Genomic DNA, 110,985 nt, shown 5'->3' on the forward strand with positions numbered 1-110,985 from the left:
TCATATTATTGTTTGTTGACGCTTGTTTGTTTAGTTTTCAAAGAACAATTTCAGCTTGTCGCCTTGGCGACTTAGTTACTATATCATATCTTTTTCGAAGCTGTCAACCGCTTTTTCAAAAGCAATTTACTTCGTTTTGATTCAATGTCTCTCGAAGAGGACAAGAAATAATATAACACGTTCAAAAAATGTTTGCAATATAATTTTAAAACTTTTTTCAGTTTCTCTGATTTTTTTATGATAACTCCTTTATCATGTTCAGCTAAAACTATATGGCTGCCCATTAATTGCTTCTACCTTGCCATAGAATTAAAAATCATTTCAAGTAACGTTTAACGATGATTGTTTTATCGTAGGAGAACTGATTTAGTATTAATTACTCTTAGCTCAAGAATTATTTTACGAGAAGAACCTTACAAGTTTCAACTCAGAACCCTTCCCTCATACTTTCAACAAGAGTAGATCGAACCTATCTCTCAGTAATCTTTTTAATGAAAATAAACTTTGGCTTCTTGCTCTTTTCTATATAATAAGAAAAACCTTCATCGAAACAGCTTTAAGAAACGCTGCATCAATGAAGGTAAAGTAGGAGCATTACTCAAGAGTAAATCCGTATTTCAATTTTCATGGCAGCCACAGGCCATGATGCCGGATAAACTAAATTGGATTTTTATAAAAAGCCTAAACATCTTCAGCAATAAACTTTCTTCACCGATTATAATTGTGGTGAAGGTTGCTTTGCCTTTAATCTTCTTTCATCAATTATAAATAGGGAAAGCCCAAAGATTACAACGAGCCCGCCAACAATTTGCGACCAGGTTACACCTTCGTTCAGTATATAATAGGCCATAATTGTTGCACCAACAGGCTCCAACAGAATTGCCATTGAAATCGTTGTGGTACTCATCCATTTCACGACCCAATTGAACAGGCTATGCCCGAGAAGAGTCGGAAATATTGCAAGTAGGATAAAATAAATCCAATCGGTCTGCACTTCGGGCAGCAGCGGTTCACCTTTTATAACAACATACATAAATAAGGTTATAGTGCTGATCAAATATACAAGGAAAGTATATGTAATCAGGGACACTCTTTTTCGGACCGTCTGGCCGAACAGTAAATATCCTGTGATAAATGCGCAAGCCAGTAATGCGAGAACGTCTCCAAAAAGAGCAGATCCGCTTATTTGAAAGTCACCCCAGCTAATAATGAAGCTTCCAACTATAGCGATAATTCCACTGATTATCGCTCCAAGGGTTATTTTTTCACCAAAGAAAAAATATGCTCCAACAAATGCAAACAAAGGCTGTAATGTGACAAGGACCGTAGAGCTTGCTACAGAGGTGTAGTTTAAAGATTCAAACCAAAGGATAAAATGAAAGGCCAGCAATACACCTGAGATAGAAGTGTAGAGCCAATCTCGTTTTGTTACTTTTTTTAGCTCATGTGTGTATTTTTTCAAGAAAAGCGGGAGCATGAACAGTACCGAAAAGAAGAGCCGGTAAAATGCTGTTACTCCAGATGGTGAATGGCTTAATTTAACTAATACGGCTGAAGCGGAAACTGTGATAATTCCGACTGCCAATGCCACATAAGGGTTGATGACTGATTTCATGACTGACTCCTTTTGATGTATAGTCTAAGATTAAAATATGTATTTTACACGTAAATACCGCATAATTCTATTATATTATAATCTTTTTGTGAAAAAACAATGATTGGATGGGGAAAAGGACATGGGTACAGTAGACACAGAGATACTCTTTAAGTTAGGCATTTCAGCGGTTCTTGGATTGGTTATTGGGCTTGAAAGGGAGTTAAAAAGAAAACCTGTTGGCTTAAAAACGAGCCTCGTCATCTCAATTGTAAGTTGTCTTTTAACAATTGTTTCAATTGAATCTGCCTATAATGCCCATGTTGGTGCTGTCAATATCACAATGGATCCTCTCCGTCTTGCTGCGCAAATCGTCTCCGGGATAGGTTTCCTGGGTGCGGGGGTTATTTTACGGAGAGGCAATGACAGTATCTCAGGCCTAACTACTGCGGCAATGATATGGGGAGCCGCAGGAATAGGGATTGCGGTAGGCGCAGGATTTTACCTTGAGGCGTTTGCTGGTGTCGCACTTCTTATTTTCAGTGTCGAGTTCATGCCATACATCATGAAGTTGATTGGGCCAAAACAGCTTCGCGAAAAAGAAATCCTCCTTCAGCTTCACATGGCACAACGCCACCAGATTGATGCACTGATCGATTTTATTTATTCTCAAAAATACATCCTTAGAAGAATAAGGATTAAAGACCTGAGCGATGGCGAACATCAGGTTAATCTCCAAATTGCTGTTGATTTAAAACTAAAAACTACTCAGGTGTACAATTTGATTTCTGAATTGGAAGGTGTAAAAAGAGTCGAAATAGAAAGTATCAGCTAAATTAAAACGGCGGCATCTGCCGCCGTTTTAATTATTCATCTTCTCCATGCCTACCGCGCCTTCTGCGGTTAACAAAATCCTTATGCCAAAACTTATGTGTATAATCACTATTCTTCGTGGCAAAAAACAATCCAGACGCCAGTGCGAAAAGAGCGAATATATAGCCTACCGTAAACCCGAAGTTATGATAACCCATCACAATGCTGACAACGGTTGTAAGCAAGAGCGCAATCATGACATAAAAAACAATATTTCTCACGGCAATGCCTCCATCATCCAAAATGAAATAAGGACATAATAAAACTGGCCTAAAAAATTATATCATAAAAAAATAAAATTACCTCTTGCAAACAAACAAGAAGGTAGATATAATCTTTCTTGTACCACAAATCCGGAATACCAGAAACACAACGGGGGCTTAGCTCAGCTGGGAGAGCGCTTGCATGGCATGCAAGAGGTCGTCGGTTCGATCCCGATAGTCTCCATACTAAAGAACTTCTGCAAAAATTGCAGAAGTTCTTTTTTTGTTTTCCCTTCCCTGCTCCGGGGTATCCTTAGACTAACAGGATAATGCCCAGGGAGGGATATTGAATGAAGTCACAATGGAGCCTGTTACTTGCTTTAGTTTTCGCATTATTGATTGCGATTTTTGCTGTAATGAATGTCGATCCAGTGGAAGTTGATTATTTCTTTGGAACTGCCCAATGGCCTCTGATTCTTATTATCCTTGGCTCCGTTCTTGCCGGTGTCATTATAACGGCAGCCATTGGCGAAACCAGATTGTATAAATTAAGGAAAGATTTGAAAAAAGCCAGGAAGGAACGCGATGAATGGAAAGCCAAGACCCATCTTGCCCAAAATGATGGGGCTGAGCCTGATGTAGGGAGGAATTCTTACAGAACATCGGAGCGAATGCAGTAACCCCCCTTGCCGAGCAAGGGGGTTATTTTCCTTCCAAAAGAAAATTCCCTCTCTTTGATAAGTGAGGGAACTAACTACCACTAGGCTCATTTAATATCTCTAATAATTCCTTAACTCTTTTATACTTTTCTTTTTCAAGGTCTTTTTCGGAAAGCTCCACATGTAATTTAAGGATACTCGGTTCTTCTTTGATTTTATAATCTTTTGGAGGAATTGGATGTTTTTTAATTAGCACACCCACTTCCGTTTGTAATGCTTCTGCCAATTTTTCAAGTATATAGATACTTGGATTTTTTTGTATACCCCGTTCCAAAAAACTTAAATATGATTTTGATATCCCGGTAATTTCACTTAATTTATTGAGGGATATTCCTTTCTCTTCCCTTAGTTGCCTTATTCTTTTTCCTTCCATTTTAAGACCTCCATTGGTCCAGTAGAGAAAAGGGAATCATCCTCCCAATCCATTTTGTAAAAGATAAATAACAAGTGGGCCTAACAGAACAATGAAAATTGCCGGAAAGATAAAAAGAACCATTGGAAGCATCATTTTAATCGGAGCCTTCATTGCCTGTTCTCTAGCTCGTTGCCTTTGGTGCTCTCTTATTCTGTCGGTTAGCGCCTTTAAAACCTTTGACATTCCAATTCCTAATTGATCTGCTTGGATGAGTGAAGTCATCAAGCTTTGGAAAGCATCCAGCGTCACCCTGCTTCTCAAATTGATAAATACTTCCCTTCTTGATTTCCCTAGACGCATTTCTTCCATCGCTTTCATGAATTCATCTGATAAAGGACCTTCCTTAGTTTTGCATACTCTCATAATCGCAGCATCGAGGCCCATGCCTGCTTCGACCGAGAGATTAACCATATCGAAAAAGTCGGCTAGGCTTTTCTCAATTTTTGCAAATCGCCGTTTTTTTAGGACACTTAAATAAAAGGAAGGATAGTAGTAACCAAGTGCAGCAAAAGATAGCGAAAAAAAGAATACATTCAAAATTTTACCCGACGCTTTGCCAAACAACAGGTAGCTTAGAAAGAATACAATTGTACCGATTAACAACTGCATGAGCCTGAAATCTACTGGTGACCAGGTATATGGTAAACCGGCATCCCGTAATTTCCGTTCCAGTTCACTTTTCGTTTCACGAGTCAGCTTCTTCGATAAAAATACTTTTGCCTTTCCAGAGAGGTCTTCAACTTTACCGCTTCCAACTAATTTCATGCCCCTTATTGGTTTTTGTTTATTTTTTTGGTGGCTTTCAACACCAAGATACCCTTCCACTCTTTCGTTAATGATAATTTCACTTTTATAAAAAAATTGCAGGAATGTCCGAATAAGGAAACTCATTGATAAAAATGCCAATAAATATAGAATAAATTGCGTCAATGGTTACACCTCAATCCTGACAATTTTCCTGATAAAGAACCAGCCCATTACAATTCCAACGGCTCCTACTGAGAGCATAAAGATACCAAGTGGATGCTCAAGCATTAAATCAAAATACTCAGGGTTAACCAATTTTAAGTAAAGAGTTAAGGCAATCGGAAGTCCAGTAATAATCCAGGTGGAAAGTCTGCCTTGTGCGGTTAACGTCCTTAATTCCTCTTTGATTTGAATTCTGCCGGTAACTGTTTCACGGATCGTCTCAAGAAGAATAGCAAGATTTCCCCCGCTCGCCCTTTGGATGAGCATCGACTTAACGGCCATTTCAAGCTCCTTATCTGGAAGCCTTTCTAGCATCCGCTGGAAAGCTTCCTCAACTGGCACCCCAAAATTTATATCCTGAAGCGTCTTTTCAAACTCCGTTCCAATCGGGTCAGGAAATTCTTCTGAAATCAATTTCATCGCTTGCATAAAACTAAATCCAGCTCTCATTGAATTGGCCATTGTTCCAAGTGCTTCACCCAATTGGAATGCACAGCGATTTAGGCGCTTTTCGATCCTTTTATTCAATTGGAGAACCGGAAGCCAGAAAGCAGCAACCCCTATTGGATTAATAAGAAGAAAATGAAGATTTAAAAGAAAAGCTATGAGAATTGAACAAATTGTGCATAAGAGACGAAACAAAAAGAATTCCCCTGGTGAAAGCGAAGATTTCCCCTGTAACAACTTCTTTTCCCATTTCGATATTGCAGGCGAAGCTGTATTAAACTTTCCTCCAACCTTTTTAATGACCGAGACATGAGACTCTTTTTCAAGTTTTTTCTTCTCATTTAGCTCCTGTTCTTCTTTTTGAAAAAGAGAATAGCTGCCTAATCTCTTTTTTATCTCCAATTTTTGTATAAAGGAACCCACCACTATCTGGAATACAAAAGCGAATAAGAGCACTGAAATAAGAATGTATATGATTTGTTCCGCGTTCATACACGCCATTCCTCCATATACCAGGAAGATGGTATCGTGAAACCTGATAGCTCAAGCCGTTCAGCACATTTCGGCCTGATTCCAGTAGAAACAAATTTACCTTTAACTTTTCCATCCTCTGTCAAACCAGTTTCCTTAAATAGGAAAATATCTTGCAACACAATCGTCTCGCCTTCAAGACCGAGAACTTCTGTTATATGGGTGATTTTCCTTGTTCCGTCTTTCATCCTTGTTTGATGGACAATGATATCGAGGGCACTTGCAATTTGTTCCCTTATAGCACGGACCGGCAAATCAAATCCTGCCATCAGTACCATTGTTTCAAGCCTGGCCAACAAATCTCTAGGAGAATTTGCATGGCCTGTTCCAAGACTTCCTTCATGTCCTGTATTCATGGCTTGAAGCATATCAAGCGCCTCGGCACTCCTTACCTCTCCAACTATGATTCTGTCGGGACGCATCCTTAGCGAGTTTCTTACAAGGTCACGAATAGAGATTTCTCCCTGCCCTTCAATATTTGGCGGCCGAGACTCTAGTGCAACAACATGTTCCTGTGATAGCTTTAGCTCGGCAGCATCTTCAATTGTTACAATCCGTTCACTTTCGGGAATGAAGGACGAAAGGACATTTAATGTAGATGTTTTACCAGAACCAGTTCCACCGCTAATAAAGATGTTTAACCTCGAAACAACGCTCGCTTCTATAAAATCGGCCATCTCCCTGCTAAGCGTCTGAAACTGAATTAAGTTTTCTATTGTAAATGGTGTTTCTGAGAATTTCCGTATTGTTAGAGCTGGTCCATGGAGGGCAAGCGGCGGAATGATTGCGTTGACACGGGAGCCATCCGGAAGCCGTGCATCGACCATAGGCGAACTTTCGTCAATCCTTCTGCCTAAAGGATGAACTATTTTTTCAATAATCCTCAAAACATGGTCATTATCCTTGAACCGGACCGGAGTCTTGCTAATCTTACCTTTTTTCTCAACGTAGATGTCCTTTGGTCCATTTACCATTACCTCAGTTACATCAGGATCTGATAAAAGTGGAGTTATTGGGCCAAATCCAATCAACTCATTTTTAGCGCTAAAAAAGATTGCCTGTTTATCTTCAAACGTAAGAAGGGCTGCTTCATTTTGAAGGAATTCCTCCGACTTTCTTACAATCAACTCTTCATAATCAATTTCCTGGTTTTCACTTACCTTTTTGAATTCATCTACAAGATAATTATGAAGCTTGCTTTCTAAACCATCTTCTGGAATGTTCCGGTTTAAATGAAACAGAGGTTCTATACTCTCTTTCCTCTTTTCAAGGAGCTCTTCCTTGCCCAGTCTTTTTAAAAGAGACACCTAAACCAGCCTCCGTTCGTTTGAAGCTTTTTTTGAAAAGAAAGATCGTTTAGACACTTTGTCCTCACTGCCGGTCAGCTCTTGGGCAAAGGCATAGAAAACTTTGGAGATTTTTGCTCTTGGGTAGGAATAGACGAATGGATACCCTTCATTAACCGAAGTTACAACGACCTTTTCTAAATCCGGCACCCTAGTATGTACTGGGAATCCTAATACGTTTTCCGCGGTATCTTTTGTAAGTCCCTTCTTTTTTGAATCACGGTTAAGGATTATTTTCACCTTTTTAGCGAGTCCAAGAGATTGAAGGGTTTCGATGAATATTTTACAATTTTTCAACGTTGGAAGATCCATATACGTTACGAGGAAAATATCATCTGTTTTTTCAAGGGCAGTTAAAATTTTCCCCTCCACATATGGTGCTGTATCTATCAGGACTACGTCATATTGGGTTCGCAAATTGTCGATAAGCTTCATTATATGTTCTTCGAGGATGACCTCGGAAAATTCCGGCCGGATTGGAGCAGCCATAATATCAATAAATTCATTCACTTGAAAAACATACGATTTTACTTTTTCCGGCTGAGCATTGTAACTTTCTTTAACCCATTCATAAATAGTTTTCTTGGGATGACTATTAAAGAACATCGAAACATCACCAAATTGCAAATCCAGATCGACTACAACAACTTTTCTATATTGCTTGGCAAAGGTAGCAGCCAGATTGACTGTAAATGTTGTTTTTCCGACTCCTCCCTTTGTACTGCAGACAGTCATGATTCGAGCGTTCTTAATGGCTATATCCTGTTTCTTTTTAGGGTCTCCTCCAATTTCACTTAACATTGCCTCAGCTTCTCGAATTGTTGAGAATAGCTGCTCCCCATTAAAAGGGTATAGCAAGACATCAAAGGCTCCTGCCCGCAGTGCCTTTCTTAAATTAACTTTGTTCTCGGAATCTATTATGATAGGTACACTTTTTTGAAAAGCTCCGTTAATAGAGTAAAGGACTTCAGATAACTGCTTCTCATTTTCGACAGCCAGGAATACAAGCCCATTATGGGCTGCTTCAAGAAACTCATTATTGTTTTTAAACCACTGCAGTTCATGACCCAAATTTATAGCATACTCTTTAAGTCTTTCATGTATGTCAGGATTAGTAGTTAACAAACTCCAAGTCATTTGAATAACACCTCTTTACGGAGATCATCTTCACTTAAGAATGTATCTTTCTCGATAAGCTTTTCATCCCCGTCTTTCCTAAGCATCAGGTACAATTCAAACTGAGTTGAAAAACCCAGGGCTAATCCCTCTCTGGGGTTTACCTCTAATGTAACCATTTTGTACCTTTTCATTTTTTCTGCTTCATCAGCTGCATGGCCTACAGCTAGAACTTTTGAGTTTTGAATGATGATTGTACCTGCTGCATGCTTATCTTCCTTCTCATCTTCCTTCTCATCTTCCTTCTCATCTTCCGGAACAGTTAACTTTGCAATAACATCAACGTAGGAACCTGGCTTAATAAATCCTGCTACTCCTTGTACTTCGGATACCTTAATGGTCATTGCTCGTTTACCATCACCTATAGGAAGCAGTTCGTTCCCCTTCTTTTCTTCGTCAGCCTCAGCAGCTTTGGCAGTACCTGTATTCCCACCTTTTGGAGTTGAATTTCCTGCCTTTTTGGTGTCCGGTTTGTTTTCTCTTACATTTTGCGAAGATGCCGAGGTTACTATTGACTGAGAAGATTCTCTATTTGAAATAATTAAGTATAGTACGGCGGTAACACATAAACCGAATACCATCGACCAAATCCATAGTTTCTTAGATTTCATAATCTCCCCTTCTCTCTATTCAACGAGGCGGACACCGACAACCCCGAAATCTTCGCCTTCTTCAAACTCACCAAAAGTAACCGTTGATATAAATTTGGCTTGAATATCATGGCCCGTTATTTTATCTAACCAAATTGAAGCAAAACCAATAATTTTAACGAGTGTTTTTCCATTTGCCCCTTCGTATGACTCAACCATTGGAACAATAACGACCCGGCCGCAGGTAGCATCGGCCTTTGAATAATCATTACATGTTGGACTTTTTTTATCCTTATCAATTCTATATTGAAATCCCGATTTCACATTTCCCCAGCTAAGACCCGTTTTAGTCAGTTCCCACATATTATCGGAAACTTCCATTTCAACCCCGTTCTTGATGTTGTTTTCGAGAACATTTCCGCCTGATCCGCCTATTTCCAGAAACCCGAAATTACCGCTAATCGATGAATTATCTTCATCGGGGTTTCCTTTGCCACTATTTCCAGGCTGAAAATGGATTGTAAAAGAGGCCGGTGTTTCTCCTGGCTTCGGTGGTTCATCAGGAAATTTTTCTTTTGGGATAGCTACAGGGACAATACCAGCACGTTTTACAAGGTTTCTGCTTATTCGGGCTTTAGCAGTTGCATAGACATCAGAATTATTGAAGCCAAGCACCCTTGCAAAAGTCAGATTTTTACTGATTGTTTTTGTTGCTTTTATATAATCATCGCCAGTTTCTATATCATCAGTCGTTAACGTAACTCCGTTTTTTCCTGCAATATTAATAGCAGTTGCAACTGCTACATTTTTCCCTTTTAATAAATCTTTTCCGCCCGCTAGTACTGCGGAATCAAGTGCTTTTTGCAGCTTGCTTTTTTCCAAAAAAAGCCCTCCCGCATCAACGACCATTGCTGTAAAACCAAAAATGGCAATCATAAAGACTGCAACAATTACTAATACATTCCCATCTTCATTTTTTAGTATTTTTGTCATACTACTCCACCCTCATTACGGTAGTATCGGTCAATGTTAACGGTGATGCTAAACTGGCTACCAAAGGAGTTATGAAATCAATATTATAAACAAGCGTAACCGTAGCATCTGTCCCGCTCGTCCTGGCTGTCTCGTTTGGAGATATCGTTATAGTCAGCCTGCTGGATTCAAGCCCCGCAATTGAAGAATTTATCTTCGCGGTTATATCATCATTACTTTTTTGGATACTCGCCAGCCGCGCAGCTTCCCTGCCGGCATGATCCAATGTTAGGTACGCATGAAAAATCCGACCAAAATCCACAATCCCGAACAATAACATAAGAACTATAGGAAGAATAAGGGCTGTTTCAACCATTGACTGCCCTTTCTCAGATCTCATATCCTTCCCTCCATGAAAAGCATAGCTACAGTTCCAATTGCTATGGCCACTCCATAAGGAAAAGATGGAGCAAGATCTTTTTTGCTGACTTGGATTGACTCTTTGCTTTTATTTAAAGACAGAAGAAGAATTGAATTGGTTATCCTTGCAATAAAACCTTTTACATCTTTACCTCGGATAATGATAAATAAAGCAATAAAGCCGCCAACAATCGCAGCATATAAAAACGCATAAAAAACAAAAAAGGCACCCTTCATCGTCCCAATAGCAGCCATTAGCTTTACATCACCTGCACCAATGCCTCCCATTGCAAAGGGAATTAAAAGGACGCCTAGCCCAACCAAGAAACCTTTGCCACTATACAAAAAGCCGTCAAAGCCATTGATCATTAGATAATAGAGGAAGCCCAGCAGAATTGCTGGGAATGTCACGATATTCAGGATTTTCCTAAATTTAATATCTGTTATCGTGCATATAATCAGTACGATAAGAAGAAGTATATTTTCCATGGAAAGCCCTCCTTTCCTTCTAAAAAACCCTGCTTCTCATGCTTGAAAAGCAGGGTAAAAAATTATTTATCAACACCTGATGGAGTTTTTAATGCATCAGTTACTTTACCAAATAAAGCATTTATCTGATTTCCTAGTAATGTTACCGCTGTAATAACAGCAACTGCAATCAACCCTACAATCAATCCATACTCCGTAAGTGCCTGGCCCTCTTCATCCTTTACCAACCTGTTAAGCAAGTTCATTTCTCATCCTCCTATGATATGGTCTTTATTTTTGGGTTCTATATGTAGAACTTGATTGAATTATATAACGAACAAAATTAGTTGAAAAGTCCCGAATTTGTTCATTATTGAGGTTTTTTATGGGCTTTTCCTCCTTTTTCTTTCATTTCCTTTAAATTACTAACTATTTTGTTCTTTTTAAAGAACCTCGAATTTACTATAATGAACACATAACCAAAATCCCACTATAGGAGGAATTATATGCAGGAGAAGACTGTGCTTATGCCGTTTCCGATAAAAAAGGCGGATACATTTTTTACAAGATTGAAGGGGTTGATGTTCAAAAAAGAAGCGATTCAGGATGAAGGGCTTTGGATCTTGCCTTGCAATTCCGTCCATATGTTCTTTATGTCGTTCTCGATTGACGTCCTTCTTCTAAACGAACATATGGAGGTTGTCCAGCTTTATCCATCCTTGGAACCGTGGAGGGTTACGAAGCCAAATAAACATGCCTACTCAACGCTTGAACTCCCAGAGGGGATAATCAACAAGCTTGAGATTTCAGTTGGTGATGTGATAAAAATTAGTTAAATACCTATTTATCTAGTACACTAGTAATACTGAATGAATTTTTAAAAGCGGGGGTTATGTAGTGGGAAATACCGCATTATTGGTTATTGATGCTCAGGTCGGCATTATTGAGGGACCTGAAATCGGTCCTGTTTTTAAAAAAGAAGAGCTGCTTGCAAAAATGAAGACGGTCATTGATGAAGCAAGAGAGAAAAGTATTCCGGTCATCTATATTGTGGACACGGATGTGGCTGAGCCGGATACGATGGAATACCAAGTTCACCCGCATCTCGCACCATTAAAGGATGATACGGTCATTACAAAGAAAGCAACCGATGCTTTTTACCAAACGAGCCTGAACGATTATTTGGATACGTTGAATATTGATCATCTGGTTGTCATCGGCTGCAAAACCGAATTCTGTGTGGATACTACCTGCAGGCGGGCAACGACCTCTGGGTATGATGTGACACTGGTTGCTGATGCACACTCCACGACAGATAATAAAGTGCTTAGTGCAAGCCAAATCATCGACCATCATAATGCAAATCTAGATGGGCTTGATAATATCAACCATTTTATCCTGGTCCGGAACTCAAGCGAAAATATTTTTGAACACAAACATCTTGAATATAAATAACGAGAGGCTCCTGCTGCTATAGCGGGAGCCTTTCACTTTACCTGCGGCTTTTGATGAATTTCACAACAAAATAGATGAAGGCAAGAACTATTAATACATAAACAACATTCGAGAAGATGTCCATATACTCCACAATTTTATGCCGGTTTTCCCCCAGTATTGCTCCGGCGTTGACGAGAAGTGTATTCCAAATCAATGTACCTGCGGTAGTTAAGATAAGGAATAGCCAAAACTTCATATTGGACATCCCGGCTGGAATGGAAATCAAGCTTCTGATTAACGGGATCAGCCGGCAGAAAAACACTGTCCATGGGCCATATTTATCGAACCAAGCATCGGCTTTATGTATGTCTTTTCTGGACACACGAAGGATCTTCCCCCAACGGTCAACAATCTTTTCAAGACGCTCCACGTCAAGTAATAGGCCAATTCCATATAAAATAACGGCGCCGGTCACCGAACCAGCTGTAGACACAAAGATGACTCCTAACACACTCATTTCAGATTTTAGGGTCATATAGCCAGCAAACGTAAGGATGACTTCTGACGGAATCGGTGGGAATACATTCTCAAGTGCAATGAGCAAAAAGACGCCCATATATCCAAAATCATTCATGATTGAAATAATCCAATTTTCCATTCTTCTCTCCTGTTTTTCTGCCATAAAGGCTAAATATCTCTAATAACATCCTGATAGTAACATTAAATACAGTTTTATGGCTAGATATAGCCTGTTTATCTTCTTTTCTTTTTTGCAGTACTTTTTCCCATCCGACGGTTTGACTGCTTGTTACCGTGAGTCGAACGGCCGTTTTCGGACGATGAGGCCCTTCCTGTTCTTGTGGTTTTTTCACCTTTTTTAGTTTTTTCCGAACGGGCAGTGTTTTTATTATCTGAACGCCTTTGAGGTTTCCTTGTCTCATCCTGTTTACTCAATTCCAGTTCCTGCTTTTTCATCCGGATATTCAGTTCTTTTTCAATAGAACGAAGCTGCTGGGAATCCGATGCAGTATAAAGGGTGATTGCAACTCCTTTTGTTCCTGCTCTTCCTGTCCGTCCAATCCGATGGACATAGCTTTCGGCATCTTCAGGCATATCATAATTGAAGACGTGGGTCACACCCTCGACATCAAGCCCCCGCGCTGCAACATCGGTCGCTATCAATAGCTGAAACTCCGCTTTCCTGAATCGTTCCATTACCCGCTCACGTTTAGCCTGGGATAGGTCTCCATGCAATTCATCGCAGGAAAACCCATTCGTCTTCAGTACTTCATAAAGTCTGCCCACCCGGCGCTTTGTCCGGCAAAATACAACTGCCATAAAAGGTCTGTGTGTCCCGACTAACTCCATTAACATCCCCTGCTTGCCGCGGTCCGTTGTTTGAAAGGCCAGCTGGCTGACAGTGTCTGCCGGGCCCTGTGTTTTTTTAATTTGGATATACTCGGGTTTCTGCATATGCTTTTGGGCTAGGTCCCGAACTTCTGATGGCATAGTTGCTGAGAAAAGCATCGTTTGCCGTGTTGATGGGGTTTCCTCAATAATTGCTTCGACTTCATCTAAAAATCCAATATGAAGCATCTGGTCCGCTTCATCAAGGACAAGCGCGGAAAGTTCCCCAAGCCTAATCGTTCCCCTCCGGATATGGTCGAGGAGCCTGCCTGGTGTTCCGACCACAATATGGACAGACTTCGCCAGCTTTTTCAGCTGCTTGTCAACATCCTGGCCCCCATAGGCAGCCAGAACCTTAACCTCATTCAGTTCTTTAACAATCTTCTCGAGTTCAGCAGTAATTTGGATAGCCAGTTCACGAGTTGGTGTAACAATCAGTGCTTGAATATGACCTGCTTCCAAATCAAGTTTTTCGAGGATTGGTAAAAGAAACGCGAACGTCTTTCCTGTTCCTGTTTGTGCCTGGGCAATAATATCCCGGCCTTCCAGAGCAAGCGGAATGACTTTCTCCTGTATCGGGGTTGGCACAGCTATTCCACTCGAAGCTATTATATTTGTGACCTTTTTTGATATTCCAAGCTTTATAAAATCAGACATTTACATTCTCCTGTGTTCAATAATTTCACTTTCTTGATTGTGCTTGTTTTCTGTGTAAAAAGCAAATACAAATACAAAAATCCGGCACCATTCGATACCGGATTTCTTATTATCACATATTATTTCTTTTCAGACAGCCATTTAGCCATTTCTTTTGCATCTTTTTTGGAAAGGAGGTCGCTTGGCATCATGCCTCGGCCATTCTTGACGATGTCCTCAATTTCTTCCTTAGAAAGCTTTCCACCAATCTTGGAGATATCCGGCCCGCCTCCGCCCGTCAGGTCATTGCCGTGGCAGTTCAGGCAGGATTGCTTATAATTTTCCTCAGCTGCAGAAACCTTCTCCCCTGCTTTATCTTCGCCGCCGCCGTGGGACCCATGGCCCTCTTCAGCTGCTGGGGTTTCAGGTGCACCAAATACACTATAAGGTACGAACTGGATTTCATGAGGCACTCCGTCTGAGACCATTTCAGTAATAAATTCACCGGTTTCGACATCCCATACCTGAACGCCGCTGACTGCCGCGCCGCCAAGCTGGTACGGATAGCGTTTGTCCATTCCATGATTCAAGGACCAAAGCTCTTTTCCATCAGGGGTTACGCCAACATGGGCCGGGACAGTGGTACCCGTTGCTTCCCATACGACTTTATGGGTTTCAACATCTATTTTGTAAATTTTGTTTCCGCCTGTTGTGACAAAGCCATACTTGCTGTCAGGTGTAAACGCTATGTGTATCGGACCGCCGTCAAATTTAATCTCGCCTGTGACTTCAAGTGACTTCGGATCAATGACAGCCACCTTCTTATCGCCCATAACCGCTGCCCATACTGTTTTGCCATCAGGAGTCAAGTTAACACCGTGGACCATGCCGCCGACATCCATGCTTTTTACAACTTCATTTGTCTTCATATCAATGGCGACTACTCTGTTCTCACGCTCAATGCTGAGGAACATGTAATTCGTATCGATTTTCTTGCCTTCCCAGTACATCGTTGGGCTTAGGTAACAAGTTCCATCGCCGGTTTTAATATCCTTTATTTTTTTCCGGGCGGCCATATCGATGACACTTGTCGTCCCGTCATGCTGGTTTGCCACATAAAGATATTTGTCATCAGGAGAAAGCGCGATATGGTGTGCGCCCTTGCCTGTTGGCAACCGCCACTGTTCCCTCATCGTGATTGGATCGATTGCAATGAGATACGATGGTTCATCATAGTTGTACCAATTCCCTGTAAACAAGGTTTTGAAGTCTTTAGTAAAAGCGATGGCATGTGTATCATTCAGATTTGGGTACCATTCTTTCTCGGTGCGTTCCACATATGGCCCCCCAGTATCAATGGTTGTGACGAGGTTGTGGTATTTAGCATCGAACACCCATAATTTGTTGCTGACACCGGCACCCACAAATGCCAGTGATTCATGGCCGAGCCTTCCTCCGGCTAACGTTTCATCAACAGTTGTATTTACAGTATTAGCAGATTTCTGTGGCTTTGTTACAACTTTTGCTGTATCCGAACTGCAACCGCCGGCAATTAATGCGGTTAACAATAATGCTGTCCATATCTTTTTCATCGTGGATTCCTCCTAATAATCAATACAAGTTAAATATAGTATCAAACTTATATAAAAGGAGAATCATTCTGTGGCAATTTAATGAAGCGGGCAAGCAGTTTCTTTATTTTGTAACAAATGAACAGCCCGGCATATTCTTCTGCCGGGCTGTTGCTTAATGGACAAGGTTTTTCAAATAGTCAAGATGCCGCCTATCGGTATCGATGATGCTTTCAACCATTTCCTTGCTTTCGGGATCGAGGTCCCCCTTTACAATTTCCTCCGACAGCTGAATGCCGTACAAACCCTCGCCTTTGATTGCCATTTTGATAATATTTTCGGTACTTTCCGGCATCATCATTTGGCTGATGAATCCCTGGATTTTTCCGGTCAGGCCCTCATTATTCACGGGCATCCCGCCAAGTGTTTGAATTCTCTCGGCAACCATAGCGGCATGAAGGCGATGATCCTGCTGCATCGATTGGAACTCTTTTTTAATAGCAGGGTCGTCAAGCTTCTCAATCAAATGCTCATAAGCCCTGATTCCCATGTATTGGCCCTGGAGAAATGCGTTCAGTTCTTTGATGGCTGTTTCATTTTCATTTTGCATACAAAAACCCCCTTTTACCAATAGGATTAGGAAAAAAGAGGGATATTATTCTTTTGTTATTTATTTATAAAGTCTTCTGCGTTGTAAAGTGCCCGTTTCTTAGGAGCGGGACTTCAGTATACACATCTATTCGGGAACAGTGGGTGACGTCGGCTTCAAATCCTTTTTCGCGAAGCTCCCTGCCACTCCCTGACTCCCATATAAGGTTGCTGATGTTATCACGTTGTTGGCTGTATGCACCTTCACAGACTAGTGCTTCCGGTGACTTTTCACCTTCCAACAACGAAACGATTGCCCCAGCAGCCAAATAATCTTCTATTGAAGGCCGCAATGAGTCTTCGTGCTCTCTCGAATCATTCCATTGTTCCCCACACGGAATGACCGTAATAGCTGAACGAGTTTCCTGCTTGATATTGTTAGCAACCTTCGCTACTGAGGATAAGTTTAAGAAAGAGCCGATTAATAGGGCCGGAACCTGTTCCGCTACCCATGTGCAAAATGCCCCGTTTAAGGAGGTAAGCACAAACTTTCTTCCTTTATGAGTACTGTTAAAAGAAACCGGCGAAAGTGTCGCCCTGCTAATCTTTGCAGCCTCGGCACGGCCTAGTATGTATTCACCGCCAATTTTTTCGGCATACAATTTGCCATCAAGATGAGGCGGATACGGATAGATGGAACACCCATGATGAAGGGCTGTCACTACTGTTGAGGAAAAACTAAGGACATCTACTACGATCACAATATCTCCGCGACCGGCTGCATCCCTTGCTCCTTTTCTTCCCCATTCAACGCGGATGGAATAGCCCGATTGACCAAATATCATAAATCTCCCTATATCTATGATAACTTCTCGCCGTTTTGTTCGTTTTCAGCAAGCCTATCAAGGATTCTTCTTTTTTTATAAAGCATTTGGCCCGTCTCGGACAGGTCTGCAATCATGGATCGGTTTGACCAGGCACCGAAAACAATTCCTGCGATAGGAACCATTTGAAAAAGCTTTTTCCAGCCAAATTGGTCACGGTATGCATAGACAACCTCACGCCATCCCTGTAGTTCTGACATGACTTCACCCTGGCGTCCTGCTGCAGACAGGCTGTTAAGAATAGCCTGTTTACCAACAATATCAGCTGATGAGAATTGCAGGCATTTCACAATAAAGATTCTTTCGTTTTTTTCATTCGGATCATATCCATAAATCAGCGCAATTTCCTGCAACGTCTTCAACGAAGTAGCTAAAAGGGCTGGGATGTCCACTGCCAATGTAAAGATTCCGCCGATGCCTGTACTTGCTCCCTGGAAGGCGGCGAACTTTTTCCGCTGACCGGCCAAATCACTGCATGCCTGGTCCATTGCAGCAATCGGTGCATTGGCTGCATCCGTAAAGGACTCAACTTTGTTCCCTGTGCTTTTTTCAATCAGCTTGAATGCGGCTTTTTCATTGATTAGATATTTTCCGCCTGTCTGGATATAGCTGCCCAATTCATCAAGCAGCACACCAATTTTTTCATGAATAAATTTCGGTGTGATTTTGTCCAGCAGCTTGTAAGGAAGCCGGCCGAGCCGCTCCCAAATCATCAGGCTGCCCTGATCCTTCTCCCATTTCCCGATTAATTCAAGTTCCTTTTGGAGCCATTCATTTGTTTCCAACGTTCCTTCACCTCTACACTAATTGTCCTTTATTTATTTAAAAACCGCAAACTACAAAAGATGAACTAAAGAATCTGAATTTGATTGGAGCGGAAGGCGCGAAGACTCCTGCGGGAGAAAAGGTCAGTGGGAGACCCCGCAGGCGCTCGCGCCGAGGAGGCTCCCAGACCGCCCGCGGAAAGCGAAGCGCCTGTAGCGCAAAGCTATGATAAAACTAATAAGTTCATCTAATGTAGTAATTAACGTAAAAATAGTGTTTTCGGTTTCAAGGAAATGAAATAAAATAGATGGAAATAGGATAGCAGGGTGGAGAAAAACAGTGATAGAACTAAAATTGCGGAATATTCTCAGGCAAGTTAAAAACGACAACCCGCAAAAGCGCTACAATGCACTTGATGAGTTGTTTGTATATAAAAGTACGGAAAACCTTGAAGTCCAAATCGATGTATTAAAGGATATGATAAAAACGGCTGCGGGGACCTTTCCGGAACCAGTAGACAGATGGGATAATCCATCCTATTATTTAACCGATTTTGTCTGTGACTTCCCGATGGCGGAAGTTGTTGAGTCACTCATCAAGCATTTTGATGGACTTAGTCTCCTCGCAAAGGAAAGAGCGACTGAATTCCTTCTAGGCACAGAGAATGAAAAGATTTTCTTTTTCCTTGAAGAAAAGCTTGTAGGGCTTATTAACGATTCCGAGGAGTTTGTTATTCCGGTAACAGAGCTTTCTTCGTATCCCGTTTTATCGCGTGATATCCTGGACAAAACTTTATCAAAATTACAGTCTTCACACTATAAATACATGATGTACGATTTAATTTTGGCAGTGAATGCATCCGGACTGGAACTCGGATATAAAAGCGAGGCTATCCTTCCGTCGATTTTGGAAGACTATCATGGAACAAAACAGCAGTATATGAAGTTTGACAGTGATTATTCTACTAAATACGTTTATTCTTCCTGGAAGGATAATTATTTCTATATCCGCAGCAGAATGAGGCTGTTCATCAGTTTAATGGAGTACTATTTTACGAGTGAAACCGAAAATGAGCTTAAAGAGGCATTACAGTTCAGGGATCCGGTCATTAAGTCTGAGGCAATGTTGGCCTGCTTGGCGAAGAACCTCCCTGTTGAACCAAAAGTGATTTATGACTGTGCGGAGAATATTGAAAGCGCGGAAATGGTTTATTGGGAATTACACAGCAAAAATCGGGAGCACTTGTATCCAATTAAAGATGGAAAGCAGCAGCACCTTGCAAAAACAAGGCTATTCTCGACGATCATCAATTTGCCTGAAGACGAAGAAGGCGTGGGCCATTTTCCCGAAAACATTCAGGTAATCGATAAAATCGATACCGAAAACTTTTATGGACAGCCTGTGCGCTACTTGATGATGAGCTTTGAGGAACTTGGCCGGACGTATGTAGGATGGGTCGGGGGATTTGCCCTTGAGGACGGAGATGATACAGCTCATCTTTGGGACGGAACATATACAGAATTCGTTGAGCTTGATTCCATGCTAATTGACGAGCATAAGCAGGTCTTTTTCAAGAGCCGGGAAGAAGAAAAAGCGGATTATATGAACTCTGTTTATTTTGAAAGCAAGCCAAAGCTCAGCAAAGGGCTATGGTTTTTTATTGCCCTTGTGATTACTCACTGGGTAAGAATTGCGCTTGATGGCTTCCAGGGCCCATTTTGGCCTTCATTGGCATTTACCGCGCTCGGTGGAGCCCTTGCCCTTTATGAACTTCAGAAAAATAAAACCAGGAGCATTTCAATTGTCGGCCAGCAACTGGTGATGAGAGACGGGAAAAAGGCTCAAAACATCGCTCTCCATGACATAAAGCGGGTTGAATATAATAAAAAACATATTATGGTTTACGGCAGAGACAAGCAGCTCGCGTTGAAATTCCCGCTTAAGTGGGTAAGATATGAGCTCTTTTACCACCATATGAAGGAACACACAAGCCACTTAAAAGAAACGCCGTTTGTGCAGCCATATTAAGTTTAAGCCGGAGATTGACTCCGGCTTTTTACATTGGGAGGTTTCTAAGGCTTTGAATTGATGGTCCATGCCAAACCGAACATGAGGCCAAGAAAAATAAATATAAATAAACAGAGCCCAATTCCCCAGTAAGCATATAATCTTGACTGCTTAGACGAGAATAAGCCCATTATCCCAAGCATGAGCCCTGCCATCGGTAGGGTATTGATAAAAAAGTCCGGGAATCCATTCGCTTTTAGGAGCAATCCGATATTCAGACTAAACAATGCAATCAAAGCTGATACAAACGATAAGAATCCAGCAATAGACGAGATTCTATGGAGTTTTTGTTTATACTTCCCTATTTCCAGTTCCATAATTTCACTTCCCCTACCTTCATACTGCGAACGAGTTCATCGTTTTCCAGAGTACGCAGTGCAGGTACTGGTCCAGTAACGACCGCCCCATATACATGGATTCCGTTCGCTTTTAGATACTCGATTCTTTCGGTTAATACTAAGGATTTTGAACTGCTAACTATTGTCGCTGTTTCCTCATTTTTTTCAAGAAGTTCCAAAATGTCCATGAATACTTCCTCGTTGCTGTGATCTCTGCCGTTAAACGGAGACCAAGTCGTCTGGTCAACCTGGGCTGGATAACCGATTGGTGATACAGGCACTCCCTCCTGGTCTAATTGTTTTGCTTCAAAACCAGTGTCTACAGCAAGCCAGCGAACCTCAATATCATCCCCAAAACGGTTTTTAACCTCTTCAGGATCCAATAGTTCATTAAGGGATAGATATACCTCAGCCACAGTTCCATCAGGAAGGCCTTCAAGAATATTCCATTCCACAGCTCGGCCAAGAGGCGCTGGGGCATCCGGGTGAACTAATATCTGAGGATCTTGTGTAGAAATCTCCGGCATCGGCCTATCAAGCAACATATTTCTTTTCGGGAAGCTCGGTTTATCAAAAGCATGGTAAATTTCATATTCCCCTGCCTTATAATCTTCCTTGCCGATCCTTTTAAAAACGTCAAATGTTAAGGTCATTGAGAAGAATCCTATATCCTCTTCTAGTTCCATCTCCTCCAAACTCATATTTGGTTCGGTAACATAAATGGTTTTGGACGCAACCTCAATTAAATTGTTAGCTTTTCCGCCAATCACATAGTAAAGATAGGTTCCCAGCGTCATCACAGGAACAATCAATAGTAATAATGCAAGGCTGATAAGGATATTCGTCAGCAAAGCAGAATGTTTACTTCTTTGGACAATCCGTTTTTGTTCTTTTTCATCATGTGCATGAGTTTTCTCAAATTCATTTATAGATTCGTTAATAAATGAAGTATAAATATCTACATCCGATTTATTATTTTTATCCTTGTCCTTCATACAAGTTCCTCCTTTCTTTTACCCTCGCTATGATCCTTTTTCGTCCCCTGTACAAATGGCTTTTCAATGTGTTAATCTTCATCCCCAAAATTGCTGCTGCATCCTGATTACTCATCTTGTGCAGGTCGCATAACAGAATAACATGTTTCTCTTCCTCTTTTAATGAGTCTATATCTTGAAGGAGAAGCTGAAAGCTTTCTTTTTCAAGGATGCTTTTTTCAGGCGACGAAATTGGCATTGAAGCACTTTCTTGTACTTCCCCCACTTTATCTGTAATGACCAGCCTTTTACTTTTCCGCGTTGAGTCTATAAAAGCATGATAAGCTACCTTAAAAAGCCAAGCCTTTATATTGGAAATCTCCTCATCGGCCAGTTGGATGTAGGCACGGTAGAAAGCCTCTTGCACTAAATCCTCAGCAGCATGGTGATCTTTTGAAAGGGAAAATAGATAGCGATATAAATCTTTTACATAAACCCGATAAACCTCATCCAACTCCAACCTTTTTCCCCCTTTCAATACATCCACGTTTCGACACTGTAAAAAGTTGCAAAATACATAAATTTAATTGAACATTTTTATTTATTGATTTGGACTGCATTTATTAACGTATAAGAATCTCTTTTTCAAAACTAGAATCCTTTATTTCAGGTACTTCCCATCACTTTTCTAAAATGCTACTCTATATGTATCTACTCTTCCGATACTTTCAATCGCTTTTATAAATAGAAGGGAGGACTTCGAATTGGATTTCCATCAATTATTTGTTTTTACAAAAGTTGTCGAACATAAAAGTTTCTCAAAAGCTGCAGAAGAAATATTCCTCAGCCAATCAACTGTGTCATCCCATATCCAGTCGCTGGAGAAAATGCTCAACGTCAAGCTGTTTGACCGGGTTGGCCGTGAAAATATCCTGACCCCGCATGGAAAACGGCTTTACGAGTGGGCACAAAAATTACTGCTCATGAAGGATGAAGCCTTACTCGACTTGAATCAGGGAATGGCAGAATTTCGCGGTGTCATCACGATGGCCGCTAGCTCGGTACCCGGCCAGTTTATCCTTCCTAAAATGGTTAAAAGTTTTAGGGATGAATATCCTGCTGCCACTTTTAATATCTTACAATTTCCTTCCCGAACTGTGGCAGATAAAGTGTTGAGCGGTGCTGTCGATTTTGGTGTACTAGGTGAAAAGTATGAAAATGAAAAACTTGAATACTTTCCCTTATTAAAAGAAAAGTTGGTGCTTGTGACCCCTACAACAATTAAATTGAAAGAAAAGGTTAAAATTGAGGATGTTGCTTCATATCCATTTGTTATGCGGCATTCCGATTCAGGAACGAATTCAATTCTGGAGCGGTTCTTGAAGAAAAACAAGTTGCCAAAGGACCAATTGAATATCATTGCGTATACCGATTCAGGGCAAAGCTTAATCCAATTTGTCAGGCAGGGAATTGGAATTTCCATCATGTCTGAAATCGCGGCAAAGGACTATGCCGAACAAAAGCTCGTAAATCTCTATTCCATTGAAGGCTTTGAAGATGACCGCTATTTTTATTTGGTTTACAACGTAAATAAGACACTTCCGCTAATCTCGAAGTTATTTGTTGAGTTTGTGACCAAGAACAAAGGGTTTATCCTGAAGGACAGCGAATAGATAAAAGCCTGGTAAGTAGATAGAAGAGTTAGTTAGAGGGGGATTGGGATGGCTTTAACAAAAACACAGCTTGATGAAATAAAACATTTACAGCAACTATGTGAACAAGAAGGCGGATTTAGCCTTAAGCTCAATTGGGATATGCTGCAGTCACGCAAGCAGGGCAGCAAGGAGGATTTCTTTCATTACGAGAACGGGATGCTAGTTGGCTTCCTTGGTGTTTATGGTTTTGGCAACAAGGTCGAAATTTGCGGGATGGTCCATCCGCTTTACCGAAGAAAAGGGATTTTCACAAAGCTATTAAATGCCGGGGTAACGGAGGCAAAACAAAGGGGTGCAAGGGTGATCCTTTTAAATGCCCCTGCTGGTTCCCAGTCTGCAAAAGGCTTCCTTACCCAGGTCCCAAATCGGCATCATATGACTGAATACCAAATGAAATGGCAGGGCCAGGAACCACATCGACATCAAAAAATTGTGCTTCGCCCTTCCAGTGAAGAAGACAAAGCTCTTGAAATTCGGCTCGAAGTCGAGTGCTTTGGGTTCGCCGAGCAGGAGGCGGCTGAATTTTACGATGAACTTAAGGCTGCAAGCAGCGAAGAATTTTATATCATCGAGGCGGACGATAAGCCGGTCGGAAAAATGCGTGTAGACCATCCTGATGAAGAAGCATGGATATATGGTTTCGCAGTCCTTCCCGAGCATCAGGGCCAAGGAATTGGACGTAATGCACTTGCCTGGATCATTGAAAAAGAACATAAGAATGGTTTTCCGGTCTTTCTCGAGGTTGAGGCAAAAAACGCCCATGCCCTTGGATTGTATGAATCTGTCGGTTTCAAATCCTTCCACGCCCAGGAGTATTATGAATACATTGTATAAGCGAAAAGCGCCTCTGCCGGTACGGCAAAGGCGCTTTTCTTATTCCCAATAGTTTTTCATCAGTTCGGTTGACCATTCAGGCTGCTTAATCTCTTCCTGCGGCAAAAATTCCTTCATAACTGGCTTAATATCTATAACCGGAGTACCGTCAATAGCATCGAGTCCCGCTACAGTTAGCTTGCTGCCTTCCACTTTTACCAAACGGACAATTGTCGAACCAATCCTGTTTGGACGGCTCTTGCTTCTTTGAGCAAAAATCCCGGTCATTGGCCAATCCGGGTTGTTCCTCGGCCGGCGGGCACATGTTTCAATTTTGTCTTCACCGACAAGATGAAACAGGAACAAAATTTCAAGGTGTGAAAAATCCTCAATTCCCTTTAGGCATGTACCATCCAGGATTTCGTTCATTTCAATAACGGAGGTGACTTCTCCCCAATGATCATCTTCTGGTGTTTTACGAGAATTTAGCACCCTTCCTACTGGCTTGACCATAAACATGACGATTCCTCCCATTGAGAATATTATGCAGTTTCCATTATATCCAATTAATGAATTTGGCTTTCAAACAAGGCGTTTCGCTTATTAAACTTTGTCATCACTTTAAGCAGGACGCCGTTAGCCACCAGAAGCACCAGGCCAATTACAAACAAAAGCAGTGGGCTCAGGAAAAATAAACCTGTTGCCTGGCTAATCAGGATTCCAACAATCGGCAGGACCAACAGGCCGCCAAACTGCTGGGCCTCCTGAAACGTCTTCACTTTTGCAGACACAAACACATTCAGGATAATTGTAAGTAATACTAATGCAGGGGTAACCCAGAACATGACCAAAAGCCAGACACTTTTCAAAAATAAAAGCTCCTTGAAATATGGGTACGTTATAAGATTGATGACAACTACATCAATAAAATAGACAGCAAACAGAATCCCTAAAGCGGGCAGTAGTGAGGCAAGAACTTTGCCAACGAATAAATCGACAACACTGATCGGGGCAAACAACAGTGTTTCGAGTGTTTTCCGTTCCTTTTCCCCGGCAAAGCTGTTGGAAGCCGTAACCGACGAATTAATAATAGCGGTTAATAGAAAAAACGGGATCGACATAAAAGATAGGAAAAAGTAGGTGAACTTGCTGCCTAAATCCGGCAATGAAGCCAGCAATTCCGCCATATCCCTGTCCGGGAAACTGGCAATGAAAGAGTTAATCGGCTTTTCAATATCCTTAGCATCGGCAGCAAACACATTGGTATGGAGTCCAAGATATGCCATCACCGATGGGAGAACTGTACAAAGCATAAGAGCAACAAAAATCATTGGCACCCAAACCTTCTTTGACGAGAAGGTTTCCTTTATATCTTTCTTTGCGATTGCGGTTATAATGGCTCTATTCATAGGAGCTATCCCCCTTAATTTTGAAGTACAAGGATTCAAGGCTCCTGTTGGTTATTTTGCATTCATGTATCCAAGCTTCCTTTAAGATTTCATTCAGCAGGTTAGGGATTTGATTTTTGGACTGGAGGGTGAATTCCAGCTCGTTGCTGGCTTTGCGTATAAAAGAAAACCCTCGATGGGTCTTCCCTAGCGGAGATAGGTTTGTCTCAACTAACAGCTTTATTTCGGCTAAATATTTGTTTTCCAGCTCCTGTTTTGTGCCCGTTTCGATCATTCGGCCCTTTTTTAGGAAAAGGTAACCATCGCAAATTTCTTCGAGCTGATGAAGGACATGGGAACAAATCAGAATCGAAACGCCTTCCTTTTCATTCACTTCCTTTAAGTAGTGAATGACTTCATTTATCCCCTCCGGATCCAATCCATTTGTAGGTTCGTCCAAAAAGAGGAGTTGTGGCCTATGCAGAAGTGCTTTTGCCAGAGCCAGCCGCTTCTTCATACCTGTTGAAAAGGTGCCTACCTTTTGGTTTTCAACTGCCTTCAAGTTAAACTGTTTAAGCAGTTCATCAGCACGTCCCGTTTCCTTTACACCGTAAATTTTCGAAAAAAACGCAAGGTTGTCTGAAGCGCTCATGTCGTGGTAGAGCGAGGCACTTTCAGTAACGATGCCTGAACGTTTCCGTATTTGGTCACCTTCCTTCATCGGGTTATATCCCAGGATGCTCATCGAACCGCTCGTAGCGTCAATAACTCCATTCATCAGCCTGAGCATTGTCGTTTTACCGGCACCATTTGGCCCGAGCAAACCATTGATGGTCCCTTCCTTAATGGAAAAACTGACATCCTCCAAGATCACTCTTCCGGCAATTTGTTTATGTACATTCTTTACCTGAATAATATCCACCAATTCCCCCCCTTTAAACATGTTCTATCTATTTTTATCTTAATCTACAATACTGAAAAAATCGATATATGAATTCCAGTATTATCCTTATTTTTTTACAGATTGAGATCGTTCAGAAAGGTAGTATTCTGTATACTATTAGTTCTCTAAGGCGATTGCCTAGTGATACTCCGAGTACTGCTAGTGATAACTAACTATTCGGGAACCTTGACTTCATGAATGTGTGGTTGAGTTGTTTTTATGGGACGAATTTCTCTTCACTGAGCACTGGTCCGTCCCTTAAATTAGTCCTTTGTAGTACTACTCAGAGTACTACCAGTTTTTTTTGCTGATTGCCTAGTGACACTTCGAGTAATGCTAGTGATAACTAACTATTCTCGAACCTTGACTAGTAAGAAAGTGTGGTTGAAGAAGGTAGTGATTTGTAGTACTACTCAGAGTACTACCAGTTTTTTCTGTTGATTGCCTAGTGACACTTCGAGTACTGCTAGTGATAACTAACTATTCATGAACCTTGACTAGCAAGAAAGTGTGGTTGAAGAAGGTAGTCATTTCTAGTACTACTCAGAGTACTACTAGTTTTTTCTGCTGATTGCCTAGTGATACTCCGAGTACTGCTAGTGAAAACTTACTATCCATGAACTGCGACCAAGAATACAAAAAAAGGACCCCTTAGGGTCCCATTTCACATGTTTATGCATGGCCTTCCAATTTTTCCTCCGGATCTTTCTTTTCCTTTGACAAAAACCAGCCTGCTAATGCAATTAATATGAGCACTGCATAAAATGTTAGTTTCCAGCCTGTTGACGTTGCAAAGCCTTCCGGCAATACAGCAAGTGCCGGATGGGAAAGTGTGTAAACAGAAAGCTTAACGCCAACCCAGCCTACAATAGCGAAAGCGGCAATTTCAAGCCCTGGCCTTGTTTGGAGAAGCTTCACAAAGAAGTTTGCTGCAAAACGCATTATTATTAATCCAATCATCCCTCCAGCAAAGATAACTAGGAACTGGCCACCATCAAGGCCGCCTATCTGTGGCAAATTGGTTTTAGGGAGACTGACAGCCAGTGCTACAGCAGCGAGAATGGAGTCTACAGCAAAGGCGATGTCAGCCAATTCAACCTTGAATACAGTTCCCCAAAACCCGGATTTCTTATCAGGTTCATCTTTTGTCTTATCTTTATCTTTATCCTTATCCTTTTTAAGGACCACTTTTCTGACAATATGATTAATCGAAATGAACAATAGGTAAAGGGCGCCAATGGCCTGTACCTGCCAAACATCGACAAGGAAAGAAATAACGAACAACGAAGCAAACCGGAACACGAATGCTCCTGCTAGTCCATAAAAAAGTGCTTTCTTTCTCTCCTCCTCAGGCAAGTGTTTTACCATAATAGCCAGCACGAGGGCATTATCTGCGGCGAGCAAGCCTTCAATTGCAATCAGTAAAAGCAATACCCATCCGTATTCCAGTAAAATTGAAAAATCCATTTATATACCTCCAATGATTGTTTAACAACTGTTGACAAAAATTATTCTAATATAATCATCAATCAGGTTCCCGCTTATTTTGTTTTAAAACTTGGGATTACATGGACACCTGAATTGAGAAACAGCATTTTTTGAATGCTTAAATGTAAAGTGAATCAAGATTGTCTGTAGTTTTCCCCGTATTAAAGAATGAAAAAGCATCATCATTTTGAAATAAGCTAGTTATTATTTGCTAATTTCTCTTCAATCCGTTTTTCTATTTCATCCAGCTGCTCTTTATTCTCCAATAACTCATCCTTGTTCGCTTTGATAAGCTCGGAAATTGGAGCCTTTTTTGATTTTCTCACTTGGTTTCCCTCCCCTGCTGTTTTTGATAAGTTACAATCAGTTGATCAAGCCTTTGGCTTTGCCAGATCGTCTCACAGCTTGATAAGCCTCTTGTTTCCACAAGGACTTCAAGTTTTCTTTTCTCCTCTAAAATGGATAACAGTAACGATTCTTTATTTTCCATCGTGCCCTCCAATAAAATAGAAAAAGCCTTCACCATTTTAATTGGCAAAGGCTTCCAGGAGGAAAAAATAAAGACCCTTACCAATGAGGTAAAGGTCTTGCTAACAACGGTAATGTTGCCAACAAAGCCGAAGGCAAATGCCCCGTAATGACGACCATGTTGTAAAAGCTACTCCCCTTTAGGAGAAAACATATTCAAACTGATACCACTACTATATAGGAGGCTGACCTTGTTCGTCAATCCATACGAGTGAATTTACGAAATCTTTACAAACCGTTCAAGCGAAAAAATCTTCTTCACAATTTGTCGTTATTATGGTATATTAATTTTGTCGTTTTTTTCACTTATTTTTGCGGGTGTGGCGGAATCGGCAGACGCGCTAGATTCAGGTTCTAGTGGGGGCAACCCCGTGGAGGTTCAAGTCCTCTCATCCGCATTATTGTTTTACGAAGATTGCGCAGCTCTCTCTCTTGGTGCACAACCTTGCGTTCCCGGGAAGTTATGGACATGCGGGGCGCAGGTTCAAATCCTGGCTTCCCGGCAATATCAAATTTTTTTCTGCCTGCGGGTGTAGTTTAATGGTAGAACTCCAGCTTCCCAAGCTGATGGCGGGGGTTCGATTCCCCTCACCCGCTCCAACTATACGGAGAAGTACCCAAGTGGTTCAAGGGGGCGCACTCGAAATGCGCTAGGGCGGGCAACCGCTGCGTGAGTTCGAATCTCATCTTCTCCTTATACCAAACCGGTCCAGTGGGCCGGTTTTTTTATGCAAAAACAGGACCGGTGAATATTCACCGGTCCTGTTTTTGTTATTTTCCAAGGAAAGAGTTGAGCATCCAAACGTGTTTTTCGAGACTTGCATGGATCGCCAGCAACATGTCGCCAGTCGTTTCATCTCCCGTTTCATCCGCAAGATCCATTCCTTCTTTTAGTTCACCAATCATAATTGAGAAGTCATTAACAGTCGCCATGACCATCTCAGTCGCACTTTCCCCTCCAGCAGCTTCCTTGACTGAAGACAACTCGAGAATTTCCTTCATTGTAGCAACTGGCTTGTCCCCTAATGCGAGAAGCCTTTCAGCCAATTCATCAATATGAAGGTTTGCCTCATTATAAAGTTCCTCAAATTTCGCATGAAGAGTAAAGAATTCAGGACCATTTACATACCAGTGATAATTATGGAGTTTAATATATAATACACTCCAGTTCGCAACTTGCTTATTTACTATTGCAGTTAGATTATTACTCATTTTCATTCCTCCTCTTTTTAGCTCTTGTTTGCCCATACATAGTATAGCCCAACAATTTCCTTTCCCCTAAGCAAAAGGGGAAATGTTCACAATGATGTCAAATTAGGCACATTTTAAATATACCCTCAATGTACTGAATCAATCATTTCCCAGTGATTTTAAAAAATTTAGAAAATAAGTTGACATCCAAAAAAAATGCTTATATAATTTAAATTGAATTAAGTTATCTCAATTTGAAGATGTTTTAAATAACTATTTTGGAGGAGAAAAAAATGGCAAAAACTAAATGGGTCATTGACCCTGCACACAGCAGCATTGACTTTTCGGTAAGGCATATGATGATTGCAAATGTAAAAGGTACTTTCCAAGCGTTTGATGCGGATGTACAAGCGGATGCAGCAGATTTAACAACTGCGAGCATTACATTTTCGGTAGATGCCGCAAGCATTGACACCCGAAATACAGACCGTGACAACCATCTTCGTTCAGCTGATTTCTTTGATGTAGAAAACAACCCAAAAATCACCTTCACTTCAACAAGCATTACAAAAACCGATGAAGGGGAGTACGATGTTACTGGTGATTTGACCATTCGTGGCGTAACCAGACCTGAAACGTTCTCTGTCGTATATGAAGGGGCTGGAAAGGATCCATGGGGTAACCAAAAAGTAGGATTCAGTGGTTCAGGTGCAATCAACCGTGGAGATTACGGGCTGACCTGGAATGCTGCGCTTGAAACTGGCGGGGTTCTTGTTGGCGACAAAATTAAAATTTCTTTTGAAATTCAAGCAACTCAAGGTGCAGAATAAGAATTCATTTTAAAAGTGCGGGGAGCCAATCCCCGCACTTTTATTTTTTCAATATCATGAACTTGACATTAGCCAGAGTCCTACTGCTCATTTGAATCAGGAAAAACTCTTTATCATAGTGAAAAATTCCTATTTTTCCATAAATAGTGAACTTATTTCCGAAAGTTTGGTAGATTAGTAATATGGTAGTGAAATTTGTTTTGCTATGAAGAATGTAGTCGAGGAGTGTCATGGGATGAAGAAGATTTGGAAATACGGTGGAGTATTTGCCTGTACTGCAATTGCAGTCACTGCATTTGCCTTATCATTTAAAGATGAAGCGGCTTCCGCTCCGCCGCAGACTAACACTGCCACCTTAGCTGAAACCCCAATTCCAGATACTTCCTTTCAAGAGGCACCAACCGCGGAAAGATATTTGCCTTCCAAGGACATCCCGGTCTGGCTGCCTGATAGCATTTTAATGGATGTGCCGCTGTTCAATCAGATGGCAGCACCAAGGCTTTATAATGGCTGCGAAGTAACAAGCCTGGCAATGATTTTAACCTTTAAAGGTATAGAGGTTACAAAAAATGAGCTGGCAAAGTCTATAGAGAGAGTTCCTCTTAATTATAGAAACGGAAAAAAAGGGAATCCGAATGCTGGTTTTGTTGGTGATATGGAGAATGGGCCCGGGCTCGGTGTTTATCATGAACCCATTTTTGATTTGGCAAAAAAATACGCCGGTGACCGGGCGGAAAATCTAACGGGCCAATCATTTGACATGGTAATCGAAAAACTTGCCGATGGGTCACCAGTTTGGGTAATTATCAATACAATCTATGCCCCTCTTGGAAAAGGCAATTTTGCTACATGGGATACACCAGATGGGCCAGTAGACATAACGTTCAAAATGCATAGCGTAGCGATTACCGGGTATGACGAAACCCATATTTATGTAAACGATCCGTATGGAACGAAGAATTTGAAAGTTGACAGGCAAAACTTTATCAAGGCCTGGGAGCAGCTGGGAAGCCAGGCAATCACCATTAATTAGAGAAACAGCGGATTCCGGATGGACCGCTGTTTTTGTGTATATTAAGTCGTTAGTACTTTTATTACTTGTATAAATTTTGCGGTCACTGGCGGGCAGCCCTTTTTAATTTGGGGAAAGGCTTCTGAATTTACGGATAGGCAGAGAAAAATTGCGGATAGACAGGTATAATTTACGGATAGGATATCTGGTGAAACCCGCTCTCTTGAAGTGGTACGCTGCTCGAAGCCCTGCTGTGTTTGTTATATCGTAAACAGCCGCCACATAATAAAGGGTGTCCCACGTCTTTCGGGACACCCTTCCTTATCAGTTTAGAAAAGTTTCAATCTTGTATTCCTTTTTAGCGTCTTCCAGCCATGAAGGATATTCGGTCTGGAATTTTTGCTGAAAAAGCTGTTCCTTGATTTGGTCTTTGCTGTCCTCGTAGACAGCTTCTTTCGCTTCCTGTTTATCTGTTACTTTAATAATGTGGTATCCAAATTCGGTCTTTACAGGCTCGCTTATTTTATTTATACCCAGGTTAAAGGCAGCTTTCTCAAACTCAGCCACCATATCCCCTTTTCCGAAAAAGCCGAGCTCCCCGCCTTGTTCGGCGTTAGCTGTATCAGTGGAATACTCCTTGGCAAGAGCAGCAAAGTCCTCACCTTGATCAAGCTTTTCCTTTACTTCTTTGGCAGTGGCTTCATCTTTTACGAGGATGTGGCTTGCTTCAACTTGTTCCTCTGTATTAAAGCTTTCTTTATTTTCATCAAAATACGTTTTCATTTCCTCATCAGTAATCTCAATTTTCTTCCTCATAAGCTTTTCAGCAAGCAGGTAATCTTTTATATCCTGCTTCAATACATTCTCGTTTGTCCGATTCTGTTCGAGCGCGGCATTCAATGCTTCTTCACTGCCATATGCGTCGATCAGCTTATCATACTCACTATCAATTTCTTTTTGGGTTACAGAGACATTTTCTTTTTTAGCTTCGAGTTCAACAACTTTATTGTTAATCATTGTATCAAGCATAGTCGCACCATATGATTCATTCAATTTCTCATTAAGTTCATTCATGGAGATTTTCTCTTTATCAATCGTCGCAGCTGCCTTCGGTCCCGTAAAGGCTGCAATAAGTCCAACAGCTATAATAATCGCTAGGCAGGCTGCAACCGAAATGATTTTCTTGTTCTTCAATTTTTCTAACATTTATTTTCCCCCTGATTATAAAAATAGGAAAAGCTGTAACAGCTTCGATACAGCTTTTCCTAGTAATTGAATAGCTTTATCTTCACGTGTTAATGGGTGATGGTGTCTCCAGTCAATGTCACTTCAGCTGTCTGTGCTTTTCCATCTCTGTAAAACTTCAGTGTAACCTTGTCGCCAGCTTCTACATTTGTATAAAGGTATTTGCGGAGTTCTGCCGAGTTATTGACCTTCTCTCCATTAATTTCGACAATGACATCCTGCTGTTTTAGTCCAGCCTTAGCTGCGCCAAATCCTGGCTGAACATAGGTAACCATCGTTCCCGATTTTACTCCTTCAGGCAGGTTTTGGAGATAAGATGCATGGATTTCCTCCAAGTCTGCCAAGCTTACACCCATATAAGGCCGCTCAACCTTCCCTTTTTCAATCATCTCATTCACAATTGGCACAACGTCATTACTTGGAATTGCAAAGCCAAGGCCCTCTACTCCACTATTCGCTATCTTGAGTGAGTTGATTCCGATAACCTGCCCAGCAGTATTAAGGAGCGCTCCCCCTGAATTACCCGGGTTGATGGCTGCATCCGTCTGAATAACATCAAGTTCCCATTGGCCCGCAGACGTAGACACATCAATACTGCGGTTTATTGCACTGACAATTCCTTGGGTGACGGTTCTCGAAAGTTCAAGTCCAAGCGGGTTTCCGATTGCAAATACTTCATCACCCGGCCTTAATGTTGAAGAATCGGCAAAATCGAGAGTTTGTGAAACATATTTTTCATCCACCTTGATAACGGCTAGGTCAGTTAAAGCATCTGCTCCTACTAATTCTGCCGTTGCTTTTTCTCCATCAAAAAAGGATACCTCTACCTTTGTTGCATTTTCAATTACGTGGTTATTCGTAACAATATAAGCATAGTCGCCGGCCTTTTTAAAAATAACACCAGACCCTGAACCACTTTCCACACTTCCACGCATTCCGCTGAATGGGTTGCTGTTTTCCTGTATATTGACTATGCCAACGATAGCCTTTGAAGCTGTCTCGACCATATCCGCAATTGAACCGGTTTCAGGATTCGTTACTGTTGAAGCCGGAACAAGGTCCGCCGTTGCCGATTGTAATTCCGAACCATTGCTCTCCTGCTTGGCTGCTGTTCCTGAAGGATTGAAATCTGTATAGTAAACGACACCCAGAGTGAGTGCCGAACCAATTACACCAGCTGAAACGGCTGACAAGAAGCTTTTAAATTTTCCATGCTTTTTCTCAGGCTTTTTTTCCTGCTGTTGTACAGGTTCCTGTACAGGTTCTGGCAGGAGTGGCCCGTAGCTTTTATTAAAGTCCTCCATGTTTATTCCCCCCGTGTCTTTGTTAACTTGTCTTTATCATATTCCGTATTTATGAACAAATTATTAACAAACTGGGGCAAGGCTTTTAAATTTTTAGGATAAATATGGATTTTGACAGGAATGGCTGTATGTATAGGGCTGCTGATTACTATTTTTATAAAAAAACTGCAGGGATCTGGAGTCCTGCAGCTTCTATTGGTAACTTTTCAGGTCGAAAATACCTCTGAAATGTAACCAACAAGCTCTATTGGTAGCGTTTCAGGTTCTCAACACAAGCAAAATGTTATCAACAAGCTATATTGATACCATTAAAGTGCAGCGGACATCCCGAAATGGTATCAATACAGATTTAAGTTTGGTTCTTCGGAGACGGAATTTTAATCGTAAACTTCGTGCCCCGGCCTTTTTCGCTTTCGACACGAATATCCCCATCATGAAGCTGGACAAGCCTTTTCACAATCGAGAGGCCGAGCCCAAATGCTCCATAAGGATTGTTTCTTCTTGACGTATCGGCCTTATAAAAGCGCCGCCATATTTTTTCGATTTCTTCGGCATCGATGCCGATCCCGGTGTCCTCTATTTCGATGATTGTTAGTCCATCGTTCTCCCGGCCGCTCAGTGTAATTTTACCGTTGTTCGTAAACTGGATACTGTTTTTTGTAATGTTAATCAGGATTTGCAAGAGCCGGTCATAATCAGCAACAATCATAATGTCATCTTTAACATTGATTTCAATTGTATTGCCGCCTTCCTCCGCCTGCATGTCGAGCTGCTCCTTGATGATTTCAAAAGCTTCAAGAAGCTGGATTTCTTCTTTATTCAAAGTAACCTGGTTTGAACGGATTTTTTCATAATCGAGGTTTTCATTGACAAGCCTGATCAGCCGCTTCGTTTCCTTGCTGACCAGATTGATACCTTTTTCTTTCTCTGCTTCCGGAATCATATTATTTCGAAGCCCTTCTATAATCCCGCTAATCGTCGTCAGAGGTGTCCGCATTTCATGGGAAACATCTGCCATGAATTGCCTGCGCCGATTTTCCAAGCTATCGATTTCTTCCATCGAGCGGCTTATTTTATCGACCATTCGATTGAAATCGTTGGACAGCTCGCCGATTTCGTCAAAATTGGATGAGGGGATATGAACGCTATAATCCCCGGCAGCAACAGCAGACGCCGCTTTCTGAATCCGCTTAATCCGGATAACATGCATTCGGGATAACAGCCAGCTTAAAAGGAAAGAGACCCCAAGTGCAATCAGGACGGTGTAAAGCAAATACTCATTGATGCCACTAATCAATTCCCTCGGGCCTTTGACTGGAGAAACCAACAGGACGCCGCCCACAAACGATCCGCCTGCAATATAGGGCACTGTCACAATCGACACATTCTGTTTATATCGTTTCAAGTCCGATCGAATGACGACAGGTGTCCCTGAACGCAGCATATCCCAGTCTTTCTGATCGAGAAGGATCGCCGGACCGCGCCAGACATACGGATTCAGCATGTCCACTTCCGTCCCATTCACTTCGAACACGCTGAATTGAATATCCCTGCTAAACAGCACTCGGGCATACTGATTAATCACATTTTCGACTGCAATGGGATTTTGGCCGCTCCGTTCCAGGTCAAAGAGGATGTTTTGCCCATATTCAAGCAACTCGTCCGTTTTGCTCTGGAAAATTATTTTTTCGACGTAGTTTGTAAAAAGCAGGCTAAGAACCAGAAATGCTACGATTAGCACCCCAATATGGCTGAAAAGCTGCTGATAAAAATATTTAATTTTCATTTGTCTCTACCGTCTCATCGAATTTATAGCCTACGCCCCATACCGTATGGAAAAATGGCTGGGCTGCGCTGCCGACTTTTTTCCTGAGCCGTTTTATATGCACATCAACCGTCCGTTCATCTCCATAGAACTGGTAGCCCCACACCCTTTCAAGAAGCTGGTCCCTCGTAAAAACCTGCCTTGGATTGGAAGCCATGTACGAAAGCAGGTCAAATTCCTTCGGTGTCAGGTTGTTTATCGCCTTTCCATCAAGAAGGACTTCCCTTGTATCTTTATTGATAACAAAATGCTTTGTTGAAATAACATGCCTTGATTCTTGCACCCCTTCACCCGCTTTGTTATAACGGCGGGCAACCGCTTTAATCCGTGCCATTAATGCCAGTGGACTGAAGGGCTTAGTTACATAATCATCTGCTCCCATCTCAAGTCCAAGTACCTGATCCGATTCACTATCCTTGGCAGTGAGCATAATGATTGGAACCGAGCTGTTTTCCTGGCGGATTTTCCGGCAAAGTGTTACGCCATCCATCCCGGGGAGCATCCAGTCAACAATCAGCAAATCCCATCCGCCTGCCTTGTAGCGGTTGTAGCCTTCCAATCCGTTATGGACAAACTCCCCTTCAATTCCTTCTTTCAAAAAAAACATGCCAATCATTTCACAAACACTTTCATTGTCTTCTATAACAAGAATTCTCATCCTAATCGCCTCCAAAACGGCACTCCGTTACTACAAAGGTAAATCTAATTGAGCCGCGAATCAACTTGTTTGCGTAAGTTTCCATTTTCATTAATCGTTTAGAAATAGTTTGTTCATAATTAAGGGGAATTTACCCGAGTCCAAAGCTCGTTAAAAAAAGCCGGATACCCTGATGGTCGGTACCGGCTTCGTACAATTTTTATTAATTTTCTACCAGAGATTTCGCTTTTGCCTCCTGGCGCCTTCTGTGTAAAATAGGTTCCGTATAGCCGCTTGGCTGTTCATAGCCCTTGAAAACTAAATCAAGTGCGGCCTGGAATGCTACAGACTGCTCATAGTCCGCTGACATTGGCCGATAGGACGAATCGTGTTCATTTTGCTTGTCAACGACTTTTGCCATCCGTTTAAAGGTTTCGAGAACCTGTTCTTTACTGCAGATTCCGTGATGCAGCCAATTGGCCATATGCTGGCTGGAGATTCGCAGTGTTGCGCGGTCCTCCATCAAACCGACGTTATTAATATCAGGCACCTTGGAACAGCCAACGCCTTGCTCCACCCATCGAACCACATACCCAAGAATGCCTTGTGCATTGTTGTCCAATTCTTCCTGTATCTCTTCACGGCTCCAATTCGGATTTTCCGCAACCGGAATCTGGAGGATCTCATCCCGAAGGTTGTTTGCCTCTGCTTTTACTGTATCCTGTACTTCTTTTACATTGACCTGGTGGTAATGGAGTGCATGCAGTACAGCTGCAGTCGGCGAAGGTACCCATGCCGTATTGGCACCTGACTCGGGATGGCCTATTTTTTGCTCAAGCATGGCCGCCATCATGTCAGGCATGGCCCACATCCCTTTTCCAACCTGGGCACGTCCCTGAAAGCCTACCAAAAGTCCGGTTAAAACATTGGACCTTTCATAACCTGTCAGCCATGCCGATGACTTCATCTCGTTCTTGCGGATCATTGGGCCGGCTTCCATCGATGTATGGATTTCATCGCCAGTCCTATCAAGGAATCCTGTATTGATAAAGACGATTCGGTCTTTTACTTCTCTGATGCATGCCTTCAAATTCAACGTTGTTCTTCGTTCTTCATCCATGACACCGATTTTTAGCGTGTTCCGGCTCACGCCGATAAGGTCTTCAATCCGGTCAAATAACTCGTTTGCAAAAGCAACCTCTTTTGATCCGTGCATTTTCGGTTTAACTATATAAATCGAACCTTTTTTCGAATTCTGGTAAAAACCGTTACCAAGCAAAGTGTGCTTTGCAATCAGGCTTGTCAATACACCATCCATTATACCCTCTGGTATTTCCTGCCCTTCGGAATCAAGAATGGCAGGAGTTGTCATAAGATGGCCGACATTGCGGATGAACATGAGCGAACGCCCGTTCAGGGAAACTTCCTCCCCAGCCGGTGATAAATATGTACGGTCTGGATTCAGGCTTCTCGTCACTTCCCGGCCATCCTTTTTGAAGGTTGCCTTCAAGTCTCCCCTCATCAACCCAAGCCAATTCCTGTAAACGCGAACCTTATCCTCTGCATCGACCGCTGCAACGGAGTCTTCGCAATCCATGATTGTGGACACGGCAGCTTCAACAAGAATATCCTTTACTCCTGCCTTATCTGTATTGCCGATTGCATGAGAGGGGTCAATTTGCACCTCAAAATGCAGGCCATTGTTTTTAAAAAGCACAGACTCTGGTTCTTCGGCCCTTCCTGTGTAGCCGGCAAATTTAGACGGATCTTTCAAACTTGCTTTTTTGCCGCCCTCAAGCCCAGCTTTAAGAGCTCCCTCCTCGACCACATAGGAAACAACTTCATAATGGGATGCTCCATCAAGTGGTACTGCCAGATCAAGGAACTGGCGCCCGAATTCAATAACCTTTGCCCCGCGCACAGGATTGTAGCGCAGCCCTTTTTCCGCTCCATCCTTTTCCGGAATAACATCAGTACCGTAAAGTGCATCGTACAGGCTTCCCCAGCGGGCATTGGCTGCATTCAGTGCGTAGCGGGCATTGTCTACCGGAACGACAAGCTGAGGGCCGGCCTGAAGGGCAACCTCTTCGTCAACCCTTGCCGTCCGAATTTGAAAATCCTCGACTTCTGGTTCTAGATAGCCAATTTCTTCAAGGAACGCCTTGTATTCCTCAAAATTGAAAGTGCCGCTATGGTCGCGATGCCACTGATTCAGCTTTTCCTGGAATTGATTGCGTACAGCCAACAATTCCCTGTTTTTTGGAACAAGATCCTCGACCAGCTTTCCAAAGCCTTGCCAAAACGCCTCACTTTCGACCTGCGCACCTGGCAGCACTTCATTTTGAACGAATTCGTACAGTTCTTGTGCTACCTGAAGCCCTCCAGCTTTTTCATAGATTGCCAACCCTTCCAACCTCCTTTTGTCGCTCACAGTTCCGAACAAATTGCCCGAAAAAGTTGCTCTCCATATGGTGAAGCTCTGTCAGGCATTTGGAGCAAATAATAGTTTCGAAAAATAAAGAACTTTACAAAAATAATATCATGTTAAAGCGCTTAACGACAATTGACAGGAAGGTTTTTAACATTAGAAGAATCGGATAGAAGTCAATAAGAAATACTTATCAACTTAAAACCAAAAAAGGCACCCCAGCTCGAAGCTGGAGTGCTCTAATCCATTACCATGTTTCAGCGAATAATTTAGTTCCTTCTCTGTATACCCGGAAGTAATCAGCTTCCTTTTCAAATGGGGATCCTGATTTTACTACGTTTTCTACTTCCTTTTGCGTAACTGAGAAACCCCTTGCTGTAAGCAAATCAGCGAGCAGGGCTGCTTGGCTTGTTTCAGTCGCCATGGTGCCCGAGCTAAATGTAAGCAGGGATTTATTGTTTTTTACAATCATGCCAACATCTGAACCTGGTAGATAGTAAACCCCCGCACCATGTTTTTGGGCAACCTTCCAATCCGGATTGGTGACGGACTTCTCACCAAGCAATAAGTTTGTTCCGTCCGGTGCAGTAAAAATCTTTGGTTCCTCGGCCTTTTCTATTTCCTTAGCCAATTCTTCTTTCTGTTCTGCTTCCGCTGCTTTGCGCTTGGCATCCATTGAGCCAAATGCTTTGGTTGCACCTTCCAGTTTCGAAGTGAGGTTCCCCTTCACCGATTGGTTTGTGAGTTCGTTAATCCTTTTTCTTGCTTCCTCAACCTTATTATCGAAATCAGCTTTATCAATCCTGCTATTTGTAGACATGTCAAAAACTGTTTGGACTGCCTGATCCGCTGTCAAAAATAGATTCAATATTTTTTCTAGCTTTTCAACCTTCTCGATATACCGGTCGGCAAATAAGCTGGAATATGGATCCTTCAACTGCTTGAACCTTTCGTTTTCCTGTTTTGCAGTCTCCATCAGATTTGGTAGTCCTGAAATCAATTCCGGCGAAAGCGGATTTTCAGCAGCCATCTTTTCTGCTTTGTTTATCCTTTCATACAGGACAATGGCAACTTCCGCACCTTTGTTATATTCCTTTACTTCATTGATCTTGGGCGAAACAGTTTCAGCGAGTATTTCTCCATATTTCCGGATTGCTTCCTTGGATGCCTTTTGGACATCAGTCCTTGCGACAACGGCCAAAGCTTCAGCCTGGAGGACCTTTTCTCCATCGATTTTTTCAAACTTCCCGCTTTCCTCACCTTCGAGGATACGCTTCTTCATTTCATTATATAATTCAGTTGCTGAGGCTTTGGCTTCTTCAACTGATTTCTCAGCTTTTTTATCTTTATTCATTCCATACGCCGCATACCCTCCGGCTGTTAGAGCTAAAACAACTAAAGCCACTAAACTAGCCCAAATTCTTTTTTTCAAAACTCCCCCTCCTTACTAGATGTATTTTGTCATACAATAGGCCTGATTTCTAGATACAAATTATCTATATTCAGTGAGAATCGGAACAAAATGCGACAAAAATTGCTACTTTCTTCACAAACTTGATATAAATAGCTATATCTTGGTAAGAGAAATACTCAAATGGTCTTGTTGAAGTTTGTCTGTCAAAGGAAGGATTTCATTCAATTTTTGAAATGGTTTTAACGAATTAGGGTGGAAAGCTCTCTCCATACGAGCAAGAAATCCTACGGCCATAAACACTGATTTACCAGCGTTTTCCTAATTTGTTCTAATACAATTTTTGGTACAATTGAGATAGACCGGATGCGTTATTATTGGACATCCGGAAATTCGTGTGACTTCATGAAGGGAGCATCGGTGGTTATAAAATCGTTTATCATTGTTGCAGCAGTCATAGTCCTCGGTATAGCTGGCTGGTTTTATTATCCGCAATACCAGATCCAGCAAATGAAAAAACAGTCATTGGAGGCTTCCCAAGATGGAAGCATTCCCACTTATATAGATTATTTTTCGAAATCCGAAAACGAGTCTCTTTACCATCTCGCTATCGGCGATTCGGTGATTCGCGGGTATGGGGTTGGGCAACATCAAAACCTTGTCAGCGAGGTTTCTGCTGAACTTGAGAGGCAGACAGGAAAGCAGGTTTCTTTTAATAATGAGGGAATTAACGGGATTACAAGTACGGAATTAAAGCAGCTTGTATACTCTGGCCAATATGATGGGCAAATAAAGAAGTCTGATATCATCACTGTCAATATCGGCGGGAATGATGTGTTAAGAACAATTAAGAAACAGCGGCATGATATTCCATCCGCCTTTAAAGCTTTTGACACTCTTCAAGTTAATTTTTCTGAAAACCTTGGGGACATAGTGGGCAGGATTACAGAAATCAATCCAAACGCAACGATTGTGTTCCTTGAGCTATATAACCCAGTTAGCCCTGATATGGGATATTACACATTGGCAGAGAAATTATTGCCAAAATGGAACATTAATATTTATAAAACCGCACAAACAATACCGGGTTCGATTGTAGTCGAAACATCAAAGGTGATAAATGGGGAAAACCTTCAAAACCTGTCTCCGGACGGGGTTCACCCGAGCCAGCTTGGCTATAAGGCAATTGCCTCGCTTATAATTGAACAATTTAGGACCAGTCCAAAAAAGGCTGCAGTTTAACACTGTATGGAACTTATTTACATTGAATAATTGAGCCAGACGGTGTATGATACTACTATAAAAGCTGCGTTGTTCGTATTCATACTAAAGTTTTAACCTTTAAGCTGTAACAGGGAGTTTTTGAACGGAGCCGAAATGACATGCCTCTGCCTATACGGCAAGGAGGACAAGCAGGAAAGCTTCTGGAGACACCCACTTTGAGGAGTGGTGGTTTAAAACTTTCTTATTATCTACGGCAAATGCGGCTTTCCTTATTGAAATTATGACCGGTTCCCGATTGGGGCCGGTTTTTTGTTTGACTACTTTTGTGTAGGTATCATTTGTTTGGCAGGTACGGTTAAAATCTAGCGAATTGTGTTCGGGGGTTACTATCTGCTCTGGTAACTCCGATTAATATGGTAAACGGCATTTCTTGGATTAATCTCCGCTTTGGTGACTGTGACTAATCTGGTAAACAGCGTTTCGTGGATTAATCTCTGATTTGGTGACTGTATTTAATCTGGTAAACAGCGTTTCGTGGATTAATCTCTGATCTGGTGACTGCAATTAATCTGGTAAACAGCGTTTCGTGGATTAATCTCCGCTTTGGTGACTGTGATTAATCTGGTAAACAGCGTTTCGTGGATTAATCTCCGCTTTGGTGACTGTGATTAATCCAGCAATCTAACCTATTGCCGGTAATTATTAGTCACCTGAGTAGTGCTAGTGATAATTAACTATTCAAAGAGCGTAACTAGTAATTAAGCGTCAAACAAGGAACTCTTCAATGTGAACCGTTCCATCAAAACAAGACCCGGCACGTACCCAGCCGGATCTAGCTCTAAAACCTTCCCGATTTTAAAATCGAATAGAGTATCCATAAAAACATTAAGAACGCCACAGCGAACCCTATTTCAAGTGCATGGATGCTGGTCAGGAACGTATCGGTCCCGAATGTGGCACCAACAATAAGCCCGAGGACAACAATACTGAAAGCAAGGAGTGTCAGGCTGAACGAAACCTGGTTTGAAATCCGGTCAATTTTGTTGAAGATGGAATCTATCTGCTGAAGGCTGATTTTCAGCTTCAGGTCGCCATCGGCTGCCTGCTCAAGCACTTCGTCAACCCGGCCCGGGATTTTCGTGATTTTTTCGGCGATTTCCTCCCCATCAGCCAATAGCCTTTTCCCCATCTTAATTGGGTTGTATCGCTCGATCACCAGCTCTTCTGCATAAGGCCTTGCCAACTGAAGAAGATTCAGCTTCGGATCAATCCCTGAAATAATGCCTTCTACTGTTATGAGTGTCTTGCCGAGCATTGTCAGCTGCGTTGGTACAATAATCCGGTGCTGCTGTGCCGTTGACAGCAAATCCTGGACCGTCATGCCAAGGTCAAGTTCTCCGAACGGAACCCGGCTGACAGTTTTGCTAATGCGGTCAACATCACCATAAAATTCATCTTCATCTGCATCAGAGGGGACATCGGACAGGCGGTAAATCGATTTTACGATCATGTCGGTATCTTCCTGCATAAGGCCAATCATCATTGAGGCAGTATCATACCTCATCTTTTTGGAAAGCCTGCCAACTTGCCCAAAATCAATGAACGCCAGCTGGCGAGTATCTGGTATATAAAGCATATTGCCGGGATGGGGATCCCCATGGAAGAAGCCTTCTCTTAAAATTTGTGTCACGAAAGATTGGACAAGCAGATCGGCTACATTTCTCTTTTCTTCCTGATCACGGACGACCTGATTGATCTCGGTTATTTTAATTCCGTTTATTTTTTCCATCGTCAGGATTTGCGATGTTGTAAAGTCCCAATAAATTTCCGGGACCTTGATGCCATCCGTGTTTTCAAATTGGAGAGCAACCATTTCTGTGTTTCGTCCTTCGAGCATATAGTCCAGTTCTTTTCGGATTGATTCAGAGAGCTCCTCCGATATTTCAGTTACTTTATTTTGCTCAGCCCATTCATAATGCTGTTCCAAAAGTCTTGATAAATCGATTAGAATATCGAGATCGGTATAAATTTTGGTTTTAATATCAGGTCGCTGGATTTTTATCATAACTTCTTCGCCAGTCCACAGCCTGGCTTCGTGCACCTGCCCGATGGAAGCAGCAGCTACATAATCCTCATTGAAAAACTGGAATAACTCTTCAGGAGGCTTACCCAGTTCACGTTCAAGTTTCTCTTTGATTTTTCCAATCGGAACGGGTGGGACGTTATCTTGCAGGTTCTCGAGTTCTCGAATGAGATCGGCTGGCAGCAAGTCGCTTCGGATACTGAGCAGCTGGCCGAGCTTAATGAAGGTCGGACCCAGTTCTTCGAAGAGCCCCCTAATCCTGATTCCAAGCTCCTGTGTATTTTCCTTTTGAAAATCAGCCTTGATTCGCTCTTTGAATGAAAGAAGCTGGCTGAGACCAACTTCTTCAATTAAATAGCCGAAGCCGTATTTCCCGAGCAGGGATATGATTTCTCTGTATCTTCCCAGGCGCCTTAATTTGTCTGTTAACATTCAATCACCAACTATCAATCCGTTACAATATCAGTTTTTGGAGGGATGCTTGTACCGTTTGAATCTGTCAAATTGCCTGAAAAGCCGGCTTCCTTATTCACATCCGTAATGATGGCTGTATCGTTTGCCTCTGGCGCTTTTTCTGTTTCAGGATTGGTTTTGTTCCTCAGTGCAGCCAGTTCCTGCTGCAACAGAACGATTTGGGCCTGTAATGTATCGACCTGGTCCTTTGTGACAAAACCCAGTTCCTTCAGCTGGTCAGTAATGGATGTCCTGATTTCACTGTTCCAGCTTTCACTTTTTTCGGCTCCTTTTTTGACTAAATCATTAAAGAGATTGTCTGCCTCGTTTTTGGACATCATTCCCTGGTTAACCATTTTCATAATGGTATCCTCGAGTTTTTCCTTTCCTGCAACTGCCGCACCTAAACCAAGCAGAATACCCCTGCTGAATAAATCGTTCATTATATTTTCGACCTCCTGTTTTAGCTATCAATCTTTAATACCCATTAATAAGGAATCCTACCCATTCTAATTGGAAAAATAATAACGTCTTTCCAATTGAATCCCAAAGAAAATTAAAGGGACTTTGCCAATGGCAAAATCCCCTTTACTCTACAAGCATCATTCGAATTTTTTTGATTTGTGAAAGTTTCAGCCCGCAGCCTTTGGTCAAATAAGCCTCTACTGTACCGTATTCCTTATGTATTTGCCCAATTGCAAAATCAAGATGCTTCCGGTCCACAGCCAGCATCGGCTGGAATTTTTCAGGAGGGATCCGGTAAAGGCTCAGCATTCGCAAGTACCTCTCCCGCTTCTTCATTTTTTCAGCTATTCTCTCATTTGAAAGCAGGTATTGGTTAATAACAGTTTCATAGGGAACGCCGGCCAATAATTGGAACAGGGCTGCAATATATCCGGTCCGATCCTTTCCGCCAGTACAGTGGATTAATGCAGGAACATGGTCTTCTACATCGATAAGCTCAAATATTTGCCTGACTTGATCCTTCCTTTCCTCAACCAGGCACCGATAAAAGTCGTGGATTACATTTTCAAAATCGAGGCTATCTGTATTACTATTGAGAATTTTAAATAAATCAAGCGTACTTAAGTCCTGGCTGCCATGCTGAATCGGAACATGGAACTCCCTCATCCCCCAATGGGGTGGTATACGGTTGGGCCTTGACCTCCGCTCGTTTACTGTCCTTAAATCGCAAACCATCCGCAAGCCAATTTCCTCCAAGCTTGCAAGGTCTTTTTTACTTAAAGCAGACAAATCATCCGATCTATACAAAATCCCGGCTTTCATCCTTCGCCCGTTTTTAGTTGGCAGCCCGCCAATGTCCCTGAAGTTATGTATCTTCTCAAACTCCAATTCTCGCGCAACGGTTAGCATTGTCCAACTCCTTCCGTACAAAGCCTCTTTATAATTAGACGAACCAAGTACAGAAAAGTTTCATGAAATGTTGAAATAATTAGAAAATACTGGATTTCCCACTAATTCTACTTTGAGTAGTTTTTGTGGAATAAATGACTAGAACGTGCTCATCCAGGGTACAAGCTGGCTTTCTTTAAAAAGGAGAAGTTAGCGGCCCGGAAAACACAAAAGCTGTCCCACTTATTTAGGGGACAGCTTTCCTAGTTTTACTTATTGTAAAGAACACTACGATCCTTTGCTTTTAAGGATAACAAAAGGAGCTATTTCTTTGTTTCTCTTCCCGGTGTTTTTTTTGTAGGCAAACCAATAGGCAAAAGCAATGAAAACGGTCCCTCCTGCGGCATTCCCCAAAAAGACGGGTACAAAATTGGCTAAGTATTCAATCCAGGTAAAATGACCTTCAAAAATAGCCGCAGGGATGACAAACATATTTGCTACGACATGCTGAAAGCCAATTGCGACAAACGTCATTGTCGGAAACCAGATCCCTGCTATTTTGCCCATCATATCTTTGGCTCCATAGGATAGCCACACGGCAGCAGCAACAAGCCAGTTGCAGCCAATGCCCGAAACGAAAGCCTGCATAAAGCTGGCTTCTAGTTTATGCTCGGCTATGCTGACTGTTTTTTCGAGGAATATTCCTTCAGAAGTCAGTCCGGCGACATGGCCAAACAAATAAGCCACCGTTATCGCTCCAATGAAATTAAACAACGTAATGATCGCCCAGTTGTGGAGGACACTCCTTATCCGTACTTTTCTTGCAAAACCGGCCAGGGGCACAGCCATCATATTTCCGGTTAGAAGTTCCCCGCCGGCAAGCAACGTCAAAATCAGGCCAATTGGGAAGATGCTTGCCCCCAACAATGTTGACAGGCCAGCGATTTCTCCTGTCAGAGGTGCCGTGGCACGGATATAAAGAAGATATCCAAGCGCAATGAATGCCCCTGCCTGAAAGCCCAGGATTGCCGACTTTTTAAAAGGATACCTTGTTTTTTTTACACCGTTTTCTATTGTTATATCCAGTATTTCCTCGGGTTTATAATAAGCGGATGCCATCATACATGATCCCTTCAAAATGTGAATTCCTTCACATTTCATAATAGCATCCTTTTGACCTATTTGAAGGGAGACGGTGTGAACAATTTTTATCATTTTACTGTAGGTTCAGTTACCTATATGAAAAAAGGAATAGACATCCATATTCCTTTCTTTACTCCAATAATCCATATTTTCGTTTGAACCGGCTCAGGCTTTTGACCCAGCCATTTGCAAAAAGCAGCAGAAAAAAAACGTTTGAGGCTGCATGCATAAAGTCAAAAAGGGAACTTGCCGCAAAATAGGCAAGCAAGGAAGAAAGCGTCATTTCTCCTCCTGTTTGAACAAAACCAAGATAACCCCAAAGATTCATGATCCAGCCAAATAAGAAGCCCCAACTAAAACCAAATACGAGCTTGCCCGTTAAGGTACTCATGAAACGTGACCCGCGAAGAAGCCCAGCTGTCAATCCGACAAGCCCCCATGCCGCCATCTGCCATGGAGTCCATGGTCCCTGCCCAAGGATCATATTGGAGGCAAGCGCCGCTACCGCCCCAATCAGAAACCCGCTTTCTGCGCCAAATACGAGTCCTGACATCATAATCACGAACGTAGTTGGCTGCACACCCGGAATGCCTGCAAAAGGAATCCTGCCTACAGCGGCAATCGAGGCAAGCACTGCCAACAGGACAAGTTCCCTTGGCTCAACCTTTCTTTTTTCAAAACGGAACAAGAGATAAGCGAATGATAGCCCCGCAATTGCGGTACTGGACAACAAGGTGTTTTCGGGATGGTAGGATGAATAGACTAGCAAAAAGATTATGAAGAAAATAATTATAATAGGCACAAGTTTGCCCTTCATCGTACCACCCTTTTTCCTAAACATTAAGTGTAATTCCGAAACATCCGCTGAATCATCGTTGTATAAAAAAAGTTTCCACTAAAGAAGTCCTCAGGGCCAGCTTCGGATGTAATCTCTCCCTGGAACAGCATACCGCAGCGGGTTGCATGCTGGGCGGCAAACTCAATATCATGGGTCGAAATCAGAATTGCAGCTCCGTTGTCTTTCTGTTCTTGCAAAACCATTGCCAGGCTTGCCTTTGATAGCGGATCAAGCCCTTTGGTTGGTTCATCAAGTAAAAGCACGTCCGGCTTTCTGAGCAGCAGGCAAACAAATGCGGCTTTTTGCAGCTCGCCGCCGCTCAAATCATATGGATGGGCCTCGAGCAGATGGCTGAGGCCAAATTTTTCAATTAAAATGTCTGCGTCCTCCGAAGGGGTCCCCCATTGCCTGCAGACTGCTGAGATTTCTTCACCGAGTGAATCATGAAGAAAAAACAATTTTGGGTTTTGGGGCAGGTAGCCGATTCTCTGCGCCATATCCATTTCTTTTATCTTTTTTAAAGGAATTCCATCGAGTTCAAGCTTCCCGGAGACAGGCTTAATGACCCCGCAAAGAAGCTTTAGCAAGGTTGATTTGCCGGATCCATTGCCGCCCAGCAAGCTATAGAATTCACCTTTTTTCAGTTCGAAATTAAGCCCATCAAGGACTGAACTGCTGTCCTTTCCGTAACGAAAGCCTACGTTTTTCGCCTTTAAAAGGGTTGGATTATGATTCTGCCCACTGGCTTTCGTTTGCTTTCTTCCTTCACTATTTCTTGGCTCAAGTACATGAAGAAACGTTCTGCCTTCCTTAACCGAAAGCGGCAGCGGGAAATCGCCCGCTGACCCGCCCTCTTGATAAGCACGCCCGGTACTTCCCGCTACGTTCAGGAACAAAGCCGGGATACTGGGAACAAAGGCCCTTTCTCCTTCCTCCCAAAGCCTTTCCATTACGTGCCTCGGATTGCTGTCATAAGTGACTTTGCCTTTATCCATCATGACCATCCTGTCGGCGAGCATGATACAATCGTCAAGACGGTGTTCAGCCAGGATGATTGTCATTCCAAATTCCTCATTAAGCCGCTTGAGCATATCAAGCAGCTCACGGGCACTGACAGGGTCCAGCTGGGAAGTTGGCTCATCGAGCAGAAGAATATCCGGCTGCATGAGCAGCACTGATGCAAGGTTCATTTGCTGCTTTTTCCCGCCTGACAGCTCGTGCATCTTTTTATACAAAATCGGCTCAGCCCCAAAGAAGCTGACGATTTCCGCAACCCGATTTCTCATCTCGCTTGCAGGCAGTCCCTGGTTTTCAAGCCCGAATACCATTTCGTGCAGGGGATCATCTGCAACGACCTGGTTCTCGGGATCTTGAAATACAAAGCCGATGCTGCTCGAATCGGCTCCTCTTATTAAAATTTGACCGGAAAAGCTTCCATGCGGCCTGATTTCTTCTTTTAATAAACGGAGCAATGTACTTTTCCCAGAGCCGGAAGGCCCGAATAAAACGACAAACTCTCCCTTCTCCATATTCAAGGAGACTGAAGAAAGAGCAGGTTCCGGGGCATCGGGATAGGTGAAGCTAATCTGTTTTAGTTCGATGTACGCCATCCGAATGCCCCTTTCAATTCAATAATGATTGGATATCCGATAAACAGGAGAAATCCAATAAACGCTATTCCATCCTGAATGGATAGACTGAACGGTTCCATAACTGGATAAATGGCCAAAAGCCCCCATCCTTTTATCCTTCCGAAAATGGCGGTTATAAAAAATACCGCTAACAGTGCCAATGATACCATATCAATCACCTTAAAGCGGAAGTGATGGTAGGCCGACCTTTTCCTTGTCCCATAGGCACGCGCCTTCATGGAGTCCGCTGTCTGGATTGCTTCCTCAAGTGAAAAAACAAGCAATGCTTGAATATAGCTCATCCCGTTTTTCGCTCTGTCCCTTAAAGTTCCGGTCTTTAGCGAAATCCCTTTGCTAGCCTGGACCGCCGATATCTCTTCAAGCCGTCGGCGCATAAGCGGAATGAATCTCAAAGTGAGCATAAGCAAGATCGCAAACTGAGGTGTCACCCTCGCAAACAGGAACAACAGCTTGTTTGGCGTCATAATTTCGTTGTAGGAGACAAAAAGAGCAATAATCCCGATAATGGACAATGCCGACATGAAACCAAGTGTGACGGCCTCCTGTGTAATCCTGTGGTCACCGATATGAAAAAGAACATGGCGGCCGCGTTCATTAAATAGTGGATTAATCACAAGGATGAGCACTCCTGATGTTATCAGAAAAAAAAGCCAGCGCCGAAGCCCCTTGCCGCGGTCCTGCACATAATTCAGAACCAGAACGGCAGCAAATCCGGCCAAAAGGAAGGCCGGATGCTGGAAAAGGATTAGCATGGTGAGGGCACCTGCATAGTAGACAAATGCGGTGAAAGGATGGAGCCTGTTCATTCTTTCTTCAGGAAGTCTTCCGTATAAATCCACTCAATCCTGTCACCTTCAGATACCTTCGTCGACCCGGCTCCCTTTTCAAGGGTGACTCCGTTCTTCTTGCAAATCCAGCCACTCCTTGGGCCATAATCAAACTCATAATAATTGTCGATTCCTGCTACATATGCTGTTGCACCGCTTCCACTGTAATCAACAAATATTGATTTCCCGGCAGCCCGGAGAAGCACATCGATTACAGTGTCGCCTTCTTTAAGCTCAACCTTTTTTGCTCCCATAATCATGCCAACTTCATCAGGCCCTTTAATAGAAACCGTCGCGGTTGCAACAGGAACGGGCTTTGGTGCAGGTTTTGGCGCCGGCTTTGCAGCCGGTTTTGATGTCGGCTGAGCGCTCGCTTTAGAGCTGGCAGCGCCAGTTTCATTAGACGGAGCCGTTGCCTTTGTTGAAGATGCCCCCTCTGTTGATGATGCTTTCGATTCAGATTTTTGGCCGGAATTGCCTTGATCTTTTGAGCCTGCTGAAGAAGTTTCTGTACTGCCCGAAGGCTGACTTGCTTTTTCTGAAGGGACTGTCTCCTTAGCCGAGCCAGCCTCCTCTTCTCCAGCCTCTTCATTTGCTGCAGAACTAGTTGAATCGTTGTTTGTCTCTTCTGGATTACTTACAGGTTTCTCTTCCTGCGTATTATTTTGATTGCTTGCCGCATCTTCCGTTAACGCTATTTTATCCTTTGGCTCGCCTGTCTGCTGCTGTGGTTCAGCGGCTGTGCCGCATCCGGAAAGAACAAGGGCTGCAAGCAATGAAAAAACGCACAAATATCTTTTGATTATTCCTTTTCCCATCGCCTGATCTCCTTTCCTAGTTAGAATGCTTACGCCTTTTTGCTATAAAGAGTATACCTCCTGCAACCAGCATGATTCCTCCTATCAGCAACAGTGTATAGCTAGTTGTAGCCGTATCAGGGAGCCTATGTCCTTGAATTTCAGCTGCCTGGCCGTTTTCTTGAGCTGTTGCCGGAGATTCACTGGTTGTTGTCTTTTGTTCTGTATCTATCACTGGTTCTTCCGGTTGCGGCTCCTCAGGTGCTAACGGCTGGATAGGAGTTTCAGCTAACTTCAGGCTGTATAACGATCCTTTTCCTTCTTTGTAAAGCTGGTAAGCAACCAGCCCCAGAAGCCCTTGAGTAGTTGAAAGTGTATCGGATTTTTCACCTTGTTTCCAGGCAAAACCGCCATCATCCATTTGGAAGGATGCGAGATAGGCTAAAAGTGTTTTACCTTCTGTAGACATTGTGCCGCCATTAGCATCAATCCCCAACGCAGACAGGGCAATGACTGCCTGGGCTGCCGCCGGACTATTATCCACTTTAGAGCCCGCGAAAAGACCTTTTAGATAGGTTATGCCTTTGTCGATTGAAGCTTTGACCTGGTCCTCATTTTGATAAGGAGCAAGTGCTGTCAACACCATCGATGTGGTATCCGGATCGCTGCCAGCCTCCTTGTCGAAGCCCCAGCCGCCTTCCTTTCCCTGGTTATTAAGCAAATAGGTTACTAGTTTCCTCTGGTTCCATTTTGCATTTTCCGGAATTACGAAGTTTGCGCTATCAAGGGCAATCAGCGCATAAGCGGCTCCATTCAACCCCTGCTTTGTAAAATCACCATTGTAAATTCCTTCTACAAGATTGTAACCGGCGAAATCTTGAGGATTTCCTCCTGCCGCGAGAATCCCAAGTGTATAGCGCTCATACTCGGTAATCGTCCGGAATTTACCCTGTCTTTCTATCACTCGTTTTGCAACAGCGTCCAGGTAGCCTGATGGAACTGGCTTACCGGCCTGCTTCAAAGCAATCGCTTCCCACTCACCGATTTGGCTGGTTGTTTGAATATAAGAGATAGCGTTGCCCACATCTGCAGGAAGGTTTGCGCCAGGGTATGCGTTAGCTTCAGATGCAGGAGTTTCCTCTACAGGTTCGGCTTCCCCCGGCTCTTCTCCAGGAGAAGCGAAGGTTTCATATTTAAACTGAATTGTTTTTCCAGGCTCAAGCGTATAGCCTTCCGCTCCTGTCATTTGCATTTCATCATTAACATGGAAACCCCAGAAACTATTTTCACCAGCTTCAAGCCCAAAGACAGATGATATCATCTTCCCAAAATCGTACTGGTCGTACGTTACATTCTCTGGGCCAGTAATAGCCAGTAACAAGTCAAATGCATTGGGATCATCTATAAATGAAATTTCCTTAAAAGATTTACTAGTTGATTTATCAGTACCGATAATTTCAAGATTCACACTTTCGGCCGGAGAAGCATTTTGATAGCGGAAGGTTAGGGTGTCTCCGCTCTGGCTTTTATAGGAATCAGCACCAATCGGGGCCGAGATTCCATTGATATAAAAACCCCAATAATAATTGTTCTTGGCTTCTAGTCCTTTAATCGAGGTAACCATTTTCCCCCATGAGTATTCCATTATCCCAACCTGGTCTTGGCCAACAGCTTTAATTAATGCATCAAACGCCGTCTCACCCTCATCCAGTACTGTTTCAGAGGAAGCTAAAACAGCCCCCTGCTCGCCAAGTACCTTGACCGTTACGTTAGCTGCGTCCGCGTTTACTTTCGGCGCCATTACGCCTGCAAATAGTGAAAAGACAAGCAAAAGTACGATGAAAAGTTTTGTGTTTCCGTTTACTGCCACGTTTTCTCTCTCCATTCCTGATTTTTCCCCATAAAAAAAATCCCCCTGTTGAAGGAGGAGGTTGACCGTTAAGCAGGCATACAAAAAGGCCTGTCTTAACACCCTCCTATCCGCGTAGGCTTTTGGTGCATTAAACAGGCAGGTCTCCTGGCTCATGGTCATTGCTTCCTATGCCTTCCCGCCCTTATTGGCAGTGGCAAATATAGGTTGCTCGCATTTACAGTGGCGGGACCGCGTTGGATTTTAACCAACTTCCCTTTTAAGCTGATCTATTTACAATCAGCACCTGTTCAAAAAAGAATATTTTTTATGTCCCCATCATTATACAGATAATTTTGGTGATTTGCATAGGAATATATTTAGAATACACTATCTCGCTTGTAAACCTGCTTCATAGCCACTTTTTCTCTCGTTTTCCAAGGAGGCTGAATAACCCCCTTATCAAATATGGCAATGCAAAAAAGATGAAGAAAATCCTGAACAGCTGGTATCCCGCTATGATAGATAAATCAGCCCCTGTTTCGTGCCCAATCATACTCATTTGGTCCATTCCACCTGGAGCCACGCTTAAGTAACTGGTAATAAAATCCATCTCGTAAGCTTTATTTAATAGAATTGCCAATACAGCTGCACCGGCAAGCAACGCTATTCCCGAGGCAATTGCCCAAATGAGCCGGGTTCCGTGAGTTGAAAAAGTTTCTCTCTTGAACATCAGCCCAAGATGGGCACCAATCAATAACTGTGATAAATCCAATGTGCTATCCGGGAGAGCAGGACCCTCAATTCCATTAGCCGTCAGGAACGCTGTTATTAAAATTGGCCCTGTAAGATAGGCGGTTGGCAGCCGGACTTTTTTTCCTAAAACTGCAAAGAAGATCGCTAATACAGCAAAAAAGATTAAGGATGGAAACAAATCATCTCCCGGACTGCTGGGAGTGCTTGAATCATTCAGGGAATAAGGTACCGCCTGAACCACAATAAACGGTACTACAACGAGGATCAATAGAAGGCGTGCAACCTGAAAAATTGTGACCACTGCGCTGTCGGTCTCCCTCATTTCCTCTGAGAGCGTAATCATTTGCGATAAGCCTCCCGGGATACTACCTAGAAGAACCGTCTTATAATCCAGGCCGGAAAACCTGGATATAAGGATAGCCATTCCTGCACAATAGCCAACAAGCAAGACCGTCATCATAACAATCGATAAAAAGTGGCTAGTGATTTGTTCTATTGCTTCACTAGTAAACGATAATCCGAGCGAATAGCCGATGATAATTAAAGCTGCATCCCTTAACTTGGATGGCCAGTGCAGGGTTAGTCCCAGCAGTGACCCTGACAATGTGCCAGCCATGGGGCCCAGAAGCCAAGGCACCGGCAGCATTGCAAAGCTAAATGCAGCTCCTCCAATGATGGCAAGGAGCAATGTCAGGGAGATGGGTTTTAAGATGTTCGACAGTGATTTCATTTCAATCTATCCTTATTGGTTTTTAAAACCATTGGCTATCTTTGCTTCTCCTTCCTTCCCTCCTTCAACAACAGGAAGAAATAAAACAGTATGCAGAAGAGCACTGAAACGGCGGAGGCCCAATAAATGCTGGAATAACCAAGGACATGGCCAATTTGCCCGAACAGGAGCGAACCGATGCCAATTCCGAGGTCAAAGAATGAAAAGAATGTGGCATTCGCCATTCCCCTTCTGTTTTTTGGTGCCCTTTCAATTGACCATGCCTGCAGCCCAGGCTGAATCGTACCAAAACCGAATCCGTACAATGTTGCAGCTGTATAAAGGATTGCCTCATTCGGCAGCCAGGCGAGCAAAACCATGGCAAGCAAGATTAGCAAGGTTCCCGGAATGATTACGGCTCGGTGGCCCTTCTTATCATAAAGTTGGCCGGCGAAAGCGCGTGTCACCATTAGGGCGAGGGCATAGATTAGAAAATAAATTTCAATCCCGCCAATACCTTTCTGTGCTGTATACAAAGGCAGGAAGGCTGCAATTCCTCCAAATGTTACGGTAATGAAAAACATTAGGACAGCCGGCTGCAAAGCACTCTTTTCATAAAAGTCCCACTTCAGTACCGTTGTTTTTGCGCTTTTTTCTACTTGCTTGAAACGTATTGTTGATGATAACAGCAAAGCGGCCAAGCCTAAGCCTGAACAAATAAGAAATAGTGTTTTAAACGATATTGAACCAGCCAGAATGAGTCCGAGAGAAGGGCCCATAGCGAGGGCAAGATTTCCCGACAGGCCGTAATAGCCCATTCCCTCTCCCCGGCGTTCGGGAGGAATCAGGTCAGTTGCAATCGTCCCGGAGGCTGTTGTGGAAAAACCCCAGCCTGCGCCTTGAATAAACCGGATCAGGAATAGAAACAGAAACCCGCTTACATATCCAAAGGCTCCAACCGAAATAACAAAGATTGCAAGCCCCGTCAAAAACACGAACCGCCGTCCCAACGTTTCGAGGAATTGCCCGGCGAATGGGCGAACGAGCAGCGCGGTTAGGGTAAACGCACCGACAACGAATCCGATCATTTGGTCGTTCCCGCCAAGTTGTTCAACAAAAAGCGGAATGGTTGGCAATGTCATTTGAAAGCCAAGGAAAACGAAGAAGTTCGCTAAGCAGATTAGGAGAAAATCACGTGTCCATATTTTACTCTTGCCTGTATTTGCATCAGATTGCCGGTTTGCCTGTCCGATTTGCATACAAGGCCCCTCCCATTATGTATAATGTTGGATGAACAAAGAATGTTGATAGGTATGTTCCTTATTGTACCGCAACCATGACTAAAGAAAGAGCAATAAACTTCCGAAACCGAAATATTTTTTGAAGGAGGAATAGCGATGTATTTAACCATAAAAGAAACAGCCGAATATTTAGCCATGACGGAGGCCCAAATAAAGTCACTAGTGAGCCAAAAGAAAATCCGCGCAATCTTTGATGGCGAGCAATATCTTATTAACCGGGAGCAATTCAGCAACCATTGGGACCATGTTGAGCAAGCAAAACGGATGATTGAAGAATGGCGGAATGAGCCGATTCCGGAAGACCCAGACATAAAGGACGAGGATTGACAAGTTGAAAAGCGCAGCATCTTATGGCAAATGCCTTTCGTTATAAGGGATATTGAGAAAAATAGGTACTTGCCTTAGTACAGGAGCACACCTTCTCTCATAATCTGATACTGTAACAAAAACTAATGAGAGGGGAATACAAAATGTTTTGTCCACGACCAACACAAGTACTTCCGGCTGTCGTACATCCAACCAAGTGCTGCGTTACACATTCATTCAACAATCTTCTTCAGCCGCACGTGCACCCAACCCATAATACGCACGTGAACCATACGAACATCGAAAATGCTCACTACTTCCCGCAGTCCCAGTCCTTCGAGAATGTGACTTCGATGTCTGACATTGGGCCTCAACCGGGCCTTCCACCTGCTCCTACAGTAGCCGGTGCTTTCGCGCCTGGCCCAGGAATGGGTCCTGGTATGGGAATGGCTCCCGGAATGGGAATGGGTCCTGGAATGATGCCTGGGATGATGCCTGGCATGATGGGTCCCGGCATGATGGGTCCTGGCACTGGAGTTGCCGGAGCTTTTCAACCAGGTCCAAATATAGCACCAGGTGTAGCCGGCGCTTATTCCGGCCAGCCAATGGGCGGCTATAAAAAAGGCTGCGGCTGCCGTTAAGGCATACTCAGCAGGGGGCAGGAATATCCTGCCCCTATTCTTTTTACTCGTTTTTTTCCATTCATACATGAATGCGCTTCCCCATCTTTTTCACCTAAGGCTTTCCGGTTTAATTTTTCTTTTAAGCGGGAATATGGGGAAACAGAAGGAGACGCCATATGAAATTTTCCATATATAAAGCGGAACAAAATAAAAATTCAGCAATTAGTAAGTTTGGGACTATTGAAGCCTCCTGTATAGATGTAGCCTCAGACCTGCTATTTAAAAAACTTCGCAGCAGCTCTCGCCCGAGTGACGGAGATATGTTCCTTATAGTCCGGGAGACGGGGGAACCCCTTTCAGAAAATTTCGTTAAGGATGGAACGGGTTTTCGAGTGCTTCACTATCGCGAGGTTGATTAAACCAATAAAAGAGGCCGTTCCAACAGCTAACTTTCGGGACGGCCTTTTAACGTATATAACCTCAGTTTGAAAAGGGGATGTATTTTTCACAACCTAATTCCAAATTTCATCTAATTTATTCGAATAGAAATTTATCGCTCTTTTATATTTTAATAGTTCATCATCGGTTGTTGTATCTATTAGGCATTTTAATAGCAATTCCATCGCTTTGCTATGTTCATTCAAATTATATAAGGTCATTGAGTAGAATGCCTGAATAGCCCTGTTGTCTGGAAATAGTTCAATCCCTTTTAGAAATATACTCTTTGATTTTTCATATTCTCCTAATGTTCTATATGTACTCCCTAATCCTAACAAGGCTCCTTCCAATTCCGTTAAAGACAACCCTAATTTGATTGCTTTTTCATAAAAAGGGACTGCTTTTGATTCTTCTCCTAATAAGTCAAAACTCCAAGCGCATTGATAGTTAATGGATGCATTATGAGGGAATTCCTCCGCCAGCTTTATAAGTAATTCATTAGATTCTTTATGATTTCCACTCTTCCGTAAATCAAAAGCCTTTTCTAGATATATTTCCACCTGTCTCATCTCCATTTTGTCTATTTGTTCCACCCACCTCCCTCATTACAAGAAGGATTTTCTCCGCATTTTCCTTGATTCACGGATTGCTGGCCCGATCAATAAAAAATCTGAACAGTGACAAACAATTAACAATCTAACGCTGCGTCGACAATAACTTCTGTCAAAAGAGATACTAATTGCAGCCCGAGTTTAACCTTCATTTTATTCCATACCTTTCTATATTAACAAAAAAGCAGTCTAATTCAATTACGAATTGGACTGCTAAATTGGCGTTCTTATTAGATTTTTGCTCGAAAACTGAACTCGTTATTTACTGAATCAGGAGGTTTATTGCATGCTGATTGCTTTTCTGGCGAGTGTTACATCATTTTGGAGCAGCTTGCCAAGGTCGTAGGATTGATATAGGCCTCTCTGATACATATAATTATAAATCCGTTCATGGCCTTTGACAGCCTTTGTGAGATGGTTTTGGAATGTACGCCTCAGTTGAGGGGTGGCCACTTCCGTAATGCCGATCCCGTAATTCCTGACCAATGTTTTGGACATTGCAAGCAGGTCACCGGCGTAAAAGGTCGTATCTTCTCTAAATTCATCCTCATCCCGACTGCCATAACCAGGCGCCGAAGGGTAAAACTGGAGCAGCTCAGTCAAATTTTCCTCAAGGTCGCGGATCGTCCGGCGATAAATTTCACGCAGTTCAGCTTCCGCGATTTTTTTAATGCCTATTTTCATTTTCATAACTCCAATTGATTGAAAGGCTACCAACTCATGCATCTCAAGTGTTTCGTGCCATGCAAGTGTCCTGCGCTGTTCATCATTCATTTTCTCATACCTCCGTTTTCTCAACATCACTTTACGATATTCCGGAGTCTGGGAATTGGTTAAATGTCCCACCTAATTAATTTGGGCAGAACACGTGCTTCAGCGCAATGCCTGTTCCAGGTCTTCAATAATCCTTTCAATTGGTCCAAGCCCCACTGCCAGGCGGATTGTGCCGGGGGCGATTCGTTCATTGGCAAGCTGGCGCTCATTTTGCCCTGTATTTGGGGAAAGTGCCAGACTTTCAAACGAACCCCAGGAAACGCCAATTTTTATATAGTTCAGCTTGTCCAGAACACGCTTCACACCTTTATAGCCCCCAGTGACTTCAAAGCCCATCAGCCCGCTATAACCTGTGAAATACCTCTTTCCACGCTCATACTCACGGTGGGAAGGCAGCCCTGGATAATAGACTTGTCTTACATTGGGATGCTGTTCCAGAAAGGCTGCTGCCTTCTTGGCATTTTTCTGGTGTTCGAGCATCCGGAAAGGCAATGTACGCAGCCCCCTAATCAGCAATGTAGCCTCATAGGGGGAAAACGTGCTTCCGACTAACAGGAACTCTTTTTTAAAAAGGGTGTCAATAATGTCCTTGCTCGCGATAACTGCACCGCCTATCAAATCGCTGTGGCCCCCCATATATTTTGAAAGTGAGTGAACAACGATATCTATGCCATGTAAAAGAGGCTTTTGAAAAAGCGGCGTAGCCCAAGTGTTGTCAATAATTGTTCTGATGCCTCTTTCCTTTGCGAGCGAAGCAATACCCTCCAGGTCTGCTACCCGGAACGTCATGTAGGAGGGGCTTTCCATAAAAATAACAGAAGTGCTGGGAAGGAGGTGGCCTTCAATTGTTTCAGCGTCTGTCCCGTAGCATACAGAATGACTGATATTGAATTTACTTAAATAGTTGATTAAACCCATTGTTGAGAAATATAAATTGCTTACACAAAGCACATGGTCGCCGCTTTTCAGAGAATTCAGGAGAGCCGCACTGATTGCTCCCATGCCAGATGAAAAACACCTGCACTTCTCTCCTCTCTCAAGTGCTGCAAGTTTGATTTCAGCCGTCTCGACAGTCGGATTCGTCCCGCGTGTATATACGTAGCTTCCCTGCTCATTCAGGACAGCCTCAGAAAGTTTGTCAGTTGAATCGTAAACAAATAAGGTATTCCCAAAGGTAGGCGGTACAACTGCCCCGCCAAATTCCTTTCGTCTATCTCCCAGTTCAAGGCAAATTTCCACATCTCGGGCCCATTGCTCTTCCATTATAAAAAATCCCATCCTTTTGCAGCTTTTGTTTAGTTTTAACAAAAAAAGGATGAAGTATTGAAAAAAGACAAAAAAAACAGGCTCCCATCAGGGAACCTGTTTTGTAAAAGCAAAAACTAATTAGTTTTTGCGAACGTTTGCTGCTTGAGGTCCGCGAGCGCCTTGCTCAACGTCAAAAGTTACTTCTTGGCCTTCTTCAAGAGTTTTGAAGCCTTCGCCTTGGATAGCTGAGAAATGAACGAATACGTCGTCTCCGCCTTCGCGTTCGATGAAACCGAAGCCTTTTTCTGCATTAAACCATTTAACTTTACCGTTTTCCATGTTTGTTGCCTCCTCGTGTGGTTCGCACACAATTGTATTACTATTCTTGCTCAAACGTATCCAGGCGATGTCGCATGTTACCGAACAAAAATAATTCTTGATAAGAATAACACGTCTAGAATAAAAAGGCAAGTGCCGAAAGAAAAATTGATCCCCCTCTTTTTTCCATCACTGGAAAATCAGCATATTTAGGGAGGAAGTTTCAATCATTTGATCCGCCTGAAAAGAATACGCTTACCTTGTATATAACCGGTCGGATTTTTGGGGTGTTTTTTTTTATGTGGGATAGAAAACTTTTCTAATTTTTCGACGGAAAAATTACCTTAGTATGTAAAATAAGGTACACTAAATAGGAATGTGAGAATCCGAGATTAAGAGGTTCAGAAAACCTGATAATTCTTACATTGAAAACTAAAATGTAGCGGAGAATGAAAAATGGATAAATCACAACGCAACTATTTTGATATCACCTTATTATTTATTATATTCCTGTTTATGATTATAAGTTGTATTTCCATTTACAGCGCACAAAAGTATTCGCCTTATGAGGTTAACTTTGCACTAAGGCAGGTTGTCTGGTATGTAGTTGCCATTGGGGTCTCTTCCTTTGTCTACTTGTTTGATTTTGAACAGATTAAAAGAATTTCACCATATATTTACGGGTTTGGCATTTTTCTTTTACTCGTACTGTTTCTGGCTCCCGAAACCATTGCCCCGAAAACGAAAGGAATAAAGGCATGGTTCGAAATCCCAGGATTCGGTAAACTACAGCCTTCCGAATTCATGAAGGTGTTCCTGATAATTTTCCTGGCAAGGATTATTGTTAACCACAATGAACGATATTTGGACCGGACGCTGCAAACAGACATTGTGCTTCTTTGTAAAATCGGCTTGATTTCCGCCGTACCGCTCGGTTTAATTCTCCTGCAGCCGGATGCGGGAACGGCGATGGCAATGGCAGCAATGGTCATAGGGATGGTCTTTATTTCAGGAATTAATTGGAGGATCCTCGCAACACTTGGTTTATTCGCTGCTGCTGTACTCGGCGGGCTTGCGTATATGTATATTACCAATCCTGATTGGTTCCTTAATTTTTTGGATCCGTTTCAGCTCAACCGGATTCATTCCTGGCTGGATCCATTTGAAGACCGCGGAAATACTTCCTATCAGCTGGCGAATTCGATTCTGGCGATAGGCTCAGGGACAATGTACGGCAAAGGCTTTAACATGGCGCAGGTGAATGTACCCGAAGCCCACTCGGATTTCATCTTCACGATTATCGGCGAGGAATTTGGTTTCTTCGGGGCAAGTATTGTCATTTCCCTATACTTTATGCTAATTTATCGGATTATCGTGATTGCCCTCCAAAACAAAGGCTACTATGAGAGCTTGATTGCAACGGGCGTAGTGTCAGTCCTTACCTTTCATATCTTTGAAAACATTGGCATGGTCATCGGGCTTGTCCCAATTACTGGAATCCCGCTGCCTTTGTTAAGCTACGGCGGAAGCTCCCTGCTTGGGACGATGCTGTCACTGGCGCTTGTCCTGAACATTTCTGCCAAAACGAAAAAGTACATGTTCGGAGACGATGATGATTAATGAGAAAAGCGCAAGCGCCTTCGTGACAGGCAAAGAACGCCTGTCCCTGCGATGATTATTCTTGGAAGCTTTCCTTAATGCCCAGCGCCGTATGGCCTGGAGTCTCTCCAACTGAGATAAAGGAAACACGAAGCGCGTTAGCGATTCGATGTTGACTTATCGTAGGGCGGAGAGCGAAGGACACTAGGCGCTAGGCGCTGGAGCTAGACAGTACTCAAAGAAAAAGAAAGAGAATTATAGATTTTGCGATTGATGACCACTAAGGAAAGGAATGAAAAAAGGCGCATCCATTATTGGGTACGCCTTCTTCATTATATAGTGGCAATTTTTTATAGCGGAGGATAAATTGGGTGTCCCGACGAAGTTGCTTCAATTGAAAGCGGCGGATAAATTGGATGCCCTGCTGCAGTGTCCTCAATCTTTAGCGGCGGATAAATTGGGTGCGCAGATGCTGGTCCAGCAGCTACTGCAAACAATCCAAAAGTGAAAACCGAACCAAGAACGATAAGTGCTTTTCTCATTCGTATTCCTCCTAAAAAATTTTATTTAAATAATAGACTGCCTGTTCGAACAGTCCCTCACGGGTATAATGTCCGGCAAGCATTTTATAAAAATGGGCAAGATCATCCTTGTGCTCTTTCCCATCTTCTAACAGTGGAATGACTTTTGCCTGCAAATACTCGAAAGCTTTTGGCCCTGAAGTGTCAACCATCAGATAAAACGACGCCAAATGCCTGTATTTCTTGCTTCCCAGCTCGTTCGCCAGTGCAAGCACTTCTTCAAAATAGGTTTTAGCCTCCTCGGTTTCTCCTTCTGAATGCTTCATCTCCCCGATTGCGTACAGGGTGACCAGATAACCGAGCCCCTTTTCCTTTTGCAGGGATAAACTTTTTTCAAAAAAGTGAACCGCTGCATCAGGCTTTTGCATTTTCCTTTGCAAAAAGCCCATATTATGATAAATCATCGGCAATAGCCTTTGTTCATTTAAAAGCTCGGCGTTCCGTATGAGATGCTCAAAACACGATGAGGCTTCCTCATAAATATTTGAGTAGGTATAGTCAATTCCTAGGAGAACCAATGCATGAAGAATACGCCTGAAATTATGCTGTTCCATAAAATGCTGAAGGGCTTTTTTGGCAAAATGGATGGAGTGGCCGGGCTGCAGCATATGACTTTTGGCAAACGCACGATGGTACAGGAATTCGCCAATATTGACAGTACCGATAAACTCTCCATCAAGCCTCTCCAGGATTAAATCAGCCTGATGATACTTCCCTTTTTTCATTAAATGGATGCTTGTAAAATAATCGAACAAATTCCTCTCCGGGCGCGAAAAGTTATTCGACTGTTTTCTTAGCAGCTCATACTGGTTTTCCGCATCGTCTGCATACCCCTTAAACAAAAAGTATCTGTATTTAGCTAGTTCATATGTATACATATACGATGTGAAATGTACGAGACTGCCCAGTTCCGCAAGCTTTTCAAATACCGAATCCGCCTCGGAGTTAATTTGGAAATTCATCGCCGCATCAAAAGCGTCCAGCAGCTGTTTGATTTCCTCATCCTTTCCCTCAATATCCTCAACCTCTATACCCAGCCTATCAAGCAGGAGTGCAATTGTTTCCCTGTTTCCCTCCTTTGAGTTATGTTCGATCTTGCTTAAATGCGGAATCGAGCATATCCCTTCAGCGAGCTCTTTTTGCGTCATTCCCTTTTGGGTTCTGTAATACTTGATTATTGGGCCTATTTCCATAAAACTCACCAACTGTTTTCTTTTTACTCTATCATGAATTGAGTATTATGAAACGAGATAATTCTTAATAATTTGAATTTTATTATACCATAACGATAGTAAATACCCAAAACCATCCGGCTTTATTGCCGGATGGTATGAGTCGGGTACAAGTGTTGTATTGTATTTTATTATCAGTATTATCGAACGCGAGGGAAACCGAAACCGGAAGCATAGTCATCACCAGTGGCAGCACCTGTGCCGCCTTTTATGTCATACAGTTTGGCACGGTTTTGAAGCTCCGTACGAATCTGGACATTTGACAATGATTTGTTTTCAGCCCAGATTTTCGCTGCAAGCCCGGAGATATGTGGGGTAGCCATGGATGTACCGCTCATGGTAGTATAGCCGCCGCTAGTTGCAGTCGAATAAATTGCGCCACCCGGTGCGGAAAGTTCAATATCACGCTCTTGGATTACATAATCTCCATCTGTGTTTGGGTTGCCCCTTGATGAGAAGTCGGATACTTTATGTGTCCCATTTACAAATGTATTATCAAGGGAGGCAACAGCGATTGCATTTACGAGTGCGCCAGGGTAGCCGATTGTGTTCGCACTAGGGCCAGAATTACCAGCCGCAGCCACAACAAGGGCACCTTTGCCATATGCATAATCAACAGCGTTAGAAATCAATGTGTTTTTGGTGCTGGAACCAAGGGACATTGAAATAACCGTTTTTACACCTAAACGAGTCGCTTCATTTGCAGCATGCTCAATTGCAGCCGCGATATCATCGGAATAGCCTGAACCACGGTCATTCAGGACTTTATATGCCCAGAGTTCTGCTTGGGGAGCAACACCATAAATACCGGTGCCGTTTCCACCGTTGGCAAGAACCGTTCCGGCAACATGTGTTCCATGGCCGTTTTTATCGTTGCATACCCCATTAACAAGTGGAGATGTCCGCTGAGTGAAGTCCTTACATTGCTCAACATTGGCAGCCAAATCTGTGTGTGCCTTATTGACCCCTGTATCAAGTACAGCTACCTTGATGCCATCGCCACCGGATGTCTGTGTAATAGCAGAATCATTATAAATGGCTTCAATTCCCCATGGAGTTTGGTCAGTTGGCGCCATTGTTCCTGCGCCAGGCTTGGCGTAAATCTCGACTTGTTCTACCAGTTCAACTTTGAGGTTTTTATTTTTCAACAAAGCCTTATATTGGCTTTCATTGACATTCGTAGTAAATCCCTCTGCCCCAAAATCATGCCGCTTTCCATAGCTGGCCTGCGCCTTCGCTTTTTCGTTGCTATTGCCTTTAATCAATACCCGGAAGGAATCCTGTGCAGCCTGTTCTGGCGCCTGCCCAAAAGCAGCTGTAGCAAATACGGAAACTCCCAACATTAAGCTTAAAACAACTGATCCAATTTTGGTTCTCTTCTTCATTCGCTTGCTCCTCTCGAGTATAAAAATTCTGCAGCAACTAAGCCGCCTAGTTTTAGTATATTTAAACTATTCTGAATGTAGCAATCTATAATCCCTACTCTCTTATTGGGAAAATAAAAGTTTTATGCATCACAAATTGTTCATTCAATCTGCAAAATTTTTGCATATTTGCAAGGTAGAATAAGAGTAATCAGAAAAGGAGGAAGATACTATGAAAAAATTTGCGCTTACGATTTTCGGGGCAGCCATTTTGTTAGGGGCAGGCTCTGCAGGTGCATTGGCAGAAGGCCCAGGTAAAGGTACAGATCTGATTAATTTCGGGGAAATGAAAGGACATCTGCAGCAAATGCACCCAGAAATGAATGAAAAAGAGCTGAAGGACATGTATGAGAGCTGCCATGACACTGGTGGTGCAGAGCCGTCCAAAAACTTTCAAATGATGGACCCAAACCATTTTTAAGTTGGGAAAATTTTAAAAAGATAGGGGACCCCGAAAATTCGGGGTCCTTTTTCACGCAGGTACCGTTGTATATAATTTCACTTTATTGTATATTTTCCCAATATTTTTTTAAGCAAAAGAAAAGTTTTCATTCTGGATCGGTAAATTCCTCCCTTTCCCGATCCTTGAAGGCAGCGTTCCTCTATTGAAATTTTTAACAAAAACCAACTCCTTTTTTAACTTTTCTGTATTAAACTAGCTGATAATTTGCTATTCTACTAGTTGAAAAAGGGATTGGGGGAAACTGGAATGAGAAGAATGACACTTGCCACTGGTGAAACAGTAGAGGTGGCTTGCTTAAGCTGCGCGATAACCGGAGGGATAATTAAACCTGAAGGCGGCACCCTCATTGAATCACAGTACTTCCACGCCCATCAGGATGTCGCGTATCCGATTAAAGGGCTGGTGATTCTTGCTTCAAAACGGCATTTTACAGCCCTGGATGAAATAGGCGATGCAGAAGCGGATGACCTAATCCGGATGCTGAGGAAAATACGCACAGCCCAGCGTGAGGCGCTAGGAATTGACTATGTTTATTACTTTTATAACGAAGATACCACCCACCATTTTCATGTATGGATGGTACCCCGCTACCCTTGGATGAACGCGTTTGGCCGCTCCATCGAATCCGTACGCCCCGTCCTCCTCCACGCCCGGCATAAATTGAACACTGAACAGAATAGAAAGGACGTCCATGATTCCCTCGATTTAATAAGAAGCCATTTGAACACTAAATAATATTCTTTTTTCGGGTGGAGATGAAATTCCGCCCTTTATTTTTCCAAAAAAGTGAAGCTCATTAAGAAACAGATTCGTCTAAGGGGAAACAAGGAAGCATTTAGGGGGTTCAAGATGCCAAATGAACTAGCAGAATGGCGGATTGCACAGGCGCGAGGCAATGAGGCCAAACTTGAAGCGCTGATGGATGTCTATGGTGATGGGGTAAAGAGTTTAATTTACTCGTATGTGAAGGATTGGGGCATTGCCAGCGATCTTGTCCAGGAAGTGTTCGTAGCTGTTTTTCAGAAGTTAGACAGCTTCGAAGGGCGTTCGTCTTACAAAACATGGCTTTACACAATAGCCATTAACCGTTCAAAGGACTATTTAAAAAGCTGGCACCACCGGCATGTATCTGCTGCCGAGAAAGTATTTTCGTTTTTGAAAGACAAAGGGCGGACACCTGAGGAAGAAGTACTTGCCAGTGATGCAAACCAGCAGCTTTTAAAAGCAGTTTGGTCGCTTCCTTTAAAATACAGAGAAATTCTCCTCCTTCACTATTACCAGGATCTCTCGATTTCTGAAATAAGTGAAGCACTTAATCTGACGGCGAGTACTGTAAAGACAAGATTGTACCGGGCACAGGATAAAATGAGGAAAACCTATACTCCGACTGAAAGAGGTGGCAAGTATGAATCAGTTTAGCGAAGAGCTTAAAAATGCCCTCAACGGGAGTTCTCCTGCGGAAGCCCGTTTAACGGAGAGCGAAAAGGAGAGAATTAGGGACCGGATACAGTCAGTAAAGGGAAGAAAGCCACGAAACAAGAGGGATGTTTTACCTAAGACGCTCACAGCTCTTGTAGCTGCATGTTTTATTTTTGTTACAGGCGGAATTGCAGCAACAAAATTGGGATACTTGGAAGGCATAATGGGATCCCCTTCAACATCTCAGTCAAGCGGCCTTCCATTTTATGACCAGATGGAGAAAGGAGATTTCCTGAAGGGATGGGAGCTTGTTAGAAAAACACCTAATTACGGCCAATCCAGTTTAATGGGGGCAACGTTTGAAGGAATTGCAGAAGTGTCTGGGATGCTTATCTATCATGATGAAAAAAGCGGCGAATTTGCAAATAAGATTGTTTTTGTTCCTGATACTGGTTCCGCTAAGCTGCTTCCTACAACCCATGGCGAGGTCCGGGAGTTAGTCTTTAATGATATGGACATGAAAACTGTCGAGAAAATATATCAACTTAATCCCGGCGGTGTGGCAGAAAATGTAAAAATAGAAATTACTTCCTATATCGCCCATCAGTATCGCGACAAAGATGTTGCCGATGTGATTAATTTTAACCCTGCGGTTATGGAGGATGAACCATCCCGGACATATACCTCCAAAAAGATTTCTGTTGATTCGGCTGGAAGGATTATGTTAAATACCGAATTGCAATCGATATACGATAAGTATTCAACGAGCCATGACGATCAGTTGCTTAGCGGGCTTGACCCATTCTCTGTTTTCCTGCTGTATTTTTACGCGAAAGAAAAGAGTGACGACGAAACTCAATATTGGCTGCATAACTTTAGTATGGAAATTCCCCCTGATTTCAGCACCGTTGAAAAGTTTACTGCTGAATCTAAAAAGCCGATACTAATAGAAAACAGTTCGAAGCTGCTGAAAACTGTAAGGGATGCTGGTACTGTAAAAGAGGAAATCCTTAACGACGGAACAGCGACCATTCACATTTCGGAAACCGATGGCCACGCTTTCAGGCTCTCAAAAAACGATAAAGGAATTTGGAAAATAAGTTGGCTGGCAGTACAATAACGATTAAGCGCCGCTCCCTGAATGCACGGGGACGGCGATTAATCATTTACTCATCCGTTTTCTTTCCTTCAACCTCTTGCCGGGTCATTTCCTCTTCTTCCTCTACTGTTATCATAGTAATTGTGTCCTGAAGGCTATGAAACGCCTCATCGAGATTTCTTCTTGATGGAAATGGTATTTGTTCATTTTCTTTCATGGTATCCCGCCTCCTTTTCTTTTACTTTTCTCCAATTAGGGTAATTAGAAACATAACTAGGGAAAAATGAGTAATTCATTGCTTATTTGCGAAAAATAACCTGGTACTGAGACTGGCTAGAAAGGATGAGCTTACATGAGCAAAGAAAATAATACGGACTCTACAAAAATTGCCGGAAAGATTTACGATGTCACTGATTATCAAAAGGATAACGAACTGTCCTCCGGATTGGCTGAAACTCATGAGCAAGCAATGGACGCGTATATGGAAGGCGAAATCGGCGGTAAAATCGAGCGGCCTGATGGCAGCGCAGATGATCTTCCCCGCGGGAAAAACAAGTAGTTAAACAGGGTTCTTGAGGTCTTCTCAAGGACCTTTTTACATAGAAAATGAATAATTCAGCGATTTTAAGATTAATTCGAACACTTTTTTAAATAATTTAGCGGTTTTGAAATTAATTCTTCAAGTGCAGAATATTCCAAAAAATAACGACCCCCTCGGGTTAACCACAACTAAAAGAAAGACGGGCTTAGCGCCCGTCCCCATCTCCATGCCTATCTTGCAGCCCGTCAGCGGGGTCATCATCAACATATGGATCATGTTCGAAAGCGGGCAGATCACCAAATGCCGTCATTGTACCGGCCTCATCAAGTTCCTGTTCGTATTTACGGTGCTGTCCGTTCGGGTAGACAGTCAGGTTTTTTCCATACATGTCAACGCCAACAAAGTTTTCATAGTCCTCCACATAACCGACCGGGTCTTCGGACTCGATGTAATCGTCATTGTAATGATCTTTTTCGTCGGTGAATGCAAAATCCGATGGTGTTTCGGATGTTCCATACGAGGCAACTTCCTGCCAGGAGTCCTCCGCATCGTAGGATACACTTTCATCCTCTTCATCCTTGTCGAATTTGCCGAACGGCGGCATAAGAACTCCCTCTTCGACTGGGCGGGTATGTGACGTTACCTTGTCAGGGCTGTGCTCCTTGCAGTAGGTTGTATCCGGAAGTGCCTCAAGCCTCTCAATTGGTATTTCCTTTCCGCAAACCTGGCACTTTCCGTATGTCCCGTTATTCATGGCTTCGAGTGCCCTGTTAATATTGTCAATTTGCTGGTTGTAATGTTCGTTTAGGGCAATGTCCTTTTCACGTTCATATAATTCGGTCGCATCATCGGCCGGATGGTTATCATAGCTTGAAAGCTCTCCCATTGATTCATGGTCGTGCCCTCGCTGCAATCCAAATTCGTCGTTTTCCGAAAAATGCTTATCCAGGTCCGCCTTTTCCTTAAGCAAGCGAGACCGCAGCTCTTCCAATTGGCTTGAAGATAACATATGCTGGCCCCTTTCCTAATAATCCGCACCAATTCGGCACGGTGCAATCTTCTCTTTAGTTTCAAATTAACTGCCTGTTATTATGCAGAATTTTGTTTGGATAAGGCGGAGCCGAAGTTGCAAGCTAAAGGTATAAGGAGGGGAAGACAATGCCGAATCGTGACAAAGGGAAATTCCAGCATATACAGGAAAAGCACCAGGGAGAGTACATTGGAACAGACCGTGATCAGCCGCGGGGAAAATACAGTGGAGACTATAACGGACAAGGGAATACAGATAAATCTCCAGGAGCAGTGGGCAGGAAGGTTTAACGAGGTGTATATAGCAAAGGGGGTCTGACCCTTACCCCCGGGAGGTAAGGGTCAGACCCCTTCAGTTGGTTTTTTCACCATGATAGAACTGCCTTAATGCCCTGCCAGCCGAAATACACTCCAAATCCAATTAATGACAACCCGGAAAGGATGGATATACCGGTAAGAAGTGCCGAGGTTAAAAACCGTTTGGCTCCACTTGCAAGGGCTGCCATGGAAATGTCCCAGATTAGCAGGCCTGTGAAAATCGCCAAACTATAGAGAACAAGCTGGCCATGTCCGTAGCTTGAAGCTGTCTTGGCAAGGACTGAGCCGTAAATGCCGAGCCAGAATAGAATTGTAAGCGGGTTGGATAGGCTCATGAAAAAACCGGACATAAACGACCGGATGAGCGGTTCCTTCTGCTGGTTCCGGTCTATAGTGAGTCCTTTTACTCCGATAAGACTTTCAACACCACTATAAATGAGGACGAATGCGCCGAATAGCCACAGGAAGGTTTGGACAATCGGGGCATCAATAAATTTGACAACGCCTATATACACAATCAGCATATACACCCCATCGGCCACGGCGGCACCAATACCAGTAAACCAGGAGTGCCAAAAACCGTAGCGAATTCCGCGGTCAAGCTGGGCTGCATTGATTGGCCCGATTGGCGCCGCAAGCGATAGTCCGAGCAGTATGTAACTTAAATAGACACTCATTTCATTTAGTCCCCCCTGAAAAAGCCTGTCTACAAATTGTATTCAAGGGGGTGGGCCTGTACGACAATAAAATGAAACTTCAAACAGCAGGGGTTACAGTAGCAATCCAGACTATTTAAAGACGAACTTCTTTTGCCCTAAGTAGTTGCTGATTGTGTAGATGCCGCTGCCAATCAAAACGGCAGCATCGTTATGGAGCCTTGCTGGCAGGAAGTTTGCAAATTCAAGGGCGACAAGCTTGCTGCTTGCCCAATAGGAAAAAACATAACAAGTCAAAATGACGGCTATAAATCGCGGGGCCGCTTTTGTTAAACCTACCGAGCTGCGGAATGTGAAGCTGCGGTTAAGAAAGTAGCTGAGTATAGCTCCTGCTGAGTTACCAATGAAAGTAGACAGCCAGTAAGAAACTCCAATTAGATTCAGCAAAGTAAGCATAATAAAAAGGCCGGCCGCCGTATTGACTGCACCGACCATCACAAAGCGGACAAAAGTGTTAGTTGCTTTCAGATATTTTACTTCGATCAAGCAGAATCCGCTCCATTTCAGGTTCAAGCTGGCTATCGTCCAGGAACGGAAGATTGTACATATCCAGGTCAATTATATACTTTGGCCTTTGCTTGGACTCTTTATAAATTTTACCAATGTACTCCCCAACCAAGCCGATTGCAACAAGCTGAAGCCCTCCGATCAGCCAGATGGAAATAATCAGCGAGGTCCAGCCAGTCTCGGTTTTATCAAAAAACTTCAAATACAAAAAGTAACATCCGACTAGCAGGCTAATGAACGAAGACGTAAGGCCTATTGTAAGGACGAAACGAATTGGCGTAACCGAGAACGATGTGACACCATCGAAGGCAAAACTGAGCATTTTCCGAAGCGGATATTTGGACTCGCCGGCTTCCCGCTCCTGTCTGTCATAGAAAACTTCAGCCGATCTGAAGCCAAGTAAAGGGACGATTCCTCTTAAAAACATATTGACTTCCTTGAATTTTTCCAGTTCGGCAACTGCCCTTCGGCCGAGCAGCCGGAAGTCTGCATGGTTGTGAACGAGGTTAACTCCGAGCTTGCCCATAATGGAATAAAAGCTCAGCGCGGTAAATCGCTTGAACCACGTATCGGTATCACGTTTCCTTCTGACCCCGTACACCACTTCATTACCTTCAAGAAATTTTTCAACAAACTGGGGAATGACCTGGATGTCATCCTGCAGATCGGCATCAATCGATAAAATGCAATCGGAAGCTTTCTTGGCCGCAAAGATACCGGCGAGAAGCGCATTTTGGTGTCCTGCATTCCGGGCGAGTTTGACACCTTTGACAAGGTGATGATCCAGCCCTGCCTTATAGATAATGTCCCATGTGCGGTCACGGCTCCCGTCATCGACAAACAATAGCCGGCTCCTTGCTGATACAAGCTTGTCCTTTATCATTCCTTCCAGCAGCCCGGTCAGGCGAGGCATAGTTAGGGGCAGCACTTCTTCCTCGTTATAGCAAGGAACCACAATCGTTAAAACTGGTTCATTCATAAGGTACCTCCAAGCGTAAGACGTTCATTTTATAGTCGGTTGATTCATTCGGTTCTGCTAGACATAATCTGCTTCGTCCAGATTTTTCATGCATTAAAACAAATTCCTGCAAGATCTTTTTACGTTAAATTGCCTTATATAAATAAATCCGCCAGGCAGACTCATCTGAATCGAAAACCTTTTCTAACTTCAGGCCAGTTGAATTGGCGTTCAGGATGGGCACCGCAGAAAAAATATACGTGCCGCCCATTTTCTTAAATTGATCCGTATTGAGTTCCAAATTTCTCAAAGCTGCCTTGGAAGATTTTTTGAACATATAGCTTTTGCCCAGCTCGGCAGTGAACAAATAACAGCGGCCACCCCATTCATCGAAGTAGGTCCGAATCGTTCCGTTCTTGTCCAATTCCTTTTCAATGATTTTACGAAATTCATGTTTGTAGGTAAGCGGGTAGAAATTATTGTATGTATCCAGCGTGTAAAAACCATTGTATTGGGCGATTGCCGGATGCAGGCCGATACTGGCGACCCCGTACCCTTCCTTCGGCTCGCCGATATGCCTAGCGATATCCGCAAACTGTTCTTTTGCATAAAATTCCCCTACCGATGGCTTGTTGCGGTACACAATTTCATCATTAAAGCTTAGCAAAAGAAGAAGCTGGCAAACTGAAAGAAATATCCCCGTCTTTTTCCACGCAATTCCGGCGTCCGCCAAAATTTTAAGGGCCAGCGCAAAGCCGATATAAATAATCATCGGCCTTAAAAAATGAAAACGGGCAAAATTAAACGTATCAAGAAAGTGGAATTTTTCAGTCAGCGGCAGCCACCCCTTGTAAAACCAGAACGCATACCAAATCGACAATAAAGTGTTTATCCCAAGCAACAGCAGGAACGGCCATTCCTTGCGCCAAACTTTTTTTGACAAAACAAACCAAAGCGCAATCAACGTCGCAGCCATAATAAACAGGCCATGAACGGTCATGACATGTGTGTGCCCAAGGAAAAAATTTTTCACCGATAGCCTGGCTGCCTGCAAAAAGGAGAGTCTGGCATGAAAGTATTCATCCCGGCTGTTTGGTTCATCATCGAATAGGAAGGAATAGACAAGCCGGTATTCGACGAGCAAGAACATGGCCGTCATAACAGCAATCGCAAAAAACAAGTTCAGATTCAGCGTTTTTCTTTTAAAGGCATCTACCAGCCAAAAGAGTCCCATTGCAGCGAGAAAGAAAAAGAACCCCAGCACAAAGCTTGAATATAGCGGCAAAAGCAAAAGTACCATCCAGTTCGCGAGCCGTTTATCTCCTGTGCGAATATTAAGAAACGCCCATAATGCAAGCGGCATTCCGAGAGTGCTCAGCATCCCGGACGGCCAAAATGGGGTCAGGGCGAAAGCAAGCGCTGTAACAACAATGATCCAATGCCGGCTTGATTCTTTTATAAAATGGTCTTTTAAAAGAAGATACATTCCTATAAAGGCAAGGAATCTAGCAAGTGCCTGGCTGAGTGAATAGGCAGCCATAGTTGGCAGCAGTGCGTGCAGCCAGACAATCCCGCTAAGCTCAGGCCCAAAGGCATTCCGGGATAGTCCGCCATTAACAATCTGCGGAATGATCCCTTCTAGCGGGCCAAAAATTTGTCCGCTTTCAGCCAAGACTTTATACCATGCAAGGTTGGAGTCAAGATTATCGTGGACCCGAATATGGGCTTTTTCACCGAGAATAAAAAGAGGCATTAAATAGATTGCTAATACCGCCATGGCAAACGCAATCTGCCTTCGCTTGGCCGTTTGCAGGATGGTAAGCAATCCTGTTTGCCTCCGTTCACTCGTTTGTGTATCCATGGTGTGCCCTCCTTTTACTTTGCGGATTAAACCCGTCCTAGCATTAACCTAAAATTCGGATTTTATTCCTAGTTGTATAAAGTAGGGCATTGGAATTTTATAAAAATACAATTATTATAGTAAAAACTACAAAAGAAATGGTTATACCCGATTGTCAACAGCTAAAATCAATCCTGCCGTTCGCTATGGCGAAGGATTTATTAAATGAAGCTGGCAGCCTCCGCAATAAAGAACATGGCCTTGCGACAGTGCTGTCCTATCACATCACAAAAACAATCGATGGAACCCCTTTTCTCCTGCCCAGCTCTGTTGTGGAAAGCAATGATCCTGCCATCATTCGGCTAGCCAAAGAAATTAGTGCTCGCAAATTATCCGATAGTGAAAAATCGGAAGCCATCTATGATTGGGTCACTGAAAACCTCGAGTATGATGCAGCAACCTATTTTGCATTCCTAAGGGGTGAGAGTTTCACGTTCAAATCTGCTCTTGAAGCGCTGGAATCGAGAACGGCATTGTGTATGGGATTTTCACACCTTACAGCTGCATTGCACCGGGCAATTGGCATTGAAGCAAAAATTGTTTATGGTGAGGACCATGCATGGAATGAAATTAAACTGAATGGCAGCTGGGTTCCAATGGATACAACACGCGGGGCCGGCTATATTGATGTACAATCCGAAAGCTTTGTTCACATCCCAAATAAGGAATATGTAACAAAATCAGATGTAAAAAAAGAGGGAGAGTATCTCTGGTAGAACAAAAGCGCAAGCGCCTTGATTATCGCCGTACAAACTGGAGGGGCTTCGACTGAGATAAAGGAATCACGAAGAGCGTAAGCGATTCGATGATGACTTATCGTAGGGAGGAGACCTGAAGTTTGCTAGGTGATAGGCGCTGGAGCTAGACGTAGACAATCCCGATAAAAGCTATCCTAGTCGATTTTTTTACTTTCCTATGGCACCTTTCCTTTCGGGAAGGTGTTTTTAGTTTGTTTGGGGGAGTTTTGACATGAGGCTCACTTATGAGTTTCCGCTAATTTGACCATACTGGTAATCGAGAAAATAGCGATGACTAATGCGACTTAGTTTTACAAGGGGGAGCTTATATGCCAAATCGATGGTATTTACATTTTTTGCGCTTGCCGGTTTTGATTCGGATTACAGTCCTGACACTTCTTTGTTTTCTTTCTTTTGGAATACTGATGACTTTCCTGGAGCCGAATACATTTCCGACTGTGTACGACGGGATATGGTGGACAATTATTACGGCAACAACAGTTGGTTATGGGGATTATGTCCCCCAATCCCTTCCTGGCAGAATTGCTGCTGCAGTCCTGATTTTAACGGGTGCAGGACTTGTTTCTTTTTATTTAGTCTCTCTTGCAACGGCCGCCGTAACAAGGCAGAACGCCTTTTCTGAAGGGAAGCTCGCATACAAAGGAATCAACCATGTAGCAATTATCGGCTGGAATGAGCGTTCCCGAGAAGTCATCACCAAGCTAACCGCCTCAGGGAGAGGGCTTGAAATTGTACTAATTGATGAGACACTCCCAGAAAATCCCCTGCCGGGCAAGCTGATTCATTTTATCCAGGGCAAGCCTCATGTCGATCATACAATTTTAAAAGCAAATATTCCGAAGGCAGAAATGGTGCTGATTACAGCTGACCATAGCCCCGAGGAACTCCAGGCAGATATGAATTCCATTTTGACGTTATTGACAATTAAAGGACTTTGCCCTGAAGTGCCATGCATTGTGGAAATATTGACTCCCGAGCAGGTTGTCAATGCAAAGCGTGCAGGCGCCAATCAGGTTCTCCAATCAAACAAGCTTGCAAGCATTTTCATGCTGAGCAGCCTGCACTCCCGAGGTGCAGGCCTGCTTTTAAAAATGATGGGCGAGCTCCAGGAAAACCGGCTTGCTTCAACTGCTGCAGAGACTCAATTAATCGGAAAGAGTTTTGCAGACGCAAAAGAAGCATGGGCAAAAAAGGAATTGCTGCTTTTCGGCATAAAAAAAGGGGAGGACTTGTTTATCAATCCACCCCTCTCTTATCAAATTGAAGACGGCGATGAATTCATCGCCATTAAGTGAAACATCAAAAACCCAGCGAATTTGAGCCCGCAATTCAAGCCGCTTAGGTTTTCCGCATAACTCGTAAGCTTTCAGGCGGGGCCAAACCGTTCCCCGCCTGGAATGGAACTATATAACCTACTGCAAAAGCGCTGCTTCCAGCTTTTGGACAAGGTTGGAAGCAAGATTAACATACTCCAAATCAATAGGTGCATCCTTCACTTCCGGGGATTGAAACTGATTTACAGATCCGGAGAACGTGCCGATATTTCCTTCATCATCGACTCCATCCTCATATTGATGGGCGAGCAGGAACGGAGTCCCAATCCGGACTCTCGGGTTACCTCCATCAAGCTGGCCATCAATGGCCTGGATTGGCACCCTAAAAAAATGATACGTTCCATCGTCGTCAATTTTATAATCGAAGTAGCCATGATCATAATCCCAGTTACCGCCAATGGTGTAGCCAAGTGGTTTCAACGCATCCTCTAATTCTCGCAATGAAAAATCCTTGCCCTCTACATTGCTTTTAATCGGTATCATTGCAGTCCCTCCTAAATAGCATTAAGCAGGAAAAATTGTTGTTTGCAATAGAGCCGCTTCTCTTGATGAAACTGGTCTTCGCCACACGTTCCGGACTCCTCTGAATTCTCCTATTCCAGCATGTCAATCTTGCGCTTGAATTTATTTCAGGCGCTTTTCCAACTCGGCCTTTTTCTCTTCAAAACCTGGCTTGCCAAGGAGGGCGAACATGTTGACCTTGTAGGCCTCCACTCCGGGCTGGTCAAACGGATTGACGCCGAGCAGGTAACCGCTCATCGCACAAGCCTTTTCAAAGAAATAAACCATATATCCAAATGTATACTCATCCATTTCCGGAATCGAAACAATCAGATTCGGTACGCCTCCGTCAGTGTGTGCGAGCATCGTTCCTTCAAATGCCTTGTTGTTGACAAAATCAACTGTTTGGCCAGCCAGGTAGTTCAAGCCATCAAGGTCATTTGCTTCTTCTTCGATCGTAAGCTCATACCGTGGTTTTTCCACTTTGATAATCGTTTCAAACATATCGCGGCGGCCTTCCTGGATATATTGGCCAAGCGAATGAAGGTCTGTTGAGAAGTTAGCCGAAGCTGGGAAGATCCCCTTCTGATCCTTGCCTTCACTTTCGCCAAACAACTGCTTCCACCATTCAGAGAAATACTGAAGCCCTGGCTCATAGTTGACAAGCATTTCAATGGTCTTGCCTTTATTGTAGAGCACGTTTCGGACGGCTGCATATTGATAAGCCGGATTCTCATCAAGCTCTGAACTGCTGTAGTCATTCATCGCCTGGGCGGCACCCTTCATCATCTTTTCGATATCGGCGCCACTTACCGCGATTGGCAGGAGTCCGACAGCTGTTAGCACTGAGTAGCGTCCGCCGACATCATCAGGAATCACAAATGTTTCGTAGCCTACCTCATCTGATAGTGTTTTTAACGCGCCGCGTGCTTTGTCCGTAGTGGCGTAGATGCGCTTCTTCGCCTCTGCTTCTCCGTATTTTTCAATAAGGAGCTTTCGGAACAGCCTGAAAGCAAGCGCAGGTTCTGTTGTTGTGCCGGATTTGGAAATGACATTGATTGAAAAATCTTTGCCTTCCAATAGCTGTGCAACATCATGCATATAAGTGGAAGAAATGTTGTTGCCAACAAACAGGATTTGCGGTGTGCCGCGCTTTTCCGCAGAGAGTGCGTTGTAAAAGCTATGGCCAAGCATTTCAAGTGCTGCACGGGCACCGAGGTAGGAGCCGCCAATGCCAATCACAACAAGTACGTCGGAGTCTGATTTAATCTTTTCGGCTGCTTTTTGGATGCGGGAGAACTCTTCTTTATCATAATTCTCAGGCAAATCAATCCAGCCTAGGTAGTCGCTTCCTGCTCCGGTTTTTTCATGAAGGGAATGGTGGGCAACTTTTACTGCATCGCGTAAATATGTTAATTCATGTTCACCAAAAAAGCTACTTGCCTTTGTGTAATCAAAACGGATATGTGTCATTTTGGAACCTCCGTGTTCTATGGATTATCGGTTGGACTGCCAACAGCGTTTATGAGACTTGCAACTGGGCAATCTCGTGCCGATTGTTCTGGTTTGGCCATATTCAGAGTATGGCTGAATATGGACTCACCTTATCATTACTCACTTTACCCAATGACTTGCGGATAATCAAGGGACAGCCTTTTCTGAAAGCGGCTTCAGTACTGGATTTTTTTCGACCCATTTTGCAGGATGGGAATTTGGTCTCTGAAGTTCGAAAAGATTTCAATCTTTTCATTTTTCGGACGGCTCGAACTCCTAATCCACTAGATTCGTCTCATCAGCTCTTTAAGGGTCCAATCTCACACCTAAGCAACCTGTTCCTGCTCATTATTGCGGGACGGATTGCACACCCAAGCAACCTGTTCCGTCCAATAATCACTTTTTATGAGACAGATCGCATACCCAATCAGCCAAGTCCGTCTCATTAGTTTTTTTATGGGACGGATTGCGCACCCAAGCAACCAATTCCGTCCCATACACTCTTTTTATGAGACGGATCGCATACCAATCAGCCAAGTGCGTCTCATTAGCTTTTTTATGGGGCGGAACGCACACCTAAGCAACCTGTTCCGTCCCATAATCTCTTTTTATGAGACGGATCGCATACCCAATCAGCCAAGTGCGTCTCATTAGCTTTTTTATAGGACGGATTGCACATCGAAGCAGCCTGTTCCGTCCCATAAACTCTTTTTATGAGACAGATCGCACACCCAATCAGCCAAGTCCGTCTCATTAGTTTTTTTATGGGACGGATTGCACATCGAAGCAGCCTGTTCCGTCACATAATCACATTTTATGAGACGGATCGCATACCCAATCAGCCAAGTCCGTCTCATTAATTTTTTTTATGGGACGGATTGCGCACCCAAGCAACCAATTCCGTCCCATAAACTCTTTTTATGAGACGGATTGCATACCCAATCAGGCAAGTCTGTCTCATTAGCTTTTTTTATGGGACGGATCGCACACCAAAGAAGTCAGATCCGTCACATAACCCCTTATTAAGGGAACCATTTTTAAAGACTGTCTTTTTTAAAAAATTTGCATTATTTACCCTTTCCATTTTTCCCAAAAAAAGTGACCGCCCTTATTATAAAAGGGCAGTCATAATACATTATAGAGAAGCTCGCAGTATGGATGTAACGTCGTCGCGATTTAGTTTTACAAAGTTGCCAAACTCACCATTTGCCATGGCTTTGTCGGCCATCAGCTCTACATTGCTATCGTCAATATTGTAATCGGCAAGGCGGGATGGCGCACCAATGCTTGTCCAGAAATCACGGAGCTTTTCAATGCCTTCCAGTCCGACTTCTTCATCCGTTTTGCCGGATGGGTCCACATCAAATACACGGACAGCCATTTTCGCAAAACGGGCAGGGTCATGCTTCAAATTGTGTTTCATCCAATTCGGGAAAAGGATGGCGAGTCCGCCTCCATGCGGAATATCATAAACAGCCGATACGGCATGCTCAATGTTATGTGTAGCCCAATCACCGCGGAATCCCATGTTGATCATCCCGTTTAACCCCATTGTACCGCAGTAGAGAAGGGTCGAACGGTGTTCATAGTTTTCGAGATCCTCAAGAGCCTTTGGAGCCGTTTCAATGACTGTCTTAAGAAGGCCCTCACACATACGATCCTGAAATTCAGTGTTTGGGGCGGTGTGGAAATAATGCTCAAATGTATGTGACATCATATCCACAATCCCGTAGATTGTTTGGTCGCGCGGCACAGTGAATGTATTGACCGGGTCAAGAATGGAGAATTTAGGCATTGTTAATGCACCCGCACCCCAGCCGTATTTTTCGTTTGTCTCCCAATTGGTGATGACCGAACCAGCGTTCATTTCTGAGCCAGTTGCCGCAAGTGTCAGGACAGTCCCAAATGGAAGGGCATCCTGAGGCTGAGCTTTTTTGATTACAAGGTCCCAGGCATCACCGTCATATTTTGCCCCTGCAGCAATCAGCTTCGTACAGTCAATAACACTGCCGCCGCCAACCGCAAGCAACAATTCAATTCCTTCCGTCTTGCAAATGTCTACACCTTTACGGGCAGTAGAAACACGGGGGTTTGGCTCGACCCCGGCAAGTTCAAAAACCTCGGCACCTATTTCATTTAATTGGGATATAACTTGATCGTAAAGGCCGTTCCGCTTAATGCTGCCTCCGCCGTACACAAGCAATACCTTTTTTCCATAGCGGGGTACTTCATTTTTAAGTTGGTCAAGCTGGCCTTTTCCGAAGATTAATTTAACTGGGTTGTAAAATGTAAAATTCTCCATCTAATCTCCTCCTTTTCACATCACTATTATTTATGATTCCAACCATAATTGCAAAAAGAACGAAGCTTTTTTCAAAAAGCGCATCTTTCGGTTTAGCCTGCCCCTGTAAAAATAGTTTCTATATGTATAGTTGGTGATAATTTGGGAACATTACTAACGTTTACATTTTAACTTCAAGGAGGATCATAATGAGCACAATTCAAAGGCTGGCACTGATTCTTACTATCATCGGCGCAATCAACTGGGGCCTGGTGGGCTTTTTCCAATTTGACTTGGTAGCCTCCATCTTTGGCGGCCAGGATTCGGCTGTTTCAAGGATTATCTATGGCTTAGTGGGAATTGCGGGATTAATTAACCTTGGCCTGCTGTTTGCTCCAAGCCACGAACGTGAAGAGGCAACACAAACAAACCCATCAAGATAAATGATTCTTTCCATAATTGGGAAGCTCGTCTCCAAAGGTGATTAGTTAACAAAGCCCAATTGCTCAGTAGCTTATGGGCACATAAGGTTGGATAAAACAGAAAAATCCCCATTCACGGGGATTTTTTCCGTTATAGAAGCCCTCGGTACTGGGCAGCTTCAACCATCCTGCCGATTCCCACCATGTACGCCGCAAGCCGCATATCAACATTACGCTCAATCGCCAAATCATAAATTTTATTGAAAGCATCTGTCATCTTTTTGCGCAGCCGCGCTTCCACTTCTTCTTCATCCCAATAAAGTCCCTGTTTGTTCTGGACCCATTCAAAATACGAAGCTGCAATTGCCCCGGCCCCGGCAAGAACGTCAGGAACCAGGAGGATGCCGTTATTCATTAGAGTGGTTGTAGCTTCTAATGTTGTCGGGCCGTTTGCGGCCTCTACAATAATGGAAGCCTTAATATTGTGCGCATTTTTAAGCGTAATTTGCCTTGAAACTGCTGCAGGAACAAGGATATCACAATCGAGTTCCAGCAGTTCCTCATTGGGAATGGTTCCTTCAAACAAGGAAGTGACTGTTCCGAAACTGTCCCGCCTGCTCAGCAAATAGCCAACATTCAGTCCGTCAGGATCGTATAGTGCGCCGTAGGCATCGGAAATTCCGATGACAATCGCACCTGCGTCTACCATTAGTTTCGCCAGGTGGCTGCCTGCATTTCCAAAGCCCTGGATGATGACTCTTGCTCCCTTAAGGCGGAGACGTCTTTTCCTGGCCGCCTCTTCGATACAAATGGCAATACCGATTGCACCAGCCTGTTCCCGGATATGTGAGCCCCCCAGGACGAGAGGCTTGCCGGAAATAAAGCTTGCAGAGTCGTATTTTTTTAGCTTGTTGTATTCATCCATCATCCAGCCCATTATCTGAGAGTTGGTAAAAAGATCCGGTCCGGGAATATCCTTGGAAGGCCCGACAATCTGGGCAATCGCGCGAACATATCCCCGGCTGAGCCGCTCAAGCTCCCCAAAGCTTAAACGGCGCGGGTCACAGGCAATACCGCCCTTTCCGCCTCCAAAGGGCAGTCCGGCAATTCCGCATTGCAATCCCGCCCAAACCGATAACGCCTTCACGATATCCACAGTCAAATCGGGGTGGTAGCGGATCCCGCCTTTGATCGGGCCGGCCGCATCGTTATGATGGGCTCGGAAACCGGAAAAAACCTTTACGGACCCATCATCCATCCGGACCGGAATACGAACCTCCAGCACTCGTTCAGGCTCCTTCAAAAGCTCGTAAACTCCATCGTCATAGCCAAGCTTTCGGATTGCCTCTTTCATTAGTGTTTGTGTCGATTGAAGCATGTTTGGCTCTCCTTAGCTTTCATTTCGTACTGGCAGATGGCTGGCGCAAACTATCCAGCCTATTGAGCATGGCGTTCCCAACCTTTGCGCGGTCCTATTCCAGTACTTTCTTAATCCGCTCTATTGCCCAATCCAGTTCTTCTTTTGTAATGACAAGCGGAGGCGCAAAGCGGATAACCGTCTCATGGGTTTCCTTGCAAAGCAAGCCCTCTTCCTTCAGCTGCTCACAATAAGAGCGTGCCGGTTCGGTAAGCTCGACACCAATGAACAGTCCTCTACCCCGCACCTCTTTAATCCGCGGATTGTTAATTTCCTTTAATTTGCCCATAAAGTATTCACCAAGTTCAAGCGATTTGTCCGCAAGCTTCTCATCCACAAGCACGTCAAGAGCCGCAATCGAAACCGCACAAGCCATCGGATTTCCACCGAAGGTAGAGCCATGTGAACCTGGATTGAACACCCCAAGTATATCTTTATTCGCCACAACACATGAGATAGGAAACACTCCTCCACCAAGCGCTTTACCAAGGATGTACATATCCGGCTCAAAGCCTTCCCATTCGCAGGCGAACATTTTTCCAGTCCTGGCAAGCCCGGCCTGAATTTCATCCGCGACGAACAGCACATTGTTTTCCTTGCAAAGCTCATACGCTTTCTTTAGGAAGCCTTCCGGCGGAATAATGATGCCTGCTTCCCCCTGGATCGGCTCAATAATGAAAGCTGCAGTATTTGGTGTTATCGCATCCCTCAATGCATCGAGGTTTCCATATGGGATCAGCTTGATGCCAGGAAGCATCGGGCCGAATCCTTTTTTATATTCTTCCTCCGAAGAAAGGGAAACTGCTGTCATCGTTCGGCCGTGGAAGTTGCCTGTGCAGCCGATGATTTCCGCCTTGTTGTCTTCCACTCCTTTGACAAAATAAGCCCAGCGCCTAGCTGCCTTGATGGCAGTCTCGACGGCTTCAGCACCCGTATTCATTGGTAATACCATGTCTTTATTCGCCAGTTTTGAAACCTTTTCGTACCATGGGCCAAGCTGGTCGTTATGGAATGCCCTGGAAGTTAACGTTACACGATCTGCCTGGTCTTTAAGCGCCTGAATGATTTTTGGATGGCGATGGCCCTGGTTGACCGCCGAATATGCACTCAGCATATCCATGTATCTAGTGCCTTCTGGATCCTCAACCCATACTCCTTCCGCTTTCGAAATAACAATCGGCAGCGGATTATAGTTCTTGGCCCCGAACTTTTCTGTTTGTTCAATGATATCGTGGCTATTTGCAGTATGTACCATGTTTATCCCTCCATTTTATGGACATTCTCGGTTTCTATTTAAAAAAATCCATGCACTACTATTGTACATAACAGAACGGGAATTTTGTAGTAATTGTATAATAGAAAAAAGCACAACGAAAAGAAGATGCGGGGCCCGCTATGAAAGGTGGGTGGGATCCGCTAGGATTCAGAAATAGTCCAGTAAAATAAAAAAAGCCCATACCCATTCAGGTACAGACTTTTCACTCTTACTTATTTACTTCTTCCTGCTGGGATTGGTCAATCCATTCCTGCAGTTTTTCTTTCAAGGTGTTAAAACCTTGCTGTTGCTCAGCTTCTGGCATAATAGCCGCAGCCTGGCGCTTGGGGCGCGGCTTTTTAGCACGCTGCTGCGGTGCAGGCGCTTCTTCAGTAGCCCTGATCGATAGGCTTACTTTTCCAGCTTCTTCATCAACAGACAAAACCTTTACATTCACTTCATCTCCGACCTTTAGAAAGTCATTGATATCCTTTACATAGCCATGAGTAATTTCTGAAATATGGACGAGTCCCTGGGTATTTCCATCAAGCGCAACAAACGCTCCGTAAGGCTGAATCCCGGTAACTTTTCCTGTCAGGACACTACCTGTTTCAATTTTTTCCGACATAGTAACACTCCTAGGTTTGAATTAATTTATTCTCATTTATACGCAATATAAAATTATATCACAAATGACTCACTTAATCAAAGCCAGCGAATGATGTCTCCTTACACGTATTCCACTGACCTATCCAGATTAAACGCAACTTATAGGGAAAGACTGGATAATGGTAACAGTTTGTTCAGAATTTCGACTAAAATGCACTTCTTCCAAGTGATACAATAATAGTAGAAAAGTCTCGCAAATTAAATATGCCTACTGCACCTCATCCAGAGTTCTCCGTTCTCGCCATAAGATGTATTTTTACAAGGGAGGTAATAGCAATGAGCATGATAGGGAAAAAGATTCAGGAAATACGCGAAATGCAAAACATGACAAGGCAGGAGCTTGCCAGAAAAGCCCGAATCGGTATACAGACACTTGAAAAGTATGAAACAGGTGCAAAGATTCCGGAAGTCCAAACCGTACTGAAAATTAGTACTGTCCTTGATGTTGCTCCTTCAGACTTATTGGGCACAACCTGCCACGCAAAGCATTCTGTCCTCGATCAGGAGATTGACCTGCTCATCAATGAGCTCGGCAAGGAAAAAGCCCGACTGATCCTTCAGAAGGCAGTTGATGACAAAGCAATTACCTCATGATTTTTCATAAAAAAACGGCAGGCCCACGCGGCTTGCCGTTTTGCTTTAATCCCAGTGGTTAAAGACTGCCTCCCCAACAGTGCCTGGCCTCCAATAGGCAAGTTGCAAAAGGTCCGCTTCATGCAGTGTATTCTCGTTCACCACATATATCTTTTTGCCCTTTTTTCCAAAATGCAATGGTTCGGACAATTGCAATGGACTAAGTACCTGATAATGCTGCTCAAACATACCGGTTAGTCCAGGCTTATCAAGAAATTCGAGTGCTTCCGACTTTGCAAAAGCCAGATACGGATAATGGGCATTCAACAAGATACGAAACCTGCCTTCTTCGGTAAGAGCACTGCACTCATGATAGTTCCGACCTGGGTGGGCAGGCGAAAAATCAACAACTCTAAAACCAGGGACAGACTGGCAGATTTTTTTAAAAAGGACACTGTCTACTGATGGTGCGGGCTCGAAACCGGTGACCCCTGCACATAGGATTGTCAACCTTGTCTCCTCCTCAATGAAAATAGAAAAGCTTAAATGATTTAGGGGCATGCTAAAAAGGTATATACTTTAGTAGAAAATAACAAAGGAGGCCGGGCATGTCTCAAACCGCTGAAGCAAACATAAAAAAGATTAATGGAATTGACCTGTATTACGAATGGCATCCCTGCCGCCCGGAAGCAAAAACAGTCGTCCTTATCCACGGATTTCTCGCATCCACCTTTTGCTTCCGAAAGCTCGTGCCGCTATTGCAAAAGGACTATAATATCCTCTCGGTCGACGTTCCGCCGTTTGGAAAAAGCGGCAAAGCAAAAAGCTTTTTGTATACATACAAAAACATTGCCTCAACCCTTATTACCCTGCTAAAGGATCTGGAAATAAAAAAGCCGATCCTCGCCGGGCATTCAATGGGCGGACAACATTCACTCAACATGATCGCCCTTGAGCCCGATATTGCCGAGAAGGTTGTACTATTATGCAGCTCCGGATACCTCAAGCCGCCGGGCCGCCTTTTATCGATTGGGAGCAGGCTTCCACTCTTCCATCTTGCCGTCAAACGCTGGCTCGTCCGCTCAGGGGGCGTCAAGGACAACCTAAAGCTTGTCGTGCATGACCAGTCACTCATTGACGAAGACATGCTCAGAGGCTATATGCAGCCTTTTTTAAACAAGGAAATGTTCCACGGGCTCGGAAAATTCATTCATGACAGAGAAGGCGACCTGCCTCCGGAAGCACTCAAGCAGCTCGATGTGCCCTCCCTTCTAATCTGGGGAGAACACGACCGCGTCACACCTGTAGCAGTCGGCAAACGGCTCCAGGGCGACCTCAAGAACTCGGAGCTGGTCGTTCTGAAAAACACCGGGCACCTCATCATGGAAGAGGAGCCCGAAAAGGTATATGAACTGATGCGTGACTTTATTGGCTAAGGACTTTTCTTTAAAAAGTGCTTTGCGCCTACGCCCGTTATTGCATGGGCATGGCGGCCGCGAAAAGCCTAGATTTCACACGAACTATCATTTTTCAGCATGAGCATCCTGCTTGCGGCTTTTCGGCATTCATCGAGTGGAAGTTTCTCCTCGAATGAAAAATCAAAAATATCCTGGATACGCCTCGCTAGTTCCGCGACACTGTCAAGCTCATGGACAGCCGCGACGATATCGGCGATTTCTGTATCATAACACCCGCCACCAAGGCGGAATGGATCCCAATCATTCACTTCATCTGCAAGCAGAAAATTCAATGTGGCTGTTTCCATGCTTTCACCTGCATTCTTTTTTATTCCTGACTATCTTACCATAGCGCGGGAGTTGTTGAAATGTATCAAGAAGGGGGAATTTATAATGAACTTTGATGAGAAAATAGACCGTTTACGGACCGCCTCGGTTAAATGGGAAATGACAAAGGAGATTTACGGGACGGCTGACGTTTTGCCGATGTGGGTCGCCGATATGGATTTCCACCCGCCACAGCAGGTACTGGATGCAATTAAAGCCAGGGTTGACCATGGCGTTTTTGGCTACACCTTTGTTCCGCCTGTTGTTTATCGCGCAATCAGCAGCTGGGTTGAACAAAGGCATAGTTGGCAAATCCTCCCTTCATGGATTTTGTTTTCACCAGGTGTTGTCCCATCGATAAGCATCGCAATTCAATCCTTTTCACAGCCAGGGGACCGGATTCTTGTCCAGCCGCCCGTCTATACACCGTTTTTTGACATGGCCGAACTAAACGGGCGAATCGTTGAGCGGTCTCCCCTCGTTTTGAAGGATGGCCGGTATGAAATTGACTTTGACAGCTTTGAAGCCTCTTTGAAAAAAGGCTGCAAGCTGTTCTTGCTTTGCAATCCGCATAACCCTGGCGGGCGCGTCTGGACAAAGGACGAGCTGTTAAGGATGTCGGAACTTTGCATTCAATATGACTGTCTGATTCTATCGGATGAGATTCATTCGGATATTGTTTTTAGCGGCCACCGCCATATTCCGATTGCAAGCCTGGGTGACGAAATCGCTGAGAAGACGATCACCTGTATTGCACCAAGCAAAACCTTTAATCTGGCTGGGCTGCAAACCTCTGCTGTAATCATTTCCAACGAGAGCCTAAAGGAAACATTTCAGGCCAATCAAAAACGGCAGGGCTTTTTCACCCTAAATGCTATCGGGATTGCGGCAATGGAGGCGGCCTATGCACATGGCTCGGACTGGCTTGAAAGACTTATTACGTATCTTGATGAGAATGTCACGGCTGCCCGGGAATTTATTGCCCGTGAGCTCCCTGATGTGAAGCTGGTCGAACCTGACGCTTCTTATTTACTTTGGCTTGATTGCCGTCAGCTTGGCCTGACGGATGACGAACTAATGAAAAGGCTGGTCGAGGTTGGCAAAGTTGGACTCGAACCCGGCCCAAAATACGGCACAGGTGGCGAAGGCTTCCTCCGCATGAACATCGGCTGCCCCCGCGACGTCCTCATCGACGGCTTGCAGAGGATAAAAAAGGCACTCGGCTAGAAGGCAGCCAGCCGAACAACGGGGACGGTTCTCTTGCCGTGTGAGCGGTTCTCGCTTGCGTGTTAAGAGGAACGGTTCACGTTTGCCGTCCTTTTTTTAATCTGGACACATTTTTGTAAATACAGGACAAAAAATCAATGATTCAGGACAGGTTTTCATTTAATCAGGACAAACTGAAATTCGAAACAAAAATGCCGCCCCCGGGAACAGCCCAGGGACGGCATTTTCAATCCTAATAAGGAAGTTATAGATTTCGCGACAGTGTAAAACTTTTTTACTGAGCGTACCTACGTCTAGCTCCAGCACCTATCGCCTAGCAAACTTCAGGCCTCCTCCCTACGATAAGTCATCATCGACTCGCTTCGCTCATCGTGATTCCTTTATCTCAGTGGAAGTCCCTCCAGTTTGTACGGCGATGACCGAGGCGCTTCCGCTTTTGTTTATTGATTGCGCTTTTGGAATGTTTCTGTCAAGACCGGAACGATTTGTTTTTTCCGTGACACGACGCCTTTCAGTACAGCAGTGTTATCTAAGAGTGGGACGTTGTATGCTTCTTCAACTGCAGAAGCTGCGCGGCCAATCGCAAGTCCGACTGAATCGTTTGTTAAAATATCTGTTACAACGAATAGGAACAAGTCTAAACCCTTCGCCTCTACAACTGCGGTAAGCGCATCCTCCAGCTCAGCTTTCCTGCTCATCACATCGTTTGTATCTACAGCATTCACTTGAGCAATTTCGACCTTGCTTGAACCCATTTGGAATTCCTTCGCGTCAAGCGAAATCAGTTGAGCAATAGTCTTGTCGCTCAAATCCGCTCCAGCTTTCAGCATAGCCAGGCCGTACTCATTCGCATCAAAACCAGCGATTTCAGCAAGCTCGGCAGCTGCATCAATATCTTCCTGTGTGCATGTAGGCGATTTGAATAAAAGGGAATCGGAAATGATTGCAGACAGCATTAGGCCTGCAGTCGCCTTTTCAATTTCAACACCCTTTTCCTTGTAGATCTTGTTTAAAATCGTTGCTGTGCAGCCTACAGGCTCTGCGCGGTAATAAAGAGGATCGCTTGTTTCAAAGTTTGCAATCCTGTGGTGGTCAATCACTTCAAGGATGCTGACTTCTGCAATATCGTCCGCACTTTGCTGCCTTTCATTATGGTCAACCAGGATAACACCTGCAGCCTCACCAGAAACTTTTTCAACAAGGCGTGGAGCCTCAGCACCGAATGCAGCAAGTGCATGAGCAGTTTCGCCATTGATTTCACCGAGGCGAACAGCTTCCGCATCAACGCCAAGCTTCCGTTTTAACTCCGCATACGCTATAGCGGAACAAATACTATCCGTATCAGGATTTTTGTGGCCGAATACAAGAACCTTATTCATTCAACAATTCTCTCCTTGAAAAACATAAAATATAGTGTGCGTTTTTTATTTTATCAGTTATTCCTCTTCATTTCTAATCTGCCAGCAAAAAAACCGAAATTGCCTTGAATTGCAAACGCTACATTCGTAAAAGGTAAAGGCGACAGGTCCATTTTTTTAGAAAGGAAGAAGAATATGCCATACAGAAATCTTTCTCAGTACCGCGTCCCAAAAGGCAATAAAGCCAAATATTCCGGTGTCGAAGCATCGTATGAATTTACAACCGGCAATGAAATAGGACGTGAAGAAAAATCAACAAAGAAAGAGCAAAACCCGGATAACCACTAAAGCACGGCCGTGAAGATTCATGGTTTCCGGAAAGAGGTCATTAAAAAAGGAAACAGTTCTCAACTGTTTCCTCCCGATTGTTCTTTTTGAAGCAGCTTTTCCTCGAGCTCCTTCGCTTTTCTTGCTTCCTTTTGCGAGACCCTCAGAATCAGCCGAAAGGTGAGGACACAGGCCACAAAGAAAAAGAAGAACGAAATCGCAGCAGGAATGTATTCAGTTTTGTCTTGCGGAAAATAAAGGAACATCGACAATACCAGGGATTCCATTGCAATTACTTCCTCTCGGACAAAATACACTTGTAGTATAGCATACCGTTATCTGAAAAACCTGAATAAAGATACGGAACCAGGCATACCACAAGTGACCGTTTCTAAATCAAATTATTTCACAATTTTAATATCCTCTATGACGACATCCTTCACAGGCTTGTCCTGGTCGCCGGTTTCCACACTGGCAATCTTGTCGACAACTTCCATTCCTTCAATAACTTGTCCAAACACAGCATGCCTGAAGTCGAGTGTTGGGGTACCACCCTTTTCATAGCCTTTGATCGCTTCATCAGGATAGCCCGCACTTTTCATTTGTCCGGCCAAGCCTTCATCAAGGTTGTCGTTTTGGACAATGAAGAACTGGCTGCCGTTTGTATTTGGACCGGAATTCGCCATTGATAAAGCACCGCGGAAATGCAGCAGGCTTTCGCTGAACTCATCCTCGAATGGGCCGCCAAACGCGCTCTCTCCACCTCTTCCAGTGCCTTCCGGGTCGCCGCCCTGTATCATGAAGTCCTTAATAACTCGGTGAAAGGTAATTCCATCATAATAATTTTTTTCGCTCAGTTTAATGAAGTTATCTACAGTCTTTGGTGCAAGCTCAGGAAAAAGCTTGATTTTGATTGTCCCCATTGAGGTCACCATCTCAACTAGGCGTTCATTCTCAGCGACTTCAGTTGAAAGCTGAGGATAGCCGCCTTCAGGTGCCTTGGCTTGCTCCTGGGGTGTTTCCTCCTTTGGAGCTTCCTGTCCGGCATTGCCGCCAGAACCGTTGTTCGTTTGCTTTTCGGCATTGTCCTCAGAGTTGCCGCAAGCGGATAAAATCAGCATAGCGCCAAATAAAGACGCAAGAATCTTCTTTTTCATAAAAGCATCCCTCCATTGTTTTAATTTACATGAAACACAGTTGTTTTGCACTTTGTTTTTATATAATCTTCCCTCATAATAAGAACAAAGGCAATTTTTAAAGAAAAGGAGCTGGTCCTGCTTGTCCGAATTTAAGAAGGGCGACATTGTAACGGCAATTTACAAAACCGGAAAGTACATAGGAGAATTCGTCGAGGAAAGGCCAGCAGGCTTTTTGGTTCGGGTATTGGCTGTTACCAAACACCCAATGCAAGGTGATCTCCATCACCCGAAGGATGCAGAAGTTGGCTTTTTCCATGAACGCCGTGCATTATCGTTTCGCGAAGGCGCAGTGATCCCAAAGCAAATGGTCAAAAAGCATGAGGGTGATGTTCCGGAATACAAGGAGTCATTAAAGCTTGCCCTTGAAAAGTTGAAGGATGAACTTGAAGGTGAGGAAAGTGCTTTCGCGCAAATGAGCCTGCGTAACATCGAATCCCTTGAGAAGGACTATTTCAAGTAAAACAACGACAAAGGCCAAACCACATGATAGTGATTTGGCCTTTTATGCGAATTCGTTTAACAGCTTTGAAAAATCAACCCTGTCACCAATCGTTGTTGGCTTTGGTTTTCCCAGATACCGCTTATCCTTTTCTACAAGCTTGAAAATATTATAGGTCGTTAGCGCGTCATCAAGTGCACGATGGTGCTTTCCGGTGCCTTCCTTTCCATACTCCTGTACAGCCTTCCAAAGCCCTGTTTGATTCTGGTCGCCAAAAAACCGTTTGTACTCCATCGATAGATCGACTTCAAGCCCCGAAAGCGGGAATGCCAGCCCCGATGCGGCACAATTTTGCCGAAGCACCTTCATATCCATGTTTCCCCATGTAACAATGATGTTTTCGTACCCGCGCCCCAATTCCTCAAAATGCTTGACCAATTCGGAAAATGGAATCCCTGTATCAATTTGCTGCTGGGTAATATGTAGGAATGATTTGCAACGTTCAGATAGTATTGGGAACCGTGCCGGCACTACATAAGCTGAAAACTGGGATTGAATCTTGTTATCAACAACTGATACAATGCCAGCCTCAATGATTTCAGGATAGAATTCCCTGGATCTTACATTCTTCTGAGGCATGGTAAATTCAAAATCAATAAACAAATACTGTTTTTTCAGTGTCACTTCATCCACTCCTTTCCCCTGCACGCCTTGTACTACAGTATATAAAGGAACATGTACAAATACTTGTGCGCGTGCTCTATATTTTAAATTTTTCTTATATTATAGCATGGAAAAAGTGAATTTTTTTAATTTTTTTACAATAAAACAAAAGTGAATATGCCCTAGTCAAAAAAAAACAAGACAGCGCCATGGCTGCCTTGCGATTGATTATTTTTTCAGCTTGAGAACTGCCATCGTACATCTTGAAACACAAATCAGCTTGTCTTGTTCATCAGTGATTTTTATATCCCACACCTGTGTTGTCCTACCCTGGTGGAGGACGGTAGCAACGGCTTTGACGGTTCCCTCTGCTTTTGCACGAATATGGTTGGAGTTTATCTCGAGCCCTGCAACGCCTTCAGTTTCTTTATCCACTAATTCATACGCGCCAATACTGGCCACTGTTTCCGCAAGTGCCACAGAAGCCCCCCCATGCAAAATGCCAAACGGCTGGTGCGTCCGGCTATCCACAGGCATCGTTGCCTCGACCCTTCCTCTTTCAAGCAGCGTAATCTCCATGCCCAGCGTTTCAATCATCGTGTTCTTTAATTCCATCCTAACCCCTTCTTTCCATAAAGTGAAACTTCAATCAGTGGTGATTTTCCACTGATTGTTAGTCCCCTTCTACTGCCGCTAACTCGCCAAATTACGGCGACCAATCGGCACTACGAACCCGATTAGTTCAACTATGCCGCTGAAGTTCACAGCGGCAAGTTTCACTGTATCTCACCAATCGGGCATTTAGGGACAGTTGCCCTTGAAAGAGGCTTACTGACCCTTAATGCGGGATAAAAAAAGTTCTATAGTAATTAAATAAGGACTGCTCATACTATGTATGTCCACAAGCGTGGACTGGCGGAAAACAAAACACAACCCTACGATTCAAAAGAGGTGAGCCGTTTGGAAATGAACAGAGAAGGGCTTGTCCCGACAATTCTCGGAACGGCTGTCACTGCAGCCGGCTACGCGATGTCCCGAAACAGTGGATTCAATAAGACGGTATCCAATACTGTGATGGGGTTCGGCCTTGCTCATGTTGTGCTTGGGGCAATTGACCTATTCGAACACAGAAATGAGTTGTAAAAGGAGTTTCCGCGAATGAGAGGCAGCCCGGTTCAGTCGGGCTGTCTTTTTTGTAAACATATTCCTGATTAATCCGAACTTCCTTTTTGAAGGGCCGGGACAGCTGCTTGAACAAGATGATCATCACCAGGAAGCCGCTTTTTACGGTGGCGCTTAATGGCACCAAAGATAATAATCCCGAAGACAAATACAATCAGCCCTATTTCACCCGCATATGCTGCCGCTACATCAATATTATCCCCGAATATGTAGCCTGTTGTGAACATAATAAGCAGCCAGAGAGTCGCGCCAGTATAGGCGTACAAAGCAAATTTTTGAAAAGATAGCTTGCTGAATCCATAAAGGAACGGGATGATGCTGCGTGCTCCCGGCAAAAAATAGCTGAAAGAGAGTGAGTATGCGTGGTACTTATCCATGAGCCTTTGTGATTTTGCAAGCTTCTTCGCAAACCGTTTCTTTTTACTAATAAACTGAAGGAGCGGGCGGCCAATGATACGGCCAAGCAGATAGCTTGCACTAACTGCTGCCAGGACTCCAGCGTTAGTTGTCAGGAAAATAGGGATGGCATTGGATGGAGTCTGTGAAGCAGCCAGACCAATCGTCATCATAATCAATTCATTTGGGACAGGCAGCGTGGAAGCACCAAGCAAAATCCACAAAAACAAACCGCTGTAGCCGCTTTTCTCCAGTATATCAACCAAAAATTCAAAATCCATACATAAATCCCTCCTCGCCTGCCAAATTTCGAATGATGCTTTTGGTGAACCCTTCTTTCACCTTCGCCTAACGTCTGTTCATATACAGTATGGCGGGTACTGCCGGAAAAGACTTACATTTATATGATGGAATATTGGAATCTACTCTGCGGAAACCATTCATTTTTAATAAAGCTGTTGTCCTATGATAAAGCAGTCTGTTATAAGGCATGAAGCTATTCAGACTACGTACCGATGACCAGAAGAGAGATGAAGGGGTATACAATCAAATGGAGTTTATTCTTCTATTTTATCACACTACCTCCATGTTGAAAAACAACCCCGCTGCCATTCCTCATCTGTTCAATCAATTTGTACCCCCACTACAGGCCTTTATAAACAAAAGAGCTGCCCCATTGAAGGACAGCTCACTTGCTTACTAAATGAAATAAGGATTACCAAATCCGTAACCATAGCCAAACGGTTGGTTAAAACCATACGGTGAAAAAGCTCCATAACCCCCATACGGAGCAAAGCCGCCACCGAAGCCGAACCCGCCTCCGTAGAATGGTCGTGGTGCAATAGCGCTGCCCAATAAGCCTCCTAGAAAACCTCCTACCAGCGGTGCCGCAAATATCCTCTGGTCTCCTCCACGGTGATAATAATTGATTGGTTGATGTTGATACATCCGGGAACCTCCTTTTTTTATAAAAACTCTCCCTTCTTTATTACATATGCAAAAGCGGAGTAGGAGGCGTGGGCGGGCATGCTATTTCGGGTCTTAAAGAATGGTAGAGACATGTTAAACCTGAGGGTATGCGCGAAATGTTCTTGAGCTAGCCGTTCAAGGACAAATTGACCTGTCTTGAATGTGGAAATGTCCTTGAGTCCAAATTTTTGTTCAGAAGTTGCTTTCATATACAGACAAAAACCCCCGGTCCAACCAGGGGTTTATTGGCATATATATTATTTTTCCAGCGGATCGAACCGCTCAACAAACAGGGCGAGTGTCCTTGTCATGACGCCTGTCGCGCCTGCTGGTCCAAGATCATTGCCACTCTTGGTTGTGGCTGTTCCTGCAATATCAAGGTGGACCCAAGGTGTGCCCTCGGCAAATTCGCCAACAAACGCACCGCCCATGACCGCATGCCCTTCAGAGCCAGGAGAATTATTCAAATCAGCAATTTTAGAGCCTCTCACTCGCTCAAGGTCTTTTTCAAAAATTGGCAGCTGCCACATTTGTTCGCCAGCCTCAAACGATGCCTCGAGCACCTGCTCATACAGTGCTTCATTGTTTGTCATTGCACCGGTTGTGTGGAGCCCAAGTGCGGTAATAACACCGCCTGTCAACGTCGCAACATCGACAAGATAGTTTGCTCCATGCTGTTTCGCATATGTAATCGCGTCAGCAAGGACAAGACGGCCTTCTGCATCCGTATTCAGCACTTCGATTGTTTTTCCATTCAAAGAGGTGATGACATCATCAGGCTTGAATGCCTGGCCGCCGATCATATTGTCAGTTGATGGGATGACTGCGACAACATTCTGATCCGGCTTCAGCTCCCCAATGATTTCCATTGCGCCAAGAACTGCTGCAGCACCCGCCATATCGGTTTTCATGCCAACAATGCCGGTCTTCGTCTTAATAGAATAGCCGCCAGTGTCAAACGTAATTCCCTTGCCGACAAGGCCGATCGCATCTTCCCACGTTTCCTTGCCCTGATATTTGAGAACAATCATCCTAGGTTCTTCTGTTGAGCCCTGGTTGACTGCAAGCAAGGCGCCCATTCCCAATTGCTTAATTTCCTCAAGCCCAAGAACTTCTGTTTCAAAACCATATTTTTCACCGAGTGCACTGGCATAATCCGCTATATCGGAAGCCTTCAGCATATTGCCTGGCAAGTTTACAAGCGTCCGTGCGGAATTCGTCCCTTGTCCATAGGCATGCCCAACAATCAAGGATGCCCTGATTGCATCCTCATCAGCATTTGACGTATAAATTGTTATGCTATCAAGTTTCTTTTCCGGTTCATTCGGCTTTTGCTTATAGCCGTCAAATTTATATGTAGCCAAGGTCAAGCTCTCAGCCACTGCATAGGCGGCATCATCCGCTTCAAGATCATCTGTAACAAATGAATCGAGCAGGACAGCTGTTTCTTCCTGCTTTGCCCCGTTTAGCGCTTTAAAGGCGCGCCCGAGTGCTTCACGCAGTTTATCAAACGTAATCTCCTTCTCCCGGCCAAGGCCGACGAACCAAAGTTTCCTGGCTCCAATTTTTCCAAAGCTATGTACTTTCCCAACTTCCTTCAGCTTTGCCGAAAGGTCGCCTTCTTTAGCAAGCTCATTCAACTGCCCATCAAACAATTCATCTAGTCCGGCTAGTACGCCATCAAATTTGACCGGCCGGTCGTAAAGACCGATTAGCAGATTATCGTGACTGGCCTTAAAGTCGACCTCGGTTTTAACAGTAAACATATCCTAACCTCCTTAAATCCTACCTTTCAATTATAGCGAATCTTGCGAAAAATACCCAGAGGCAGCCCTTTAATCCTCCAGATACAAATACAGCTGAGGAAGGGCCGGAAGCAAGCCTACTTTTTCATACGGAACCCGGTCTACGGCATCCGGAATCCGCCTCTGGCATTCTTCAATAAAAGCATATACTTTTTCCAAATCAAGCCCCCAGTACCGCGGCCGATACCCCTGTAAATAGTCATGGGCCGCTTGCATCATTAACCGAGCGCCCTTCACATTTCCATATTCGTAGTGGTAAATGGCAACACTCATCTGCAAGAGGCCCTTAAAAAACAGGTTTCCCTTCTCCTCCATCCACATCTCCTCAAGAAGGTCATGGCATGTATAATAGTCGCCCTCGTTAAATTTAATAAAAAACTCGTAATACTCCGGCGGATACATCATAAACCCTCCTCCCTTAAAGTTCATCATAACCGGGTCATGAGCATTTCACAAAGCAAGAGGCAAATTTTTCAGGAAACAAAAAATAGCTGACAACATTTTGTCAGCCGTAAAAAATAGTATTATTTCTTTTCGGATTTGATATACTGCTGCCTGAAAACCTGCAGCGACTCTGTTGCATTCATGTTCGCAAGTTCCTTCTCTGTAAGCTTGCCTTTGCCCATTTTAACGATATACACATCGAGAGTGCGCTTGCCCCAATCGTTGTAGACATCATCAACTGTTTCATAATACAGGTCGAGCTTATGTCCTTTGATAGCGCTGCCAGTATCGGCCACTACACCGTAACCATAGTCAGGAATGAACAAGACCGTCCCTATCGGAAAAACTCTGGGGTCAGCAGCAATCGTTGAAAATAAATCCCGTTTCACTTTTACACCGGAGTATGTAATTCCATAGGCTGGGTGGCTTTCGTCCTTTCCGGTCGATTCAACGCCGGCGGTGTAACCTGTTGCAATGACGGTTTTTTTCTTGTACTTGCTCCAGTCAATCGCTTCCTCAAGAGTTGGCGGCGGGCCTGCAACCGCGGTACTCGATGAAATCAGCTGCTCCGGCATAACTGCCTGGCCAAGACTTTTTAATGCCAATCCAATTTCTTTAAATTTATGGGCAAACAAAGATTCAAAACTAGTATCCTTTTCGTGGGCAACCGGTCCTGATCCGGAATAGGTAATAAGCATCCTCGCTTCTACTCCCGAGATGGACTGGAAAGTGGTTGTGAGCGCCATTACAAACAAAATTGCCATGGCCAATCGCTTTGCCCATGCTGTAAGTAGGTTCATAAAATTTTTCACTCCTCCCAACACAATCTTTCCCAAGATTCAGGAAAATAATCATAAAAGGAGGAAATAAATAATTTTCAGCAGGAAAATTTGCCTAGACGGACAGAAAAAAAACCTTCTTCACGAAAGAAAAAGGCTAGAACATCCGGTATCCATTTTTCCGTAAAAGCTTGATTGCAGCCCCGGCTGCCAATGCCCCTACCATCCCGCTTGTAAGAATGATAATATCGGCGGAAGCAAGCGAGACGAGCCTTTCACCCAGCTCTGAAAATGCAGCTTTTGAGTTTGTAAAATATTCTATAAACCTGACTTTATCAACGATCATAAAGACTACGATTGGATAGATGATTGCCATGACCCATGACATTCTTAATAGCATATTCAGGATAAATCCGATCCCGAAAAACAATACAAAGAACAACAATACCGAGATAATTAGTTCAACCAGTCCCATATAACTCCCCCCAGACTTTCAAGTCTAGTTTACTTAACCTCGGAGAGTGAGTCAACAGACTTACTTACAGGAAGGTTGAACTCCTTTCCTCATAAAACTATTTTCCCTTTTTCCCTGAACCGCCGCAGCAGGAACATGTTTCAGAACCGCCAAGCAGCAGCTGAAAATAACCATGCCCCCCGCAATAATCACATTTTTTAGAATCTGCTTTCGCTTTCGTTGTCGCCATCATCCAATCGCTCCTTTTAATTTAACTTAATTTTCTGATAATATAACAGGATTATATGAAAACGAAAAGCAGGATATACCTTTAAATACTCCCATGTAAACGCATACAAGTTTATATTTCTAACTCTAGCTAACTATTTCACAAGTTTATGAATTTTTTGGAAATAAACTCAAACCAACTCTCCCTATCCGGTTCTAAAAAAACAGTTTATAACTTGTGTAGCCAAACTGGTTTCCGGGATTCAACCCTTCTTTTCCGGCAAGGGATTGAAGCTTTCCTAAACCAATCAAATAGTGAATGAGGATAGAGGAATCCCGATCCTCCATTAATTCAGCAGGAGATAAATAGGCAGCTTCCACTATTTCCTTTTCCTGTAACGAAATCATCCCCTCCCCCTTTGCCTTCAGCAAAAAAAGAAGCAGATTATCACTTGTTACTTCTTTTATCACTCCGGTTCTTAGGCCAATCAGGCCAATTACCTCACAATCAAGCCCGGTCTCTTCCTTCACCTCACGGACGGCTGCTTCGTCGGCAGTCTCGCCTTCATCGACAAATCCAGCCGGAATCGACCATTTTCCTTTCAGACCGCCATAGCTTTTTTTCACAACAAGCCATTTCCCTTCTTTAGAAACGACTAAGCCCGCTGCGGCCAGCCAAACCTTTCCCCGCTTGCTAGAGGCCATATATATTATCCTCCCCGAAACTATTACCATCATATTATAAAAAAACCCGCGATTAAGCGAGCGAGCCACAAGTCTGTTTTAGAAAATCGTTATGCACAAATTTATTGGCATTATTTCAGACCCTGTTTTTGCTTGAAATGATGCCAATAGCGCTTATTGGAATCGTTTTAAAGAAAATTTTGATATGAAATGATTCCAATAGCCTCTATTGGAACCGTTTAAGAGGAATTTATCGTATGAAACGATGCCAATACGATTCCATAACAAAAGAGGGCAGATTGCTCTGCCCTCCATTTAATCAAAAAATATTAAATTTACCTTTTTTCAGGACAAGGCCAGCTCCGCCAATCATGAAGAGTGAACGGTTATCAATTACCTTCTTCATGAAGGATGCCTTTGCTCCTGTAAGCTTCCTGCCATATACAACGCCAATAGCGTCGTCTTCACCAAGCGAGCAAACTGTTCCTTTAATGTCGGGAACGAAAGTCTCAAGCTCGTTCTTTCCGCGAATCAGGCCGGCAATGCTTTTGGCAACATGCTCACCCTGCTGGATGGCGATTTGCGCTGTAGGCGGATACGGGCGATTCGTTTCTTCATTGATTACTAGCGAGCAGTCACCGATGATAAAGATATCTTCGTAGCCAGGTACACGAAGGTCTGGCTGGACTTTTACGCGTGCCCGCATTGCCTCGAAACCGGATTTGTCAATGACGGAGTGGCCGCGGACACCAGCTGCCCAAACAACTGTGTTGGCCTTGATTTCCTGGACTTCTTCACCTTTGGCAACAATAATGCCATCCGGAGTCGCTTCCTTGATAGCGGTTCCAATCATGAATTCAACGCCTTTTCTTTCAAGTGCCGCGACGGCATAATTGACAAGATCAGCATCAAAACCAGGCAATACGGTTGGAGCAGCTTCTACACAAATAACGCGTACTTTGTTAAAATCCACATCATATTCTTGGCAAAGTTCAGGAATTCGATTGGAAATCTCCCCAAGGAATTCTATTCCGGTAAATCCAGCCCCACCGACTATAATGGTCAGACGTTCTTCCTTCTTTTCTTCTTCGGTGCTATAGGTTGCAAATTGATACTCAATATGTTCCCGGATTTGGCGGGCGGCATTTACGTTCACAATACCAAATGCATACTCCTTCAAGCCTTTGATTCCAAAGGTTTCAGGCTCTGCCCCTAGTGCGACAACCAGGTAATCGTAGTCGATTTCGCCTTTTTCGAGAACAACCTTCTTCTCATCCTTCTTGATTTCAATGACGACATCTTCTCTGAATTCAACTTTATGACGGTCGATTACACTGCTGATGTCATAACGCACTCTGTCATGGTGAAGCGTTCCTGCCGAGGCTTCATGAAGCCAGGTTGTCTCATAATGGTAATCGTGCTTGTTGACAAGAATGATTTCGGCTTCGTTATCACCTGTCATTTTTTGAAGCCGGACTGCTGTAATAAGCCCGCCGTAACCAGCTCCAAGAATCACTATTTTTGGCTTTTTCAATGCAATCACTTCCACCTTTACGAAAAAATAAGATAATTGCTCTTAGCCTTTGCTCAACCAGTGGTTTTTAGGTAAGTAAAAGCTATTTGTTGCTATGAAGATTCTAGTAAAGAATAAAAAATGAGTTTGTGAGAAATTTCACGATGTCACATAAAAAAATGTGCTTTTTTTGTCACAAAATAGTAACAATCTATCCACATTTCATCTTATTCCTTTTCAAACTCAATTTCAAGAAATATCTATTTTAAAATGTCCGCTTTGTAAATATTCTACTTTTCAGTATATTCCCTTTTCCCTAAATTGGTATTACTAAACAAACAATAGAGCTTTCTCACGTTAGAAAAGCAGTTTTAAGGAGAAAGATAACAAGGGAAAGATGGCTAGGTTTACAGCACTTGTGGTATGATAGTCTGTGGACTACCTTTACTACTTTGTTGGGGGGATATAGAGTGCAAGAAGATCAAAAGGTTTATGATATTACAATTATCGGAGGTGGGCCGGTAGGGCTGTTTACCGCTTTTTATGGCGGGATGCGACAGGCTTCGGTTAAAATAATTGAAAGCCTTCCGCAATTAGGCGGCCAGTTATCGGCGCTTTATCCTGAAAAATACATATATGATGTTGCCGGTTTCCCGAAAGTCCGCGCCCAGGAATTGGTCAATAACCTGAAGGAACAGATGGCAAAGTTCAATCCTGAAATTGCCCTGGAGCAATCCGTTGAAAAAGTTGAAAAGCAAGCTGACGGCGTCTTCAAGCTGACAACCAACAAAGAAATCCACTATACAAAAACCGTCGTGATTACCGCTGGAAATGGTGCATTCCAACCTCGCCGGCTTGAATTGGAAAGCGCCGGACAGTACGAAAAAGCGAACTTGCATTATTTTATCGATGACCTGAACCACTTCGCTGGAAAAAAGGTTGTCGTGTTTGGCGGCGGCGACTCCGCGGTTGACTGGGCTTTAATGCTTGAGCCAATTGCAGAAAAAGTCACCATTGTACACCGCCGTGATAAATTCCGCGCCCATGAACACAGTGTTGAAAACCTGTTCAACTCCAAGGTCGACGTTAAAACTCCTTTCGTGCCGTCCGACTTGATCGGCGAAGAAGGAAAAGTTAAGCAGGTTGTGATTGCAACTGCCGATGGCGAAACGAAGGAAGTTATTGATGTGGATGCTGTTGTCGTTAACTACGGATTCGTTTCCTCACTTGGACCAATCAAGGAGTGGGGCTTGAATATCGAGAAAAATTCGATTGTCGTCAACTCGCGAATGGAAACAAATGTACAAGGGATTTACGCTGCTGGCGATATCTGCACATACGATGGAAAGGTAAAGCTGATTGCCAGCGGGTTTGGCGAAGCGCCCACAGCTGTCAACAATGCTAAAGCCTATATTGATCCTAAAGCAAGAGTACAGCCGCTCCACAGTTCGTCGATGTTCAAATAAAAGTGTAAACACACCAGTCCAGTTGGCTGGTGTGTTTTTTCAAAAAAATGCCTCCCGGATAATCTCACCGGGAGGCATTTGTTTATCCATGATAAAAGTTGTTTAGCATTCCTCAGGCGTACCGGTCTTGGTAGCAGTCCGGAAAGATGAGCCACAGCCGCAGGATGCGATTGCATTTGGGTTGTCAATCGTGAATCCGCCGCCCATCAGGGATTCTTTAAAGTCAATTTTTGTTCCATTCAGGATTGGGCCGTCTTCCTTATTAATCACAATCTGTATCCCATATTGCTCCAGGAGAAGATCGTTTTCGCTGATTTCCTGTTCGAATCCCATTCCGTACGAAAGGCCGCTGCAACCGCCGCCTCTGACACCGACACGCAGGAATGAGCCTTCCTCTTCATTTTGCTTCATCATATCTTTAATCTGGAGCGCTGCTGCTTCAGTTATATGAACTACTTGAGTTTCCATTCGTGTTCCTCCTTGCTTATTGCCTTATTAATAGTATATTCGGTTGGGAGCATTTCCACAACCAGTCTGCTCTTTATTACCAAGGAAATGGTATAGGAAATAGGCCTTTAACCAAAAAAGCTTTAATTGTCTTCCAGATAGCGATAAATGTTCTGAACAAGTTTGTCGGGTGTTTCGCCCTGGATGGCTTTGCCGTTGACGAGCGCATAAAAGGAAGAGGCGCATTTGCCACAGTAGCCCAGACATCCATATTCAATGACATCAAGGTTCGGATCCTTCTCAAGCTTTGCCCGGGCGGCCTGGGCGCCGCTGGCAAGGTTATCAACACAAAATTCAATTACTGGGAGCTTTAGTATCATTCATCCACCTCTTTTGCATGTACTATCTTATCTTTTTTTAAAGATTCAGTCAATTAACACATAACTGTACTTTAGTCAATATGAAAGCGCTTTTTGTTGAGATATTGACACAACTGGGCTATACTTTATCTGAATAAATTCTGAAAAGTCTTATAGTAGAAAAACTTTAGTGCCATAAACAGAACACGCAAAAACTGTCTGGTGCTGGCGCGAGACTGATGAAAATTAAAAATATAACCCGCAAGATATCATACTTTTTGCGACAGAACAAAGGGGTAATTTTAATGAAGAATCTTGTGATCCTGGGCGGAGGCTATGGGGGATTAAAGCTGGTGAATGAGCTGCTGCCTGACCATCTGCCGGAAGATGTGTCGATTACGCTTATTGACCGAGTACCATATCATTGCATGAAAACTGAATATTATGCGCTCGCTGCAGGGACGGTATCCGACCGGGAGCTGCGTGTCGATTTTCCAGTTCATGACCGCCTCAAAATCCAATATGGGGATGTTGAAAATATTGATCTAGATAACCAGGCCGTTGAGCTTGCGGATGGCTCAAAGGTCATGTTTGACACCCTGGTCATCGGTCTGGGCTGCGAGGATAAATATCACAATGTGCCTGGCGCAGATACATATACGCTCAGTATCCAGAGTATTGGAAAATCAAGAGAAACCTATCAAGTGCTTAGCAACCTTGCTCCAGGTTCTACGGTCGGCATTGTCGGTGCGGGTCTTAGCGGTGTAGAGCTTGCAAGTGAATTGAGTGAAAGCCGGGCCGATTTGCATGTGAAATTGTTTGACCGCGGTAATCATATTCTCCCTGCTTTTCCTGACCGGCTAAGTGAATATGTCGAAAACTGGTTCATTGAACACAATGTAGAGATTGTGAATAATTCCAATATTACTAGAGTAGAAGAAGGACTGCTTTACAATCACACCGACCCGGTTCCATGCGATGCGATCGTCTGGACGGCAGGCATTCAGGCGAGCAGGATTGTCAGGAAGCTTGATGCCGAAAAGGACTCGCTCGGCAGGCTGAAGATTACTGCCCATCACCATTTGCCAGGTTACGAGAATGTCTTTGCGGTTGGGGACTGCGCAAGCCTTCCTCATGCCCCAAGCGCCCAGCTTGCAGAGGGACAGGCAGAACAAATTGCCGAGGTGTTGAAGAAACGCTGGAAAGGAGAACCGCTGCCCGAAACATTTCCACCGATTAAACTGAAAGGTGTCCTAGGGTCTCTTGGAAAAAAACAGGGCTTCGGAATGATGGCGGACCGCGCGATTACTGGCCGGGTTGCACGGCTTATCAAATCCGGTGTGCTTTGGTTATACAAATACCACAAGGGGTGAAATTTTTTCTACCGGGATGTTAGGATTTGCTTTTACAGGGGCAAATGTGAGGTTAACGGATTATAGTGATATAAAGTTTTTTTGCTGATTTCAGTTTTTTGGGGAATTTAGCATTGCGGCTTGGCGCCTTCCCGCTCAGCAGGGGGCCTTTATGGATGGCAAAGGCCTTCCTATCGTTGAGGAAGGCCAAAAACCAGTCAATTCATTCATTGCTACTTGTCTGTTTGTTTCTATCCAGCCCGGTAGCCATAACCTTCGAGCTCGGCAAAGATTGTTTTCAAGCGCGGATTGCCTTCACCCACGACTTTCTCGCCAATCAGGACAACTGGGTAAAACATGTCTTCTTCGATGACACGTTCTGCGAAGTCCCGTTTGTCTGGATCTGCTGGCGGATTGAATATGTCCACATAGGTAATCCTAAACGGCTGGTCCGGGAACTTCCTTGCCACGGCGGCTTCAAGCCACTCGTACGTTTCCTTTGAGGACGGGAGGTTTACACAGCTTGGACAAAGCTGCTCCGCCCCGTATACAACGATTTCCACTTTTGATTCCGGCATTTCAATCCCCCCTTAAAGCAAATTTTACAACATTTCGAACGTAAAAAGATAAAATATGATATAAAAATAAGATTTCCTATTTCAGAGAATGGATTTTTACCCTTTCTCCGATTATAATAGATACTATGAAAGGAGTCGATTTTCATGACCGAACAAGAAATGTTTTCACAGGTCCAGGATGTACTAGATAAATTACGTCCATTTCTTCTCCGCGATGGCGGCGATTGTGAGCTAGTAGATGTCGAGGACGGCATTGTAAAACTCCGTTTGCTCGGTGCCTGCGGCAGCTGCCCAAGCTCAACAATTACCTTGAAGGCTGGTATTGAGCGCGCCCTGCTTGAAGAAGTTCCTGGCGTTGTAGAAGTAGAACAAGTATTTTAATCTTTTCAAAATAAGCGATTGCCAAATGGGGCAATCGCTTTTGTTTTCTACATTCGTTCCCAATCTTTGTTGACAAGTGTTTTCGGTTCTTTTCCGGAAAGGACAAGGTCAATGTTTTCCGCGCAAATCTTTATCATGTTTGACCGTGTCTCAACAGTTGCGCTCCCAATGTGTGGAATGGCCGTTACATTTTTAAGGTTCAGGAGTGGATGGCTTGCTCTGATTGGCTCTTTTCCAAAAACATCCAGTCCGGCTGCGGCTATATCCCCTTCAACGAGCGCGTCATACAAAGCCTGTTCATCAACGACTGGACCTCGGGAAACATTGATAAAAATAGCAGATTTCTTCATTTTTCTAAAGACATCTCTTGTAAACATATTGCGTGTCTGCTCAGTAAGCGGAGTAAGACAGACGATGAAATCCGACTCGGCAACAAGCTCCCCGAAGGATACATACTGGGCTCCGATTGCCTCTTCCACTGGCATATTTCTCGACCGGTTATGATAGAGAATATTCATATCAAAACCGACTGCGCGCTTCGCAACAGCAGCGCCAATTTTCCCCATGCCGACAATTCCAATTGTCTTATGATGGATATCATGGCCTGCCATCAGGAAAGGATTCCAGCTAATCCATTTATCTTCCTTGATAAAGTTTGAAGCCTCGACAATCCTTCTTGCTGTAGCCATTAATAGTGCGAAACTCAAATCAGCTGTTGTATCGGTAAGAACATCCCGTGTGTTTGTGACAGCGATACCATTTTTGCTGGCCGCTGCCAGATCAATATTGTCATAACCAACAGCGAGGTTCGCCACAATCTTCAATCGATTTCCTGCTGAAAGAACTTCTTCGTCAATGCGATCGGCCAGGACGCTCAAGAGCGCATCTGCTTTTTGAACTTCTTCAAGAAGCCTTTCCCTTGGAACTGGAGTATCATCTTTCTCCCACATCGCAACTTCATATTTTTCTGTTAACACTGAAACGATCTCTTCTGGAACTTTTCTTGTTATGTATACATATGGTTTCATGGCTGACCTCCACTGATTGCTGATTGCCTATTCTAACCATATTCTAGCATAATTTCTGCTGTGAAGGGCCTTTTACTCCGAAAGACAAAACCATGATGACCAGCCACAGACTGGGCCGTTTTTTAAAAAACGGCCCCTTTCATCCTATCTTGCAACAAGCCATTCCGGCCTTGGCAGCTTTGCAGCAACGGGTGCATTTGCGAGCCCATAAAAACTCGTAAGAAATTGTTCATAATCTTTGCTTTTATTGATGATCCCTGTAAGCCTCTCCTCCGCGGCCCTTCTATCTGTTTCCCGGGCTGCACTGTAATACGTTTCAACTGTTTCGAGATAATGCAGCGGGAAAAGCAGCCTGGCATACAGAAGCCGCCAGCCGAATGGAGATAGCATTGCAACTTGCTGATACTCGGTAAAAAACCTTGTAATCTCTGGCCCGGATGTTCGGCTGTTGTGAAAATATCGGGCCCTTGCCCATTCGGCCAGGTCCCTGCTCCGGTGGTCGAACACCCAATCCAATGGGTTTTTAATCATATATTGTTTACCCCAGGTATCATTGGAAAATCGTTCATGGCATACAGTGCCGCTGTCGCTATCCATTGGGTCATCATCAATTTCAGTATCGACAAGGTATTGGATTGAATTTTCCGCAAGACCCAAATAATAAGGAAAGGACTCAATAAAGAGTCTTTCAAATTCCTCGTCAGATGGCTGAAATATTTTCGCCGACCACACCTTTTCCATTTGGTCCAGCCTTGCCTCCCAGAGCTGCTTCCACTTTCCGATTCGCGAGTTTTTCTGCACTTCGAAAGGAACCAGCCTGCCTCTTTCATGGAACTTGGCAAGCCTCCTGCCAATCCGCTGATTCACATTGCGCTCCGAGAGCTGGCCGGCAAACAGACAGTATCGTCTATTTTCCCATTCGGCAATAATGGGGCCATTTTTTGTTGGCAAAAGTGCGGGTACATTCCTGTCGCCATACGCAGCCACATGTGCAGCAAGCTTTTGAAGTTCGGCTGCCTCTTCTTCATCCCTTGTGCCAGGATCTGCAACAAAATAGCAAAATCCATTGGCTAGAAACGCATCAAATGACTCCACTCTCATATATTTTTCAGTTTTAATACCGTACACTTGTTCAAGCATTTGCCCAAGCATCACGCCACCTGCTTTCCTTCTGTTCCTACTCAATGTATATGTTGATGTTGATTGGGTTAGGAGTACCGTTTAAACAACTGGTTTTGGCTATTTTCCCCTCAGGAATGAATGAGAAGCAGTTGTACAGAATAGAAGAGAATGCCAGCCTAAAGTTGTGCCTTTTGTTTAGGTCATGCATAATGTAAAGAAAAAGGGTATATAGATAGTGAAAATTCATGGAAAAGGTGATTCGCAAATGGGAGAAATGAAGAAAGCAGATTTGACAGAAACGACTGCTCGAAGATGGCTGAAAGAGCGCGGTGTCGAGGTTCAGGATATTGCTGACCTCGTATATTTTTTACAACAAAATTACCATGAGGATCTAAAAATTGAGGATTGCCTCCATAATGTAGAACGTGTCCTTTCGAAACGTGAGGTCCAAAACGCCATTATTACGGGAATTCAGCTCGATATGCTCGCCGAAAAGGGGCTTCTTGAAGAACCGCTCCAATCCATTATCAAAACGGATGAAGGACTTTATGGGGTCGATGAGGTTCTTGCCTTTTCAATTGTGAATGTGTACGGCTCAATCGGCTTTACAAATTACGGGTATATTGATAAACAAAAACCCGGTATCCTTCGCCAATTGAACGACAAATCATCGGGCTCTGTCCATACGTTCCTTGATGACATCGTCGGCGCAGTTGCAGCAGCAGCTTCTAGCCGGCTTGCCCATCGTGCCGAGAATGTGGAATAAATTCATTATTTTTAAATAAGGATGGCCGCCCCGGATTTTACCGAAGGCGGCCATTTCTTATACTTCCCACTCATCAAGCGAGTCTATTGCATACGTTGGCTTCGTTTCGTAGCCTTGCGCCATTTCCCTGGTGGTAACCCCTGTATGGACAAGCAATGTATCCATTCCGGCATTGATCCCCGCCATAATATCGGTATCATAATAATCTCCGACCATTAGCGTGTCTTCTTTTGCTGTACCCAGTACCTTCAATGCCTGCTCCATAATAATTGGCTCAGGCTTGCCAATGAAGATAGGCTTTGTCTGAGTTGATACAGCAATTACAGAGGTAAGGGAGCCATTCCCCGGCATCATTCCACGTTCAGTCGGGATGGCAATGTCGCCGTTCGTTGAAATGAAGGTTGCTCCATTCCGGACTGCGAGGCAGCCTACTGCCAGCTTCTCATAGGTAATTTCGCGGTCAAGTCCGGAAACCACATAATCGGCATTCTCGCCTGCAAAGCTGATGCCTTTTTCCTCAAAAGCTGTAAGCAAACCTTCCTCCCCTATTACATACACACTCGCATCCGGCTTTTGATTGTAAATGTAATTCGCTGTAGCCTGGCTAGTGGTGAACACCTGTTGCTCTTCAGCTGGAATATCAAAGCTTCTAAGCTTTTCGGCAACCTGGGCTGGTGTCCGGGTTGAATTGTTGGTTACAAACAGATACGGAATGCCTTTCGCCTGAAGCCGCTGAATAAATCCTGAAGCAGCCTCGATCCTTTCCGAGCCTTTATACATCGTTCCATCCAAATCAATTAGATAGCCTTTATACGATTTCAATTCACTCACTCCTGTCAAACTAGTCCTACCCTATCATGCCGTAAATAAATTCATTTGAAAAGAAATAAATACCTCTTGGGGGGTTCGTGTTGCTTTAGGCATTAGGTTTTGGCAACTTTTCCAGGGTTCCCGTCTTCATAGGCAAATCAAGTTGCTTGCCATAGGGTAATCTAATTGGGCCCCTCTATTAGATTAATCTCCACTTCTGAGCCCGCGATTAATCAAATTGGAACCCTCTTTTAGATTAATCCCAGAAATGTAAAATGCCCAAGACCTTAGTGTTCAATTAAAAAGACCGCTTATTAGGCGGCCTCTCATTCAATCAATATTCCCACCTTAGTTTACAAAAGCAGATACCGGTCCCAGCTCATCGACGAGGTATTTCCTTACCTTCCCCGGAAAGGCTTCAATTTGATCCAGAACGCGGGTAAGGTCTTTAGCCATACTCTCGTGGTCGATGGAGGTGTAAAACTGGACAAGCTGTTTTCTGTGGCCAATTAAAACCTTTAGGCCCTCAGACATGCTGAAATCAATAACCTTTTCATCAAGAAGGATGTCTATGATATCCTCATAGCTTCCCGGGTCACGCATGATAAAACCATCAATCATGGCGTTTCCTACATCGAGCACGGATTCGGCAAGCATATGTGCAATACGCTCAAGTGCGGCCTTTTCCAAATCTGAATCCCATTTTTCACGGCTTCGGAAAAGTACTGTCTGCCGTTCAATATAGTTAAGTTTTTGTTCAATTAAGCCACGATCAACAAAATACATAGTGTCACTTCCTACGTTGCGATTTTTTTAGGCAGCATTGCCGGCTTGGCGTAGAAGTAGCCCTGGGCAAGGTCGACATTGTTTCGGGAAAGCACGGATGCCTCTTCTTCGTTTTCTATCCCCTCGGCAACGACAAGTGAGCCTGCTTCTTTCGCTACAAGCAGCAGCCCCTTTAACATGGATTCTTTCACAGAATTTTTATCTATATTTTGAATGACTGAACGGTCGATTTTAATGATATCCGGCATAACTTCACTGATGGTGTTCAGGCTTGCATAGCCTGACCCAGTATCATCAACTGCAATTCTGAAACCCATCAGCCGCAGGACTTTAATATTATAAATAAAATCCCGCATCCCCTCGATTGAATCCCGTTCAGTTATCTCAAAGGTAATCTGCTTCGGTAAAATTGTTTTATGCCTTTGCATAAGCCTCTTTACATCCCGAATAAAACGGCTATTCCCCATCGTAAGCGGAGTAAAATTAATGAACACATCATGCTTGCAGCCAATCGAAGCTACCTGGTCAAGCGCTTTTTCAAGGACCACCATTTCGAGTTCGTACAGCTTGCCGGTCTGTCTGGCAACTGAAAACAAGGTTAACGGGGTTTCGAGCATGGTCCCAGCCGGCCCCCTTGTCAGCATTTCCCAGGCGCGTACTTCCTTTGTTGCCACATCAATGATTGGCTGGGCAAGCAGGAATATTTCTTTTCTGGAAACGATTTTGCCCATCACAAACAGCATTTCATTAAATTCGGATTCGACCCGCTTTTCTGCCATTGCAACTGCCTGCTGATGCGCTTTTTGAACTGCTTCATGGACGGAAAATGTATGCTTTTCAACAAACATATAGCCGCTCTCAAGTGCCATGCTGACACCACTGTACTCGGCATGAAGGTTTCTTCTTGCTTCATTGGCAACCTTCCTCATAACCGTTTCTATTGCTGAAATCCCACACTCAGGAGTGACCCTGATATATAGAGAGATACCATCACCAAAAAAATCGTGTACCGTTAATATATCGTCATTTCCAACTTCTTGCTCTATAGCTTGCCGAAACGTCCGCTTAAACCGGAGCATGAATTCAGGAAACCGGAACGGCCCAAGATAATCGGCAATTTCTTTTATATTTTTTAAATTAAAAACGATGACTGCAGCCTCAAAACCATCTTTAAAGGCTTGTTTGACCCCTTGGGCAACCGGGTCCCGAAGGACGAATTGCGGAGGATAGAATTTTATTGTTGAAAGGGGCAAAACGATTTTTCCCCATTGCATTAGCTGTTTGGCTTTAGCCGCGTAATAACAGACCATTCGTTTCATTCCTCTCCGGTGTACCTACCATAGTATTGTAACACAATTTGCCATTTTCCGTGTTTTTTCATGTTGGAATTTCACAAAAGTTGTCGACATGGAAACAAGCCAGCCCTACGAAGTATTTCAGTACCAAAGGAACGGCTGTTTTGGTAAGATGGGGAAAGAAACCGATTAAAGGAGATTACTATGGCAGAGCGATTTTTCTTATATGATGATGTTGAGCAGGCAAGAACAAGGTTTGTAAGCTTTGTTGGGGAAAACAATCGCTTCGACCTTGCGCTTATTCAAACCGACAGGCATTTTGGCAAGACGCTTGTACTCGATATGCAGGGAAACAGATTCGCAATTATTGGCGATGATGATTTGAAAGAAGAAGGTTACCTTGAATACGCATTTCAGCTTTCGGAAGAGGATGCTGAAGAGCTCTGTTCGTTCCTTGCTGAAGTTGTGTAGCAGGCTCAAAAAACAGGGACAGCCCAATAACCGCTGTCCCTTTACTCTTATTTCTTCACTTTTTTTACAACGAAATAGGCACACCCGAAATTGCAGTATTCATACAAGTACTCGGTCAATGTACTTATTTTCGTATCAAAAGTGGCCTTCTGGTTTTGGTCATCGAAAAAGCCCCGCAGACGAAGCTGTCCATATCCCCAGTCACCAACAATGTAATCATATCTCGCCAAGATTTCACTATACCGTTCCTTGAACGCATCCTCATTGAATCCATTCCTGAAATCCTCTACAACCTCGTATGCTGCATTGTTAACTACGACCAATTCTATCACCTCATTTACAGGCAAATCTTTATTCCATTATAACCGATTCCCAACCATTTACTAATAGAAAAATCCTGCTGAGGGCAATACTTCTGGTAGGAGGTGCGTTTCTATGAAAAAGGAGTTGTATATCCTATTACTTTTCGGCCTGTTACTGGCGGGATGTGGAAATGAAAACGCCGGGGCAGACCGCTACGGGAATAATACACATATCTACTCGAACAACGGCCGCGCCGAAAATTTGGATCAAGGTGAAGAGAAAAAAGCCGCCAAAAGCCAGCGCTTTGGATATGTTCGCCAATTTAAAAGTCCAGTTATGGGCGACCGTTCCACCGATAATAACCAAGTGATATTAGATCGCCAGGAGTTAGCCCGTAACATTAGTGATTTAAGCACCGATTTGCCAAAT

General features: G+C 43.7%; 123 protein-coding genes, 4 tRNA genes, 1 other RNA gene, 1 pseudogene and 1 riboswitch (1 of these 130 only partly in view). Of the genes and pseudogenes, 40 read left to right on the forward strand and 89 right to left on the reverse strand.

The genetic code is table 11. The features are described from left to right. Nucleotides 1–715 precede the first annotated feature (715 nt). The gene (locus A8F94_RS07620; RefSeq protein ID WP_066197930.1) at nucleotides 716–1,615 is read right to left on the reverse strand and encodes a DMT family transporter; all 900 of its coding nucleotides are present in this window, start codon (nucleotides 1,613–1,615) and stop codon (nucleotides 716–718) included. Nucleotides 1,616–1,736: 121 nt separating this feature from the next. On the opposite strand from A8F94_RS07620, the gene A8F94_RS07625 reads away from it, so the two are divergent. Then, nucleotides 1,737–2,429: an MgtC/SapB family protein gene (locus tag A8F94_RS07625; RefSeq protein WP_066197933.1), complete on the forward strand. Its 693-nt coding sequence runs from the start codon at nucleotides 1,737–1,739 to the stop codon at nucleotides 2,427–2,429. Nucleotides 2,430–2,460: 31 nt separating this feature from the next. On the opposite strand, the gene A8F94_RS07630 is transcribed toward A8F94_RS07625, so the two are convergent. Then, the gene (locus A8F94_RS07630; RefSeq protein ID WP_254660812.1) at nucleotides 2,461–2,688 is read right to left on the reverse strand and encodes a hypothetical protein; all 228 of its coding nucleotides are present in this window, start codon (nucleotides 2,686–2,688) and stop codon (nucleotides 2,461–2,463) included. A gap of 153 nt (nucleotides 2,689–2,841) precedes the next feature. Between A8F94_RS07630 and A8F94_RS07635 the strand changes: the two genes are divergently transcribed. Further along, nucleotides 2,842–2,914, forward strand: a tRNA-Ala gene (locus tag A8F94_RS07635). A gap of 106 nt (nucleotides 2,915–3,020) precedes the next feature. Further along, a complete protein-coding gene (locus A8F94_RS07640) occupies nucleotides 3,021–3,350 on the forward strand; it encodes a LapA family protein (protein ID WP_066197936.1) in 330 nt (109 codons plus the stop codon). Between the two features lie 70 nt (nucleotides 3,351–3,420). On the opposite strand, the gene A8F94_RS07645 is transcribed toward A8F94_RS07640, so the two are convergent. From A8F94_RS07645 to A8F94_RS07690, 10 genes are all read right to left on the reverse strand, one after another. Then, nucleotides 3,421–3,762, reverse strand: coding sequence for a helix-turn-helix domain-containing protein (locus tag A8F94_RS07645; RefSeq protein ID WP_066197940.1), 342 nt, complete (start codon nucleotides 3,760–3,762; stop codon nucleotides 3,421–3,423). 36 nt (nucleotides 3,763–3,798) lie between these two features. Next, a complete protein-coding gene (locus A8F94_RS07650) occupies nucleotides 3,799–4,734 on the reverse strand; it encodes a type II secretion system F family protein (RefSeq protein ID WP_066197942.1) in 936 nt (311 codons plus the stop codon). Nucleotides 4,735–4,737: 3 nt separating this feature from the next. After that, complete coding sequence (locus A8F94_RS07655; protein WP_066197945.1) at nucleotides 4,738–5,712, reverse strand: type II secretion system F family protein; 975 nt, start codon at nucleotides 5,710–5,712, stop codon at nucleotides 4,738–4,740. Next, entirely contained in the window at nucleotides 5,709–7,058 is a 1,350-nt protein-coding gene (locus tag A8F94_RS07660; protein ID WP_066197948.1) for a CpaF family protein, read from the reverse strand. The genes A8F94_RS07655 and A8F94_RS07660 overlap by 4 nt, the downstream gene beginning before the upstream one ends. Next, nucleotides 7,059–8,234, reverse strand: coding sequence for an AAA family ATPase (locus tag A8F94_RS07665; protein ID WP_066197950.1), 1,176 nt, complete (start codon nucleotides 8,232–8,234; stop codon nucleotides 7,059–7,061). Further along, nucleotides 8,231–8,884, reverse strand: a complete 654-nt coding sequence (gene cpaB / locus A8F94_RS07670; RefSeq protein WP_066197952.1) for a Flp pilus assembly protein CpaB — start codon at nucleotides 8,882–8,884, stop codon at nucleotides 8,231–8,233. The genes A8F94_RS07665 and cpaB overlap by 4 nt, the downstream gene beginning before the upstream one ends. A 15-nt stretch (nucleotides 8,885–8,899) precedes the next feature. Continuing rightward, on the reverse strand, nucleotides 8,900–9,856 hold the full coding sequence (locus tag A8F94_RS07675) for a TadE/TadG family type IV pilus assembly protein (protein ID WP_066197954.1): 957 nt from the start codon (nucleotides 9,854–9,856) through the stop codon (nucleotides 8,900–8,902). Nucleotide 9,857: 1 nt separating this feature from the next. Then, a complete protein-coding gene (locus A8F94_RS07680; RefSeq protein WP_066197956.1) occupies nucleotides 9,858–10,235 on the reverse strand; it encodes a TadE/TadG family type IV pilus assembly protein in 378 nt (125 codons plus the stop codon). Beyond that, a complete protein-coding gene (locus A8F94_RS07685; RefSeq protein ID WP_066197959.1) occupies nucleotides 10,232–10,744 on the reverse strand; it encodes an A24 family peptidase in 513 nt (170 codons plus the stop codon). The genes A8F94_RS07680 and A8F94_RS07685 overlap by 4 nt, the downstream gene beginning before the upstream one ends. Before the next feature lie 62 nt (nucleotides 10,745–10,806). Further along, nucleotides 10,807–10,989 carry a Flp family type IVb pilin gene (locus tag A8F94_RS07690; RefSeq protein WP_066197961.1) on the reverse strand — a complete coding sequence of 61 codons (183 nt, stop codon included), beginning with the start codon at nucleotides 10,987–10,989 and terminating at the stop codon, nucleotides 10,807–10,809. Between the two features lie 240 nt (nucleotides 10,990–11,229). On the opposite strand from A8F94_RS07690, the gene A8F94_RS07695 reads away from it, so the two are divergent. Continuing rightward, nucleotides 11,230–11,559: a DUF192 domain-containing protein gene (locus tag A8F94_RS07695; RefSeq protein WP_066197963.1), complete on the forward strand. Its 330-nt coding sequence runs from the start codon at nucleotides 11,230–11,232 to the stop codon at nucleotides 11,557–11,559. A gap of 61 nt (nucleotides 11,560–11,620) precedes the next feature. Continuing rightward, nucleotides 11,621–12,178: a cysteine hydrolase family protein gene (locus A8F94_RS07700; protein ID WP_254660813.1), complete on the forward strand. Its 558-nt coding sequence runs from the start codon at nucleotides 11,621–11,623 to the stop codon at nucleotides 12,176–12,178. A gap of 37 nt (nucleotides 12,179–12,215) precedes the next feature. On the opposite strand, the gene A8F94_RS07705 is transcribed toward A8F94_RS07700, so the two are convergent. From A8F94_RS07705 to A8F94_RS07730, 6 genes are all read right to left on the reverse strand, one after another. Beyond that, nucleotides 12,216–12,818, reverse strand: a complete 603-nt coding sequence (locus tag A8F94_RS07705; protein ID WP_066197968.1) for a DedA family protein — start codon at nucleotides 12,816–12,818, stop codon at nucleotides 12,216–12,218. Between the two features lie 95 nt (nucleotides 12,819–12,913). After that, complete coding sequence (locus A8F94_RS07710; protein ID WP_066197971.1) at nucleotides 12,914–14,224, reverse strand: DEAD/DEAH box helicase; 1,311 nt, start codon at nucleotides 14,222–14,224, stop codon at nucleotides 12,914–12,916. A 119-nt stretch (nucleotides 14,225–14,343) separates the two neighbouring features. Next, nucleotides 14,344–15,795 (reverse strand): c-type cytochrome, encoded by a 1,452-nt coding sequence (locus A8F94_RS24870; protein ID WP_077247604.1) that lies wholly within the window; start codon nucleotides 15,793–15,795, stop codon nucleotides 14,344–14,346. Nucleotides 15,796–15,949: 154 nt separating this feature from the next. Further along, entirely contained in the window at nucleotides 15,950–16,384 is a 435-nt protein-coding gene (locus tag A8F94_RS07720) for a ferritin-like domain-containing protein (protein ID WP_066197973.1), read from the reverse strand. Nucleotides 16,385–16,448: 64 nt separating this feature from the next. Beyond that, the gene (locus A8F94_RS07725; protein WP_066197976.1) at nucleotides 16,449–17,207 is read right to left on the reverse strand and encodes a 2-phosphosulfolactate phosphatase; all 759 of its coding nucleotides are present in this window, start codon (nucleotides 17,205–17,207) and stop codon (nucleotides 16,449–16,451) included. A 14-nt stretch (nucleotides 17,208–17,221) separates the two neighbouring features. Further along, nucleotides 17,222–18,031, reverse strand: coding sequence for an EcsC family protein (locus A8F94_RS07730; RefSeq protein WP_066197978.1), 810 nt, complete (start codon nucleotides 18,029–18,031; stop codon nucleotides 17,222–17,224). Nucleotides 18,032–18,350: 319 nt separating this feature from the next. Here A8F94_RS07730 and A8F94_RS07735 point away from each other — a divergent pair, with 319 nt between their 5' ends. After that, complete coding sequence (locus tag A8F94_RS07735) at nucleotides 18,351–20,039, forward strand: hypothetical protein (protein ID WP_066197981.1); 1,689 nt, start codon at nucleotides 18,351–18,353, stop codon at nucleotides 20,037–20,039. Nucleotides 20,040–20,083: 44 nt separating this feature from the next. On the opposite strand, the gene A8F94_RS07740 is transcribed toward A8F94_RS07735, so the two are convergent. The 3 genes from A8F94_RS07740 to A8F94_RS07750 are packed head-to-tail and all read right to left on the reverse strand — an operon-like array spanning nucleotide 20,084 to nucleotide 21,910. Beyond that, complete coding sequence (locus tag A8F94_RS07740) at nucleotides 20,084–20,395, reverse strand: hypothetical protein (protein WP_066197983.1); 312 nt, start codon at nucleotides 20,393–20,395, stop codon at nucleotides 20,084–20,086. After that, on the reverse strand, nucleotides 20,380–21,411 hold the full coding sequence (locus tag A8F94_RS07745) for an anti-sigma factor (RefSeq protein ID WP_066197986.1): 1,032 nt from the start codon (nucleotides 21,409–21,411) through the stop codon (nucleotides 20,380–20,382). Before A8F94_RS07745 ends, A8F94_RS07740 begins: the two co-directional genes overlap by 16 nt. Continuing rightward, nucleotides 21,395–21,910, reverse strand: a complete 516-nt coding sequence (locus tag A8F94_RS07750) for a sigma-70 family RNA polymerase sigma factor (RefSeq protein ID WP_066197988.1) — start codon at nucleotides 21,908–21,910, stop codon at nucleotides 21,395–21,397. Before A8F94_RS07750 ends, A8F94_RS07745 begins: the two co-directional genes overlap by 17 nt. 244 nt (nucleotides 21,911–22,154) lie before the next feature. Between A8F94_RS07750 and A8F94_RS07755 the strand changes: the two genes are divergently transcribed. Beyond that, nucleotides 22,155–23,063, forward strand: a complete 909-nt coding sequence (locus A8F94_RS07755; RefSeq protein WP_066197990.1) for a selenium metabolism-associated LysR family transcriptional regulator — start codon at nucleotides 22,155–22,157, stop codon at nucleotides 23,061–23,063. Nucleotides 23,064–23,111: 48 nt separating this feature from the next. After that, nucleotides 23,112–23,939 (forward strand): GNAT family N-acetyltransferase, encoded by an 828-nt coding sequence (locus A8F94_RS07760; RefSeq protein WP_066197992.1) that lies wholly within the window; start codon nucleotides 23,112–23,114, stop codon nucleotides 23,937–23,939. A gap of 39 nt (nucleotides 23,940–23,978) precedes the next feature. Here the strand turns inward: A8F94_RS07760 and A8F94_RS07765 are convergent, their stop codons facing one another. From A8F94_RS07765 to A8F94_RS24875, 6 genes are all read right to left on the reverse strand, one after another. After that, complete coding sequence (locus A8F94_RS07765; RefSeq protein ID WP_066197996.1) at nucleotides 23,979–24,437, reverse strand: SAM-dependent methyltransferase; 459 nt, start codon at nucleotides 24,435–24,437, stop codon at nucleotides 23,979–23,981. A 47-nt stretch (nucleotides 24,438–24,484) separates the two neighbouring features. Further along, complete coding sequence (locus A8F94_RS07770) at nucleotides 24,485–25,327, reverse strand: ABC transporter permease subunit (RefSeq protein ID WP_066198000.1); 843 nt, start codon at nucleotides 25,325–25,327, stop codon at nucleotides 24,485–24,487. Next, entirely contained in the window at nucleotides 25,320–26,249 is a 930-nt protein-coding gene (locus tag A8F94_RS07775; protein ID WP_066198003.1) for an ABC transporter ATP-binding protein, read from the reverse strand. The genes A8F94_RS07770 and A8F94_RS07775 overlap by 8 nt, the downstream gene beginning before the upstream one ends. Before the next feature lie 672 nt (nucleotides 26,250–26,921). Then, the gene (locus A8F94_RS07780) at nucleotides 26,922–27,716 is read right to left on the reverse strand and encodes a TerC family protein (protein ID WP_066198005.1); all 795 of its coding nucleotides are present in this window, start codon (nucleotides 27,714–27,716) and stop codon (nucleotides 26,922–26,924) included. A gap of 218 nt (nucleotides 27,717–27,934) precedes the next feature. Further along, nucleotides 27,935–28,063, reverse strand: coding sequence for an FbpB family small basic protein (locus tag A8F94_RS25355; protein WP_139070048.1), 129 nt, complete (start codon nucleotides 28,061–28,063; stop codon nucleotides 27,935–27,937). Next, on the reverse strand, nucleotides 28,060–28,227 hold the full coding sequence (locus tag A8F94_RS24875) for an aspartyl-phosphate phosphatase Spo0E family protein (RefSeq protein ID WP_175384372.1): 168 nt from the start codon (nucleotides 28,225–28,227) through the stop codon (nucleotides 28,060–28,062). The genes A8F94_RS25355 and A8F94_RS24875 overlap by 4 nt, the downstream gene beginning before the upstream one ends. Before the next feature lie 352 nt (nucleotides 28,228–28,579). Here A8F94_RS24875 and A8F94_RS07785 point away from each other — a divergent pair. The 3 genes from A8F94_RS07785 to A8F94_RS07795 all read left to right on the forward strand — a co-directional run bounded on the left by A8F94_RS07785 (nucleotide 28,580) and on the right by A8F94_RS07795 (nucleotide 28,960). After that, a tRNA-Leu gene (locus tag A8F94_RS07785) sits at nucleotides 28,580–28,663 on the forward strand. A gap of 128 nt (nucleotides 28,664–28,791) precedes the next feature. Further along, nucleotides 28,792–28,865, forward strand: a tRNA-Gly gene (locus A8F94_RS07790). 7 nt (nucleotides 28,866–28,872) lie between these two features. Then, nucleotides 28,873–28,960 (forward strand) — tRNA-Ser (locus A8F94_RS07795). Nucleotides 28,961–29,036: 76 nt separating this feature from the next. Here the strand turns inward: A8F94_RS07795 and A8F94_RS07800 are convergent. Then, the gene (locus tag A8F94_RS07800) at nucleotides 29,037–29,477 is read right to left on the reverse strand and encodes a Dps family protein (protein ID WP_066198008.1); all 441 of its coding nucleotides are present in this window, start codon (nucleotides 29,475–29,477) and stop codon (nucleotides 29,037–29,039) included. A 272-nt stretch (nucleotides 29,478–29,749) separates the two neighbouring features. Between A8F94_RS07800 and A8F94_RS07805 the strand changes: the two genes are divergently transcribed. Both A8F94_RS07805 and A8F94_RS07810 read left to right on the forward strand, forming a co-directional pair. After that, a complete protein-coding gene (locus A8F94_RS07805) occupies nucleotides 29,750–30,286 on the forward strand; it encodes a YceI family protein (RefSeq protein ID WP_066198011.1) in 537 nt (178 codons plus the stop codon). A 235-nt stretch (nucleotides 30,287–30,521) separates the two neighbouring features. After that, nucleotides 30,522–31,319 carry a C39 family peptidase gene (locus A8F94_RS07810; RefSeq protein ID WP_066198014.1) on the forward strand — a complete coding sequence of 266 codons (798 nt, stop codon included), beginning with the start codon at nucleotides 30,522–30,524 and terminating at the stop codon, nucleotides 31,317–31,319. 303 nt (nucleotides 31,320–31,622) lie between these two features. Here the strand turns inward: A8F94_RS07810 and A8F94_RS07815 are convergent, their stop codons facing one another. The 6 genes from A8F94_RS07815 to A8F94_RS07840 all read right to left on the reverse strand — a co-directional run bounded on the left by A8F94_RS07815 (nucleotide 31,623) and on the right by A8F94_RS07840 (nucleotide 40,169). Next, nucleotides 31,623–32,504, reverse strand: coding sequence for a peptidylprolyl isomerase (locus A8F94_RS07815; RefSeq protein WP_254660815.1), 882 nt, complete (start codon nucleotides 32,502–32,504; stop codon nucleotides 31,623–31,625). Nucleotides 32,505–32,593: 89 nt separating this feature from the next. Further along, the gene (locus A8F94_RS07820; RefSeq protein WP_077247607.1) at nucleotides 32,594–33,847 is read right to left on the reverse strand and encodes a S1C family serine protease; all 1,254 of its coding nucleotides are present in this window, start codon (nucleotides 33,845–33,847) and stop codon (nucleotides 32,594–32,596) included. Between the two features lie 349 nt (nucleotides 33,848–34,196). Continuing rightward, nucleotides 34,197–35,633: a sensor histidine kinase gene (locus A8F94_RS07825; protein ID WP_066198016.1), complete on the reverse strand. Its 1,437-nt coding sequence runs from the start codon at nucleotides 35,631–35,633 to the stop codon at nucleotides 34,197–34,199. Then, a complete protein-coding gene (locus A8F94_RS07830; RefSeq protein ID WP_066198018.1) occupies nucleotides 35,623–36,330 on the reverse strand; it encodes a response regulator transcription factor in 708 nt (235 codons plus the stop codon). Before A8F94_RS07830 ends, A8F94_RS07825 begins: the two co-directional genes overlap by 11 nt. 202 nt (nucleotides 36,331–36,532) lie before the next feature. Beyond that, complete coding sequence (locus tag A8F94_RS07835; RefSeq protein WP_066198020.1) at nucleotides 36,533–38,713, reverse strand: malate synthase G; 2,181 nt, start codon at nucleotides 38,711–38,713, stop codon at nucleotides 36,533–36,535. A 271-nt stretch (nucleotides 38,714–38,984) separates the two neighbouring features. Then, nucleotides 38,985–40,169 carry a hypothetical protein gene (locus tag A8F94_RS07840; RefSeq protein ID WP_066198024.1) on the reverse strand — a complete coding sequence of 395 codons (1,185 nt, stop codon included), beginning with the start codon at nucleotides 40,167–40,169 and terminating at the stop codon, nucleotides 38,985–38,987. 345 nt (nucleotides 40,170–40,514) lie between these two features. Between A8F94_RS07840 and A8F94_RS07845 the strand changes: the two genes are divergently transcribed. Together A8F94_RS07845 and ssrS are read left to right on the forward strand one after the other, a co-directional pair. Continuing rightward, nucleotides 40,515–41,390: a GDSL-type esterase/lipase family protein gene (locus A8F94_RS07845; protein ID WP_077247608.1), complete on the forward strand. Its 876-nt coding sequence runs from the start codon at nucleotides 40,515–40,517 to the stop codon at nucleotides 41,388–41,390. 58 nt (nucleotides 41,391–41,448) lie between these two features. Further along, nucleotides 41,449–41,642, forward strand: a non-coding RNA gene (ssrS, locus tag A8F94_RS07850) — 6S RNA. A 568-nt stretch (nucleotides 41,643–42,210) separates the two neighbouring features. Here ssrS and A8F94_RS07855 read toward each other — a convergent pair. The 11 genes from A8F94_RS07855 to A8F94_RS07900 all read right to left on the reverse strand — a co-directional run bounded on the left by A8F94_RS07855 (nucleotide 42,211) and on the right by A8F94_RS07900 (nucleotide 55,091). Further along, nucleotides 42,211–43,887: an ABC1 kinase family protein gene (locus A8F94_RS07855; protein ID WP_066198030.1), complete on the reverse strand. Its 1,677-nt coding sequence runs from the start codon at nucleotides 43,885–43,887 to the stop codon at nucleotides 42,211–42,213. A gap of 14 nt (nucleotides 43,888–43,901) precedes the next feature. After that, on the reverse strand, nucleotides 43,902–44,351 hold the full coding sequence (locus tag A8F94_RS07860; RefSeq protein ID WP_066198033.1) for a phasin family protein: 450 nt from the start codon (nucleotides 44,349–44,351) through the stop codon (nucleotides 43,902–43,904). Between the two features lie 145 nt (nucleotides 44,352–44,496). Then, complete coding sequence (locus A8F94_RS07865) at nucleotides 44,497–45,282, reverse strand: tyrosine-protein phosphatase (RefSeq protein WP_066198036.1); 786 nt, start codon at nucleotides 45,280–45,282, stop codon at nucleotides 44,497–44,499. 267 nt (nucleotides 45,283–45,549) lie between these two features. Then, entirely contained in the window at nucleotides 45,550–46,383 is an 834-nt protein-coding gene (locus A8F94_RS07870) for a formate/nitrite transporter family protein (RefSeq protein WP_254660816.1), read from the reverse strand. 151 nt (nucleotides 46,384–46,534) lie between these two features. After that, a complete protein-coding gene (locus A8F94_RS07875) occupies nucleotides 46,535–47,221 on the reverse strand; it encodes an ECF transporter S component (protein ID WP_066200313.1) in 687 nt (228 codons plus the stop codon). A gap of 23 nt (nucleotides 47,222–47,244) precedes the next feature. Next, nucleotides 47,245–48,852, reverse strand: coding sequence for an ABC transporter ATP-binding protein (locus tag A8F94_RS07880; protein WP_077247609.1), 1,608 nt, complete (start codon nucleotides 48,850–48,852; stop codon nucleotides 47,245–47,247). Further along, entirely contained in the window at nucleotides 48,834–49,733 is a 900-nt protein-coding gene (locus tag A8F94_RS07885) for an energy-coupling factor transporter transmembrane component T (protein ID WP_254660817.1), read from the reverse strand. Before A8F94_RS07885 ends, A8F94_RS07880 begins: the two co-directional genes overlap by 19 nt. Continuing rightward, entirely contained in the window at nucleotides 49,697–50,539 is an 843-nt protein-coding gene (locus tag A8F94_RS07890; protein ID WP_066198042.1) for a DUF4430 domain-containing protein, read from the reverse strand. The genes A8F94_RS07885 and A8F94_RS07890 overlap by 37 nt, the downstream gene beginning before the upstream one ends. Before the next feature lie 16 nt (nucleotides 50,540–50,555). Next, a complete protein-coding gene (locus tag A8F94_RS24880; protein ID WP_175384373.1) occupies nucleotides 50,556–52,544 on the reverse strand; it encodes a DUF4430 domain-containing protein in 1,989 nt (662 codons plus the stop codon). Then, nucleotides 52,509–52,693, reverse strand: a riboswitch (cobalamin riboswitch). It overlaps the preceding gene by 36 nt. Nucleotides 52,694–52,779: 86 nt before the next feature. Beyond that, nucleotides 52,780–53,853, reverse strand: coding sequence for an AbrB family transcriptional regulator (locus A8F94_RS07895; protein WP_077247610.1), 1,074 nt, complete (start codon nucleotides 53,851–53,853; stop codon nucleotides 52,780–52,782). 35 nt (nucleotides 53,854–53,888) lie between these two features. After that, the gene (locus A8F94_RS07900) at nucleotides 53,889–55,091 is read right to left on the reverse strand and encodes an MFS transporter (RefSeq protein ID WP_066198045.1); all 1,203 of its coding nucleotides are present in this window, start codon (nucleotides 55,089–55,091) and stop codon (nucleotides 53,889–53,891) included. A gap of 138 nt (nucleotides 55,092–55,229) precedes the next feature. Here A8F94_RS07900 and A8F94_RS07905 point away from each other — a divergent pair, with 138 nt between their 5' ends. The 3 genes from A8F94_RS07905 to A8F94_RS07915 all read left to right on the forward strand — a co-directional run bounded on the left by A8F94_RS07905 (nucleotide 55,230) and on the right by A8F94_RS07915 (nucleotide 56,481). Then, on the forward strand, nucleotides 55,230–55,460 hold the full coding sequence (locus A8F94_RS07905) for an excisionase family DNA-binding protein (RefSeq protein ID WP_066198047.1): 231 nt from the start codon (nucleotides 55,230–55,232) through the stop codon (nucleotides 55,458–55,460). A gap of 143 nt (nucleotides 55,461–55,603) precedes the next feature. Next, nucleotides 55,604–56,080: a spore coat protein gene (locus A8F94_RS24890; protein ID WP_077247611.1), complete on the forward strand. Its 477-nt coding sequence runs from the start codon at nucleotides 55,604–55,606 to the stop codon at nucleotides 56,078–56,080. A 158-nt stretch (nucleotides 56,081–56,238) separates the two neighbouring features. Continuing rightward, on the forward strand, nucleotides 56,239–56,481 hold the full coding sequence (locus A8F94_RS07915) for a hypothetical protein (RefSeq protein ID WP_066198054.1): 243 nt from the start codon (nucleotides 56,239–56,241) through the stop codon (nucleotides 56,479–56,481). 93 nt (nucleotides 56,482–56,574) lie between these two features. Here the strand turns inward: A8F94_RS07915 and A8F94_RS07920 are convergent, their stop codons facing one another. The 4 genes from A8F94_RS07920 to A8F94_RS07935 all read right to left on the reverse strand — a co-directional run bounded on the left by A8F94_RS07920 (nucleotide 56,575) and on the right by A8F94_RS07935 (nucleotide 59,472). After that, complete coding sequence (locus tag A8F94_RS07920; RefSeq protein WP_066198057.1) at nucleotides 56,575–57,060, reverse strand: tetratricopeptide repeat protein; 486 nt, start codon at nucleotides 57,058–57,060, stop codon at nucleotides 56,575–56,577. Between the two features lie 330 nt (nucleotides 57,061–57,390). Further along, a complete protein-coding gene (locus tag A8F94_RS07925) occupies nucleotides 57,391–57,885 on the reverse strand; it encodes a spore coat protein (protein WP_139070050.1) in 495 nt (164 codons plus the stop codon). Between the two features lie 99 nt (nucleotides 57,886–57,984). Further along, nucleotides 57,985–59,148 (reverse strand): trans-sulfuration enzyme family protein, encoded by a 1,164-nt coding sequence (locus A8F94_RS07930; protein ID WP_066198059.1) that lies wholly within the window; start codon nucleotides 59,146–59,148, stop codon nucleotides 57,985–57,987. Nucleotides 59,149–59,271: 123 nt separating this feature from the next. Beyond that, a complete protein-coding gene (locus tag A8F94_RS07935) occupies nucleotides 59,272–59,472 on the reverse strand; it encodes a cold-shock protein (RefSeq protein WP_043932249.1) in 201 nt (66 codons plus the stop codon). Nucleotides 59,473–59,907: 435 nt separating this feature from the next. Here A8F94_RS07935 and A8F94_RS07940 point away from each other — a divergent pair, with 435 nt between their 5' ends. Beyond that, nucleotides 59,908–61,071, forward strand: coding sequence for an FtsW/RodA/SpoVE family cell cycle protein (locus A8F94_RS07940; RefSeq protein ID WP_066198062.1), 1,164 nt, complete (start codon nucleotides 59,908–59,910; stop codon nucleotides 61,069–61,071). Nucleotides 61,072–61,400: 329 nt separating this feature from the next. On the opposite strand, the gene A8F94_RS07945 is transcribed toward A8F94_RS07940, so the two are convergent. From A8F94_RS07945 to A8F94_RS07955, 3 genes are all read right to left on the reverse strand, one after another. Next, nucleotides 61,401–61,592, reverse strand: coding sequence for a hypothetical protein (locus A8F94_RS07945; protein ID WP_066198065.1), 192 nt, complete (start codon nucleotides 61,590–61,592; stop codon nucleotides 61,401–61,403). 11 nt (nucleotides 61,593–61,603) lie between these two features. Further along, complete coding sequence (locus A8F94_RS07950; RefSeq protein ID WP_066198067.1) at nucleotides 61,604–62,824, reverse strand: helix-turn-helix domain-containing protein; 1,221 nt, start codon at nucleotides 62,822–62,824, stop codon at nucleotides 61,604–61,606. Between the two features lie 179 nt (nucleotides 62,825–63,003). Then, on the reverse strand, nucleotides 63,004–64,248 hold the full coding sequence (locus A8F94_RS07955; protein WP_066198070.1) for a S8 family peptidase: 1,245 nt from the start codon (nucleotides 64,246–64,248) through the stop codon (nucleotides 63,004–63,006). 211 nt (nucleotides 64,249–64,459) lie between these two features. On the opposite strand from A8F94_RS07955, the gene A8F94_RS07960 reads away from it, so the two are divergent. The 4 genes from A8F94_RS07960 (at nucleotide 64,460) to A8F94_RS07975 (ending at nucleotide 67,289) form a co-directional block, all read left to right on the forward strand. Continuing rightward, complete coding sequence (locus tag A8F94_RS07960; protein ID WP_066198073.1) at nucleotides 64,460–64,708, forward strand: hypothetical protein; 249 nt, start codon at nucleotides 64,460–64,462, stop codon at nucleotides 64,706–64,708. 288 nt (nucleotides 64,709–64,996) lie between these two features. Then, nucleotides 64,997–65,485, forward strand: a complete 489-nt coding sequence (locus A8F94_RS07965; protein WP_066198076.1) for an HIT family protein — start codon at nucleotides 64,997–64,999, stop codon at nucleotides 65,483–65,485. A 114-nt stretch (nucleotides 65,486–65,599) separates the two neighbouring features. Further along, on the forward strand, nucleotides 65,600–66,169 hold the full coding sequence (locus tag A8F94_RS07970) for a sigma-70 family RNA polymerase sigma factor (RefSeq protein ID WP_066198079.1): 570 nt from the start codon (nucleotides 65,600–65,602) through the stop codon (nucleotides 66,167–66,169). Further along, on the forward strand, nucleotides 66,156–67,289 hold the full coding sequence (locus tag A8F94_RS07975; RefSeq protein ID WP_066198082.1) for a hypothetical protein: 1,134 nt from the start codon (nucleotides 66,156–66,158) through the stop codon (nucleotides 67,287–67,289). Before A8F94_RS07970 ends, A8F94_RS07975 begins: the two co-directional genes overlap by 14 nt. A gap of 46 nt (nucleotides 67,290–67,335) precedes the next feature. On the opposite strand, the gene A8F94_RS25675 is transcribed toward A8F94_RS07975, so the two are convergent. Then, the gene (locus tag A8F94_RS25675; RefSeq protein WP_175384374.1) at nucleotides 67,336–67,485 is read right to left on the reverse strand and encodes a hypothetical protein; all 150 of its coding nucleotides are present in this window, start codon (nucleotides 67,483–67,485) and stop codon (nucleotides 67,336–67,338) included. A gap of 135 nt (nucleotides 67,486–67,620) precedes the next feature. Between A8F94_RS25675 and A8F94_RS07980 the strand changes: the two genes are divergently transcribed. Continuing rightward, the gene (locus A8F94_RS07980; RefSeq protein ID WP_066198085.1) at nucleotides 67,621–67,827 is read left to right on the forward strand and encodes a YozQ family protein; all 207 of its coding nucleotides are present in this window, start codon (nucleotides 67,621–67,623) and stop codon (nucleotides 67,825–67,827) included. 187 nt (nucleotides 67,828–68,014) lie between these two features. Here A8F94_RS07980 and A8F94_RS07985 read toward each other — a convergent pair whose 3' ends face one another. After that, a complete protein-coding gene (locus tag A8F94_RS07985; RefSeq protein ID WP_066198088.1) occupies nucleotides 68,015–68,818 on the reverse strand; it encodes a TraR/DksA C4-type zinc finger protein in 804 nt (267 codons plus the stop codon). A gap of 149 nt (nucleotides 68,819–68,967) precedes the next feature. Between A8F94_RS07985 and A8F94_RS25680 the strand changes: the two genes are divergently transcribed. Beyond that, on the forward strand, nucleotides 68,968–69,129 hold the full coding sequence (locus A8F94_RS25680; protein ID WP_175384375.1) for a hypothetical protein: 162 nt from the start codon (nucleotides 68,968–68,970) through the stop codon (nucleotides 69,127–69,129). A gap of 74 nt (nucleotides 69,130–69,203) precedes the next feature. On the opposite strand, the gene A8F94_RS07990 is transcribed toward A8F94_RS25680, so the two are convergent. The 4 genes from A8F94_RS07990 to A8F94_RS08005 form a co-directional block, all read right to left on the reverse strand. Continuing rightward, on the reverse strand, nucleotides 69,204–69,833 hold the full coding sequence (locus A8F94_RS07990; protein WP_066198090.1) for a LysE family translocator: 630 nt from the start codon (nucleotides 69,831–69,833) through the stop codon (nucleotides 69,204–69,206). Between the two features lie 111 nt (nucleotides 69,834–69,944). Beyond that, a complete protein-coding gene (locus A8F94_RS07995; protein ID WP_066198093.1) occupies nucleotides 69,945–70,358 on the reverse strand; it encodes a GtrA family protein in 414 nt (137 codons plus the stop codon). Further along, on the reverse strand, nucleotides 70,327–71,358 hold the full coding sequence (locus tag A8F94_RS08000) for a glycosyltransferase family 2 protein (RefSeq protein WP_066198095.1): 1,032 nt from the start codon (nucleotides 71,356–71,358) through the stop codon (nucleotides 70,327–70,329). The genes A8F94_RS07995 and A8F94_RS08000 overlap by 32 nt, the downstream gene beginning before the upstream one ends. Nucleotides 71,359–71,482: 124 nt before the next feature. After that, nucleotides 71,483–73,198, reverse strand: coding sequence for a DUF6044 family protein (locus A8F94_RS08005; RefSeq protein ID WP_066198097.1), 1,716 nt, complete (start codon nucleotides 73,196–73,198; stop codon nucleotides 71,483–71,485). An 89-nt stretch (nucleotides 73,199–73,287) separates the two neighbouring features. On the opposite strand from A8F94_RS08005, the gene A8F94_RS08010 reads away from it, so the two are divergent. Then, a complete protein-coding gene (locus A8F94_RS08010; RefSeq protein WP_066198099.1) occupies nucleotides 73,288–73,953 on the forward strand; it encodes a transglutaminase domain-containing protein in 666 nt (221 codons plus the stop codon). 350 nt (nucleotides 73,954–74,303) lie between these two features. Continuing rightward, nucleotides 74,304–75,290, forward strand: a complete 987-nt coding sequence (locus A8F94_RS08015; protein WP_066198104.1) for a potassium channel family protein — start codon at nucleotides 74,304–74,306, stop codon at nucleotides 75,288–75,290. A 117-nt stretch (nucleotides 75,291–75,407) separates the two neighbouring features. Here the strand turns inward: A8F94_RS08015 and A8F94_RS08020 are convergent, their stop codons facing one another. From A8F94_RS08020 to A8F94_RS08030, 3 genes are all read right to left on the reverse strand, one after another. Continuing rightward, a complete protein-coding gene (locus tag A8F94_RS08020) occupies nucleotides 75,408–75,812 on the reverse strand; it encodes a YugN-like family protein (RefSeq protein ID WP_066198107.1) in 405 nt (134 codons plus the stop codon). A gap of 141 nt (nucleotides 75,813–75,953) precedes the next feature. Next, nucleotides 75,954–77,303 carry a glucose-6-phosphate isomerase gene (locus A8F94_RS08025; RefSeq protein ID WP_066198109.1) on the reverse strand — a complete coding sequence of 450 codons (1,350 nt, stop codon included), beginning with the start codon at nucleotides 77,301–77,303 and terminating at the stop codon, nucleotides 75,954–75,956. 1,156 nt (nucleotides 77,304–78,459) lie between these two features. After that, the gene (locus A8F94_RS08030; protein WP_066198113.1) at nucleotides 78,460–79,626 is read right to left on the reverse strand and encodes an iron-containing alcohol dehydrogenase; all 1,167 of its coding nucleotides are present in this window, start codon (nucleotides 79,624–79,626) and stop codon (nucleotides 78,460–78,462) included. Between the two features lie 188 nt (nucleotides 79,627–79,814). On the opposite strand from A8F94_RS08030, the gene A8F94_RS08035 reads away from it, so the two are divergent. Next, entirely contained in the window at nucleotides 79,815–80,048 is a 234-nt protein-coding gene (locus A8F94_RS08035) for a DUF378 domain-containing protein (RefSeq protein ID WP_066198116.1), read from the forward strand. A 130-nt stretch (nucleotides 80,049–80,178) separates the two neighbouring features. Here the strand turns inward: A8F94_RS08035 and A8F94_RS08040 are convergent, their stop codons facing one another. The 3 genes from A8F94_RS08040 to yugI form a co-directional block, all read right to left on the reverse strand. Beyond that, nucleotides 80,179–81,405 (reverse strand): Glu/Leu/Phe/Val family dehydrogenase, encoded by a 1,227-nt coding sequence (locus A8F94_RS08040; protein WP_066198119.1) that lies wholly within the window; start codon nucleotides 81,403–81,405, stop codon nucleotides 80,179–80,181. A gap of 94 nt (nucleotides 81,406–81,499) precedes the next feature. Next, nucleotides 81,500–82,699: an ornithine--oxo-acid transaminase gene (locus A8F94_RS08045; protein WP_066198122.1), complete on the reverse strand. Its 1,200-nt coding sequence runs from the start codon at nucleotides 82,697–82,699 to the stop codon at nucleotides 81,500–81,502. 229 nt (nucleotides 82,700–82,928) lie between these two features. Next, nucleotides 82,929–83,327: a S1 domain-containing post-transcriptional regulator GSP13 gene (yugI, locus tag A8F94_RS08050; protein WP_066198125.1), complete on the reverse strand. Its 399-nt coding sequence runs from the start codon at nucleotides 83,325–83,327 to the stop codon at nucleotides 82,929–82,931. A gap of 317 nt (nucleotides 83,328–83,644) precedes the next feature. Between yugI and A8F94_RS08055 the strand changes: the two genes are divergently transcribed. Further along, entirely contained in the window at nucleotides 83,645–83,962 is a 318-nt protein-coding gene (locus A8F94_RS08055; protein ID WP_066198127.1) for a helix-turn-helix domain-containing protein, read from the forward strand. A gap of 45 nt (nucleotides 83,963–84,007) precedes the next feature. On the opposite strand, the gene A8F94_RS08060 is transcribed toward A8F94_RS08055, so the two are convergent. Continuing rightward, a complete protein-coding gene (locus A8F94_RS08060; RefSeq protein WP_066198132.1) occupies nucleotides 84,008–84,451 on the reverse strand; it encodes a hypothetical protein in 444 nt (147 codons plus the stop codon). Between the two features lie 98 nt (nucleotides 84,452–84,549). Between A8F94_RS08060 and A8F94_RS08065 the strand changes: the two genes are divergently transcribed. Beyond that, nucleotides 84,550–85,377, forward strand: coding sequence for an alpha/beta fold hydrolase (locus A8F94_RS08065; RefSeq protein ID WP_066198134.1), 828 nt, complete (start codon nucleotides 84,550–84,552; stop codon nucleotides 85,375–85,377). A gap of 68 nt (nucleotides 85,378–85,445) precedes the next feature. Here A8F94_RS08065 and A8F94_RS08070 read toward each other — a convergent pair whose 3' ends face one another. Then, a complete protein-coding gene (locus A8F94_RS08070) occupies nucleotides 85,446–85,706 on the reverse strand; it encodes a DUF1871 family protein (RefSeq protein WP_066198137.1) in 261 nt (86 codons plus the stop codon). A gap of 85 nt (nucleotides 85,707–85,791) precedes the next feature. Between A8F94_RS08070 and A8F94_RS08075 the strand changes: the two genes are divergently transcribed. Further along, nucleotides 85,792–86,952 carry a MalY/PatB family protein gene (locus tag A8F94_RS08075; protein ID WP_066198140.1) on the forward strand — a complete coding sequence of 387 codons (1,161 nt, stop codon included), beginning with the start codon at nucleotides 85,792–85,794 and terminating at the stop codon, nucleotides 86,950–86,952. Nucleotides 86,953–87,392: 440 nt separating this feature from the next. Here A8F94_RS08075 and A8F94_RS08080 read toward each other — a convergent pair whose 3' ends face one another. Then, entirely contained in the window at nucleotides 87,393–88,331 is a 939-nt protein-coding gene (locus tag A8F94_RS08080) for a manganese-dependent inorganic pyrophosphatase (RefSeq protein ID WP_066198143.1), read from the reverse strand. A 174-nt stretch (nucleotides 88,332–88,505) separates the two neighbouring features. Between A8F94_RS08080 and A8F94_RS25685 the strand changes: the two genes are divergently transcribed. Then, entirely contained in the window at nucleotides 88,506–88,658 is a 153-nt protein-coding gene (locus tag A8F94_RS25685; protein ID WP_175384376.1) for a hypothetical protein, read from the forward strand. Between the two features lie 59 nt (nucleotides 88,659–88,717). Here A8F94_RS25685 and A8F94_RS08085 read toward each other — a convergent pair whose 3' ends face one another. Together A8F94_RS08085 and A8F94_RS08090 are read right to left on the reverse strand one after the other, a co-directional pair. Continuing rightward, entirely contained in the window at nucleotides 88,718–88,924 is a 207-nt protein-coding gene (locus A8F94_RS08085; RefSeq protein WP_066198146.1) for a hypothetical protein, read from the reverse strand. A 114-nt stretch (nucleotides 88,925–89,038) separates the two neighbouring features. Next, entirely contained in the window at nucleotides 89,039–89,794 is a 756-nt protein-coding gene (locus A8F94_RS08090) for a peptidylprolyl isomerase (protein ID WP_066198149.1), read from the reverse strand. A 121-nt stretch (nucleotides 89,795–89,915) separates the two neighbouring features. Between A8F94_RS08090 and A8F94_RS08095 the strand changes: the two genes are divergently transcribed. After that, nucleotides 89,916–90,296, forward strand: a complete 381-nt coding sequence (locus A8F94_RS08095) for a kinase-associated lipoprotein B (RefSeq protein ID WP_066198152.1) — start codon at nucleotides 89,916–89,918, stop codon at nucleotides 90,294–90,296. 42 nt (nucleotides 90,297–90,338) lie between these two features. Here A8F94_RS08095 and kapD read toward each other — a convergent pair whose 3' ends face one another. Then, complete coding sequence (gene kapD, locus A8F94_RS08100) at nucleotides 90,339–90,959, reverse strand: 3'-5' exonuclease KapD (RefSeq protein WP_139070081.1); 621 nt, start codon at nucleotides 90,957–90,959, stop codon at nucleotides 90,339–90,341. A 207-nt stretch (nucleotides 90,960–91,166) separates the two neighbouring features. Continuing rightward, entirely contained in the window at nucleotides 91,167–91,553 is a 387-nt protein-coding gene (locus tag A8F94_RS08105; protein ID WP_066198155.1) for a hotdog fold thioesterase, read from the reverse strand. Nucleotides 91,554–91,904: 351 nt separating this feature from the next. On the opposite strand from A8F94_RS08105, the gene A8F94_RS08110 reads away from it, so the two are divergent. Then, nucleotides 91,905–92,081, forward strand: coding sequence for an asparagine synthase (locus A8F94_RS08110; protein WP_066200329.1), 177 nt, complete (start codon nucleotides 91,905–91,907; stop codon nucleotides 92,079–92,081). Between the two features lie 68 nt (nucleotides 92,082–92,149). Here the strand turns inward: A8F94_RS08110 and A8F94_RS08115 are convergent, their stop codons facing one another. From A8F94_RS08115 to A8F94_RS08155, 9 genes are all read right to left on the reverse strand, one after another. Further along, nucleotides 92,150–92,797 carry a DedA family protein gene (locus tag A8F94_RS08115; RefSeq protein WP_066198160.1) on the reverse strand — a complete coding sequence of 216 codons (648 nt, stop codon included), beginning with the start codon at nucleotides 92,795–92,797 and terminating at the stop codon, nucleotides 92,150–92,152. 418 nt (nucleotides 92,798–93,215) lie between these two features. Beyond that, nucleotides 93,216–93,464, reverse strand: a complete 249-nt coding sequence (locus A8F94_RS08120; protein WP_066198167.1) for a hypothetical protein — start codon at nucleotides 93,462–93,464, stop codon at nucleotides 93,216–93,218. Between the two features lie 278 nt (nucleotides 93,465–93,742). Next, nucleotides 93,743–95,251 (reverse strand): leucyl aminopeptidase, encoded by a 1,509-nt coding sequence (locus A8F94_RS08130; RefSeq protein ID WP_066198172.1) that lies wholly within the window; start codon nucleotides 95,249–95,251, stop codon nucleotides 93,743–93,745. A 69-nt stretch (nucleotides 95,252–95,320) separates the two neighbouring features. Beyond that, nucleotides 95,321–95,695: a DUF309 domain-containing protein gene (locus tag A8F94_RS08135; protein WP_066198177.1), complete on the reverse strand. Its 375-nt coding sequence runs from the start codon at nucleotides 95,693–95,695 to the stop codon at nucleotides 95,321–95,323. 119 nt (nucleotides 95,696–95,814) lie between these two features. Further along, a complete protein-coding gene (locus tag A8F94_RS08140) occupies nucleotides 95,815–96,534 on the reverse strand; it encodes a 3D domain-containing protein (RefSeq protein WP_066198180.1) in 720 nt (239 codons plus the stop codon). Between the two features lie 136 nt (nucleotides 96,535–96,670). Further along, a complete protein-coding gene (locus A8F94_RS08145; RefSeq protein WP_066198183.1) occupies nucleotides 96,671–96,988 on the reverse strand; it encodes a YuiB family protein in 318 nt (105 codons plus the stop codon). A gap of 97 nt (nucleotides 96,989–97,085) precedes the next feature. Then, complete coding sequence (locus A8F94_RS25690; RefSeq protein ID WP_441294189.1) at nucleotides 97,086–97,217, reverse strand: YuiA family protein; 132 nt, start codon at nucleotides 97,215–97,217, stop codon at nucleotides 97,086–97,088. Nucleotides 97,218–97,411: 194 nt separating this feature from the next. Continuing rightward, nucleotides 97,412–97,900: an NUDIX domain-containing protein gene (locus tag A8F94_RS08150; protein WP_066198185.1), complete on the reverse strand. Its 489-nt coding sequence runs from the start codon at nucleotides 97,898–97,900 to the stop codon at nucleotides 97,412–97,414. A 298-nt stretch (nucleotides 97,901–98,198) separates the two neighbouring features. Further along, complete coding sequence (locus tag A8F94_RS08155; protein WP_066198188.1) at nucleotides 98,199–99,413, reverse strand: NAD(P)/FAD-dependent oxidoreductase; 1,215 nt, start codon at nucleotides 99,411–99,413, stop codon at nucleotides 98,199–98,201. Nucleotides 99,414–99,862: 449 nt separating this feature from the next. Between A8F94_RS08155 and A8F94_RS08160 the strand changes: the two genes are divergently transcribed. Beyond that, nucleotides 99,863–100,858 (forward strand): NAD(P)/FAD-dependent oxidoreductase, encoded by a 996-nt coding sequence (locus tag A8F94_RS08160; protein ID WP_066198190.1) that lies wholly within the window; start codon nucleotides 99,863–99,865, stop codon nucleotides 100,856–100,858. Between the two features lie 102 nt (nucleotides 100,859–100,960). Here A8F94_RS08160 and A8F94_RS08165 read toward each other — a convergent pair whose 3' ends face one another. Both A8F94_RS08165 and A8F94_RS08170 read right to left on the reverse strand, forming a co-directional pair. After that, nucleotides 100,961–101,326 carry a HesB/IscA family protein gene (locus A8F94_RS08165; protein ID WP_066198193.1) on the reverse strand — a complete coding sequence of 122 codons (366 nt, stop codon included), beginning with the start codon at nucleotides 101,324–101,326 and terminating at the stop codon, nucleotides 100,961–100,963. Nucleotides 101,327–101,448: 122 nt separating this feature from the next. Further along, the gene (locus A8F94_RS08170) at nucleotides 101,449–101,685 is read right to left on the reverse strand and encodes a YuzB family protein (protein WP_066198196.1); all 237 of its coding nucleotides are present in this window, start codon (nucleotides 101,683–101,685) and stop codon (nucleotides 101,449–101,451) included. Nucleotides 101,686–101,969: 284 nt separating this feature from the next. Between A8F94_RS08170 and A8F94_RS08175 the strand changes: the two genes are divergently transcribed. Beyond that, complete coding sequence (locus tag A8F94_RS08175; protein ID WP_066198199.1) at nucleotides 101,970–103,037, forward strand: NAD(P)/FAD-dependent oxidoreductase; 1,068 nt, start codon at nucleotides 101,970–101,972, stop codon at nucleotides 103,035–103,037. 230 nt (nucleotides 103,038–103,267) lie between these two features. Here A8F94_RS08175 and A8F94_RS08180 read toward each other — a convergent pair whose 3' ends face one another. Next, entirely contained in the window at nucleotides 103,268–103,594 is a 327-nt protein-coding gene (locus A8F94_RS08180) for a YuzD family protein (protein WP_066198201.1), read from the reverse strand. An 88-nt stretch (nucleotides 103,595–103,682) separates the two neighbouring features. Between A8F94_RS08180 and A8F94_RS08185 the strand changes: the two are divergent. Next, a pseudogene (locus A8F94_RS08185) lies at nucleotides 103,683–103,975 on the forward strand (NifU family protein). Between the two features lie 47 nt (nucleotides 103,976–104,022). On the opposite strand, the gene A8F94_RS08190 reads toward A8F94_RS08185, so the two are convergent. After that, nucleotides 104,023–105,003 (reverse strand): 2-hydroxyacid dehydrogenase, encoded by a 981-nt coding sequence (locus tag A8F94_RS08190; RefSeq protein ID WP_066198204.1) that lies wholly within the window; start codon nucleotides 105,001–105,003, stop codon nucleotides 104,023–104,025. A gap of 144 nt (nucleotides 105,004–105,147) precedes the next feature. Continuing rightward, a complete protein-coding gene (gene yutH, locus A8F94_RS08195; protein WP_066198210.1) occupies nucleotides 105,148–106,155 on the reverse strand; it encodes a spore coat putative kinase YutH in 1,008 nt (335 codons plus the stop codon). A 235-nt stretch (nucleotides 106,156–106,390) separates the two neighbouring features. Here yutH and A8F94_RS08200 point away from each other — a divergent pair, with 235 nt between their 5' ends. After that, nucleotides 106,391–106,891 (forward strand): phosphatidylglycerophosphatase A family protein, encoded by a 501-nt coding sequence (locus A8F94_RS08200; protein WP_066198212.1) that lies wholly within the window; start codon nucleotides 106,391–106,393, stop codon nucleotides 106,889–106,891. Between the two features lie 57 nt (nucleotides 106,892–106,948). Here A8F94_RS08200 and A8F94_RS08205 read toward each other — a convergent pair whose 3' ends face one another. The 3 genes from A8F94_RS08205 to A8F94_RS08215 all read right to left on the reverse strand — a co-directional run bounded on the left by A8F94_RS08205 (nucleotide 106,949) and on the right by A8F94_RS08215 (nucleotide 109,797). After that, nucleotides 106,949–107,713, reverse strand: coding sequence for a TIGR01457 family HAD-type hydrolase (locus A8F94_RS08205; RefSeq protein WP_066198215.1), 765 nt, complete (start codon nucleotides 107,711–107,713; stop codon nucleotides 106,949–106,951). A 336-nt stretch (nucleotides 107,714–108,049) separates the two neighbouring features. Next, the gene (locus A8F94_RS08210) at nucleotides 108,050–108,487 is read right to left on the reverse strand and encodes a DUF86 domain-containing protein (protein WP_066198217.1); all 438 of its coding nucleotides are present in this window, start codon (nucleotides 108,485–108,487) and stop codon (nucleotides 108,050–108,052) included. A gap of 11 nt (nucleotides 108,488–108,498) precedes the next feature. Beyond that, nucleotides 108,499–109,797, reverse strand: a complete 1,299-nt coding sequence (locus tag A8F94_RS08215; RefSeq protein ID WP_066198220.1) for an EAL domain-containing protein — start codon at nucleotides 109,795–109,797, stop codon at nucleotides 108,499–108,501. A gap of 189 nt (nucleotides 109,798–109,986) precedes the next feature. Between A8F94_RS08215 and A8F94_RS08220 the strand changes: the two genes are divergently transcribed. Further along, entirely contained in the window at nucleotides 109,987–110,253 is a 267-nt protein-coding gene (locus tag A8F94_RS08220; RefSeq protein ID WP_066198222.1) for a DUF3055 domain-containing protein, read from the forward strand. Nucleotides 110,254–110,300: 47 nt separating this feature from the next. On the opposite strand, the gene A8F94_RS08225 is transcribed toward A8F94_RS08220, so the two are convergent. Continuing rightward, the gene (locus A8F94_RS08225) at nucleotides 110,301–110,576 is read right to left on the reverse strand and encodes a YutD family protein (protein ID WP_066198225.1); all 276 of its coding nucleotides are present in this window, start codon (nucleotides 110,574–110,576) and stop codon (nucleotides 110,301–110,303) included. A gap of 112 nt (nucleotides 110,577–110,688) precedes the next feature. Here A8F94_RS08225 and A8F94_RS08230 point away from each other — a divergent pair, with 112 nt between their 5' ends. Continuing rightward, nucleotides 110,689–110,985, forward strand: partial view of a YhcN/YlaJ family sporulation lipoprotein gene (locus A8F94_RS08230; RefSeq protein ID WP_066198228.1) — the 5' portion only. It continues 342 nt past the right edge of the window; 297 of the gene's 639 nt are visible here — the first part of the coding sequence; the start codon lies at nucleotides 110,689–110,691; its stop codon lies off the right edge, out of view.

It is taken from the genome of Bacillus sp. FJAT-27225 (assembly GCF_001685025.1).
Taxonomy (GTDB): Bacteria; Bacillota; Bacilli; order Bacillales; family Cytobacillaceae; genus Bacillus_D.

What these genes read in the sequence shown, in the direction of transcription:
- A8F94_RS07655 (WP_066197945.1), bottom strand. Translation starts at nt 5,712, where the DNA reads ATGAACGCGGAACAAATCATATACATTCTTATTTCAGTGCTCTTATTC.
- A8F94_RS25690 (WP_441294189.1), bottom strand. Translation starts at nt 97,217, where the DNA reads ATGGCGACAACGAAAGCGAAAGCAGATTCTAAAAAATGTGATTATTGC.
- A8F94_RS25675 (WP_175384374.1), bottom strand. Translation starts at nt 67,485, where the DNA reads ATGAAAGAAAATGAACAAATACCATTTCCATCAAGAAGAAATCTCGAT.
- A8F94_RS07895 (WP_077247610.1), bottom strand. Translation starts at nt 53,853, where the DNA reads ATGAAATCACTGTCGAACATCTTAAAACCCATCTCCCTGACATTGCTC.
- A8F94_RS24870 (WP_077247604.1), bottom strand. Translation starts at nt 15,795, where the DNA reads ATGAAAAAGATATGGACAGCATTATTGTTAACCGCATTAATTGCCGGC.
- A8F94_RS08005 (WP_066198097.1), bottom strand. Translation starts at nt 73,198, where the DNA reads ATGGATACACAAACGAGTGAACGGAGGCAAACAGGATTGCTTACCATC.
- A8F94_RS07680 (WP_066197956.1), bottom strand. Translation starts at nt 10,235, where the DNA reads ATGAGATCTGAGAAAGGGCAGTCAATGGTTGAAACAGCCCTTATTCTT.
- cpaB (WP_066197952.1), bottom strand. Translation starts at nt 8,884, where the DNA reads ATGAAATCTAAGAAACTATGGATTTGGTCGATGGTATTCGGTTTATGT.
- A8F94_RS25685 (WP_175384376.1), top strand. Translation starts at nt 88,506, where the DNA reads ATGCCATACAGAAATCTTTCTCAGTACCGCGTCCCAAAAGGCAATAAA.
- A8F94_RS07865 (WP_066198036.1), bottom strand. Translation starts at nt 45,282, where the DNA reads ATGCTAACCGTTGCGCGAGAATTGGAGTTTGAGAAGATACATAACTTC.
- yugI (WP_066198125.1), bottom strand. Translation starts at nt 83,327, where the DNA reads ATGTCGGAAAAAATTGAAACAGGTAGTGTCCTGACAGGAAAAGTTACC.
- A8F94_RS07985 (WP_066198088.1), bottom strand. Translation starts at nt 68,818, where the DNA reads ATGTTATCTTCAAGCCAATTGGAAGAGCTGCGGTCTCGCTTGCTTAAG.
- A8F94_RS07960 (WP_066198073.1), top strand. Translation starts at nt 64,460, where the DNA reads ATGAAAAAATTTGCGCTTACGATTTTCGGGGCAGCCATTTTGTTAGGG.
- A8F94_RS08070 (WP_066198137.1), bottom strand. Translation starts at nt 85,706, where the DNA reads ATGGAAACAGCCACATTGAATTTTCTGCTTGCAGATGAAGTGAATGAT.
- A8F94_RS08040 (WP_066198119.1), bottom strand. Translation starts at nt 81,405, where the DNA reads ATGCTTCAATCGACACAAACACTAATGAAAGAGGCAATCCGAAAGCTT.
- A8F94_RS07930 (WP_066198059.1), bottom strand. Translation starts at nt 59,148, where the DNA reads ATGGAAGAGCAATGGGCCCGAGATGTGGAAATTTGCCTTGAACTGGGA.
- A8F94_RS07980 (WP_066198085.1), top strand. Translation starts at nt 67,621, where the DNA reads ATGAGCAAAGAAAATAATACGGACTCTACAAAAATTGCCGGAAAGATT.
- A8F94_RS08115 (WP_066198160.1), bottom strand. Translation starts at nt 92,797, where the DNA reads ATGGATTTTGAATTTTTGGTTGATATACTGGAGAAAAGCGGCTACAGC.
- A8F94_RS07855 (WP_066198030.1), bottom strand. Translation starts at nt 43,887, where the DNA reads ATGTTAACAGACAAATTAAGGCGCCTGGGAAGATACAGAGAAATCATA.
- A8F94_RS24880 (WP_175384373.1), bottom strand. Translation starts at nt 52,544, where the DNA reads ATGAGCCAGGAGACCTGCCTGTTTAATGCACCAAAAGCCTACGCGGAT.
- A8F94_RS07720 (WP_066197973.1), bottom strand. Translation starts at nt 16,384, where the DNA reads ATGCAAAATGAAAATGAAACAGCCATCAAAGAACTGAACGCATTTCTC.
- A8F94_RS08030 (WP_066198113.1), bottom strand. Translation starts at nt 79,626, where the DNA reads ATGGAGAATTTTACATTTTACAACCCAGTTAAATTAATCTTCGGAAAA.
- A8F94_RS08075 (WP_066198140.1), top strand. Translation starts at nt 85,792, where the DNA reads ATGAACTTTGATGAGAAAATAGACCGTTTACGGACCGCCTCGGTTAAA.
- A8F94_RS07880 (WP_077247609.1), bottom strand. Translation starts at nt 48,852, where the DNA reads ATGGCGTACATCGAACTAAAACAGATTAGCTTCACCTATCCCGATGCC.
- A8F94_RS08140 (WP_066198180.1), bottom strand. Translation starts at nt 96,534, where the DNA reads ATGAACCTACTTACAGCATGGGCAAAGCGATTGGCCATGGCAATTTTG.
- A8F94_RS08175 (WP_066198199.1), top strand. Translation starts at nt 101,970, where the DNA reads ATGAAGAATCTTGTGATCCTGGGCGGAGGCTATGGGGGATTAAAGCTG.
- A8F94_RS07800 (WP_066198008.1), bottom strand. Translation starts at nt 29,477, where the DNA reads ATGAGTAATAATCTAACTGCAATAGTAAATAAGCAAGTTGCGAACTGG.
- A8F94_RS24875 (WP_175384372.1), bottom strand. Translation starts at nt 28,227, where the DNA reads ATGGAAAATAAAGAATCGTTACTGTTATCCATTTTAGAGGAGAAAAGA.
- A8F94_RS07890 (WP_066198042.1), bottom strand. Translation starts at nt 50,539, where the DNA reads ATGGGAAAAGGAATAATCAAAAGATATTTGTGCGTTTTTTCATTGCTT.
- A8F94_RS07805 (WP_066198011.1), top strand. Translation starts at nt 29,750, where the DNA reads ATGGCAAAAACTAAATGGGTCATTGACCCTGCACACAGCAGCATTGAC.
- A8F94_RS08135 (WP_066198177.1), bottom strand. Translation starts at nt 95,695, where the DNA reads ATGATGTATCCGCCGGAGTATTACGAGTTTTTTATTAAATTTAACGAG.
- A8F94_RS07645 (WP_066197940.1), bottom strand. Translation starts at nt 3,762, where the DNA reads ATGGAAGGAAAAAGAATAAGGCAACTAAGGGAAGAGAAAGGAATATCC.
- A8F94_RS07965 (WP_066198076.1), top strand. Translation starts at nt 64,997, where the DNA reads ATGAGAAGAATGACACTTGCCACTGGTGAAACAGTAGAGGTGGCTTGC.
- A8F94_RS08025 (WP_066198109.1), bottom strand. Translation starts at nt 77,303, where the DNA reads ATGACACATATCCGTTTTGATTACACAAAGGCAAGTAGCTTTTTTGGT.
- A8F94_RS07940 (WP_066198062.1), top strand. Translation starts at nt 59,908, where the DNA reads ATGGATAAATCACAACGCAACTATTTTGATATCACCTTATTATTTATT.
- A8F94_RS07695 (WP_066197963.1), top strand. Translation starts at nt 11,230, where the DNA reads ATGCAGGAGAAGACTGTGCTTATGCCGTTTCCGATAAAAAAGGCGGAT.
- A8F94_RS07825 (WP_066198016.1), bottom strand. Translation starts at nt 35,633, where the DNA reads ATGAAAATTAAATATTTTTATCAGCAGCTTTTCAGCCATATTGGGGTG.
- A8F94_RS08090 (WP_066198149.1), bottom strand. Translation starts at nt 89,794, where the DNA reads ATGAAAAAGAAGATTCTTGCGTCTTTATTTGGCGCTATGCTGATTTTA.
- A8F94_RS08000 (WP_066198095.1), bottom strand. Translation starts at nt 71,358, where the DNA reads ATGAATGAACCAGTTTTAACGATTGTGGTTCCTTGCTATAACGAGGAA.
- A8F94_RS07725 (WP_066197976.1), bottom strand. Translation starts at nt 17,207, where the DNA reads ATGATATTTGGTCAATCGGGCTATTCCATCCGCGTTGAATGGGGAAGA.
- A8F94_RS08165 (WP_066198193.1), bottom strand. Translation starts at nt 101,326, where the DNA reads ATGGAAACTCAAGTAGTTCATATAACTGAAGCAGCAGCGCTCCAGATT.
- A8F94_RS08035 (WP_066198116.1), top strand. Translation starts at nt 79,815, where the DNA reads ATGAGCACAATTCAAAGGCTGGCACTGATTCTTACTATCATCGGCGCA.
- A8F94_RS07640 (WP_066197936.1), top strand. Translation starts at nt 3,021, where the DNA reads ATGAAGTCACAATGGAGCCTGTTACTTGCTTTAGTTTTCGCATTATTG.
- A8F94_RS08210 (WP_066198217.1), bottom strand. Translation starts at nt 108,487, where the DNA reads ATGTATTTTGTTGATCGTGGCTTAATTGAACAAAAACTTAACTATATT.
- A8F94_RS07760 (WP_066197992.1), top strand. Translation starts at nt 23,112, where the DNA reads ATGGCTTTAACAAAAACACAGCTTGATGAAATAAAACATTTACAGCAA.
- A8F94_RS07620 (WP_066197930.1), bottom strand. Translation starts at nt 1,615, where the DNA reads ATGAAATCAGTCATCAACCCTTATGTGGCATTGGCAGTCGGAATTATC.
- A8F94_RS07845 (WP_077247608.1), top strand. Translation starts at nt 40,515, where the DNA reads ATGCGTTATTATTGGACATCCGGAAATTCGTGTGACTTCATGAAGGGA.
- A8F94_RS07775 (WP_066198003.1), bottom strand. Translation starts at nt 26,249, where the DNA reads ATGTTTAAAGGGGGGGAATTGGTGGATATTATTCAGGTAAAGAATGTA.
- A8F94_RS08080 (WP_066198143.1), bottom strand. Translation starts at nt 88,331, where the DNA reads ATGAATAAGGTTCTTGTATTCGGCCACAAAAATCCTGATACGGATAGT.
- A8F94_RS07950 (WP_066198067.1), bottom strand. Translation starts at nt 62,824, where the DNA reads ATGGAAATAGGCCCAATAATCAAGTATTACAGAACCCAAAAGGGAATG.
- A8F94_RS07740 (WP_066197983.1), bottom strand. Translation starts at nt 20,395, where the DNA reads ATGGAACTGGAAATAGGGAAGTATAAACAAAAACTCCATAGAATCTCG.
- A8F94_RS07690 (WP_066197961.1), bottom strand. Translation starts at nt 10,989, where the DNA reads ATGAACTTGCTTAACAGGTTGGTAAAGGATGAAGAGGGCCAGGCACTT.
- A8F94_RS07780 (WP_066198005.1), bottom strand. Translation starts at nt 27,716, where the DNA reads ATGGATTTTTCAATTTTACTGGAATACGGATGGGTATTGCTTTTACTG.
- A8F94_RS07955 (WP_066198070.1), bottom strand. Translation starts at nt 64,248, where the DNA reads ATGAAGAAGAGAACCAAAATTGGATCAGTTGTTTTAAGCTTAATGTTG.
- A8F94_RS08065 (WP_066198134.1), top strand. Translation starts at nt 84,550, where the DNA reads ATGTCTCAAACCGCTGAAGCAAACATAAAAAAGATTAATGGAATTGAC.
- A8F94_RS07990 (WP_066198090.1), bottom strand. Translation starts at nt 69,833, where the DNA reads ATGAGTGTCTATTTAAGTTACATACTGCTCGGACTATCGCTTGCGGCG.
- A8F94_RS07820 (WP_077247607.1), bottom strand. Translation starts at nt 33,847, where the DNA reads ATGGAGGACTTTAATAAAAGCTACGGGCCACTCCTGCCAGAACCTGTA.
- A8F94_RS07970 (WP_066198079.1), top strand. Translation starts at nt 65,600, where the DNA reads ATGCCAAATGAACTAGCAGAATGGCGGATTGCACAGGCGCGAGGCAAT.
- A8F94_RS07745 (WP_066197986.1), bottom strand. Translation starts at nt 21,411, where the DNA reads ATGAAGGACAAGGATAAAAATAATAAATCGGATGTAGATATTTATACT.
- A8F94_RS07935 (WP_043932249.1), bottom strand. Translation starts at nt 59,472, where the DNA reads ATGGAAAACGGTAAAGTTAAATGGTTTAATGCAGAAAAAGGCTTCGGT.
- A8F94_RS08105 (WP_066198155.1), bottom strand. Translation starts at nt 91,553, where the DNA reads ATGGAATTAAAGAACACGATGATTGAAACGCTGGGCATGGAGATTACG.
- A8F94_RS07710 (WP_066197971.1), bottom strand. Translation starts at nt 14,224, where the DNA reads ATGTCTGATTTTATAAAGCTTGGAATATCAAAAAAGGTCACAAATATA.
- A8F94_RS07815 (WP_254660815.1), bottom strand. Translation starts at nt 32,504, where the DNA reads ATGTTAGAAAAATTGAAGAACAAGAAAATCATTTCGGTTGCAGCCTGC.
- A8F94_RS07875 (WP_066200313.1), bottom strand. Translation starts at nt 47,221, where the DNA reads ATGAAGGGCAAACTTGTGCCTATTATAATTATTTTCTTCATAATCTTT.
- A8F94_RS08085 (WP_066198146.1), bottom strand. Translation starts at nt 88,924, where the DNA reads ATGGAATCCCTGGTATTGTCGATGTTCCTTTATTTTCCGCAAGACAAA.
- A8F94_RS07625 (WP_066197933.1), top strand. Translation starts at nt 1,737, where the DNA reads ATGGGTACAGTAGACACAGAGATACTCTTTAAGTTAGGCATTTCAGCG.
- A8F94_RS07665 (WP_066197950.1), bottom strand. Translation starts at nt 8,234, where the DNA reads ATGACTTGGAGTTTGTTAACTACTAATCCTGACATACATGAAAGACTT.
- A8F94_RS08220 (WP_066198222.1), top strand. Translation starts at nt 109,987, where the DNA reads ATGGCAGAGCGATTTTTCTTATATGATGATGTTGAGCAGGCAAGAACA.
- A8F94_RS07870 (WP_254660816.1), bottom strand. Translation starts at nt 46,383, where the DNA reads ATGATGGCATCCGCTTATTATAAACCCGAGGAAATACTGGATATAACA.
- A8F94_RS07915 (WP_066198054.1), top strand. Translation starts at nt 56,239, where the DNA reads ATGAAATTTTCCATATATAAAGCGGAACAAAATAAAAATTCAGCAATT.
- A8F94_RS08170 (WP_066198196.1), bottom strand. Translation starts at nt 101,685, where the DNA reads ATGATACTAAAGCTCCCAGTAATTGAATTTTGTGTTGATAACCTTGCC.
- A8F94_RS08120 (WP_066198167.1), bottom strand. Translation starts at nt 93,464, where the DNA reads ATGTATCAACATCAACCAATCAATTATTATCACCGTGGAGGAGACCAG.
- A8F94_RS07705 (WP_066197968.1), bottom strand. Translation starts at nt 12,818, where the DNA reads ATGGAAAATTGGATTATTTCAATCATGAATGATTTTGGATATATGGGC.
- A8F94_RS07675 (WP_066197954.1), bottom strand. Translation starts at nt 9,856, where the DNA reads ATGACAAAAATACTAAAAAATGAAGATGGGAATGTATTAGTAATTGTT.
- A8F94_RS07770 (WP_066198000.1), bottom strand. Translation starts at nt 25,327, where the DNA reads ATGAATAGAGCCATTATAACCGCAATCGCAAAGAAAGATATAAAGGAA.
- A8F94_RS08020 (WP_066198107.1), bottom strand. Translation starts at nt 75,812, where the DNA reads ATGATACCGATTAAAAGCAATGTAGAGGGCAAGGATTTTTCATTGCGA.
- yutH (WP_066198210.1), bottom strand. Translation starts at nt 106,155, where the DNA reads ATGCTTGGGCAAATGCTTGAACAAGTGTACGGTATTAAAACTGAAAAA.
- A8F94_RS07830 (WP_066198018.1), bottom strand. Translation starts at nt 36,330, where the DNA reads ATGAGAATTCTTGTTATAGAAGACAATGAAAGTGTTTGTGAAATGATT.
- A8F94_RS08190 (WP_066198204.1), bottom strand. Translation starts at nt 105,003, where the DNA reads ATGAAACCATATGTATACATAACAAGAAAAGTTCCAGAAGAGATCGTT.
- A8F94_RS08200 (WP_066198212.1), top strand. Translation starts at nt 106,391, where the DNA reads ATGGGAGAAATGAAGAAAGCAGATTTGACAGAAACGACTGCTCGAAGA.
- A8F94_RS07925 (WP_139070050.1), bottom strand. Translation starts at nt 57,885, where the DNA reads ATGAATGATGAACAGCGCAGGACACTTGCATGGCACGAAACACTTGAG.
- A8F94_RS08130 (WP_066198172.1), bottom strand. Translation starts at nt 95,251, where the DNA reads ATGTTTACTGTTAAAACCGAGGTCGACTTTAAGGCCAGTCACGATAAT.
- A8F94_RS08045 (WP_066198122.1), bottom strand. Translation starts at nt 82,699, where the DNA reads ATGGTACATACTGCAAATAGCCACGATATCATTGAACAAACAGAAAAG.
- A8F94_RS08180 (WP_066198201.1), bottom strand. Translation starts at nt 103,594, where the DNA reads ATGCCGGAATCAAAAGTGGAAATCGTTGTATACGGGGCGGAGCAGCTT.
- A8F94_RS24890 (WP_077247611.1), top strand. Translation starts at nt 55,604, where the DNA reads ATGTTTTGTCCACGACCAACACAAGTACTTCCGGCTGTCGTACATCCA.
- A8F94_RS08150 (WP_066198185.1), bottom strand. Translation starts at nt 97,900, where the DNA reads ATGGCCTCTAGCAAGCGGGGAAAGGTTTGGCTGGCCGCAGCGGGCTTA.
- A8F94_RS07945 (WP_066198065.1), bottom strand. Translation starts at nt 61,592, where the DNA reads ATGAGAAAAGCACTTATCGTTCTTGGTTCGGTTTTCACTTTTGGATTG.
- A8F94_RS08145 (WP_066198183.1), bottom strand. Translation starts at nt 96,988, where the DNA reads ATGGGACTGGTTGAACTAATTATCTCGGTATTGTTGTTCTTTGTATTG.
- A8F94_RS08055 (WP_066198127.1), top strand. Translation starts at nt 83,645, where the DNA reads ATGAGCATGATAGGGAAAAAGATTCAGGAAATACGCGAAATGCAAAAC.
- A8F94_RS07860 (WP_066198033.1), bottom strand. Translation starts at nt 44,351, where the DNA reads ATGAACGATTTATTCAGCAGGGGTATTCTGCTTGGTTTAGGTGCGGCA.
- A8F94_RS07810 (WP_066198014.1), top strand. Translation starts at nt 30,522, where the DNA reads ATGAAGAAGATTTGGAAATACGGTGGAGTATTTGCCTGTACTGCAATT.
- A8F94_RS08215 (WP_066198220.1), bottom strand. Translation starts at nt 109,797, where the DNA reads ATGGTCTGTTATTACGCGGCTAAAGCCAAACAGCTAATGCAATGGGGA.
- A8F94_RS07685 (WP_066197959.1), bottom strand. Translation starts at nt 10,744, where the DNA reads ATGGAAAATATACTTCTTCTTATCGTACTGATTATATGCACGATAACA.
- A8F94_RS07900 (WP_066198045.1), bottom strand. Translation starts at nt 55,091, where the DNA reads ATGCAAATCGGACAGGCAAACCGGCAATCTGATGCAAATACAGGCAAG.
- A8F94_RS08015 (WP_066198104.1), top strand. Translation starts at nt 74,304, where the DNA reads ATGCCAAATCGATGGTATTTACATTTTTTGCGCTTGCCGGTTTTGATT.
- A8F94_RS07765 (WP_066197996.1), bottom strand. Translation starts at nt 24,437, where the DNA reads ATGTTTATGGTCAAGCCAGTAGGAAGGGTGCTAAATTCTCGTAAAACA.
- A8F94_RS07905 (WP_066198047.1), top strand. Translation starts at nt 55,230, where the DNA reads ATGTATTTAACCATAAAAGAAACAGCCGAATATTTAGCCATGACGGAG.
- A8F94_RS25680 (WP_175384375.1), top strand. Translation starts at nt 68,968, where the DNA reads ATGCCGAATCGTGACAAAGGGAAATTCCAGCATATACAGGAAAAGCAC.
- A8F94_RS08110 (WP_066200329.1), top strand. Translation starts at nt 91,905, where the DNA reads ATGAACAGAGAAGGGCTTGTCCCGACAATTCTCGGAACGGCTGTCACT.
- A8F94_RS07975 (WP_066198082.1), top strand. Translation starts at nt 66,156, where the DNA reads ATGAATCAGTTTAGCGAAGAGCTTAAAAATGCCCTCAACGGGAGTTCT.